Origin of the sequence: Pseudarthrobacter naphthalenicus (genome assembly GCF_029076445.1) — a bacterium.
Lineage (GTDB): Bacteria > Actinomycetota > Actinomycetes > Actinomycetales > Micrococcaceae > Arthrobacter > Arthrobacter naphthalenicus.
Genome location: NZ_JARESG010000014.1, coordinates 1 through 115343 on the forward strand (window position 1 = coordinate 1; position 115343 = coordinate 115343).

General features: G+C 66.5%; 98 protein-coding genes, 1 tRNA gene, 1 pseudogene and 2 riboswitches (1 of these 102 running past the window's edge). Of the genes and pseudogenes, 47 read left to right on the plus strand and 53 right to left on the minus strand.

All coding sequences use genetic code 11. The features are described from left to right. Positions 1–920, plus strand: a pseudogene (locus PY310_RS14170) (HNH endonuclease signature motif containing protein); the annotation flags it as partial. A 167-nt stretch (positions 921–1087) separates the two neighbouring features. Here the strand turns inward: PY310_RS14170 and PY310_RS14175 are convergent. Then, entirely contained in the window at positions 1088–2377 is a 1290-nt protein-coding gene (locus PY310_RS14175) for an ammonium transporter (RefSeq protein WP_275215108.1), read from the minus strand. Positions 2378–2695: 318 nt separating this feature from the next. Further along, complete coding sequence (gene gdhA / locus PY310_RS14180; RefSeq protein WP_275215109.1) at positions 2696–4033, minus strand: NADP-specific glutamate dehydrogenase; 1338 nt, start codon at positions 4031–4033, stop codon at positions 2696–2698. Between the two features lie 193 nt (positions 4034–4226). On the opposite strand from gdhA, the gene PY310_RS14185 reads away from it, so the two are divergent. Next, positions 4227–5084, plus strand: coding sequence for a prephenate dehydratase (locus PY310_RS14185; protein WP_275215110.1), 858 nt, complete (start codon positions 4227–4229; stop codon positions 5082–5084). A gap of 32 nt (positions 5085–5116) precedes the next feature. Here PY310_RS14185 and betT read toward each other — a convergent pair whose 3' ends face one another. The 11 genes from betT to PY310_RS14240 form a co-directional block, all read right to left on the minus strand. Beyond that, the gene (gene betT, locus PY310_RS14190) at positions 5117–7369 is read right to left on the minus strand and encodes a choline BCCT transporter BetT (RefSeq protein ID WP_275215111.1); all 2253 of its coding nucleotides are present in this window, start codon (positions 7367–7369) and stop codon (positions 5117–5119) included. Between the two features lie 152 nt (positions 7370–7521). Beyond that, entirely contained in the window at positions 7522–9414 is a 1893-nt protein-coding gene (locus tag PY310_RS14195; protein WP_275215112.1) for an FAD-binding monooxygenase, read from the minus strand. A 108-nt stretch (positions 9415–9522) separates the two neighbouring features. Then, a complete protein-coding gene (locus tag PY310_RS14200; RefSeq protein WP_275215209.1) occupies positions 9523–9894 on the minus strand; it encodes a hypothetical protein in 372 nt (123 codons plus the stop codon). A 160-nt stretch (positions 9895–10054) separates the two neighbouring features. Further along, positions 10055–10480 carry a heat shock protein transcriptional repressor HspR gene (locus PY310_RS14205; protein ID WP_275215113.1) on the minus strand — a complete coding sequence of 142 codons (426 nt, stop codon included), beginning with the start codon at positions 10478–10480 and terminating at the stop codon, positions 10055–10057. A gap of 15 nt (positions 10481–10495) precedes the next feature. Continuing rightward, on the minus strand, positions 10496–11467 hold the full coding sequence (locus PY310_RS14210) for a DnaJ C-terminal domain-containing protein (RefSeq protein ID WP_275215114.1): 972 nt from the start codon (positions 11465–11467) through the stop codon (positions 10496–10498). Between the two features lie 271 nt (positions 11468–11738). Further along, complete coding sequence (locus PY310_RS14215; protein ID WP_275215115.1) at positions 11739–12422, minus strand: nucleotide exchange factor GrpE; 684 nt, start codon at positions 12420–12422, stop codon at positions 11739–11741. A 2-nt stretch (positions 12423–12424) separates the two neighbouring features. Beyond that, on the minus strand, positions 12425–14311 hold the full coding sequence (dnaK, locus tag PY310_RS14220; RefSeq protein ID WP_275215116.1) for a molecular chaperone DnaK: 1887 nt from the start codon (positions 14309–14311) through the stop codon (positions 12425–12427). Positions 14312–14556: 245 nt separating this feature from the next. Next, positions 14557–14838: a hypothetical protein gene (locus tag PY310_RS14225; RefSeq protein ID WP_275215117.1), complete on the minus strand. Its 282-nt coding sequence runs from the start codon at positions 14836–14838 to the stop codon at positions 14557–14559. A 102-nt stretch (positions 14839–14940) separates the two neighbouring features. Beyond that, positions 14941–15402, minus strand: a complete 462-nt coding sequence (locus PY310_RS14230; RefSeq protein WP_275215118.1) for a hypothetical protein — start codon at positions 15400–15402, stop codon at positions 14941–14943. Then, positions 15399–17888 carry a molybdopterin oxidoreductase family protein gene (locus PY310_RS14235; protein ID WP_275215119.1) on the minus strand — a complete coding sequence of 830 codons (2490 nt, stop codon included), beginning with the start codon at positions 17886–17888 and terminating at the stop codon, positions 15399–15401. The genes PY310_RS14230 and PY310_RS14235 overlap by 4 nt, the downstream gene beginning before the upstream one ends. Positions 17889–18043: 155 nt before the next feature. Continuing rightward, complete coding sequence (locus PY310_RS14240; RefSeq protein WP_275215120.1) at positions 18044–18778, minus strand: TetR/AcrR family transcriptional regulator; 735 nt, start codon at positions 18776–18778, stop codon at positions 18044–18046. Between the two features lie 131 nt (positions 18779–18909). Here PY310_RS14240 and PY310_RS14245 point away from each other — a divergent pair, with 131 nt between their 5' ends. After that, the gene (locus tag PY310_RS14245) at positions 18910–19839 is read left to right on the plus strand and encodes an NAD-dependent epimerase/dehydratase family protein (protein ID WP_275215121.1); all 930 of its coding nucleotides are present in this window, start codon (positions 18910–18912) and stop codon (positions 19837–19839) included. 32 nt (positions 19840–19871) lie between these two features. Here PY310_RS14245 and PY310_RS14250 read toward each other — a convergent pair whose 3' ends face one another. Further along, entirely contained in the window at positions 19872–22070 is a 2199-nt protein-coding gene (locus tag PY310_RS14250; protein WP_275215122.1) for an MMPL family transporter, read from the minus strand. Between the two features lie 217 nt (positions 22071–22287). On the opposite strand from PY310_RS14250, the gene PY310_RS14255 reads away from it, so the two are divergent. The 4 genes from PY310_RS14255 (at position 22288) to pabB (ending at position 26552) form a co-directional block, all read left to right on the plus strand. Then, positions 22288–22830: a MarR family winged helix-turn-helix transcriptional regulator gene (locus PY310_RS14255; protein WP_275215123.1), complete on the plus strand. Its 543-nt coding sequence runs from the start codon at positions 22288–22290 to the stop codon at positions 22828–22830. Positions 22831–22941: 111 nt separating this feature from the next. Then, on the plus strand, positions 22942–23763 hold the full coding sequence (locus PY310_RS14260; protein WP_275215124.1) for a methyltransferase domain-containing protein: 822 nt from the start codon (positions 22942–22944) through the stop codon (positions 23761–23763). A 72-nt stretch (positions 23764–23835) separates the two neighbouring features. After that, positions 23836–24459, plus strand: coding sequence for a LysE family transporter (locus tag PY310_RS14265; RefSeq protein WP_275215125.1), 624 nt, complete (start codon positions 23836–23838; stop codon positions 24457–24459). Between the two features lie 17 nt (positions 24460–24476). Next, positions 24477–26552, plus strand: a complete 2076-nt coding sequence (pabB, locus tag PY310_RS14270) for an aminodeoxychorismate synthase component I (RefSeq protein WP_275215126.1) — start codon at positions 24477–24479, stop codon at positions 26550–26552. A 488-nt stretch (positions 26553–27040) separates the two neighbouring features. Here the strand turns inward: pabB and cls are convergent, their stop codons facing one another. Further along, entirely contained in the window at positions 27041–28513 is a 1473-nt protein-coding gene (gene cls, locus PY310_RS14275) for a cardiolipin synthase (RefSeq protein ID WP_275215210.1), read from the minus strand. A 96-nt stretch (positions 28514–28609) separates the two neighbouring features. Between cls and PY310_RS14280 the strand changes: the two genes are divergently transcribed. From PY310_RS14280 to PY310_RS14300, 5 genes are read left to right on the plus strand one after another with little or no spacing between them, the layout of a single operon-like run. Further along, positions 28610–29551 carry an aminodeoxychorismate lyase gene (locus tag PY310_RS14280; protein ID WP_275215128.1) on the plus strand — a complete coding sequence of 314 codons (942 nt, stop codon included), beginning with the start codon at positions 28610–28612 and terminating at the stop codon, positions 29549–29551. A gap of 5 nt (positions 29552–29556) precedes the next feature. Further along, the gene (locus PY310_RS14285) at positions 29557–30039 is read left to right on the plus strand and encodes an NUDIX hydrolase (protein ID WP_275215129.1); all 483 of its coding nucleotides are present in this window, start codon (positions 29557–29559) and stop codon (positions 30037–30039) included. A 10-nt stretch (positions 30040–30049) separates the two neighbouring features. Continuing rightward, positions 30050–30514, plus strand: a complete 465-nt coding sequence (locus tag PY310_RS14290) for a pyridoxamine 5'-phosphate oxidase family protein (protein WP_275215130.1) — start codon at positions 30050–30052, stop codon at positions 30512–30514. 9 nt (positions 30515–30523) lie between these two features. Continuing rightward, positions 30524–31687, plus strand: coding sequence for an acetyl-CoA C-acyltransferase (locus tag PY310_RS14295; protein WP_275215131.1), 1164 nt, complete (start codon positions 30524–30526; stop codon positions 31685–31687). 38 nt (positions 31688–31725) lie between these two features. Continuing rightward, positions 31726–33294: a long-chain-fatty-acid--CoA ligase gene (locus PY310_RS14300; RefSeq protein WP_275215132.1), complete on the plus strand. Its 1569-nt coding sequence runs from the start codon at positions 31726–31728 to the stop codon at positions 33292–33294. A 64-nt stretch (positions 33295–33358) separates the two neighbouring features. Here the strand turns inward: PY310_RS14300 and opgC are convergent, their stop codons facing one another. Beyond that, positions 33359–35827 (minus strand): OpgC domain-containing protein, encoded by a 2469-nt coding sequence (opgC, locus tag PY310_RS14305; protein WP_275215133.1) that lies wholly within the window; start codon positions 35825–35827, stop codon positions 33359–33361. Between the two features lie 129 nt (positions 35828–35956). Beyond that, entirely contained in the window at positions 35957–36451 is a 495-nt protein-coding gene (locus PY310_RS14310) for a hypothetical protein (protein WP_275215134.1), read from the minus strand. Positions 36452–36557: 106 nt separating this feature from the next. Beyond that, a riboswitch (SAM riboswitch) is annotated at positions 36558–36672 on the plus strand. A 12-nt stretch (positions 36673–36684) separates the two neighbouring features. Here PY310_RS14310 and PY310_RS14315 point away from each other — a divergent pair. From PY310_RS14315 to PY310_RS14325, 3 genes are read left to right on the plus strand one after another with little or no spacing between them, the layout of a single operon-like run. Then, positions 36685–36960 (plus strand): DUF1737 domain-containing protein, encoded by a 276-nt coding sequence (locus tag PY310_RS14315; RefSeq protein WP_275215135.1) that lies wholly within the window; start codon positions 36685–36687, stop codon positions 36958–36960. After that, positions 36957–37367 carry a rhodanese-like domain-containing protein gene (locus PY310_RS14320; protein ID WP_275215136.1) on the plus strand — a complete coding sequence of 137 codons (411 nt, stop codon included), beginning with the start codon at positions 36957–36959 and terminating at the stop codon, positions 37365–37367. The genes PY310_RS14315 and PY310_RS14320 overlap by 4 nt, the downstream gene beginning before the upstream one ends. Then, positions 37368–38576: an O-succinylhomoserine sulfhydrylase gene (locus tag PY310_RS14325; protein WP_275215137.1), complete on the plus strand. Its 1209-nt coding sequence runs from the start codon at positions 37368–37370 to the stop codon at positions 38574–38576. On the opposite strand, the gene PY310_RS14330 is transcribed toward PY310_RS14325, so the two are convergent. Continuing rightward, positions 38573–39466, minus strand: a complete 894-nt coding sequence (locus tag PY310_RS14330; RefSeq protein ID WP_275215139.1) for a LysR family transcriptional regulator ArgP — start codon at positions 39464–39466, stop codon at positions 38573–38575. The two genes, PY310_RS14325 and PY310_RS14330, sit on opposite strands and share 4 nt — an antisense overlap. A 69-nt stretch (positions 39467–39535) precedes the next feature. Here PY310_RS14330 and PY310_RS14335 point away from each other — a divergent pair, with 69 nt between their 5' ends. Next, positions 39536–40159 (plus strand): LysE/ArgO family amino acid transporter, encoded by a 624-nt coding sequence (locus PY310_RS14335; RefSeq protein ID WP_275215140.1) that lies wholly within the window; start codon positions 39536–39538, stop codon positions 40157–40159. A 50-nt stretch (positions 40160–40209) separates the two neighbouring features. On the opposite strand, the gene PY310_RS14340 is transcribed toward PY310_RS14335, so the two are convergent. From PY310_RS14340 to PY310_RS14360, 5 genes are all read right to left on the minus strand, one after another. Beyond that, entirely contained in the window at positions 40210–41433 is a 1224-nt protein-coding gene (locus PY310_RS14340) for a glutamate--cysteine ligase 2 (RefSeq protein ID WP_275215141.1), read from the minus strand. Between the two features lie 83 nt (positions 41434–41516). Further along, the gene (locus PY310_RS14345) at positions 41517–43040 is read right to left on the minus strand and encodes a UDP-N-acetylglucosamine 1-carboxyvinyltransferase (protein WP_275215142.1); all 1524 of its coding nucleotides are present in this window, start codon (positions 43038–43040) and stop codon (positions 41517–41519) included. Positions 43041–43183: 143 nt separating this feature from the next. Continuing rightward, positions 43184–43978: an energy-coupling factor transporter transmembrane component T family protein gene (locus PY310_RS14350; RefSeq protein WP_275215143.1), complete on the minus strand. Its 795-nt coding sequence runs from the start codon at positions 43976–43978 to the stop codon at positions 43184–43186. Further along, on the minus strand, positions 43975–45621 hold the full coding sequence (locus PY310_RS14355) for an ABC transporter ATP-binding protein (protein WP_275215144.1): 1647 nt from the start codon (positions 45619–45621) through the stop codon (positions 43975–43977). Before PY310_RS14355 ends, PY310_RS14350 begins: the two co-directional genes overlap by 4 nt. Beyond that, positions 45621–46241 (minus strand): ECF transporter S component, encoded by a 621-nt coding sequence (locus tag PY310_RS14360; protein ID WP_275215145.1) that lies wholly within the window; start codon positions 46239–46241, stop codon positions 45621–45623. Before PY310_RS14360 ends, PY310_RS14355 begins: the two co-directional genes overlap by 1 nt. Before the next feature lie 72 nt (positions 46242–46313). After that, positions 46314–46449, minus strand: a riboswitch (TPP riboswitch). Between the two features lie 56 nt (positions 46450–46505). Here PY310_RS14360 and PY310_RS14365 point away from each other — a divergent pair. Further along, complete coding sequence (locus PY310_RS14365; RefSeq protein WP_275215146.1) at positions 46506–47048, plus strand: heme-degrading domain-containing protein; 543 nt, start codon at positions 46506–46508, stop codon at positions 47046–47048. Between the two features lie 70 nt (positions 47049–47118). After that, positions 47119–47382 carry a DUF4235 domain-containing protein gene (locus tag PY310_RS14370; protein WP_275215147.1) on the plus strand — a complete coding sequence of 88 codons (264 nt, stop codon included), beginning with the start codon at positions 47119–47121 and terminating at the stop codon, positions 47380–47382. Positions 47383–47484: 102 nt separating this feature from the next. On the opposite strand, the gene mnhG is transcribed toward PY310_RS14370, so the two are convergent. From mnhG to PY310_RS14400, 6 genes are read right to left on the minus strand one after another with little or no spacing between them, the layout of a single operon-like run. After that, positions 47485–47874, minus strand: a complete 390-nt coding sequence (gene mnhG, locus PY310_RS14375; RefSeq protein WP_275215148.1) for a monovalent cation/H(+) antiporter subunit G — start codon at positions 47872–47874, stop codon at positions 47485–47487. Beyond that, positions 47864–48142, minus strand: coding sequence for an MrpF/PhaF family protein (locus PY310_RS14380; RefSeq protein ID WP_275215149.1), 279 nt, complete (start codon positions 48140–48142; stop codon positions 47864–47866). Before PY310_RS14380 ends, mnhG begins: the two co-directional genes overlap by 11 nt. Beyond that, a complete protein-coding gene (locus PY310_RS14385) occupies positions 48139–48684 on the minus strand; it encodes a Na+/H+ antiporter subunit E (protein WP_275215150.1) in 546 nt (181 codons plus the stop codon). Before PY310_RS14385 ends, PY310_RS14380 begins: the two co-directional genes overlap by 4 nt. Continuing rightward, complete coding sequence (locus tag PY310_RS14390) at positions 48681–50288, minus strand: Na+/H+ antiporter subunit D (protein ID WP_275215151.1); 1608 nt, start codon at positions 50286–50288, stop codon at positions 48681–48683. Before PY310_RS14390 ends, PY310_RS14385 begins: the two co-directional genes overlap by 4 nt. Next, complete coding sequence (locus PY310_RS14395; RefSeq protein WP_275215152.1) at positions 50285–50875, minus strand: Na(+)/H(+) antiporter subunit C; 591 nt, start codon at positions 50873–50875, stop codon at positions 50285–50287. Before PY310_RS14395 ends, PY310_RS14390 begins: the two co-directional genes overlap by 4 nt. Continuing rightward, positions 50872–53925 (minus strand): Na+/H+ antiporter subunit A, encoded by a 3054-nt coding sequence (locus PY310_RS14400; RefSeq protein ID WP_275215153.1) that lies wholly within the window; start codon positions 53923–53925, stop codon positions 50872–50874. Before PY310_RS14400 ends, PY310_RS14395 begins: the two co-directional genes overlap by 4 nt. Positions 53926–54118: 193 nt before the next feature. On the opposite strand from PY310_RS14400, the gene PY310_RS14405 reads away from it, so the two are divergent. The 3 genes from PY310_RS14405 (at position 54119) to PY310_RS14415 (ending at position 57318) form a co-directional block, all read left to right on the plus strand. After that, a complete protein-coding gene (locus PY310_RS14405) occupies positions 54119–55522 on the plus strand; it encodes an MFS transporter (protein ID WP_275215154.1) in 1404 nt (467 codons plus the stop codon). A gap of 108 nt (positions 55523–55630) precedes the next feature. Next, a complete protein-coding gene (locus tag PY310_RS14410) occupies positions 55631–56113 on the plus strand; it encodes a cation:proton antiporter regulatory subunit (RefSeq protein ID WP_275215155.1) in 483 nt (160 codons plus the stop codon). A gap of 5 nt (positions 56114–56118) precedes the next feature. Beyond that, complete coding sequence (locus tag PY310_RS14415; protein WP_275215156.1) at positions 56119–57318, plus strand: cation:proton antiporter; 1200 nt, start codon at positions 56119–56121, stop codon at positions 57316–57318. Positions 57319–57401: 83 nt separating this feature from the next. Here PY310_RS14415 and PY310_RS14420 read toward each other — a convergent pair whose 3' ends face one another. Both PY310_RS14420 and dcd read right to left on the minus strand, forming a co-directional pair. After that, positions 57402–58370, minus strand: a complete 969-nt coding sequence (locus PY310_RS14420; protein ID WP_275215157.1) for a hypothetical protein — start codon at positions 58368–58370, stop codon at positions 57402–57404. Between the two features lie 156 nt (positions 58371–58526). Beyond that, positions 58527–59102, minus strand: coding sequence for a dCTP deaminase (gene dcd, locus PY310_RS14425; protein WP_275215158.1), 576 nt, complete (start codon positions 59100–59102; stop codon positions 58527–58529). Between the two features lie 137 nt (positions 59103–59239). Here dcd and PY310_RS14430 point away from each other — a divergent pair, with 137 nt between their 5' ends. Further along, a complete protein-coding gene (locus PY310_RS14430) occupies positions 59240–60985 on the plus strand; it encodes a CAP domain-containing protein (RefSeq protein WP_342755751.1) in 1746 nt (581 codons plus the stop codon). 60 nt (positions 60986–61045) lie between these two features. On the opposite strand, the gene PY310_RS14435 is transcribed toward PY310_RS14430, so the two are convergent. Continuing rightward, positions 61046–61489, minus strand: coding sequence for an SRPBCC family protein (locus tag PY310_RS14435; protein WP_275215159.1), 444 nt, complete (start codon positions 61487–61489; stop codon positions 61046–61048). A 251-nt stretch (positions 61490–61740) separates the two neighbouring features. Here PY310_RS14435 and PY310_RS14440 point away from each other — a divergent pair. Further along, a tRNA-Gly gene (locus PY310_RS14440) sits at positions 61741–61814 on the plus strand. An 18-nt stretch (positions 61815–61832) separates the two neighbouring features. Here PY310_RS14440 and PY310_RS14445 read toward each other — a convergent pair. Further along, a complete protein-coding gene (locus tag PY310_RS14445; RefSeq protein WP_275215160.1) occupies positions 61833–62267 on the minus strand; it encodes a hypothetical protein in 435 nt (144 codons plus the stop codon). Between the two features lie 143 nt (positions 62268–62410). On the opposite strand from PY310_RS14445, the gene PY310_RS14450 reads away from it, so the two are divergent. Then, positions 62411–62548 (plus strand): hypothetical protein, encoded by a 138-nt coding sequence (locus PY310_RS14450; protein WP_275215161.1) that lies wholly within the window; start codon positions 62411–62413, stop codon positions 62546–62548. Next, on the plus strand, positions 62545–63699 hold the full coding sequence (locus tag PY310_RS14455) for a N(5)-(carboxyethyl)ornithine synthase (RefSeq protein WP_275215162.1): 1155 nt from the start codon (positions 62545–62547) through the stop codon (positions 63697–63699). The genes PY310_RS14450 and PY310_RS14455 overlap by 4 nt, the downstream gene beginning before the upstream one ends. A gap of 12 nt (positions 63700–63711) precedes the next feature. Here PY310_RS14455 and PY310_RS14460 read toward each other — a convergent pair whose 3' ends face one another. After that, positions 63712–65088 carry an MFS transporter gene (locus tag PY310_RS14460; protein WP_275215163.1) on the minus strand — a complete coding sequence of 459 codons (1377 nt, stop codon included), beginning with the start codon at positions 65086–65088 and terminating at the stop codon, positions 63712–63714. A gap of 162 nt (positions 65089–65250) precedes the next feature. Between PY310_RS14460 and PY310_RS14465 the strand changes: the two genes are divergently transcribed. Both PY310_RS14465 and PY310_RS14470 read left to right on the plus strand, forming a co-directional pair. Further along, positions 65251–66105: a LysR family transcriptional regulator gene (locus PY310_RS14465; protein WP_275215164.1), complete on the plus strand. Its 855-nt coding sequence runs from the start codon at positions 65251–65253 to the stop codon at positions 66103–66105. A gap of 140 nt (positions 66106–66245) precedes the next feature. Continuing rightward, entirely contained in the window at positions 66246–66560 is a 315-nt protein-coding gene (locus PY310_RS14470; RefSeq protein WP_275215165.1) for a hypothetical protein, read from the plus strand. Between the two features lie 123 nt (positions 66561–66683). Here the strand turns inward: PY310_RS14470 and PY310_RS14475 are convergent, their stop codons facing one another. Beyond that, the gene (locus PY310_RS14475; RefSeq protein WP_275215166.1) at positions 66684–70169 is read right to left on the minus strand and encodes a proline dehydrogenase family protein; all 3486 of its coding nucleotides are present in this window, start codon (positions 70167–70169) and stop codon (positions 66684–66686) included. 313 nt (positions 70170–70482) lie between these two features. Next, positions 70483–71946: an amino acid permease gene (locus PY310_RS14480; protein WP_275215167.1), complete on the minus strand. Its 1464-nt coding sequence runs from the start codon at positions 71944–71946 to the stop codon at positions 70483–70485. 165 nt (positions 71947–72111) lie between these two features. Here PY310_RS14480 and PY310_RS14485 point away from each other — a divergent pair, with 165 nt between their 5' ends. The 4 genes from PY310_RS14485 to PY310_RS14500 all read left to right on the plus strand — a co-directional run bounded on the left by PY310_RS14485 (position 72112) and on the right by PY310_RS14500 (position 75787). Beyond that, on the plus strand, positions 72112–73026 hold the full coding sequence (locus PY310_RS14485; RefSeq protein ID WP_275215168.1) for a LysR substrate-binding domain-containing protein: 915 nt from the start codon (positions 72112–72114) through the stop codon (positions 73024–73026). 169 nt (positions 73027–73195) lie between these two features. Then, positions 73196–73621, plus strand: coding sequence for an aspartate 1-decarboxylase (gene panD / locus PY310_RS14490; protein WP_275215169.1), 426 nt, complete (start codon positions 73196–73198; stop codon positions 73619–73621). Between the two features lie 51 nt (positions 73622–73672). Further along, positions 73673–74599 carry an AEC family transporter gene (locus PY310_RS14495; protein WP_275215170.1) on the plus strand — a complete coding sequence of 309 codons (927 nt, stop codon included), beginning with the start codon at positions 73673–73675 and terminating at the stop codon, positions 74597–74599. 45 nt (positions 74600–74644) lie between these two features. Next, positions 74645–75787, plus strand: coding sequence for an FAD-dependent oxidoreductase (locus tag PY310_RS14500; RefSeq protein WP_275215171.1), 1143 nt, complete (start codon positions 74645–74647; stop codon positions 75785–75787). A gap of 18 nt (positions 75788–75805) precedes the next feature. Here the strand turns inward: PY310_RS14500 and PY310_RS14505 are convergent, their stop codons facing one another. Next, complete coding sequence (locus PY310_RS14505) at positions 75806–78457, minus strand: trehalase-like domain-containing protein (protein WP_275215172.1); 2652 nt, start codon at positions 78455–78457, stop codon at positions 75806–75808. 319 nt (positions 78458–78776) lie between these two features. On the opposite strand from PY310_RS14505, the gene PY310_RS14510 reads away from it, so the two are divergent. From PY310_RS14510 to galK, 4 genes are all read left to right on the plus strand, one after another. Beyond that, positions 78777–80882 carry a beta-galactosidase gene (locus PY310_RS14510; protein ID WP_419095498.1) on the plus strand — a complete coding sequence of 702 codons (2106 nt, stop codon included), beginning with the start codon at positions 78777–78779 and terminating at the stop codon, positions 80880–80882. Between the two features lie 9 nt (positions 80883–80891). Further along, a complete protein-coding gene (locus PY310_RS14515) occupies positions 80892–81701 on the plus strand; it encodes a DeoR/GlpR family DNA-binding transcription regulator (RefSeq protein WP_275215174.1) in 810 nt (269 codons plus the stop codon). Positions 81702–81771: 70 nt separating this feature from the next. Beyond that, the gene (galT, locus tag PY310_RS14520) at positions 81772–82932 is read left to right on the plus strand and encodes a galactose-1-phosphate uridylyltransferase (protein WP_275215175.1); all 1161 of its coding nucleotides are present in this window, start codon (positions 81772–81774) and stop codon (positions 82930–82932) included. Further along, entirely contained in the window at positions 82929–84107 is a 1179-nt protein-coding gene (gene galK, locus PY310_RS14525) for a galactokinase (RefSeq protein WP_275215176.1), read from the plus strand. The genes galT and galK overlap by 4 nt, the downstream gene beginning before the upstream one ends. Positions 84108–84113: 6 nt before the next feature. Here the strand turns inward: galK and PY310_RS14530 are convergent, their stop codons facing one another. Beyond that, positions 84114–85103 (minus strand): LLM class flavin-dependent oxidoreductase, encoded by a 990-nt coding sequence (locus PY310_RS14530; RefSeq protein ID WP_275215177.1) that lies wholly within the window; start codon positions 85101–85103, stop codon positions 84114–84116. Positions 85104–85243: 140 nt separating this feature from the next. Here PY310_RS14530 and PY310_RS14535 point away from each other — a divergent pair, with 140 nt between their 5' ends. Both PY310_RS14535 and PY310_RS14540 read left to right on the plus strand, forming a co-directional pair. Further along, positions 85244–86128 carry an aldo/keto reductase gene (locus tag PY310_RS14535; protein WP_275215178.1) on the plus strand — a complete coding sequence of 295 codons (885 nt, stop codon included), beginning with the start codon at positions 85244–85246 and terminating at the stop codon, positions 86126–86128. Positions 86129–86187: 59 nt separating this feature from the next. Continuing rightward, positions 86188–86886, plus strand: a complete 699-nt coding sequence (locus tag PY310_RS14540; RefSeq protein WP_275215179.1) for a type 1 glutamine amidotransferase domain-containing protein — start codon at positions 86188–86190, stop codon at positions 86884–86886. A 144-nt stretch (positions 86887–87030) separates the two neighbouring features. Here PY310_RS14540 and PY310_RS14545 read toward each other — a convergent pair whose 3' ends face one another. Next, positions 87031–89364, minus strand: a complete 2334-nt coding sequence (locus PY310_RS14545) for a chromosome segregation ATPase (protein ID WP_275215180.1) — start codon at positions 89362–89364, stop codon at positions 87031–87033. Between the two features lie 302 nt (positions 89365–89666). Between PY310_RS14545 and PY310_RS14550 the strand changes: the two genes are divergently transcribed. After that, a complete protein-coding gene (locus PY310_RS14550; protein WP_275215181.1) occupies positions 89667–90650 on the plus strand; it encodes an ABC transporter substrate-binding protein in 984 nt (327 codons plus the stop codon). Between the two features lie 57 nt (positions 90651–90707). Here PY310_RS14550 and PY310_RS14555 read toward each other — a convergent pair whose 3' ends face one another. Next, a complete protein-coding gene (locus PY310_RS14555) occupies positions 90708–91148 on the minus strand; it encodes a MarR family winged helix-turn-helix transcriptional regulator (RefSeq protein ID WP_275215182.1) in 441 nt (146 codons plus the stop codon). Between the two features lie 79 nt (positions 91149–91227). Between PY310_RS14555 and PY310_RS14560 the strand changes: the two genes are divergently transcribed. Continuing rightward, positions 91228–92472, plus strand: a complete 1245-nt coding sequence (locus tag PY310_RS14560; RefSeq protein WP_275215183.1) for a multidrug effflux MFS transporter — start codon at positions 91228–91230, stop codon at positions 92470–92472. 12 nt (positions 92473–92484) lie between these two features. Here the strand turns inward: PY310_RS14560 and PY310_RS14565 are convergent, their stop codons facing one another. Genes PY310_RS14565 through PY310_RS14595 form a run of 7 tightly spaced genes read right to left on the minus strand, consistent with a single transcriptional unit; the run spans position 92485 to position 98865 of the window. Beyond that, complete coding sequence (locus tag PY310_RS14565; protein WP_275215184.1) at positions 92485–92619, minus strand: hypothetical protein; 135 nt, start codon at positions 92617–92619, stop codon at positions 92485–92487. Beyond that, positions 92619–93992, minus strand: a complete 1374-nt coding sequence (locus PY310_RS14570) for an NtaA/DmoA family FMN-dependent monooxygenase (RefSeq protein ID WP_275215185.1) — start codon at positions 93990–93992, stop codon at positions 92619–92621. Before PY310_RS14570 ends, PY310_RS14565 begins: the two co-directional genes overlap by 1 nt. Positions 93993–94002: 10 nt before the next feature. After that, positions 94003–95097, minus strand: coding sequence for an LLM class flavin-dependent oxidoreductase (locus PY310_RS14575; protein ID WP_275215186.1), 1095 nt, complete (start codon positions 95095–95097; stop codon positions 94003–94005). Next, positions 95094–95930, minus strand: a complete 837-nt coding sequence (locus PY310_RS14580; RefSeq protein WP_275215187.1) for a DUF1684 domain-containing protein — start codon at positions 95928–95930, stop codon at positions 95094–95096. The genes PY310_RS14575 and PY310_RS14580 overlap by 4 nt, the downstream gene beginning before the upstream one ends. Beyond that, positions 95927–96982, minus strand: a complete 1056-nt coding sequence (locus PY310_RS14585; RefSeq protein ID WP_275215188.1) for a transporter substrate-binding domain-containing protein — start codon at positions 96980–96982, stop codon at positions 95927–95929. The genes PY310_RS14580 and PY310_RS14585 overlap by 4 nt, the downstream gene beginning before the upstream one ends. 9 nt (positions 96983–96991) lie before the next feature. Then, positions 96992–97834, minus strand: coding sequence for an amino acid ABC transporter ATP-binding protein (locus tag PY310_RS14590; RefSeq protein ID WP_275215189.1), 843 nt, complete (start codon positions 97832–97834; stop codon positions 96992–96994). Beyond that, positions 97831–98865, minus strand: a complete 1035-nt coding sequence (locus PY310_RS14595; RefSeq protein ID WP_275215190.1) for an amino acid ABC transporter permease — start codon at positions 98863–98865, stop codon at positions 97831–97833. Before PY310_RS14595 ends, PY310_RS14590 begins: the two co-directional genes overlap by 4 nt. Positions 98866–99171: 306 nt before the next feature. Between PY310_RS14595 and PY310_RS14600 the strand changes: the two genes are divergently transcribed. Both PY310_RS14600 and PY310_RS14605 read left to right on the plus strand, forming a co-directional pair. Continuing rightward, positions 99172–101175 (plus strand): FAD/NAD(P)-binding protein, encoded by a 2004-nt coding sequence (locus PY310_RS14600; RefSeq protein WP_275215191.1) that lies wholly within the window; start codon positions 99172–99174, stop codon positions 101173–101175. Positions 101176–101181: 6 nt separating this feature from the next. Further along, positions 101182–101742 (plus strand): GNAT family N-acetyltransferase, encoded by a 561-nt coding sequence (locus tag PY310_RS14605; protein ID WP_275215192.1) that lies wholly within the window; start codon positions 101182–101184, stop codon positions 101740–101742. Here PY310_RS14605 and PY310_RS14610 read toward each other — a convergent pair. Then, positions 101728–102426: a maleylpyruvate isomerase family mycothiol-dependent enzyme gene (locus PY310_RS14610; RefSeq protein WP_275215193.1), complete on the minus strand. Its 699-nt coding sequence runs from the start codon at positions 102424–102426 to the stop codon at positions 101728–101730. The genes PY310_RS14605 and PY310_RS14610 overlap by 15 nt on opposite strands. A 282-nt stretch (positions 102427–102708) precedes the next feature. Between PY310_RS14610 and PY310_RS14615 the strand changes: the two genes are divergently transcribed. The 4 genes from PY310_RS14615 to catC all read left to right on the plus strand — a co-directional run bounded on the left by PY310_RS14615 (position 102709) and on the right by catC (position 106578). Next, positions 102709–104094 carry an MFS transporter gene (locus PY310_RS14615; RefSeq protein ID WP_275215194.1) on the plus strand — a complete coding sequence of 462 codons (1386 nt, stop codon included), beginning with the start codon at positions 102709–102711 and terminating at the stop codon, positions 104092–104094. A gap of 125 nt (positions 104095–104219) precedes the next feature. Continuing rightward, a complete protein-coding gene (locus PY310_RS14620; protein WP_275215195.1) occupies positions 104220–105158 on the plus strand; it encodes a LysR substrate-binding domain-containing protein in 939 nt (312 codons plus the stop codon). Continuing rightward, a complete protein-coding gene (locus PY310_RS14625; RefSeq protein ID WP_275215196.1) occupies positions 105155–106258 on the plus strand; it encodes a mandelate racemase/muconate lactonizing enzyme family protein in 1104 nt (367 codons plus the stop codon). The genes PY310_RS14620 and PY310_RS14625 overlap by 4 nt, the downstream gene beginning before the upstream one ends. Before the next feature lie 41 nt (positions 106259–106299). Continuing rightward, on the plus strand, positions 106300–106578 hold the full coding sequence (gene catC, locus PY310_RS14630; protein WP_275215197.1) for a muconolactone Delta-isomerase: 279 nt from the start codon (positions 106300–106302) through the stop codon (positions 106576–106578). A 24-nt stretch (positions 106579–106602) separates the two neighbouring features. Here catC and PY310_RS14635 read toward each other — a convergent pair whose 3' ends face one another. The 5 genes from PY310_RS14635 to benA form a co-directional block, all read right to left on the minus strand. Further along, a complete protein-coding gene (locus PY310_RS14635) occupies positions 106603–109434 on the minus strand; it encodes an ATP-binding protein (RefSeq protein ID WP_275215198.1) in 2832 nt (943 codons plus the stop codon). Positions 109435–109496: 62 nt separating this feature from the next. Continuing rightward, positions 109497–110324, minus strand: a complete 828-nt coding sequence (locus PY310_RS14640) for a 1,6-dihydroxycyclohexa-2,4-diene-1-carboxylate dehydrogenase (protein WP_275215199.1) — start codon at positions 110322–110324, stop codon at positions 109497–109499. After that, entirely contained in the window at positions 110324–111895 is a 1572-nt protein-coding gene (gene benC / locus PY310_RS14645; RefSeq protein WP_275215200.1) for a benzoate 1,2-dioxygenase electron transfer component BenC, read from the minus strand. Before benC ends, PY310_RS14640 begins: the two co-directional genes overlap by 1 nt. Positions 111896–112016: 121 nt before the next feature. Beyond that, entirely contained in the window at positions 112017–112553 is a 537-nt protein-coding gene (gene benB, locus PY310_RS14650) for a benzoate 1,2-dioxygenase small subunit (RefSeq protein ID WP_275215201.1), read from the minus strand. 37 nt (positions 112554–112590) lie between these two features. Then, positions 112591–113973, minus strand: coding sequence for a benzoate 1,2-dioxygenase large subunit (benA, locus tag PY310_RS14655; protein WP_275215202.1), 1383 nt, complete (start codon positions 113971–113973; stop codon positions 112591–112593). Between the two features lie 318 nt (positions 113974–114291). Between benA and catA the strand changes: the two genes are divergently transcribed. Then, positions 114292–115188: a catechol 1,2-dioxygenase gene (gene catA / locus PY310_RS14660; RefSeq protein ID WP_275215203.1), complete on the plus strand. Its 897-nt coding sequence runs from the start codon at positions 114292–114294 to the stop codon at positions 115186–115188. Between the two features lie 110 nt (positions 115189–115298). Next, positions 115299–115343: the start of a benzoate/H(+) symporter BenE family transporter gene (locus PY310_RS14665; protein WP_275215204.1), read on the plus strand. It continues 1293 nt past the right edge of the window; only the first 45 of its 1338 coding nucleotides appear in the window; the start codon lies at positions 115299–115301; its stop codon lies beyond the right edge, outside the window.

Genomic DNA, 115343 nt, shown 5'->3' on the forward strand with positions numbered 1-115343 from the left:
TCACCCAACTGCGCGCCGACACCGTCGCAGCCTGGCTCCTCGGCGGGGAAGCCGACCTCATCCCCTCACCGAAAGCCCAGGTCCTGGTCACCGTGCCGGTGTTCGCACTGATGGGCCTGACCGAGGAACCCGCCATCCTCGACGGTTACGGACCCATCCCACCATCCATGGCCCGCACCCTCATCGCCGATGGTGCAGAGTCCTTCCACCGCGTCCTGGTTGACCCCCGCAACGGCGCACCCCTCGAAATCGGCCGCGACAGCTACCGGGTCCCCAAAGCCATGAGGCAATGGCTGCGCCTGCGGGACGGCAAATGCCCATTCCCCGGCTGTAACAACCAATCCCTGGACAACGACGCCGACCACATCCTCGCCTGGGCCAACGCCGGAACCACCGGCATCACCAACCTCGCCCAACCATGCCGCCGCCACCACCGGCTCAAACACACCTCACCCTGGACACCCACACCGGCGAGCGCCACCGAACCTCCCGGATAGATTTCCCCCACCGGCCGCCACTACACCAGCGAACACCCCGACTTCGAACGACCCATCTGGCCAGAAAAGGTGGACACCGCCGGGTTCGACACTGCCGGGTTGGACACCGCCGGGTTGGACACTGCCAGGCTCGACGCCGCCATGTTGGACACTGCCCTCGCTCGGGGCGTTCCCAACACCGTTCCCAGCTATACCCTGCCCCTGCACCTGCCTCGACCCTTGTCTCTGCCCGAAGATGATCTTCCGGAGTATGTGCTATTTCCTGATGACTCGCTCCCAGGGCGGCCCCTACCCCAGGATCCCTTTTTGAAGTGGGCGTCTCAGGGCTGGGGTTCTCAGAGCCGGGCGACGGACGGTTGGATGGCTGACGCCTGGTCGGCACCCACGGCAGATACGACCGTGGGCCGAACCGCGGAACTATAAGCCAGCAGGCGCTGGCACCGGTCCGCAGTTCGGCCCAGGGCCGGACTCGTTAGCTATTCAGTTATTCATCAGGGAAGTTATTCAAGAAGGCGGTTATTCAAGAAGGCAGTTATTCAACAGGCCAGTGGCGCCCTGGATCGGGCAGGTTACGTATTGGGCGTTATCTATCAGGCGCGTTGCGGCGAACCCAGCTCCACGGGGTCTTCATCCGTCAGGTACGCCAGCTCGGAGTGGGCAGCGAGGTCGATACCCCGAAGCTCGTCTTCCGGCTTGATACGGAGGCCAATCGCACGGTCCAGGATCTTCGCCAGAACCCAGGTGACCCCGAACGAGTAGGCCAGCACTGAGACAGTGGCCAGCGCCTGGATGCCAAGTTGCTGGAAGCCGCCGCCGTAGAAGAGACCGCTCACACCGTTCGGAGCCTTATCGGTCGCAAAGAGCCCGATCAGCAGGGTACCGATGATGCCGCCCACCAGGTGGACGCCTACGACGTCCAGCGAATCGTCATAGCCCAGGCGGAACTTCCATTCGATGGCGAGTGAGCAGACTGCGCCGGCGATGGCCCCGATGGCCACTGCACCCAGCGGGCTCACGGCACCGCACGCCGGAGTAATGGCAACCAAAGCGGCGATCAGGCCCGATGCCGCGCCCATGCTGGTGGCCGCCCCGTGACGGACCCGTTCAACCAGCGCCCAGGCAAGGAGCCCCGCCGACGCCGCTACGGCCGTGTTCAGGAAAACCACGGACGCCGACTGGCCGGCCGAGAGTGCCGAGCCCGCGTTGAATCCGAACCAGCCAATCCAGAGCAGGCCAGCGCCGATAAGCACCAGGGGCCGGCTGTGCGGCTTGGTGTGCTCCATCTTTGGCCAGCCGGAACTCTTTCCAAGAACCAGGGCCAGGGCCAGTGCGGCGGCGCCGGCGTTCATGTGTACTGCCGTGCCACCGGCGAAGTCGATGGCCTTGATGCCATTGGCAATCCAGCCGCCGGTAACGCTTCCGTCGGCAGACGAGAAGGCGAACACCCAGTGCGCAATGGGGAAGTAAACGACCGTGGCCCAGATGCCCGCGAACAGCATCCACGCACCGAACTTCATGCGCCCCGCCGCCGCTCCCGCAACCAGCGCGGTGGTCACGCAGGCGAAGAAGAGTTGGAAGGCCGCGAACAGGATGAGCGGGATGGATGCCGAGTCGTCCTTGGCCAGCATTTGTCCCATGCCCGGAAATTCGGTGATATCACCGATCAGCCCCAGGCCCCCCACAGAGTTGCCGAAGGCCAATGAGTAGCCGAACAGCGCCCAGAGCACAGCCACGAGGCTCGCGCCGCCGAAGCACATCATCATCATGTTGAGAATACGGCGGGACCCCACCATGCCTCCGTAAAACAGGGCGAGGGCGGGGATCATCATGCAGACCAGCGCGGAGCTGGCCAGAATCCAAGCGACATTTCCCGAATCCATGGGAAACCCCTTTCGTGATGCGAAGAGCGAACGGTAATCGCCCGTGAGAGCCGCTCCGGAGGAGGGACGCGGAATCCGTACCACGTTCACTGGAGGGCAGCTATTGCCGTCTGATTCCCACTGTAGGACTGCCGTTTCGCGCTGGGTTTCCGCCTTGTTAAATCATCGTTTCAGTCATTCACCTGCGAGTTTCAGAGGTCACTCCAGTTTTCGCCACCAAGCACAGCGGCCACGGACCCTGGTGGGTCCGTGGCCGCTGTGACATAAAAGCGCTGTGACATAAGCTGCGCTGTGGCGGGAGCTATCCGGGCGGATGCCTTAGATGAGGCCCTGCGCCAGCATGGCGTCAGCCACCTTGACGAAGCCGCCAATGTTCGCGCCCAGCACGTAGTTGCCCGGCTCGCCGTATTCGTCCGCGGTGGACGCGCAACGGTCGTGGATTCCCACCATGATCTCGGTGAGGCGCTGCTCGGTGTGTTCAAAGGTCCAGGAGTCACGGCTGGCATTCTGCTGCATCTCAAGTGCCGAGGTTGCAACCCCTCCGGCGTTGGCTGCTTTGCCCGGTCCGAACAGAACGCCGGAGTCCTGGAACACCGCCACGGCCTCCCGCGTGGAGGGCATGTTGGCACCTTCACCGACAGCGACGAGGCCATTGCGCACCAACCGCGCGGCAGCATCGCCGTCGAGCTCGTTCTGCGTCGCACAGGGAAGTGCCACCGTGGCATCGACGTCCCACACTGACCCCGCTTCCACATAGGAAACGCCGGGACGGCGGAGGCTGTAATCCTTGAGCCGTCCTCGTTCCACTTCCTTGACCTCACGCAAAAGTCCGACGTCGATACCCGCCTCGTCCACGATGTAACCGGAGGAGTCGGAGCACGCAACCACGCTGGCACCGAACGACTGCGCCTTGGCTATGGCGTTGATGGCGACGTTGCCGGAGCCTGACACCACAACGCGCTGGCCGTCGAAGGACTTTCCGCGTGTTTTCAGCATTTCCTGCGTGAAGATGACGGTGCCGTATCCGGTGGCTTCGGGGCGCACCAGGGAGCCGCCCCAGGAAATTCCCTTGCCCGTCAGGACGCCGGATTCGTAGCGGTTGGTGATGCGCTTGTACTGGCCAAAGAGGTAGCCGATTTCACGTCCGCCCACACCGATGTCGCCGGCCGGCACGTCCGTGTACTCGCCGATGTGGCGGTACAGCTCGGTCATAAAGGACTGGCAGAACCGCATGATCTCGGCATTGCTGCGGCCGCGGGGATCGAAGTCCGAGCCGCCTTTGCCGCCGCCGATCGGCATACCGGTCAGGGCGTTCTTGAAGATCTGCTCGAAACCGAGGAACTTCACGATGCCCAGGTAGACCGAGGGATGGAAGCGCAGGCCGCCCTTGTACGGGCCCAGGGCGGAGTTGAATTCAACCCGGAAACCCCTGTTGATCTGCACCCGGCCTGAGTCGTCGGTCCACGGGACGCGGAAGATGATCTGGCGCTCGGGCTCGCACAGCCGCTCCAGGATTGCGGCCTCGAGCAGTTCGGGGTGCCTGTCGTGGACGGGGCCGAGACTCTCGAAAACCTCGGTCACTGCCTGGTGGAATTCGGCCTCGCCAGGGTTTCGCGCCAGTACCGTATTCCGGATGGCTTCAAGCCGCGCGTCCACACTGTCTCCTCAAATTCGTTAAATGTTCAACATCAAATGATAACAACCGAACGTTCCTGTCCCGCCCTTTATGTCGTTCGCCCGGAAATACGTCCTCAGGCAGGTAGCTCAAGCCGTCGTTTAGGGGGCCCGGAACGACAGAGAGCGCAACCCAGTTGGGTGCGTGGGCGCCGGACGTGAAACCATACCCAGCATGGCCCAGAAAATTGCGTACCAGGGTGAGCCCGGCGCCAACTCAAATATTGCGTGCATGGACATGTTCCCCGAGCTGGAGAGCGTACCTTGTGCCAGCTTCGAGGACGCCTTTGAGCTGGTGGCCAGCGGTGAGGCCGAGCTGGCCATGATTCCGATCGAGAACTCCATCGCCGGCCGGGTGGCGGATATCCACATTCTGCTGCCCCAGTCGAACCTGCAGATTGTGGGAGAGTTCTTCCTCCCCATCCACTTCGACCTGCTGGGCATTCCGGGCAGCACCATCGACGGCGCCACCGAGGTCCACAGCCACATCCACGCCCTGGGGCAATGCCGCCGCCTGATCCGTGACGCCAAGCTCCGCCCCGTCATCGCCGGCGATACGGCCGGCTCCGCACGGGAAGTCCGGGAGTGGAACGACCCCACCAAGCTGTCCCTCGCGCCACCGCTCGCGGCCCGGATCTACGGCCTGGAGGTGCTGGCCTCGCGCGTCGAGGACGATCCCTCCAACACCACCCGCTTTGTGGTGCTGGCGCGGGAAAAAGACCTGCCCACCCGGGAGGAACTGCCGGGTCCGGCGGTGACCAGCTTTGTGTTCCGCGTCCGGAACGTTCCGTCTGCGCTGTACAAGGCACTGGGCGGCTTCGCCACGAACGGCGTGAACATGACCCGGCTCGAAAGCTACATGGTGGGGGACGAGTTCGCCGCCACCATGTTCATGGTGGACGTGGAAGGCCACCCCGAAGACACGCCGCTGCGGCTGGCGCTCGAGGAACTCGAGTTCTTCACCACCGAAGTACGCATCCTGGGCGTCTACCCCGCGGCCGAGCACCGCACCCAGCGGGCTGTCAGCCGCTAACCGGCCGACGCCCGCTCCGGGCGGCTGCTGCGTTATTCCTTCGCGGCCGTCCCGTCAGGCTCTGCGGGCTCGATCTTGGCAATGGAACCAGTGGCCGGGGCCACGGGCGGGGTGAGCACGGAGGCGTAATCGTGCTGCGTTGAGTACGTCAGGAAGCCCAGGTGGGCCTCGTAACGGTCCAGCACGTCGTCGATGATCTGCTGGTGGGTGACACCCATCAGGTCATACCCCTCCGAGCCGGTCTGCGCGAACACCTCAACGCGGTAGTACACGTCGGTTTCGCGGGACATGCGGCCGCCGAACATGGGCACCGGCGCCTCCACGGCCTGGACCTGGTACAGGAAGTCGCGGTGGTTCGGGATCCGGACAACCAGCGCATGGCTGGAGATGTTGGTGTCCTCGTTGGGGATGATGTCCAGGGTTGCCTCGTAGCCCTGCTTCGTGAATTCGCGGAGCACGTCGGCGAGGGCCGGCTGCACGACGCGTTCCATGAACTGGGCCACCTGCTTCTTCGACGGGTAGGCGCGCATCCCGGCCAGCCGTTGCCGCCAGGTGCGGTCCGGCACCATGCCGCCGTGCGCCGCCGTCGACTGCCTGCGCAGGACCTGGCCCTCGCGCTCAGCCCGCTCCATCCGCAGCGCCTTCGAGAACGAGGCCATCACCAGCCACGCGATGATGGTCACCGGCAGGGCGAAGATGAGCGTGGCGTATTCCATGGTGGTCACACCACCGGCAATCAGCATGGCGATGGTCAGCAAGGCGGTGAGGACCGCCCAGAAGATGCGGAGCCACTTGGCGCCGTCCTGGGACGGGTCCGGGATGGAGGAGGAGAAGTTGGACATCACCATGGCGCCGGAGTTGGCGCTCGTCAGGTAGAACAGCAGGCCGGACAGCGTGCCCAGGCCAATCAGGAAGCTGGCGCCGGGGAACATTTCCAGCAAGGCGTACCAGCCCTGTTCCGGGCTGTCCACGGCCAGCTGGGCGAACTCTTTGTTCCCGCTCAGGACCTCATGCATGGCACTGTTGCCGAAGATGCTCACGATCAGGAAGTCGCACAGGACCGGGGCGGTGATGGCGGCGATGACAAACTCCCGCAGGGTGCGGCCGCGGGAGATGCGGGCCAGGAACAGGCCCACGAACGGGCCCCACGCCAGCCAGAAAGCCCAGAAGAAGAGCGTCCAGCCGGCCATCCACTGGGACCCGCCTTCCTCGTACGCAAAGGTCTGCAGGGTGCGGTCGGGCAGGGTGAACAGGAACCGGCCGATGTTCTCCACCATCGCGTTCAGCAGGAACGAGGTCTTGCCGGTTACCAGGATGTACAGCAGCATGGCCGCCGAGCTCCAGATGTTCAGCTCCGAAATCCAGCGGATGCCTTTATCCACGCCGGACGTGCACGCGGCGATGGTCAGCACGACGGCGACAATCACCAGGGCGATCTGCAGCGCGAGTCCCTGCTCCAGGCCGAATATCAGCGCGAAGCCCACGTTCAGGAGCACCACCCCGATCCCCATGGATGTGGCAACGCCGAAGACCGTTCCCACCAGCGTGACGATGTCGATAGCGTCGCCGATGCCGCCGCGGACCCGCTTGCCGAGCAGCGGGTAAAGGGCAGCGCGGATGGAGAGCGGCATGCCCCACCGGTAGGCGAAATATCCCATAGCCATGCCGAGGAGGGCATACATGGCCCAGCCGGCTACGCCGTAGTGGAACATGGTCCAGACCACGGCATCCGCGGCGGCCGCCGGAGTTTGTCCCTGGCCTGCCGGCGGCGACATGTACTGGCTGATGGGCCCGGTAACGGAGAAGAAGAGCATGTCGATGCCCACCCCGGCAGCAAAGAGCATGGCCACCCAGGTGAAGAGCTTGTACTGGGGCCGCGAGTGGTCCGGGCCCAGACGGACAGAGCCTTCCTTGGAGAAGGCGACCCAGAGGACGAACCCGATCACCACGGTCACGGTGAGGACGTAGAACCAGCCCACGTTCTCTGCGATCCAGGCCACCACCGTCTTCATGGTGGACTGGGCGTTCGCAGGCACCAGCATCGCCCAGACGGAGAAGGCGATGATGATGACCGAGGCGATGACGAATACACGCCAGTTGACTTTAGGCTGCGGGGCCTCGATGAGTTCGGCGGGGCCGCGGCTGAGTTCCTGGCTGGAAACCGGTGGTCGGTTCTCAAATTCCGGGCCGCCGCGCTTGCGATCTGTACCGCCAAGCTGACTGCGTGGAACTAATGCCTGCGGTGGTCCGTCTGCCGGACGCCGCGTGTCTTCTTGTTCAGCCATGGAATCTCATGCTAGTACACGCGGCCAAAACGGGGCCCGGCCGGAGGTCGTCTGTACCCCCGCCTCGGGCGTCCGATTTCACGGGAACGGAGGCTTCTTCCCAGTGTCAATTCACGCCGGTTTGTGGCCCGCGGGGCCATCGTTTTCGCCGTTCAAACGGGTTTACGGCTGGGCAGGAGGGGCGCGAAGAAGGCCGCAAGTTCCGCTGTTGCCGACAAAGGCAGCACGTTCGCCACATACTGGTCCGGCCGGACCACCACCACAACGCCGTCCCGGTGCAGGCCGCGGAGTTCGAAGATGTCAGCCTTGGGATCAGTGGCGTAGACCTTCTCGTAGTCCCTGAGTTTGAACGGTCCCACGTATGGCTTGAACACCTCCGGGACGGTGCCGATGTCCACGCTGGTGTGGTCCTGTTGGTAGATGACTTTGACGTCGAACCAGGCGTCCCGATCAGCTCCCGACGGCGTCGCATCGAGCGGCGATTCGGCTGAGGTCGCGAGCCACCCGGCCAGGTCCGTGGTGGGTGAGGGGGCGCCTGCGGCTGCCGGGTCCGCGAAGACGTAGATGCGCCAGCGGCCATCGGCTGTGGCATGGTGCCCAAGGTGGATGGGGTTCGCGTCGCACACCCGGACCACCGGCGCAGACTTGAACCGCTTGCCGATGGGGAAGCCGGCCGCCAAATGCTGGTGGGTGGCTTCGGCAGTGATGAGGGACGGCGTGTACTGGGTCATGAATCCTGCGGGGAACTCGGCCGTCCTGACATAGAAGTCCTCCAGTTCGGAGGGGTTCTCGAACTCCTCCGGCTTCTTCGCCATCATGGTGGACCATACTTTGTCGAAGTCGATGAGGTTCTTCGCCACCACCTGGCGCTCCGCCGAGTACGTGGCGAGCAGGCTGGCGGGGCTACGGCCTTCCAGGACGTGTCCGAGTTTCCAGCCGAGATTGAAGCCGTCCTGCAACGAAACGTTCATGCCCTGGCCGGCCTTGGCGCTGTGTGTGTGGCAGGCGTCGCCGGTGATGAAAACGCGTGGCGTGCGCTCGCCACGCTGGTCCGGAAGGACGTCGTCGAACCTGTCCGTCAGGCGGTGCGCAACCTCATACACGCTGTGCCAGGCAACGTTTCTGACGTCAAGCGAGTAGGGGCGCAGGATGGCGTTCGCATGCGCGATGATCTGCTCGATCGTGGTGCTTCGCACGGCGCCCTTGTTCGCCGGGTCCACTTCACCGAGATCCACGTACATCCGGAAGAGATGGCCGCCTTCGCGCGGGATCAGCAGGATGCTCCCGCCTGCCCCGGACTGGATGGCGCACTTGGTCCGGATATCGGGGAAATCCGTGACGGCGAGGACATCCATGACTCCCCACGCATGATGTGCCTCGTCGCCGGCCATGGTGCAGCCGATGGCGGCCCGCACCTTGCTGCGCGCGCCGTCCGCACCCACAACGTATTTGGCCCGGACCACGCGTTCTTCGCCCTCGTTCGGACCGACGGCATGGGCGAGGGTGACGGTCACGGGATAATCGCCTTCACCCACTTCGAGGCTGCGGAACTCGTAACCGTAGTCCGGTTTCATCCGGGTTGGCGCGTCCGCCATGTATTCGGCGAAGTAGTCCAGCACGCGGGCCTGGTTGACAATCAGGTGCGGAAATTCGCTGATGCCCATCTCATCGTCAACAGCCCGCGCGGCCCGGACAATCCGGGAGTGGTCCGCGGGGTCAGGCTTCCAGAACGCCATCTCGGTGATGCGGTACGCCTCGGCGATGATCCGCTCGGCGAAGCCAAAGGCCTGGAAGGTCTCCACACTGCGGGCCTGGATGCCGTCCGCCTGGCCGATCACCAGCCTCCCGGCACGGCGTTCCACAATGCGGGTGGTGATGCCGGGAAATTGGGAAAGCTGGGCGGCCGCGAGCATTCCAGCCGGGCCGGTGCCGACAATCAGCACGTCGACTTCGCCCGGCAGGTCTGCAGGCCGGTTGAGACCGACGCCGGCGGCAGGCTGGATGCGGGGGTCCCCTGATACGTAACCGTGGTGATGGAACTGCACGGGCTTCCTCACTTCGTTGTGTGAATGTACTCGATAGTACGCTTCACGCCCCGCGATTTCAGGAGCAGTGCCAGGCCGGGCTTTGTGCGCCCGGCGAGGAGACCCGTACTAACCGAGCGCGGGGGCCACCGTGGTGCCGGAACTGAACTGGCGCCGGGCCCAGCGGGCGAGTTTCTTGCCCTTGCCCTTCCACCAGCTGTCCTCGTCCTTGTCATGGTGGAGGCGGAAGATGATCGCCACCATCACGAACGTGGACATGCAGACGTCAGTCCAGGACCAGGACAGTGCGGCGATGAGCGCACTCATGCCGGTGGCAATGATGGACGGGACGGCCAGCGTCCGGAAGACCGTGCTGGCTATATACCGGCGGTGCGATCTTGGCACCGAGAGTGCCCGCACCATGTCAAAACAGGCGCAGACCACCACAACGGTCTGCCCGAAGGCCAGCAGGATCAGCCCGATGCTGGACCCGGCAAACATAACCACTGAAGAACCAAACACGTGAAACCCCCAGAGTCTCGAAGTGCCGCTGTGAGACCAGCAACGGTTCCATTCAAGACACTGCGGGCCGGCGGGTCACCAGTAGTGGGTACTCGAATTTTCCGGGTGGCCGATTCCGGGGTTCTTGTTTCGGGTGCGTCTACTTGCCCAGGGCCCGGGGGCGCCAGACCACGACGGCCTGCGAGCGTGCGCGCGGACGCTGACCGCGGGCCAGGCTCACCACGTCGCCTGCCGCGCCGGCGGCAAAAATCCTGGAGTCCAAGGGATCACGACGGCGGGCCACCTCCTCGGTCAGCTCGGTCACCTTGCGCTGGAGGGCAGCCACCTGGTTCTCCAGTTGGAGGATCCGTTTGATGCCCTCCAGCGAGACGCCTTCCTGGGAGAGACGCTGGACCTCGCGCAGCATGTTGACGTCCCGCTGTGAATAGCGGCGCGACTTCCCCGGCGCCCGGCTGGGCGAGACGATGCCCAGCCGGTCGTATTGCCGGAGGGTCTGCGGGTGCATATCTGCCAGTTCCGCCGCCACCGAGATCACGAAGATCGGCTGGTCAGCACTGATATTCACGGTCTGCTCCGCTGATTACAGCCGGGCCTTGGCGGCCAGGCCCTGCCGGACATCGGCGTCGGCGGTGGCCTCGGCGAACGCCTTGACGGCCGCCTCAGCCTCCTTGTTCAGGTTCTTGGGCACCGCGACGTCGATGGTCACCAGAAGATCACCGGTAGCCTTTGACGTTTTCACGCCGCGCCCCTTCACCCGGAGCGTGCGGCCCGAGGGCGTGCCGGCCGGGACGCGGACCTTGACCGTCTCGCCGTCAATGGTGGGAACTTCGATGTCCGCGCCCAAAGCAGCTTCCGGGAAGCTGACCGGTACGTGGATGCGGAGGTTGTCGCCGTCGCGCGTGTAAAAAGCGTGGGGCTGGACGGACACGGACACCACCAGGTCGCCGTTGCCGGCAGGTGAGGGCTGGCCCTTGCCGCGGACGCGCACCTTCTGGCCGTCCTTGATGCCGGCTGGCACCCGGACGTCAATGACTTCGCCGCTGGGTTCGCGCAGGCCGATGGTGGTGCCGCGGATCGAGCCGGCGAACGAAATGCTTGTGGACGCGGTCCGGTCGGCGCCCTTCTGGGGTGCACGCTGGAACCCGGTCTGGCCGCCGAAACCGCCGCCGAACAAGTCCGCGAACTCGGGCGGAATGCCGCCCGAGGTGCTGAAACCGCCGGCATGGCGTCCGGCGTTGCCGGTGAACAGGCCGCCGAACATGTCCTCGAAGCCGCCACTGCCAGCGCCGGCACCGCCGGGAGCAAACCTGGCGCCGCCACCCATGGCACGGATGGCGTCGTACTGCTGGCGCTCGTCCGGATCAGAAAGCACCGAATAAGCCTCGGAGATGTCCTTGAACTTCTTCTCCGAGGCAGCATTACCCGCGTTGGTGTCCGGGTGGTGCTGGCGGGCAAGTTTCCGGTACGCCTTCTTGATATCGGCGTCGGAAGCGTCCTTGGCGATACCAAGGATCGCGTAAAAGTCCTTGTCCACCCAATCCTGGCTAGCCAATGGCGTTTCCTTTCTAAGTCTTGAAATAAAAGCTCTCCGCGGTACAGGGGCCCCCGCCCCTACGCTGGGTGGCTACGGATCTGCGATCCTTAGCCACCCAGCTTCGGCAGGCCCGATGCCACTCCCGGGGCCCCTGTACCGCTGCGAGCTTCGTGGTTACCTCACCTTAGGCGAGATGACCGCACGCGCGGAGGCCGGATATGGGGCGGCGGTGTGGAGGGCACCGCGAAGCGGGCACCGCCCCATATCCGGCGTAGCGCATTGGTGACCCCTAGGCCGGTACCGCGACAACAACCTGGGCTGCGCGGAGGACGCGGTCGCCTGAGCGGTAGCCGGAGCGGAGGACCTGGCTGACGGTGTCAACCTCGATGTCCTCGCCCGCCTGCTGAATCAGGGCCTCGTGGATGTTCGGGTCGAACTCCACGCCGGTTTCGGCGATGCGGACCAGGCCGTACGTCTTCAGCGCGGTCTCCAGCTTGGTGGCGATGGCCGCGAACGGACCGTCCGCGAGGTCACCGTGCTGGCGGGCGGCGTCGATGTCGTCCAGGACCGGAAGCAGGGAGTTCAGGACGCCGATGACGGCCATCTCCCCTGCCACGGCCCGGTCGCGCTCGACGCGCTTGCGGTAGTTGACGTACTCAGCCTGGAGCCGGAGGAGGTCGTTCTTCAGCTCGGCCGCCTCTGCATTCGCTGCGCCCTGGGCCACCGATTCCTCGGCCGGCACCTCCACCCCGTTGAGGATTTCCTCAGCCTGGGCGAGGGCATCCCCGTCGGAGTCCACCGGTGAGTGGGCCTGAGCGTGCTGCTCACCCTCCGGGTGCCGGGCCTGCCCGGTCACCGGGTCAACCTTGCGGTTGTCCCGGATGACCGGATCCTGGCGGTCGCCTGCCTGCCGCTCCTGGTTTTCCTGGCTCGCGGGTGAGCTGTGCTCTTCCTCGTTACCGTGGTGCGGCATGGCTACTTCTTCGCTTCGTCTTCGTCGATGATCTCGGCGTCGACGATGTCTTCATCAGCAGCCTTCTCGCCGCCCGCAGCACCAGCGGCACCGTCAGCACCGGCAGCGCCGGCAGCGCCGGTGGCGCCGTCCGGCGAACCGGCCTGGGCGTAGATGGCCTCGCCGAGCTTGCTCTGGGAAGCCTGCAGCTTCTCGAAAGCGGTCTTCACGGCGGCGTCATCCGTGCCTTCAAGGGCCTTCTTCAGGGCGTCGACGTCGGACTGAACCTCGGTCTTGACCTCTTCGGGCAGCTTGTCGGCATTGTCGGCGATGAGCTTGTCCACCGAGTAGGCGAGCTGCTCGGCCGTGTTGCGGGTGTCGGTTGCCTCGCGGCGGGCCTTGTCCTCGGCTGCGTGTTCCTCGGCGTCACGGACCATGCGGTCAATGTCTTCCTTGGACAGCGCGGTGCCGCCGGTGATGGTCATGGACTGTTCCTTGCCGGTGCCCTTGTCCTTCGCGGAGACGTGCACGATGCCGTTGGCGTCGATGTCGAAGGTGACTTCAACCTGCGGGACGCCGCGCGGAGCCGGCGCAATGCCGGTCAGCTCGAACGTGCCCAGCGGCTTGTTGTCCCGGGTGAACTCGCGCTCGCCCTGGAAGACCTGGATGGCCACGGACGGCTGGTTGTCGTCGGCCGTGGTGAAGGTCTCGGACCGCTTCGTGGGGATGGCGGTGTTGCGCTCGATCAGGTGCGTCATGACGCCGCCCTTGGTTTCGATGCCGAGGGACAGCGGGGTGACGTCGATCAGCAGGACGTCCTTGCGTTCGCCCTTGAGGACACCGGCCTGGAGTGCGGCGCCGACTGCGACGACCTCATCCGGGTTGACGCCCTTGTTCGGCTCCTTGCCGCCGGCCAGTTCCTTGACGAGCTCGTACACGGCGGGCATACGGGTGGAACCGCCCACGAGCACGATGTGGTCGATCTCGGAGAGCTTGATGCCGGCTTCCTTGATGACGTCCTGGAACGGCTTCTTGGTGCGGTCCAGCAGGTCCTTGGTGAGGTCCTGGAACTTCGCGCGGGTCAGCTGCTCATCCAGGTGGACCGGGCCGTCGGGGGTGACGGACAGGTACTGGAGGGAGACGTTGGTGCTGGTGGAGGAGGAAAGTTCCTTCTTGGCCTGCTCCGAGGCTTCGCGCAGGCGCTGCAGGGCGATCTTGTCCTTGGACAGGTCGATGCCCTTGACCTTGAGCTGCTTGAGCAGGTAGTCCACAACGCGCTGATCCCAGTCGTCGCCGCCGAGGTGGTTGTCACCGGCGGTGGCGCGGACCTGGATGGTGGAGAAGTTGTCTTCATCCTTGCCGACTTCGAGCAGGGACACGTCGAACGTTCCGCCGCCGAGGTCGAAGACGAGGATGAGTTCGTCTTCCTTGCCCTTGTCCAGCCCGTAGGCCAGTGCTGCGGCGGTGGGCTCGTTGACGATGCGCAGGACGTTCAGGCCTGCGATTTCGCCGGCCTCCTTGGTGGCCTGGCGCTGGGCGTCGTTGAAGTAGGCAGGCACGGTGACGACGGCGTCGGTGACCTTTTCACCCAGGTACGACTCGGCGTCGTTCTTCAGCTTCATCAGGACACGGGCGGAGATTTCCTGCGCGGTGTACTTCTTGTCATCGATGGACACGGACCAGTCGGTGCCCATGTGGCGTTTGACCGACGCGATGGTGCGGTCGATGTTGTTGACGGCCTGGCGCTTGGCGATTTCGCCGACCAGGACTTCGCCGGACTTGGAGAACGCAACGACGGACGGCGTGGTGCGGCCACCCTCGGCGTTGGCAATAACGGTGGGCTCGCCACCTTCGAGAACGGAGACGACGGAGTTGGTGGTTCCGAGGTCGATACCTACTGCACGTGACATATGTGCTTCCTTCTTTCCTTGGAAACTTGCTGGCGCCCACTCATTGAGCGTTCTGCACTCAACTTTACTCCGGGCACAAGCGATGTCAATCCAAAGTTGAGCGAAGTCCGCTCAACTTTGGATTTTGCACAGTGTGGAACCGCCCGGATTCCTCGTCATTCCGGGCTTTTGTCTGGAAAACAAAGTACGACGGCGGCTCTGCGTTTCGCTGTAGGAGAACTTTCCAGCAGCTTTCGCCGCCGTGGTCACCCGTGCAGCGGGCCGCGTTCCTCGTCAGTGGTGTTGACCTGGCGGTCGGTCAGTCCCTCGCGGATGGCATCCTCGGTGCGGGCAGTTCCGGAGGCGCCGGCATCACCGTAGTCGCCGTCGGGGTATTCGCCTTCCTCGGGCTCCGTCTCCGCGGCGCCCACTACACCGGCGTCGCCGTAGTCACCGTCCACGTACTGGCCGCCTTCACCTTCCAGGCCCGGAGCAGTACTGGCCTTGCGCGGCTCGTCGCCGGCAGCGGCGTCATGATTTTCGCTCATGGTGGCTTCTCTTCCTCGAGGTTCTGCGTCCATGCGGGCGCACTTGGAGTGTACCCAGACCGGCCCGGGCTAAACAGGGGCAGGCCGCAATCCGCATCCCCGTCAGCGCGCGGCCACGAGTGCCTGCGGAGCGGCCTGCTTCATCCGTGTCTGCAGCCACTTGAGCTGTGTAGAGGTTTCCGACTCGCACTCTGCCACCACGGCGAGCAGGTCCTTGTCGCGGAGTGCGGCCGCCGCCTGTTTGACCATGGTCCAGGTGATATCCACGAAGCTGGCCAGAAGGTAAAGGTCCTGCAGGTCACGCAACAGACCAACCGGCCCGCTGCGGGTCTCCGAAAGACCTACCGCATGGAGCCGTTCCGGTTCGTTGTCCGGCGCGCCCTCGCCGTAACGTTCCACCACGGCCTCCAGCTTCTCCTGATGGCCGAGGCATTGCCGCGCCAGGGTAAGGCAGAGGAAATAGACATCAGGTTCCTCCCGGTGTCCTTCAGCCACCTCGACGAACGATTCCGCCAGCGTCACCTCAGTCCTGCGGAGCATCCCCAAATAGATCCTGAGGTTCATGGCCGGCCTCCCGGCGAGTTGACGGCGTCCGGAAAATTGGGTGGATCCCCGGGCTCAAGAAGTTCGGATGCTGCCGCCTCCGGGCCTCCCCTGGTGGCTGGGACCCGGGCGGCCTCCCGCGGCCGGGACGCCGTCGTCGTGGGTGCCGGAGCGGGCCCGGCGGCATCCCCAATCCGCTCCACCCTGACGGCGGCATTCTTGAACACCGGCTGCTTGGACACGGGGTCCCACTCGGTGAGCGTGAGTTCGTTGGCGGCAGTCGGGTGCTCCCCCGGGACGCCACCGGCATCCCAGTAGCCGTAATGGAAGGGCGCAAACACGCTCCCTGGCCGGATGCCGCTGATGCGGACCGGCACTTCGATGGTGCCCCGGCGGGAGGACACCCGCACCAGATCGCCCTCGGAGATGCCCAGCGCTTCACAATCGGCCGGCGCCATTTCCACCCAGGCCCTCGGCGCGGCTGCCGTCAAGGGCTTGGAACGGCCCGTCTTGGTGCGCGTATGGAAGTGATAGGCGGTCCGGCCGGTTGTGTAGCGGAGCGGATACTCCGCGTCCGGCTCCTCGTGCGCCGGGGTGTACTGCGTTGTGCGCAGAAACGCCCGGCCGGCAGGAGCGGAAGCCTTATATTCCGTGGGAGGAATGGAGGCCCCGGTCAGGAGATCGTGGCCGTAACTTTCGCAGTACTCCGGCCGCGTGGGGAAGATCCCGTCGTCATAGAGCCGCACCCGGCCGTCCGGATTCCCGTCATTGCAGGGCCACGGGATCCCGCTGCCGCCCCGGAGCTTTTCGTAGCTGATGCCCGAGTAGTCGCAGGGCCGGCCCCGGGAGCATTCCTTCCAGGCCTCGAAGGCGTCCTCGGGCCCGGTCCACGTCAGCAGCGGCTCACCGTCCTGCGTGCGGAAATCCATCCGGCGCGAGTAGTCCAGGAAGATCTCCAGGTCGGGGCGGGCTTCGCCCGGGGGTTCAACGGCTTTGTCCGAGAGGTGTACGGTCCGGTCCGCGTTGGTGAACGTTCCCGCCTTCTCGCCCCAGCCGGCGGCGGGAAGGACGACGTCGGCCGCCTGGGCCGTTTCCGTCAGGTACAGGTCCTGGACCACCAGGAAGAGTTCCGGCTTGGCGAGGATCTCCCGGATCCTGGGCAACTGCGGCATGGACACGGCCGGATTGGTGGCTGAGACCCACAGGAATTCGATGGAGCCCTGCTCCGCGTACCGGAAGATCTGCATCGCGTGCGTGGGAGGCACCCAGTGCGGAATGATCCCGGGGTCCACCTTCCAGAGCCGCGCCAAATCGTTGATGTGGTCCTGGTTTTCCCAGTTCCGGAAGCCCGGAAGGTCGCCGTCGGCCCCGCATTCCCTGTTGTTCTGCGCGGTGGGCTGCCCGTTCATCTGCAGCAGCCCGCAGCCGGGGCGCCCCAGCATGCCGCGCAGCAGGTGCAGGTTGTTGACCTGGCAGGACGAAGCGGTGGCTTGGGAGGACTGGTAAAACCCCTGGAGCACGGTGGACAGCACCCGTTCGGAAGAGCCGAATATGCGTGCGGCTTCCCGGATGTCCGCGGCGTCCACACCGCAGGTTTCCGCCGCAGCCTCGGGGGTCCATGGCTCCACGGTCTTCCGAAGCTCCTCGAGCCCGAGTGTATGCGCGTCCACGTAGTCGGAGTCCTGCCAGCCGTTGTGCAGGACCTCGCGGACCAGGGCGTGCATCAGCGCCAGATTGGTGCCCGGCTTCAGCGCGAGATGGACGTCCGCATACCTGGCCACCTCGGTATCGCGCGGGTCCACGCACACCACCCTGGGACGGTCCGGTCCCGCAATCCTGTCCAGAACCCTGGACCAGAGGACCGTCTGGGTCTCGGCCATGTTGTGTCCGTACAAAAAGATGGCATCGCAGTGGTCGATGTCCTCGTAGGCGCCCGGCTGCCCGTCGGCGCCGAAGGATTCCTTCAGGGAGGCCGCTGCCGTGGCCGTGCAGAGGCGGGTGTTGCCGTCCATGTGGGGCGTGCCGATGCCGGCTTTCCCGATCACGGCCAGGGCGTAGTACTCCTCCAGGAACAGCTGGCCGCTGGTGTAGAAGCCGTGGCTCAGGGGCCCCCGGGTCCGGAGCAGTTCCTTGCTTCGCTCCACAATGCGGCCCATGGCGGTGTCCCAGCTGCATTCCACCAACTGCCCGTTCTCGCGGATCATCGGCTGCGTCAGGCGGTCCTTATGCGACACGCCCTGCCAGCTGGCGAACAGGCCCTTCGGACCCAGCCGTCCATGGTTCACCAGGTCACCGGCCCGCCCGCGGATGCCCACCATGGCGCCATCCTTGACCGCGATGTCGCAGGCGCAGCCGTTGCTGCACAGGACACAGGCGGACTGCACCCAGCGGTCCACGTCCGCTTCCTGGACGCCGCCGTCGAGCGTCTGGTCCACCCGGACCGGCCACAGGCCGCCACGGGCGTACGGCGTCCGGCTCCCCCAGATTTCAGCGATGCGGTCAGCCATGGCGGCCTCCTGGCTCTTGCGGCAGCGAAAGAGTTTCTGCTGAACAGGCTAGACCCGGATGATGCGGAGCGAAAGGGCAGTAGGCTTACTATTTCCGCCGCCCCACATGCACCCCAGGCCCCGTGGCGTGCATGCCCGGCGTGACGCTCGGGCGGTTAGCTGCCGGCGAAGCCAGTCAGGCGCGCAAGAACCGCCAGGTGGTGCTCAAAGAGGTCATCGCGGGCGCGGAAGGTGTCCGGCCCGTACTGGCCGAAGATCTCGAAGCTCACCGCGCCGAAAAGCGACGTCCACACCAGCGCTCCATTCGCGAGGAGGCTGTCAGGCACCGTGAGCCCGAGTCCGGAACGGATGGATTCGAGGTCGGCAGCCAGCGGCGAACGCACGACGGCGGCACTCGCCGGCGTGGACAGCCCACCCGCCCGGTAGGCGGCATCAAGGATCCCGACCAGGCTGTAGATCACCCGCGTGCCGGGCGCTGTGGTCTGGCTGGCGGGCGCCTGGTAGCCGGGCACCGGGCTGCCGAACAGGAGTCCATAGCGCGCCGGCTCGCGCAGCGCCCACTCCCGGACAGCGAGCCCCAGCGCCGCGAACCGTCCGGCGAAGTCATTCTCAGGCTTCGCATTCACCGCCTCATCCACGGCGTCGCCGAGCTCGTTGTAGGCGTCCACGAGCAGCAGAGTCAGGAGTTCGTCGCGGCTGGCGACGTAACGGTAGACGGCGGACGAGACAACGCCTAAATCCCTCGCCACGGCACGGAGTGAGAGTGCCGCCGCACCATGGATTGCCAGGTGGTGCCGCCCCAGCCGGACAATATCGGCAATGGTCTGGGCGCGGGCCCGCTCCCGGGGTGTCCGAAGGTTGGCGTCGGGGTTCGCGGGCTTGTCGGTCACCACACCAGCATGGCATAACGCAGAGCACTGTCAACAATTGAGAGCACTGCTCTTGACCGGCCCAGGCGACCGGGTGCATTCTTAGATGAGAGCAGTGCTCTCAGAGCCTGGACCGTCCTGAAGGGGAAGCCATGAACGATCTACACGTTGTCACCGGAGCAGGTCCGGTTGGCTGGGCCGTTGCGGAACAGCTGGCGGAACAGGGCAAGCACGTCAGGGTCCTGACGCGTTCCGGCTCCGGCCCGGAGCATTCGCGGGTGGAACGCCGGGCGGTGGACGTCCAGGACGCCGCCCGGGTACGCGAAGCACTAAGCGGCGCCGCCGCTGTGTTCCACTGCATCCACGGGTCTTCCTACACGGCCGACGCATGGCGGGCCGAACTCCCCCGCGCCGAACAAACAGTGCTGGCCGCAGCGGGCGAGGCGGGCGCCGTCGTCGTTTTTCCCGAAAGCCTCTACTCCTACAGCGAGCCGGACCGCCCCATGATCGAGGCGGGACCGCGGGCTGCCCGGGGTGGCAAGCTCGGCGTCCGCACCGACCTGCTGAGAGCCCGCGACGCCTCCCCCACCAACACGGTCAGCGTGGTGGCCGGCGACTTCTTCGGCCCGCGGGTCCGGAACTCGCACGGCGGCGAGCGCATGGTGGCGCCCGTCCTCGCCGGAAAGAAGCTCTGGGTCATGGGCAGCGCGGACCAGCCGCACTCATTCACCTACGTCCCGGACCTCGCGGCCGCGATGATCATGTCGGCGCAGACACCGTCGCTATGGAACAGGGTGTGGCACGCCCCCACCGGCCCGGCTGTCACGCAACGCCAGCTGGCAACCGCATTCGCGGAGGCCGGCGGGGCCGCCCAGCCAAAAATCGGCGCCATCCCCGGCTGGGCCCTGCGGGTCATGGGACTCTTCTCGAAGGACCTCGGGGAGCTCGGCGAAACCCTCTATCAGTTCCAAAAGCCGTTTGTGATGGACTCCGCCGTGAGCCAGGCCGCCCTGGGCCTCCACCCCACGCCCCTCGCCGAAGCGGCTGCGGCCACCGTGGCCTGGTGGCGGAACCGGGGCTGAGGGTCACTCCTCCACGTCCCGCCACCGTCCAACTACCGGCGGCCGGCGCCCTCCGCCTCCAGCTCCAGGCCGTCCGGCTGCTGCAGCGCGTCCGCTTCCGGACGGCCCAGCTTGCTGGGCCACCAAATGCGCGGGCCGATGTCGTAAGTCAGCGCCGGAACCAGCAGCGAACGCACCAGGACGGTATCCAGCAGCACACCGAAGGCCACAATGAAGGCCAGCTGGACCAGGAACATGATGGGAATGATGCTCAGCGCGGCGAATGTGGCGGCCAGCACCACGCCGGCGGACGTGATCACGCCCCCGGTCACACTCAGTCCACGCAGGATGCCGGGACGCGTCCCGTGCTTGAGCGACTCCTCGCGGACCCGGCTCATCAGGAAGATGTTGTAGTCCACGCCCAGGGCCACCAGGAAGACGAATCCGAACAGCGGCACTGTGGCGTCGGCCCCCGGGAATCCCAGCAGGTTGTTGAACACCAGGGCCGAGACACCCATCGCCGCGCCGTAGGACAGTACCACGGAAAGCACCAGCAGGACGGGCGCCACCACGGAACGGAGCAGGAGCATCAGGATGAAGAGGATCACCACCAGCACAATGGGGATGATGATGACCAGGTCGCGCTGGGCCGTGGTGTTCGTGTCCAGGGCAGTGGCCGTGACGCCGCCAACCAGGGCACCGGCGTCGATTGCCTTGACGTCCTGGCGCAGCGCCTTGACCACGTCCTCGGCTTCGATGGAATCCGCCGCGTAGTTCAGTGTGGCGTTGATCAGGACCTTGCCGTCACGGACGTCCGGGGCGGTAGGAGTTCCGGGGGCTCCGGTGATGGGCACACTGCCCGCAGCCAGGAGGTAGGCGTCTCCCACGCCGTCGGCCGTCTTGACCTTCGCGAGGACCTCATCAGCTTTGCCCTGATCCGCAATCACGACGGCGGGACTGCCGCTGCCGGCGTCGAAATGGCGCGCCAGCGCGTCCTGGCCGTCAACGGCGTTGGACGCGGTGAGGATGACATCCGTCTGCGGCACCCCGTTGGCCTTCAGTTGCAGAATGCCCGTCGAGGCCACCAGCAGCAGGAGTACCGATGCCACCCACACGGTGCGCGGACGGCGGGAGACCAGCGATCCGGTGGCACGCCAGATGCCCTTCTGCCCTTCCAGGCCCGTGACGAGCTCCGGTTCCCGCTGATCTTCGGGGACCAGCTTGGGACGGAACGGCCAGAAGGCTGCCCGGCCCAGGAGTGCCATGAGCGCGGGCAGGAGGGTCAGTGCGGCGAACAGTGAGCAGAGAATGCCTGCAGCCGCCACCGGGCCAAGGCCCTTGTTGGAGTTCAGGTCGGAGAACAGCAGGCACAGCAGGGCGATGATGACCGTGGCGCCGGAAGCCACGATCGGCTCCACCGACGTCTTCCAGGCCGTCAGCACGGCAGCGGTCCGGTTGTGCGTGTGGGTGAGGGCTTCACGGAACCGGGCGACGTAGAGCAGCGCGTAGTCGGTGGCCGCGCCGATCACCAGGATGGACAGGATGCCCTGGCTCTGGCCATTGAGCTGGATCCAGCCGAGTTTGGCCATTCCAAATACGAGCAGGATGGCGGCGCACAGCGCGAACACCGAGGTCAGCAGCACCGCGATGGGCAGCAGCAGGGAGCGGTAAACGATCAGGAGGATCACAAAAACGGCGCCCAGGGCCACCAACAGCAGGATGCCGTCGATTCCTGCGAACGCGCTGGTAAGGTCCGCGGCAAGGCCGGCGGGTCCGGTGACAAACGTCCGCATCCCTTCCGGAGCGGCGTCAGCAACCGTGGTCCGCAGTTCCTTGACGGCCTCCTTCAGCTCACCGGAGGAGGCAATGGGGGCGACGAACTGGACGGCCTTGCCGTCTTCGGAGGGGATGGGGCCGATCACCGTGCTGCCGAGCTTCAGCGCTTCCAGGTCCGCTTTGAGGGCTGCCGCCTTACCCAGCTGGGCCGGGGTGAATGCGTCACTGCTTTCAATCACCACCACGGCAGGAACTTCGTTGGAATCCCGGAACTTCGTCTGCCACTCCTGCGCGGCTGTTGCTTCGGCGCTTGCGGGCAGGAAGGATGCCTGGTCGTTGGAAGAGACCTCGCTGAGGCGCCCGAAAGTGGGTCCGCCGATGCCGGCCACGGCCAGCCAGGTGAGGACCAGAAGGACCGGGATGAGCCAGCGAAGCCAGAACGGAACCCGCGCGCTGTGTTGGGGACTGGTTTTCATGATTCCTTCTGAGCTTGGGAACGGAGGCGTACAATTGATTCCATCATAGAGTATCTCCACCATAGAGATAAGTGCCTGTCATGCAATTTCGGTTTCTGCCAGGCAATCACGGGTGGAAGGCCCGCGGACGGCGCTGCTGCAGTAATATCCGTCAGGGCGTCAGCACCAAACAGCGGAGAGCCACATGCATGACGCGAGCTAGCGGAGGAGGCAGGACATGACGGACGATACGTTCCAGCCCCCTGCCGACGCCGGCCCCCAGTCCCTGATCCGCCTGCTGCAGGAATTCACGCTTGAGGCCAACAGGTATGCGGACTCGGCGGGTGCCCAAAATGACATGCACCGCACCGACCTGAATGCACTGGCCGTCATCATGCGCCACACGGCCAAGGGCCTGGTGGTCACCCCGGGGATCCTCCGGAAGGAACTGCACCTGAGCTCTCCTGCCACCACGGCCCTCATCGACCGGCTGGACCATTCGGGCCACGTAATCCGCGAACGGCATGCATCAGACCGCCGGCAGGTTCAGCTCCGGATGACGCCCAAGGCCTTCCAGGACGGCGGGGCCATGTTCATGCCCTTGTCCCGTCACATGGGCGCCGCCATCGCTGCCTTCTCCCCCGAGGAACTCGGCGTTGTCACCCGCTTTATGACAGCCATGGTCGATGCCACCATCGCCGCCCGCCAGGAAGCCTCCGAACCTGGTCCGGCCAGCCCCGCCACTGCATCCGCTGAGCCCCCTCCCGCCCCAACTGAGTAGCGCGAACTGTCGTTTTGAGCGGTCAAAACGACAGTTCGCGCTACTTAGTTGGGCGGAATGCACGACGACGGTTCCTCCCATTCCCGCCACCGCGGCGGTAGCGTTTTGGTTATGAGTGCGCAGCAGCCCGAAGACGACGATGTGTACACGCACGGCCACCACGAGTCCGTGGTCCGCGCCCATGCTTCCAGGACCGCGGAAAATTCAGCGGCCTTTGTGATTCCGCACCTCACTCCGGGGGCCTCCGTGCTCGACGTCGGCTGCGGGCCCGGAAGCATCACGTGCGATTTCGCGGTGCTGGTGGCGCCCGGGAAGGTCACCGGGCTTGACCGGTCGCCGGACATCATTGCCCAGGCCACGGCGCTCGCCGCTGAACGCGGCGTGGCCAACGCCGAGTTCGTCACCGGCAACATCTATGACCTCGACTTCGAGGACGAGACGTTCGACGTCGTCCACGCCCACCAGGTCCTGCAGCACCTGACCGATCCGGTGGAAGCGCTGCGGGAGATGCGCCGGGTGGCCAAGCCCGGCGGGATTGTGGCCGTACGGGACGCGGACTTCCATGGCATGAGCTGGTACCCGCCGCTGCCGGAACTGGACGAGTGGATGGACCTTTACCAGCAGATCGCCCGCCGCAACGGGGCCGAACCCGACGCCGGCCGCCGCCTGGTTTCCTGGGCCCAGTCCGCGGGCTTCACCGACGTGGCGCCCACCAGCAGCAACTGGCTCTACGCCACCAGCCAGCAGCGGAGATGGCAGGCGCGGGTGTGGGGTGAGCGGGTGCTGCATTCGGCCTTCGCGGACCAGGCGCTGGAGTACGGCTTCGCCAACGAAGCGGACCTGGCCCGGATCTCCGCGGGCTGGCACCGCTGGGGATCCACCGACGACGGCTGGTTCCTGATTCCGAACGGCGAGGTCATCGCCCGGGCGTAGGAGAGGGCGGCCCCGCCCCTGGCCTGGCTGGACACGTCACTGCCCCTGGTGAACCGGCACTAAACTTGGCAGGTGCAATTCTCCCTGTGGCTCGCGCTCGCCGGCGCGGGCGTCCTGATCAGTTTCACTCCGGGTGCCGGCGCCATCAACACCATGAGCAACTCCCTGACCTCGGGATTCCGCCGCTCCATCTGGGGGATCCTGGGCCAGCAGGCGGCCCTGGTGATCCACGTGATCATCGTGGCTCTCGGCGTGGGCGTGCTGGTGGCCAGTTCACCGGTGGCCTTCAACGTGATCCGTTACGCGGGCGCCGCCTACCTTGCCTACCTCGGTATCCGCCAGTTCCTGAGCAAGCCGGACCTGGACCGGGAACAGGCTGCCGTCCTCGGGAACGAGCCGGCCTGGTCCATGTTTCGGCGCGGCCTCTGGGTCAACCTCCTCAACCCCAAGGCCATCGTCTTCTTCCTCGCCTTCATGCCGCAGTTCATCCGGCCGGAACGGCCGCTCCTGCCGCAGTACGCCGTCCTCACCACCACCGTGGTGGCGATCGACATCCTGGTGATGTGGTTCTTCTTTGCTTTAGCCGCCAAGTCCTTCCAGCGGTTCACCCACGATGCCCACGGGCAGACGGTCCTGAGCCGGATTTTCGGTGTCCTCTTTGTCGCCGTGGGTGTCCTCCTCGCCGTGATCCACTAGCAGGTACGCTCTATTTCATGACCCCCGCACCTGTGATCATCGCCATTGACGGGCGATCCGGCGCAGGCAAAACCACCCTGGCCATCGAGCTCGCCGCGCAGCTGCGGAACCACCACAAGGTGGCCCTGTTCCATCTCGAGGACATCTACCCCGGCTGGAACGGCCTGGCAACGGGCATTGAACGCTACGTGTCCACCGTCCTCACCCCCCTGAGCCGCGGGGAAGCAGCCACCTGGACCAGCTGGGACTGGGCAAATCATTACGACGGCGACACCCGGGTCACGCTGCCGGCCGAGATCGTGATCATCGAGGGTGTGGGGGCCGCCGCCGCGGAAGCCCGGCCCCTGCTCAGCGCCGTCATCTGGGCCGACTCACCGGAGGACGTCCGCCGGACACGGGCACTGGAACGCGATGGCGGCACTTATGAGCCGTTCTGGGAGCAGTGGGCGGCGCAGGAAGCTGATTGGCTGGCGACGGATGACGTCCCCGCACACGCCAATATCCGCGTGCTCAACCAGGCAGACGGCTCGGCCCCGGAAGACGTCCTGCAGGCCCTCGCCTACCTCCCCGTGCTGGGGCCGGTGGTGGTGCCGGAACGTGCCGGCCGCCGCGGGCTCCGGCTCCGGGCGGAGCGCCTGGCCGCCCGCCCGGACACCGCTGCCCTCTTCGCGTCCCTCTACGGCACATCCGCGCGTGCCGCGTGGCTGGACTCCTCGAATGCGCCCGCCGGCCCCGCCCCGGAGCAGTCGCCGGCCACCGAACGCAGCCGCTTCAGCATCCTTGCCGACGACTCCGGAACGTACGGCCAGTCGGTCACGCACCGCTCCGGCGAAACTGTGGTGACTGCCGGATCGGCAACAGTCCGCGTGCCGGGGCCGTTCTTCCGCTGGCTTGATACCGTCTGGGGACGCAGGGCTGTCCGCACCCCCGATGACTACCCCGGGGATTTCGCCCTGGGCTGGCTGGGCTGCCTGGGTTATGAGCTCAAACGCGAAACGGGCGGCTCGGACATGGTGTCACCAACCCCTGACGCGGCGCTCATTTTTGCGGGCCGTGCGGTGGTGGTGGACCACGTCGAGGGAACAGCGTGGCTGCTGGCGCTGGAGGCACCTGACGCGGACACGTGGCTGGCCGCCGCACGGAGCGCCGTCAACGCACCGGCCCTCAACGCAACGGCCCTCAACGAAACGGCATTCAACGAAACGGCTCCCGACGCAACGGCAGCGTTTACCAGCCGCGACACCGAGGCCTCCTATAAGCAGAAAATCGCAGCGGCCCAGGAAGAAATCCATGAGGGGAACTCTTACGAAGTCTGCCTCACCACAACCCTCACGGCGCGGCTGCCTGCCGCGGCGGCGGCCCCGTGGCCCACTTATCTGGCCCTGCGGCGGAGGAACCCGGCACCCTTCGCGAGCTATCTGCGGTTTACCGGGCTGACCGTCGCAAGCACCTCACCGGAACGCTTCCTGCGCATCACGTCCGACGGCGGCATGCGCGCCGAGCCCATTAAGGGCACCCGCCGCCGGGGTGCCGATCCGGAGCAGGACCGGCAGCTGCGCGAGGACCTGGTTTCTTCGCTCAAGGACCGTGCGGAGAACATCATGATCGTGGACCTGCTGCGGAACGACCTCAGCCACTTCGCAGAGCCCGGGTCCGTAACGGTCAGCAGGCTGTGCGAGATCGAAAGCTATGCCACGGTCCACCAAATGGTGAGCACCATCGACGCGCGGTTGACGCCCGGTGCACCGCGGGCGGAGGCCGTGGCCGCCTGCTTCCCGGCCGGGTCCATGACCGGTGCCCCAAAAATCAGCACCATGGCTATCCTGGACCGGCTGGAGGACGGCCCCCGGGGCCTGTACTCGGGCGCGATCGGCTACTTTTCGCTGAACGGTGCCACGGACCTGGCTGTGGCAATCAGGACGCTGGTCATCGCTACGGGGGACGGCAACCAGGAAGCGCCGACGGCGGAACTGACTCTCGGCGTCGGCGGTGCCATCACTGCCGACTCGGTACCGAACGAGGAGTACGACGAGATTCGGGTAAAGGCGCACGGTGTGCTTTCCGCTCTGGGTGCGGAATTCCCGGCCGGCTAGGCATGCGTACCGGACGGGGTTTTTTCTCGCCGTAGGTGACCAGCGCACCGGTCAGGGCAATGGCCAACACCGCTGCCAGGATTGCCAGGACCGGGTTGACCCACTGGGGAACCGTGTCATACACAGGGTTGCATCGGTTTTGCAGCGGGAAGTAAAAAGTCCCGTCATGCTGGTGCCTCAGCCGGTAGTTGATGTCCAGCGCCTGGCCGGCAGCCTCACAGGTGTGGTCGAGGTCGCGCGTAAAGGTCGAGACCTGGACGAAGGTGATCCCCGCCAGCAGGGTGAAGGACAGCGCCGAAACGCGGAACCAGACGCGCGCTACTTTCGACTGTGGCATATCTGTCAGCTCCCTCGGGCGGCGCCTTGGGCAGCCGGGATCCGAATGGTCCGTCTTCATGAACCGATGCTTTCAGGTTAGCCGCCCTTTCCACGCCGCTCCAGAGCGGACCGGATCAATTTTTGGGCAAGAATCCGGCGCTACTGAGGCGCTACTGGACTGTGGCCGTCAGCCTGGCCACGTTATCGATGTAGCGGGCAGCAAGGGGCCGCTGACGCCACTCATCGAGTTTGAGCTCGGTCGAAATGTCCCGGTACGTGTTTTCCACCGCCCGCATGCTCTCCACGATGTCCGCTCCGAGCAGCATCACGGAGACTTCCAGGTTCAACGAGAAGGACCGCATATCCATGTTGCTGGAACCCAGGACGGCCACTTCGTCGTCGATGGTGAAGTGCTTGGCGTGCAGCACAAACGGTGCCTTGTAGAGGTAAATCCTCACCCCGGCTTCCAGCAGCGCCTCGTAGTAGGAGCGCTGGGCATGGTGGACCAGGAACTGATCGCCCTTTTCCGAAACGAACAGCTCCACGTCCACGCCCCGCTGGGCGGCAGTGGTGATGGCGTAGAGGAGCGAGTCGTCGGGGACGAAGTACGGGCTGCAGATCGAAATCCGCTGCTGCGCGGAGTAGATCAGGGTGTTGAAGAGGCGGAGGTTGTTTTCCGTGATGAACCCGGGCCCGCTGGGCACCACCTGGGCCGTGACGGTGCCCGGCTCCGGGTTGGCCGGGAGCTGCAGCTGGTGTTCAAGGTTCTCGTCGGTCTCGCTGAGCCAGTCCGTGGCAAACACGACGTTCAGCGTGGTGACGATGGGCCCGCGCAGGCGTGCCATCAGTTCCACCCATTCGCGGCCGGCTTTACGGTGCTTGGGGTTGTTGTAGGACGGTTCAATCAGGTTCTGCGAGCCGGTGAAGGCGATCTCTCCGTCCACCACCATGATCTTGCGGTGGTTCCGCAGGTCCGGGCGGCGCCACTGGCCTTGCGTGGGCAGCAGCGGGAGCATGCGCCGCCATTGGATCTTGCTGGCCTTGAGGCGGTTGAGGAGGTTGCGGTAGCCCTTGACCCGCAGGGTGCCGATGTGGTCGAACAGCACCCGGACTTCAACCCCGCGCTCCGCTGCCTCTTCCATGGCGGTCAGGAGGTCGTTGGTGACGTGGTCCGTGCTCATGATGTAGAACTCGGCGTTGACGAACTTCCGGGCACCGCGGACCGCTTCCGTCATGGCCAGGATCGAGTCCGGGTAACCCGGAATAAGGTCCACGGAGTTGCCGTCCACCATCGGCAGGGACCCCAGCCGGCGGTTCAACTCCCCAGCGGATTTCACCCAATCCGGGCCGGGGTAGTCGCTTTCGACGTCGGCCAGCGCCGAGATGCCGGCACGCACCCGGGTGTTGACGATCTCCTGCTGCGCCCGGCGCCGGCTGGATAGCCTGAAGTTCCCGAAAAGCAGGAACAGGGCCAGGCCGACGAACGGGACGAAGAAGATCCCCAGCAGCCAGGCCATGGCTGTGGTGGGGCGGCGGTTGCCGGGAATGATGCCGATGGCCAGCACCCTGATCACCAGATCCGCGATGCTCAGAAGCACCACAATCCACGTCGGCGCAGTACCGGCAAGCGAAATCGGCCACAACACTGGAAATACCCCCGGGGAGTGCGCACCGGCGGACGGATTCCGGCCAGGCAATGACCACAGCTTATCCGCGCCCGGCCCGACTAAGCTGGAGCCATGACCTCTCCCGCGCCCGTGGTGCTTGTTTTCCTTGACCCTGCCCGCCCGGAAGGCCGCCTGGCCGACGCTTCGCAGCCCCAGCTGATGGCGACGGACCAGGGCGCAACCCGCGGGGACGGCGTGTTCGAATCCATGCTCGCCGTGGGCGGGAACGTCCGGAAGCTGCAGGCCCACCTGAACCGGCTTGGCGCTTCCGCCGAAACCCTGGACCTGGTCATCCCCGCACAGGAGCAGTGGCGCGCGGCCATCACCACAGGCGTGGCTGAATACCGCTCCCAGCACCCGGCGCCTTCACCGGCCGAGGACGAACTGGTGGTCAAACTGGTGGCAACCCGCGGCCCGGAAGGTGCTGACTCGCCCACATGCTGGGTCCAGGTATCCCCCGTGGGTGCGCTGGGACGCCGGCAGCGCGAGGCCGGCATCGATGTGATCCTCCTGGACCGCGGGTACGACAGCGACGTTGCCGAGCGCGCCCCCTGGCTGCTGCTGGGCGCCAAGACCCTGTCCTACGCGGTGAACATGGCCGCGCTGCGGCACGCACATAAACAGGGCGCCGACGACGTCATTTTCCTTTCCGCCGACGGCCGGGTCCTGGAGGGCCCCACGTCCACGGTCCTGCTGGCCCATTTGGAAACAGCCGACGACGGCGCGGGCGCCACCCGCACCGTGCGCCGGCTCATCACGCCGCAGCTGGACACCGGCATCCTTCCCGGCACGTCCCAGAATGCGCTTTTCCGGGCTGCGAAGGCCGCAGGCTGGGAACTGGGCTACGGCCCGCTGGAGCCGCAGGACCTCCTGGACGCGGACGCCGTGTGGCTGATTTCCAGCATCCGCCTGCTGGCACCCGTGAACCACATCGACGGCAAGGAGATCGGCACGCCGGCACTCCAGAAACAGCTGACGGCCGAACTCAACGCTCTCTACGCAGGGATTCAGTAAGCCCCATGACGGTGCGCAGCGCGGGCATCCTGCTGTACCGGCACGGCGGGGCGGGAGGGCTCGAAGTCTGGATCGGGCATATGGGCGGCCCGTTCTGGGCAGGCAAAAAAGTACACTCCTGGTCCCTTCCCAAGGGTGAATACCAGGATGACGAGGACCCCCTGGTGGCGGCCCGGCGCGAGTTCACCGAGGAAATCGGCACCCCGCCACCTGCCGCTGACTACGTCCTGCTTGGCGAATTCCGCCAGCCATCAGGGAAGCGCATCACGGTATTCACCGCGGCGGCGGACTTCCAGCCCGCCGAAATTGTGAGTAACACGTTCCCCCTCGAATGGCCGAGGGGTTCCGGGACCATCCAGGACTTTCCCGAGATCGACGACGCCCGCTGGGTTTCCGAGGCCGATGCGCGCAGCAAGCTCGTCAAGGGTCAGCTCCCGATCCTTGATGCCCTCGTCAAAGACCTGTTGGAACGGCAGGATCATCCGTAAGGTTTGGTCCATGAACTCGCACACGGATCCGATCATCAAATTGACCTTTGACGAATGCTGGGAGTTGCTCGCTGACGAAATCGTGGGCCGCCTGGCACTTGTGGTGGATGCCCATCCCGAGATCTTCCCCATCAACTACATCCTGCAGCGCAGGAGCATTGCCTTCCGCACCGCCGGCGGGACCAAGCTGTGGAGCGCGGCGTCGGAGCGGCCGGCGGCGCTTGAAATCGACGGCTACGATCCCGGTACCGAGCAGGCCTGGAGCGTCGTGGTGCGAGGCGATACGGAGTTGATCGAAGACCAGGCTGAAAGGGATGCCGTGGACGCCCTTCACCTGGAACCGTGGCAGCCCGGGGACAAGAACTTTTACATCCGGCTGACCCCGCGGGCGCTCACCGGCCGCCGGTTCCGGGTCAACAAACCGGACGTCTGGAACACCCGGGCCACGGACCGGCGCCGCGCGTCCTTCGAATAACCGCAAGCCATGAGCAACGATGCCCGTATTCCCGTCATCCTGGGCGGCGCCCGCACCCCGTTCGGCAAGTTCCGCGGCGGGCTTTCAGGCCTCTCCTCAAGCGAACTGGGCGCCCACGCCATCCGCCACGCCCTGGCGCGGACCGGAGTCGCTCCGGAACAGATCCAGGCCGTCATCGTGGGCCAGGTGATCCAGGCCGGTGCCGGCCAGGGACCCGCACGGCAGGCCAGCCTCGCGGCAGGGATCGGCTGGGATGTGCCCACCGTAACCATCAACAAACTGTGCCTGTCCGGGCTGACCGCCGTGATCGACGCCGCCCGGATGATCCGCGCCGGGGAGGCCGACTTCATTGTGGCAGCTGGCCAGGAATCGATGACGAACGCCCCGCACCTGCTGCCCAGGCTCCGTGCCGGCGTGGCAATCGGCGACGCTGCGCTGCTGGATTCCTTGAATTTCGACGGCCTGCAGGACCCCCGTTCCGGTGAACTGATGGGTTCGGCCACCGACGCCGGGAACGCCCGGCTTGGCATCGGCAGGGAGGACCAGGATGCCGTCGCGGCCCGTTCCCATCAGCGCGCGGAAGCCGCCCGGGCGGCCGGCATCCTGGCCGCGGAGATCGCTCCGGTTGAAGTGCCGCAACGCCGCGGCCCCGCCGTCGTGATTGATGCGGACGAGGGAATCCGGGCAGGTACGACGCCGGCGGGGCTTGCCGCCCTGAAGCCCGTCTTCTCCACAGCGGACTCAGCCACCATCACCGCCGGGTCCTCCTCACCGTTCTCCGACGGAGCGGCCGCCGTGATTGTGGCCAGTAAGGCCGCGGCGGAAGCGGCAGGACTGGCGTGGATCGCGGAAATCGGCAGCCACGGCCAGACCGCTGGACCGGACGGTTCGCTGCACTCCCAGCCTTCACGAGCGATTGAACGTGCCCTGAAACTGGAGGGGCTCGCCGTCGGGGAACTGGACCTCATCGAGGTCAACGAAGCCTTCGCCTCGGTGGTGCTGCAGTCCGCCAAGGACCTGGGCATCGACGCCGAACAGATCAACGCCGACGGCGGCGCCATCGCCTTGGGGCATCCGGTGGGTGCGTCGGGGGCGCGCCTGGTGCTGCACCAGGCCCTGGCACTGCAACGCCGCGGCGGCGGACAGGGCGAGGCGCTGATCCTCAAGGCCTGACTCCCTCCGCCAAATCAACGCCAGCCGGATAGGACACCATGGACACTTTACTTACTGCCGAAGAGGGTTTCGGGACCATCTCCGTTGCCGCAATACTGGCTGAATCAGCCGCCCGTTTCCCGGAGTCCGCGGCCCTCGTGGTAGGCGAGGAGCGGGTGACCTACAGCGAACTCTGGGAACAGACTCGCGCTTATGCCGGTGCGTTGCGGGCCCGGGGCGTGGGCCACGCAAGCCGCGTGGCCCTGCTGATGCCCAACGTACCTGATTTCGCCAGGGTCTACTACGCGGTCCTCGCGCTGGGCGGCGTGGTGGTGCCATTACATGCGCTGCTGAAGGCCAGGGAGATCGAGTACGTGCTGCGCGACAGTGGCGCGCAGCTGCTCGTCTGCGCCGGGCCGCTCCTTGAAGAAGGTGCCAAAGGCGCCGCAGCCGCGGGTATCGACATCGTCACAGTGCTGGTGCCGGAGGGGACCGGGGCCGCCGCTCGGCTGGAGACAGAAGCGGCAGGAGCCGAGCCCATAAGTACGTGGCTGCCGCTGCGGCCGTCCGAGACGGCTACGATTCTCTACACATCGGGAACCACCGGCCAACCCAAGGGCGCCTTGGGCAGCCACTTCGCCCTGGTTGAGCAGACAAATACGCTGCTGACCAGCACGTTCGACCTACGCCGCGGTGACGTCATCTTCGGCGGACTGCCGATGTTCCACACCTTCGGCCAGACGTGCGTCCTGAATTCGGGGCTCCGGGCGGGGGCCACCATCGTGATGCTGCCCAAATTCAGCGGCGAAGCAGCCCTGAATGCCCTGGCCCGCCACAACATCAACATCTTCTTCGGCGTGCCCACCATGTACATCGCCCTGCTCGAAGCCGCCCGCACCAACCCCGGCCGGTCCAATGCCCTGCGGTACTGCATCTCCGGCGGCGCGTCGCTGCCGATGGCGGTGATGGACAGGTTCAAGGCGGAATTCCGCTCGGATATCTACGAAGGCTATGGCCTGACCGAGACGTCCCCGGTTGCCACCTTCAACCATGTCGGAAAATCACCGCGGCCCGGAACGGTAGGACAGGCCATTTGGGGTGTCCAGGTGGAGATCGCGCGGGCGGACATCCAAAATGCCATCGAACTGCTGCCTCCGGGTGAGTTAGGCGAACTGGTGGTCCGGGGGCACAACCTCTTCAAGGGCTACCTCAATCGCCACGAAGCAACTGCCGAGGCGATGGTGGACGGCTGGTTCCGGACCGGCGATCTGGGCACCAAGGACGGGGAAGGCTACCTCCGGATCCTGGACCGGAAGAAGGAGATGATTATCCGGAACGGCTTCAACGTCTACCCGCGCGAGGTGGAGGAAGTCCTCAGCCGGCACGCGGCGGTCCTCAGCGTTGCCGTCTATGGCGTCCCCGACGAAACACACGGGCAGGAGGTGGCGGCCGCCGTCGTCCTTAATCCGGGCAGCAGCGCCACCATTGATGAGCTGCGGGACTTCGCCGCGTCGGAACTTGCCGCCTACAAGTATCCGCGGATCATCACCCTGGTCACGGAATTCCCTACCGGTCCCAGCGGCAAGGTCCTCAAGCGGGAACTCACCGCCCGTCACCAGGCCCCGTAGCATACGAAGGCGACAGCACGTCCTGGGACGGGCCCTGAGGGGAGCGGGCCCCGCGAGGGACAGGTCAGGTGGGGATAATCCCGAACAGGACGCGTTTCTTCACCATCACCCACAGCAGGCCCAGAATCGCCGCATACGCAGCGGTGTTGATCAGGATGTGTCCCTGCTGGAGGACCGGGATGTTGGCAATCACGGCGATCAGCACCACGTGCAGGATGAAGACGTACAGCGTGGCCTGCCCCAGCGGAATGAGGAACCAGCCCAGGGCCCGCTCCACCGGTTTCCAGTACGCGGTGAGGAACGCGTAGGAGGCCACCACCAGGACCAGGACGTTGAGCAAACGGCCCGGGTCCAGGTAGGTGCGGGCAAAAAAGGCGTCGTACATCAGCCGGTAGGACGCGTCCGGGATGATGGCCAGGCGCAGGTCGAACCCGTTGGCGAGGTAAGGGTTGCACCAGGACAGGAACGCAAAAACAAACGCGAGCACCGTGGACGCCACCACTACCCAGTGGTGCGCCGACAACCAGGCAATGATGCGGTGCCGGTGGAACCCTGCCACGAGCCCCAGGACAAAGAGCACCTGCCAGACGAGCAGCGGGAAGGAGTCCTCAAACTGGGACGGCAGCAGCCTGACCCGGGTGGCAGCGCCCACCGCATACAGGCCCAGCGTTCCGGCCAGCACCCACAGGGCCTTGCCGCGGTTGAGCGCCGCCAGGATCAGCGGGCTCACGAGGAGCAGCACCACATAGAGCCCCATCACGTTGAACTGCCAGGGCCCGAATTGCAGGAGGATGATGGCGGGCAGGACTTGGGCCGGGACCGGGAATTGCAGGAGCGTTTCCATGCCGGCGTACAGGTCATAGGTACGGCCGACGGCGTTGTGCCCGGCGCCGCCGGTTCCCTGGTCCACGTACGTGGTCAGCGCGTCGGTCTGGAAGAACGGCAGCAGCGAAAGCAGGAAGACGCCCACCAGGACGGCCAGGGCAGTCACGTACAGCTTGCCTGCCCGGCGGGAGGTCAGGTCAACCACCTTGCCGAAATCTTTCTTGACCCGCGGGCCGTAGACCGTCCCCACCACCAGTCCGGAGAACAGGACGAACAGCTCGGCGCCGGAGACAAACCCAACGGCCTCATGGGTGAATAGCTGGAACAGCGATGTCATGCCCAGGTGATTGACCACCACAAAAACGATGGCCAGCCCGCGGAGGAGGTCAACGCGGGAGTCCCGGTTCGACGGCACGCCATAGCCCCAGCCGGCCACCGCCCCCATGCGCCGCGGCAGCTGCCACAGGGCCACCAGGATGATGAGCATGGCAGCGGCGACGCTCCAGGCCGCCGCCCCGGAGAGGGAATTGGCGCGGGCGGCCTGCTGGCCCCCGCTGACAGCCGTCACCGGCCCGGTGGTGAGCCCCGATTCCGTCAGTCTCTTGCCCGCTGCCTCGGCAATGCCGCTCCTGCCCGTCAGCCGCCAGTCGATGCTGATCACTCCGGTGTCCCGAGTGCTGGTCCGCTCATCCCAGACGACTGCCGCCATACGTGCGAACTCAGCGGAGGTGGCGGCGGCCAGGGTTTGGTCCCACCAGGATGTCTTGATGTCGGATTCCGCGGCGCCGCCCGCGGCCGGGCTGTAGAAGGCCGCTGTCTGGAGGAGCATGGGTTTGTTCCGCCCGGCGGCGTAGGCGGCATAGAAATTCTCATTGCCGGACTGCGTCAGCATCGCGGACAGCTCGCCGGCAGCGGGGACGGTGTTCACGGCCGAGTTGCCGCCGGTGTCGTCGTGATACGCGGTGAGTCCCACCCACTCCACCACGTCATCGCCGGGGTAGTACGGCGCGTAGGCGGAATCCGCGCCGTTCCAGTTTCCGTCGCCGTTGGTGTCCAGCAGGGCAAAGCCCTCGGACCCGGGGGCGGGAGCGTTCCTGCTCCGTTCAAAGGGGTAGTCCCGCCCAAGGTACGGCTGCCACACCATGACCGTGCCGGCGTCGTCCGCGGTTTTGAACGCCGCGGCAACGTTCCGGAAAGCCGTCTTGTAGGCGGCCGGCTGCTGGCCCCACTCCACCCAGCTGGAGTTCATGTCCGGGGCGAACCGGATCAGGACGGCGCCTTTGAAGCCAGCCGTCAGGTCCCCCACCTTGGCGGCGAAGTTTTTGGCGGCGGCCGCGTCCACCTGGTCCAGTGCTGCGGTGGGCCGCACCGTGAGAACCGCGTGGGAACCCTGGCCAGCGGCCTGGCCGAGGTACTCGCGGATGTCCTGTTCCTCGCCGGGCCCCACAGGCAGGGAAATCTCGTGCCCCAGCAGGGCCGGTGCAGCACCAAGCCGCTCGGCAAACCCTTGGGCTGAGTCCTCGCCCCACTCCAGGACGGCCCCCAGCAGGGGCTTGCCCTTCGCCGGCTCAGGCTCGGCCGCGTTCGCTGCGCCCGCGGGCAGCAGGCTCACCAGGAGGAAGAGTGCCGCGAGGAGCGCCGCCAACAGCGGGCCGCGCCTCCGGATGTCCGACGGCGGCACGCGCCAAAGTGTGATGGCTGTAGGCATGCTGGTGTGAACCTTCCCCCCGGACGGTCATGTGATTGGCGGCCGCTGCCACCGCGAGAACTCTATCGGTGTTGCAGGCAGTGCCCTATCAACGCCGTCAGTCAACACCGCCAGTCAACGCCGCCCGAATCAGCCGGCCAGGATGACCAGCCGCACCAGGCGCTGGGCGCAGGAGACCCGGACAAGGGTCGACGGCCCCGCAGCCGCCCGGTTGTTGACTCCGGTGTCATCGCACCAATCCAGGTTGTACGGGTACGCGGTGACGCCGGCTTCCCCCGGGGACATGTCTGCCGGGACGGTGAACACCAAAGTGAAGCCGCCGTCGTCGGTCATGGGGGCGAGCTCATCCAGGGCGGGCGTGCCGGCCGCGTTCAGCAGTTCCACCCGGACCCGGGCAGCCTGGCCGTAGCGCGCATCACAGCCGGCGTCCGGGGCGCTGACCGTCACCATGTCCCCAGGTTTCACTTCCGCCGGAATCACCGTGAACGCGGGCGGCATGCACGGCGGCGGTGCCACAACGTTCCGGCAGCTGTTGAGGGCAGCCGTGAGAATCGCGGCACACAGCACCACGGTGATGAGGCGCGGCCACGCGACGGTCAGGCGATTCCCCCGGTCTTTGCCCATGGTCCGATTGTTGTGCCCGGTAGCGGCGGATGGAAGCACGTGTTGGTTACGGAACATGACGCCGGCGGCCGTGCGGCGGGCCGGGCCGGGTGTTACGTTTTTGGGGAGTAATGAGAACCGGCGCCAAGCCCTGACTGGCCGGTCGGCAACCCTCCTATCGCGGCGGGGTGCCTCAGGTGAATACTCGGCATATCGACCCATTCGAGCTGCAAGCGTGAAAGAAGGAGATCGTCGTGTCCGACGCACCTGTTCCCGAGGAAAAACTGTCCTACCGGCTCATCACCGGCACGGACGACCGCACGTTCTGTGAGCGGATTTCCGCCGCCCTCGCCGAGGGGTACGTCCTGCACGGCAGCCCGGCCGCGACGTTCAACGGCACCGCCGTGATCGTTGCCCAGGCCCTCATCCTTCCGGCGGCCATCGCCAGTGCGGATGCCGCCGTCGCCACCGCCGTGGAGGATCTCGAGGCGGGCGACGATCTTGAGTTCGACGGCGAGGGCCACGCATGAGCTACGCCGGAGACCTCACGCCGCAGGAGGCCTGGACCAAACTGGAACAGGGCGCCATCCTGGTGGATGTCCGCACGGAGGGCGAATGGGCGCACATCGGCATCCCGGACACAAAGGCGACCGAAAACGATCCCCTCTTCATCCCGTGGACCTTCCCGGGCGGGATTCCCAATCCGGATTTTGTTGACCAGCTGAAGCAGCAGGCGCCGGAGGACACCAGCACCGAACTGGTTTTCCTCTGCCGCTCCGGCCAGCGCTCCATCGCCGCCGCCCTTGCCGCCACGCAGGCCGGATTCACCTCCTACAACGTCCTCGAGGGCTTCGAAGGCGAGCCGGACCGCTACGGCGGGCGCACGGTCAACGGCTGGAAAAACCGCGGCCTGCCCACCAACCTCGGAAGCAAATAAATGACTTTCAACGACGAAGCTGCCGGCTGGAGCCCCGACACCCAGGCGGTCCGCGGCGGTTTGGACCGCACGCAGTTCCAGGAAACCACCGAGCCGATCTTCCTGAACTCGGGTTTCGTCTACGAGTCCGCCGCCGCCGCCGAGCGCGCGTTCACCGGCGAGGATGAACGGTTTGTCTACTCCCGCTACGGCAACCCCACGGTGGCCACGTTCCAGGAACGCCTCCGGCTTTTGGAGGGCACCGAGGCATGCTTCGCGACGGCGTCGGGCATGTCAGCGGTGTTCACCGCCCTGGGTGCCCTGCTGGCTGCCGGTGACCGCGTGGTCGCCGCCCGCTCGCTGTTCGGTTCATGCTTTGTGATCCTGAATGAGATTCTGCCCCGCTGGGGCGTGGAGACGGTGTTCGTGGACGGCCCGGACCTGGAGCAGTGGCGGGCGGCGCTTGCCGAGCCGACGACGGCGGTGTTCTTCGAATCGCCGTCCAACCCCATGCAGGAAATCGTGGACATCGCCGCGGTCAGCGAGCTGGCGCACGCGGCGGGTGCCACCGTGGTGGTGGACAACGTCTTCGCCACCCCGTTGCTGCAGCGCTGCGGGCAGCTGGGCGCTGACGTGATTGTCTACTCCGGCACCAAGCACATCGACGGGCAGGGACGCGTGATGGGCGGTGCCATCCTGGGCACGGCCGAGTTCATCAACGGCCCGGTCAAGCAGCTGATGCGGCACACCGGTCCGGCCCTGTCCGCGTTCAACGCCTGGGTCCTCACCAAAGGCCTCGAAACCATGGCCCTGCGCGTCAACCATTCGTCCGCGTCCGCGCTACGGCTCGCCGAATGGCTCGAGCAGCAACCCGCCGTCAGCTGGGTCAGGTACCCGCTGCTGGCGTCGCACCCGCAGTATGAGCTGGCCGCCAGGCAAATGAAGGCCGGCGGCACCGTGCTCACCCTGGAACTCGCGGCAACGGGCGGCCGCTCCGGCAAGGAGGCTGCCTTCGCACTGCTGGATGCGCTGCGGATCATCGACATCTCCAACAACCTAGGTGATGCGAAGTCCCTTATTACCCACCCGGCCACCACCACGCACCGCGCCATGGGCCCGGAAGGCCGCGCCGCGATCGGGCTCAGCGACGGCGTGGTGCGCCTGTCCGTAGGGCTCGAGGACGTGGATGACCTCATCGGGGACCTCGAACAGGCGCTCAAGCACGTCTAGCGGCGAAGCTGGCTGGACGCCGCCTCCCGGACTGCCGCGCTGAGCTGGTTGAGGACCGGGGAGTCGATCTTCCAGCGCTGCCAGTACAGCGCAACATCAACCGGGTTGTCCGGCGCCAGTTCCACGAGGTCCCCGCTCCCGAGACCGGCCAGGCAGTGCTGCTCGGGCAGGAGCCCCCAGCCCAGTCCCAGCCGGATGGCCTGCGCAAATTCGGCCGACGACGGCACGTAGTGCCGTGGCGCCGCCAAGTCAGTGCCGGTCAGCGCGCGGAAGAATCCTGCCTGCAGGTCATCCTTCCGGTCGAAGTCCACCACCGGTGACCGGCTGCCGGCCACGAGGCCGGACCCGTCCGGCCACCAGCGGCGCACGTAGGCCGGGCTGGCCACCGCACGGTACCGCAGTGACCCCAGCGGCTCCACGCTGCACCCCGGAACGGGCTCCGGCGTGGCGGTCACGGCTGCCATGACCGCGCCGGTGCGCAGCTGCCGGGTGGAATGCTGTTCGTCCTCCCTCCGGAGTTCAAAACAGACGCCCGGTTCCCCCGGAAGACTCGCCAGCGCCGGCAGGAACCAGGTGGACAGCGAGTCGGCATTCACCACCAGCGGGATGGGCGCGCCCGGTCCGCTTTGGCCGCCGTCCAGCTCCTGGCGTGCATCCCCCTCCAGCTGCCTGACCTGCAGGGCAAATCGCAGGACGGCCTCCCCGGCGGGAGTCGGCCGGACCGGACTGGTGCGCTGCAGCAGGATCTGGCCGGCCGCATCCTCCATCGCCTTCAGCCGCTGGGAAATCGCCGACGGCGTGACGTGCAGGGTGCGGGCTGCCGCTTCCAGGGTGCCCTCCTCCACCACCGCGGTAAAGGTCCTGAGGTGCTCCAGCTGAAACGCTTTCATTAGTTTTCCTTCATATAAGTAAGAATGTTTAGCTGGAGTAATCCTAGGCCGGACCGTACCTTGAACCATATGGACTCCACAGAATTGCTCGCGCCCGCAGCGCTTGGCTTCGGCACCGGCCTGGCCCTCATCGTGGCCATCGGCAGCCAGAACGCCTTTGTCCTGCGGCAGGGCATCCGCGGTGAGCATGTGGCCGCCGTCGTCCTCATCTGCAGCGTCTCGGATGCCATCCTTATCGCGGCCGGGATCGCCGGGGTGGGGGCCTTGCTGCAGGCGAACCCGATGGTGGTGGACGTGGTCCGGTTCGCCGGAGCGGCGTTCCTGCTGGCCTACGGCGTCATGGCGGCGCGCCGGGCGCTGCATCCGGGCGCCCTAACGGCGGCCGCCCGGCAGCCCGCCGTCGGCCTCGGCGCCGCACTCGGCACCGTGCTCGCCCTGACCTGGCTCAACCCTCACGTCTACCTCGACACCGTCCTGCTGCTGGGATCCGTGGCCAACCAACAGGCGCATGACGCGCGGTGGTGGTTTGGTGCCGGCGCCATCGCAGCCAGCGTGGCGTGGTTCAGTGCGCTCGGCTTCGGGGCCCGCGCGCTGCGGCCCTTCTTCGCGAAGCCCGCCTCCTGGCGCATTCTGGACGGCCTCGTGGCTGCCGTGATGCTGACATTGGGGATACGGCTGGCTGTCGGCGGCTGACAAACCACGGCAGCACAAAAGGGAATGGGCCGGAGAAGCTGTTGAACCTCTCAGACCTGCCGCACGCGCAGCAGGTCCGGAACTTCATCCACCTCAGTCATGCCGGATGTGCCGCGCATGGTGATGCCCACGGCGTGGGCAACAACGGCGCCCAGCCCGCTGTCCTCAGGCGACACTTCAGCAGCCGCCTCCCGCACGCGGCACTGCTCGGCGGCACCGGTACCCCGGGAAATGATGTCCTCCACACCCTGCCTGGCAAGGGACAGCTCCCCCTGTTCGGCGAGCACGGGCGCCAGGTAATCCACGAGCGCACGCACCACGTCCACCGCCGGCGCGGGCCGGAACGTGCCGAAGTCCAGCAGCTCGCCGCCCAGGCCGCTGCTGCTCGCCTGCCAGGCCGCCATCCGGAGCAGCACGGTGGGCACCGGGGCCGGTTCCACCCCCTCGCGCCATTCCCGGCTGGCCGTCTCCACCAGGGCCCGTACCAGCACGGCGATCAGGGCGGCATCCTCAGCCCGGAGGCAGACATCGGCAACCCGGACCTCAACCGTCGGATGGTTCCGGGAGAGCCGGGCGTCGAAGTAGATCATGCCCTCGTCCAACATCACCCCGCTGTCCAGCAGCCGCGTCACCACCCGGCGGTACTGGGAATACGTGCCGAAGATGCCGGACGGGCCGGACGTTGGCCAGCGGTTCCAGGCCTGCGTGCGGTAACTGGCGAAGCCTGTGTGCATCCCCATCCAGAACGGCGAGTTGGCACTGAGGGCGGTGAGGACAGCCAGTTTGTCCCTGATCCTGTCCAGCACGGCCACGCCCTCTTCGTTGGACTCGATGGCCGTATGGACGTGGAAGCCGCAGGTCAGCTGTTCCTGGGCGGTCAGGCCAAAGCGCTCCAGCATCCGTGCATAACGCGGGTCCGGGGTGGTGTGGCTCGCCAGCCCGAACGGGGAAGTGGCCAGCGCGGCCACCCGCGCGCCGAATTTGCGCGCTGCCCGGTCCGCGAGCAGCCGCCCGGCCCGGATCTGCGGGAGCAGTTCGGCATACTCGCGGCACGGGCGCGTCTGCGTCTCGATCTGCTCAAGCTTCAGCTCGGCACTCAAGCCCATTTCGTCGTCGTACGCGGTGTGGTCCCGGGTCCTGCCCGCTTGCTGGTCCGGCGGGGCGTCGTCGGCCGCCAACCGGTGCCCTGAAAGCAGGGCATCCGCCAGGGCAAGCGGCAGCCCGGACTCCGGATCAACGATCAGGAGCTCTTCCTCGACCCCGAAAGTTCGCATGACTATATTGTGCGCCAAGCCGCCGGGGGTGCGGCAGCCCGGTCCGGGTGGCAGGACGAGGCCGAGGGGCAAGCCAACCGCGGCTAGTCCTGGAAGTACTCCACCTTGGCGCCGATGGCGTTGAGCCGCTCGGCCAGGTCCTCATAGCCGCGCTCGATCACGTAGATGTTGCGCAGCTCGGAGACTCCCCTCGCGGCGAGCATGGCCAGCAGCAGGCACGCGGCCGGGCGGAGGGCCGGCGGGCAGCCCACCTCGGCGGCGCGCCACTTGGTGGGTCCGTTGACGTAGATCCGGTGCGGGTCCAGCAGCTGCACCTGGGCGCCGAGCCGGTTCAGCTCCGTGAGGTAGATGGCCCGGTTCTCGTAGACCCAGTCGTGGATCATGGTCTGGCCGTGGGCGTTGGCGGCGATGACCGCAAAGAACGGCAGGTTGTCGATGTTCAGCCCGGGGAACGGCATGGGGTGGATCTTGTCCTCCGGCGCCCGCAGCTCGGACGGCTTGGTGGTCACATCCACCAAGCGGGTCCGCCCGTTCCGGGCCATGTATTCTCCGGAGATCTCCAGCTTCTGGCCCATCTGCTCCAGCGTGGCCAGCTCGATCTCCATGAACTCGATGGGGACCCGCCGGATGGTCACCTCGGAGTTGGTCACAATGCCGGCGGTGATCAGGCTCATGGCTTCGATCGGATCCTCGGACGGGAAATATTCGATGTCGGCATCCACAAACGGCCGGCCGGTGATCTTCAGGGTGGTGGTGCCCACGCCGTCGATCTGCACGCCGAGCATCTCCAGGTAGAAACAGAGGTCCTGGACCATGTAGTTGGGGCTGGCGTTGCGGATGATCGTGGTGCCGCGGCGGTGGGCCGCCGCCATGATGGCGTTCTCGGTCACGGTGTCCCCGCGCTCAGTCAGCACAAAGGAGCGGTCCATGGTGTCCGGCTGCGGAGCGCGGACGGCGTAAAAACCCGCGGTGGCCTCCACCGTGAGGCCGAACTCGCGCAGGGCCTGCATGTGCGGTTCCACCGTTCGGGTGCCCAGGTCGCAACCGCCGGCATACGGCAGGCGGTACTCGGAGCTCTCGTCCAGGAGGGGCCCCAGGAGCATGATGACGCTACGGGTGCGGCGTGCCGCGTCCACGTCCATGGCGGCCAGGTCCAGGACTTCCGGGCGGCGGAGTTGAAGGTCGGTGTCGTTCAGCCAGGTGCATTCCACGCCGATGCTGGTCAGCACCTCCACGATCCGGTTGACCTCTTCGATCCGGGCGAGCCTGCGCAGGACTGTGGTGCCGCGGTTGATCAGGCTGGCGCACAGCAGGGCCACCCCGGCGTTCTTGCTGCTGTTGACGTCCACTGCCCCGGACAGGGTCCGGCCGCCTTCGATCCGCAGGTGGGTCATCTGCGGTTTGCCCACCTTGAGGATGCTGCGCTCGAAGATCGTTTCGAGGCGCTGGATCATCCTCAGGCTGAGGTTCTGCTTGCCCTGTTCCATGCGGGCGATGGCGCTTTGGCTGGTTCCCAGCGCTTCGGCCAGCTGGCCCTGAGTCCAGCCCTTGTCGATGCGGGCGTCCTTAACAGTGGCAGCAATGTGCTCTGCAGTTTCCTGAGTCATAGCTAAAAAATATCATAAATGAGTTATTTTGGGTCGATAGCCTAGCGGTTCGGCGGGGATTGGACTATAAATATCCACCTCATGCGATACACGTCTCATTCATAACGGTTTTGAATCACCCGTCACCGCCGGACTCCCGCCCGTTACCGCCACACGAAGTTCCAGGTCCCCATCCCGGCGGCGGCAACCACGGCGGCGGCAGCGATCAGCACCCCGCCCAGCACCACCCAGGCGTCCAGCACCGAGTAGGTGGATTCCCGCGCCCAGGTGCGGTGGCCGGTCCCAAAGCCCCGCGCCTCCATGGTGACGGCCAGCCGGGAGGCGCGCCGGATCGCCTGGACCAGGAGCCCGAAGCCCTGGCCGAGGGTGGCCCGGAGCCGCTCCAGCGGGCCCCCGTGGGAGCCCACTCCGCGGGCACGGCGCGCCATCCCGATGGTTTGCCATTCCTCGGCCAGCAGTCCCACCAGCCGCATCGCCGCCAGGGTGCCGAGGACGAACCGGTGCGGGAGCCGGGCCTTCTGGGCGAGGGCGTCGGCGAGGTCCGTCGGGTCGGTGCAGGTCATCAGCAGGATCGCCGGCAGGGCTATTGCCAGGCCGCGCAGCATGAACCCGAGTCCCAGCTGCAGGGAACCTTCGCTGATGGACCAAATGCCGACGTCGAGCAGTACAGCGCCGCTGTCCGCGGCCACAATGGCTGTGCTCCAGCCGCCCACCGCTGCCGCGATGATCAGGGGCCAGCCGCGCTGCCAGAGCAGGCGCAGCGTCAGTCCGGCCAGCGGAAAGAGCGCCAGTTCCGCAACCAGCGCCACCGAGGCGGACACCCAGTCGATGGAGAGCGCCAGGACCAGGGTGATCAGGAAGACGGCGGCGAATTTGGCCAGCGGATTGGCGCGGGTCAGTACGGCGTGGTTTCCGCCCAGCGTCAGGGCGTCCCTCATCCTGTCCCTGCTTCCTGGCGGGCGCCGCCCCGGGAGGCCGGGCCGAGCCGCAGTTCGGTGCCGCCCAGGACGGCGGTGAATTCTTCGTCGTGGGTCACGGAGACCACGGACGTCCCTTCGTCGAGCAGTTCGGACAGGAACGAGGCGAGCTCGGCCCACGTGTTGGCGTCCTGGCCGAACGTGGGTTCGTCGAGCACCAGGACCCGTGGATGGGCTGCGAGGACGGTGGCCACCGACAGCCGGCGCTTCTCTCCACCGGACAAGGTGTAGGGGTTCGCCTCCACCAGGTGGGTCAGGCGCAGCCGCTCCAGCAGTTCGTCCACACGTTCCTCCCCGTGCCCCAGATGCCGCGGACCGAACATCAGTTCATCCCGGACGCGCCCTGTGACGAACTGGTGCTCGGGCTCTTGGAACACCGTGCCGATCCGCGAAATCAGCTGCTTGGCCTTCCACCTGAACGGATCAATTCCGGCGCCTTGGGAAAGCTCGACGGCGGCGGAAACCTTTCCTGCCACCGGCGCCAGCAGTCCTGCGAGCGTCAGCGCGAATGTGGACTTCCCGGCGCCGTTGGGTCCGGTGACGGTCAGTGCCTGGCCGGCCCGGACCTGGGCGGTGATGCCCGTTTGGACGGGAACCGGCGGGATGGTCCGGAACCCCCGGCGTCGCGGGCGCTCACGGGACACTGCAAGGTGCTCGGCTGCAAGCAACAGCTCCGCCGTTCCGCCGGAGCTACCCGAGCTTCCGGAAGCGCCCAAGCTGCCGGAAGCGCCGGTCCGGGGACGCGTGGCCGGAACATACCCCGGCACCCACACCCCGGCGTTGATCAGCATGTCCCGCGCCTCGGCGAGCACCCTGTCCGGCGGCCCGTCCAGGAGCACTGCGGAGGAGCCGCCGGGGGTGCCGGAAGCAGTGCCGGCCCCCGCAGCCGCGCCGGGCTGCAGCACCACGATCCGGTCCACCAGGTCTTTCCAGACGGACACCCGGTGTTCCACCACCACCAGGGTGGCCCCGGTTTTATCGAGGGAGCGGCCCACCGCGTCACGGACCTCCAGGACGCCGGCCGGGTCGAGGTTGGCGGTCGGCTCGTCCAGCAGGATCAGCCCTGGCCGCATCGCAAGGATCCCGGCCAGCGCCAGCCGCTGCTTTTGGCCGCCGGACAGGGCCGACGTCGGGTGGTCCAGGGGAAGGCCCGCCGCACCGTCCGGGCGGCCGGCACTCCGCAGCCCGACGTCGTCGAGCGCTTCGTCCACCCGCCGCCAGATCTCGTCCCGCGGCACGGCCAGGTTTTCGGCGCCAAAGGCGACGTCGTCACCCACGCGGGAGAGGACGACCTGGGTTTCAGGGTCCTGTTGCATAAGTCCGGCGCGGCCGCGCCGGACACGCGGCGCGGCGCCGTCAATCAGCAGCGTGCCCGTCTCATCGGCGTCGTCCCCTTCGTCCCCCAGCACCCCGGCCAGCGCATGCAGCAGTGTTGATTTGCCGGCGCCTGAGGGGCCCAGGAGCAGCACCCGTTCACCGGGTGCGATGTCCAGGTCCAGCCCGTGGACGGCGGGTACGGCGCGGCCGGCGTGCCGCCACCCCCAGCCGCGGGCGGACACGGCTGCGGGGCGCACGGCGGAGGCGCCGGCGTCGGAAGCGGCCATCAGTTGAAGACGGGCTCCGAGGAGGCCTTCCGGGACGCGAAGGAGCTCAGCACACCGGTCCTCGCGAGGCCGCGGGTGGCCACCCAGGACACGGCACCGGCGATTACGGCGCCGGAGATGGCGCAGAAGAGAATGTAGGCGGCTTTGTCGCCGGCCTCGTAGGCGATGTTCCAGCCCCACGGGAGGAACGAGTCGTTCAGGCCACAGAAGAGGCCTGCCCCGGCACCTGCCAGCATGGCGGTGGGCAGGTTGAACTTCCGGTAGCCGAACGCGGCGAACACCAGTTCCGCGCCGAGGCCCTGCAGGATGCCGGAGATCAGCACGGTGGTGCCGTACTGGGATCCCATCATGAGCTCACCGGTGGCGGCCACGGCCTCGCAGAACAGTGCGGCGCCCGGCTTGCGGATGACGAGCATGCCCAGAATGGCCGGAATCATCCAGCCGCCGGAGATCAGGCCGGTCAGGGGCGGGTAGGTGGCGTTCATCGGTGCCGAGACCAGCGCCGCGCCCTGGTCCCACGCCCAGAAGATCACGCCGCCGGCGATGGCGATCAGAGCCGCCACCACGATGTCCACTACGCGCCAGGTGTAGCCGGCCTTCTTGATGCTTACTGTTGTCATGTCAACCTCCTGAGGTACAGGAGGGGAGAGTATTCGCGGTTTCGGCCCGGCCTGCGCCGCCCGGATCCGGACACTCTGAGAAGCTCGACTCCCTTGCGCCGGTACTAACCGGATCAGGTTCGAGGGTCTGCGGCTGTCCGCACTCTCAGCGCCCACCACCGGCTGCATTCCTGCAGTGCCCGACGGCGGCGCTCCCCTGTCGTAATAAATCTGCCCTGATGGGCGTGACCCAGTTTACACCGCAGCCGCGGTAGATTGTGGGCCATGACTGCCGAACCGTCCGATGTGACCCTGTTCGATCCCGATGCCGGCGGGAGCCAGCCCCCCGGTTCGCTGGAGGCATTGATTGCCAGGATCGACGGCGAGATCAGCGAGCTGCAGTTCCCGCGGTTCAGCAAGGACGATTCGCTCAACCTGGGGCTGCTGCTGGTGGAGCTGGGCAAAACGAGGAAGCTGCCCATTGCCATCGACATCACCAAGGGCGAGCAGGTCCTGTTCCACGTGGCCCTGGACGGTGCCACGCCCAACAACGAGCACTGGGTGCGGGCCAAGCAGCGCACAGCCGCGCGGTACGAAATCCCATCGCTGCTGGTGGGCCTGCGGGCAAGGCTGCGGGGCGGCAGGATCGAGGACCAGGGCTGGTATGACGAATCCGTCTATGCCGCACACGGCGGGTCCTTTCCCGTGTACGTTGCCGGCGTGGGCGCCGTGGCCACCGTGACCGTCTCGGGGCTGCCGCAAATGCAGGACCATGACCTCGTGGTGGAGGCCCTCAGGGAGATTCTGGGGTCCATGCGCCCTGCCTGAATGCCGGCTGGGACGCTGATCACGTTAGGCTAAAGGCAGTCCCCCGATCCGCCCACAAGGAGTTCACCCCATGAACCTGTTCATCAAGCTGCTCGGCACCGGAATCAGCCTCGCCGCCGGGTTTGTCGGCACCAAGGTAGTCAACACCGTCTGGGAAAAGTCCACCGGCCGGAAGCCCCCCACCGGCAAGCACGAAGACACCCCAACGAGCCTTCGGTCCGCCCTGACCTTCGCGCTGATCTCGGCCTCGGTCAGCACCATCATCCAGGTCCTCGCCAACCGCGGCACGCAGCGGGCCATCACCCGGTTCGCGAAGACCCAGGACATCGTCTAACGGATTTACCGTCCGGCTGCCGGGCTGTGGCTCGGCGCTCTTGTTCGGGCCACAGCCCGGCGCTCTTGTTCGTGGCTCTTGTCCGGGTAAAATCCTCAGCGGTCAGGACTCTTCGTCGCGGGCCGACTTGGCCGCTTTCTGGACCACGGCCTCCAGGTCATCGGAGCTGAGCAGCTCCCGGTGCATGTGCTTGGTGCGGTAGCCGGCCCGGCCCACCATGTGCGCGGACACCGGCACCGTCAGCAGCTGGAAAATCCATGCCACCAGCAGCACCGGCCACACCCACCACGACCGCATCTGCAGGCCGATGGCCGCCAGGAGCAGGAACAGTCCCAGCACCTGAGGTTTGGTGGCCGCGTGCATCCGGCTCAGCAGGTCAGGGAAACGGAGGAGCCCGACGGCGGCCGCCAGGGACATGAGGGCACCCGCCACCAGGAATACCGCCGTCACGGTGTCGATTACGTTGTCCACCAGGCTCGCCTCAGGATTCATGGGTCTGCTCCCGCCGGTCGGCCACGAAGCGTGCCACTGTCACGGAGCCGATGAAGCCAACCACCGACAATGCCACGAGCAGCATCAAGTTGTTCAGGTGCCGGTTCACGGCCATGTCGATGCACAGGGCCGCGCCGAGGATGGCCAGCAGCACATCGGAGGCCAGCACCCGGTCCAGCAGCGAGGGGCCCCGCGCAATGCGGATGATGGCGCCGGCCGCGGCCGCCGAGAGGATGACTGCCGTGACAGCCAGGACAATTTGCATCATGCCGGGGTCTCCTGCCGCACTGCTTCGAGTTCTTCCCTGCTGCCCATGATGCGGATCAGACCGGCTTCAATGGACCGGACTTCCTTGCGCAGGCTGGCCACGTCCTCGGCGTTGCTGATATTGAGCGCGTGCAGGTAAAGGGTGGACGTTGAACGGTCCACTTCCACAACCAGGGAACCCGGGATCAGCGAAATCACGTGCCCCACGGCGGTGACGATGAGGTCCTGGTGGCTCCGCAGCGGGACGGCGACGACGGCGTTGATCACCTTGGGGCCGCGGACTACCGCCAGGTACATGACCTCGATGCTCGCTGCCGCCACCCGGGCGATGAACCGCAGGGCGAAGGGAACCGCGTGCAGGATATTGAACCTGCCGCTGAGCTCCACCGGCGGCAGGTAGAACATCCGGGCCACCAGCACGGCCAGCAGGGCACCGAAGAGCAGGTTGCCGGGACTGAAGTCCTGCCAGAGCGCACCCCAGACGATCACCAGCCACACCAGGAGGGGAATCTCCTGGCGCAGCGAAAGGCGGCGGCGGCTCATTCGCCCCCACCCGCTTTCAGCGCCAGGGGCGGCACCTGGGTGTCCTCACCGAGCACCGCCTGGATGTACGAGGACCTTTCCAGCATCTCCTGGGCCGCCTGATCCGCCACCTTGAACAGCGGGCCGGCGAAGACCGTAAGGGATACGCCCAGCGCCACCAGCCCGAGGGTTGAGCCCACCATGGTGCGGGGCAGCAGGGTCACGCTGTCGCGGCCGGCCCGCCGGCCGGTGGCTGATTCCTCGCGCGCCGCCAGGAGAACGGGGTCCGGGTGCTCTGCGTCCGAGGGCTTCCGCCAGAACGCACGGTTCCAGACTCGCGCCACGGCGAGGAGCGTCAGCAGGCTCGTGACCACGCCGCCGATCACCAGCGCGTAGGCGAGCGGAGTCCCCAGTTCAATGCCGGCCTGGATCAGGCCCACCTTGCCCAGGAACCCGGAGAATGGCGGTATGCCGGCCAGGTTCATGGCGGGCACAAAGAACAGGAGCGCCAGGACGGGGGAAAGCTTGGCCAGTCCCGCCAGCCGGTCCACCGAGGAACTGCCGCCCCGGCGTTCAATGAGGCCCGTGACGAGGAACAGGCTGGTCTGGATGGTGATGTGGTGGGCCACGTAGAACACGGCAGCGGCCAGCCCGGCCACCGAGGACATCGCCAGCCCGAACACCATGTAGCCGATGTGGCTCACCAGCGTGAAGGACAACAGACGTTTGATGTCGCTTTGGGCGAGGGCGCCGAGGATTCCCACCACCATGGTCAGGAGCGCCACCACCATTAAGGGAGTGTTCAGGCTGTCGCCGGGGAACAGCAGGGTCTCGGTGCGGACCATCGCATACACGCCCACTTTGGTCAGCAGGCCGGCGAACACGGCGGTGACCGGGGCGGGCGCGGTGGGATAGGAGTCCGGAAGCCAGAAGGACAGCGGGAAAACGGCCGCCTTGATGCCGAAGGCCACCAGGAGCATCACATGCAGCAGCGTCTGTGTTCCCTCGTCCAGGTCCGCGAGCTTGATGGCGAGGTCTGCCATGTTCACCGTGCCGGTGGCGCCGTAAACCATGGCGATGGAGATCAGGAACAGGACGGAGGACACCACGGAGACCACCACATAGGTGACGCCTGCCCGGATGCGGGGTCCCGTCCCGCCCAGGGTCATCAGGACGTAGCTTGCCGTCAGGAGGATCTCAAAACCGACGTACAGGTTGAAGAGGTCCCCGGACAGGAACGCGTTGGACACCCCGGCCACGAGGATCAGGAAGGTGGGGTGGAAGATCGATACGGGGGCGTCCTGATCGCCGTCGGCCATGCCCTGCCCGGTGGCATAGATGAGGACGGCCAGGCTGACGGCGGAGGAGACCACCAGCATGAGCGAGGAGAACTGATCCACCACCATGGTGATGCCCCAGGGCGGCAGCCAGCCGCCGATGTTCACGGCGGCTGTTCCGCCCTCCCACACAGAGGCGAGCAGGGCGCATTCCAGGAGCAGCGTCAGGGACAGCACACCGATGCTGACCGCCCGCTGCGCCCGGGAATGCCGGAACAGCAGGAAGGCCAGCGCGGCACCAAAGATGGGAAGCAGGACGGCAAGCGGGGCAAAGCTTGTGATGTTCACTTCACACCTCCTTCGGGGCCGGGGGTTACGTTTCGGGAACCGGGTTGCTCTTCGGCCGCGGCATCCACCGCGGGAATCGTCCGGGCGCCGGCCACCACCGACTCCCCGGACTCTTCAGGGTCTGATTGATCCGCATAGTCCGAAACGCCGCTGCCGTCGCTGCCAAGCATCGTCAGCGGAAACTCGGACGTCTCGGCCGGGATCTCGGCGTCGTCCTCGGCATCGAACCTGGGCGTCGCGGCCACGCGGCGGTCCTCGACGTCGTCCTGGATCTCATCCTGGCGCGCCAGGACCCAGGTGCGGTAAATGATGCCGAGCATAAACGCGGTGACGGCGAAGGAGATCACGATCGACGTGAGGATGAGTGCCTGCGGCAGCGGGTCCGCGTACTCGTTGGCACCGGTGTCCTTGTTGAAGAACGGAGCCAGGCCGGCATAGCCGCCCGTGGTGAGGATCAGCAGGTTCGTGGCGTTGGTCAGGAGCATCAGCCCCAGAAGCACCCGGGTGAGGCTGCGTTCCAGGATCAGGTAGATCCCGCACGCAAACAGGGCACCCATCACCATCAGCAGGGTCAGGTTGACACTCATCCTTGGCCCTTCACTGTGGTTTCGGCGGTGAGGCTCACGGCCTCGTGCCCGTCGGTTGAAACGGCACCGGCCATCGCGTCCTCAACAAGGGAGTCCGGTGCCGGTTCGTCCTCGTTTCCGTCAAAATGTTCGTCGATCTCGGAGCCCAGGCTGCGGAGCACGTCCAGCACCAGGCCCACCACCACGATGTACACGCCGATGTCGAACAGGGTGGACGTGACGAACTTGATGTCGCCAAACACGGGGAGCCAGAGTTCGATGATGGCGCTCTGGAACACCTGGCCGCCCAGCAGGAGCGGCACCACACCCGAGGCGGCCGCCGTCGCAAGACCAATGCCCAGCAGGGTGCCGGCGCCTACGGGGGTGGCCTCCCGCAGTTCGAAGCGCCCGCCGGCCAGGTAGCGGATGGCGAGGGCGAGTCCCGCCGTGAGGCCGCCGGCGAAACCACCGCCGGGCAGGTTGTGCCCGGCCAGGAGGAGGTAGAGCGAGAAGATGATCAGCGAGTGGAAGATCAGCCGCGTCACCACTTCGAAGATGATGGAGCGCCGCTCGGGGGCCAGGGTCCGGCCGGCCACGATCCAGGCGTCCCGTGTGGAGGCGGCAAACTTCCGGCTGAGGGCCAGCGACGCGGCTTCGCGGGATCCCGGGTCCGCTGCCGATTGCCGTCCCACGCTGCCTTCGGCGATGGTGGAGGACATCCTGAGCCGGTCGCCCCGGCCGCGGACAAAGATCAGGCTGGCGACGCCGGTGGCCGCGAGCGCGAGGACGGAAATTTCGCCGAACGTATCCCAGGCCCTGATGTCCACCAGGGTCACGTTGACGATGTTCAGTCCGCCGCCGCCCTCGTACGCCAGCCTCGGAAACTCCAGCGACACGGGGGCAGCCACCCGGGCGCCCATCGCGTAGATGGCGGCGAAAACCATGGTGATGCCGAAGGCGGCGCCGATAATCACGCGGACCACCCGGTATCTCCCGCCGGTCCGGTCTCGCAGCTCGGCCGGCAGGCTGCGCATGGCCAGGACGAACGCCACCAGGATGATGGTTTCCACCAGCACCTGGGTCAGGGCCAGGTCCGGCGCGCCCTGCAGCGCGAACATCAGGGCAATCCCGTACCCGGTCACCGACACCATCAGCACGGCGAGGAACCGCCGGTTGGCCTTGACCGCGGCCAGGGCCCCGATCACGATCCCGGCACCCACCACGGGCTGGAGCGGGGAGAACGGATCACTGAAGTACAGGTTCGTCGGCAGGGTTTTCCCGGCCACAAGCATGGTGGTCAGCGGGAGCGCAAACGCCATGGAGAGGATCACGGAGAGATAAAAGTAGAGCGAACCACGCTGGGTGCGGCCGGTGATCCACACGGCCACATCATCCAGCGCGCCGATGGTGAGCTGGTAGAACCGGTCCCCGTCGATCCAGCCGGGTACCCGGGACTGTGCCCGCCCCACCAGCTTCCGGCCTGAGTGCATGGCCAGGCCGAGGACGAACGTCAGCGCCGTCAGTCCGAGCGCCGGATTCAGCCCGTGCCACAGCGCGAGGTGCCCGGCCTGCTCAACCGGTGTGCCGGCGTCGGCCGCGGTGGACGCAAAGAGGGCCGCATACGGCTGGATCCAGGCATCCACCGGGGTTGGCCACAGGCCATAAACAATGGTGAGGAGGCTCAGGAGCGCGGGGGCCGCCAGGAAGGAGGGCCGGACGGCCTTGAACGGTGTGGGATCCACGCCGGACTTGACGGCGAACGCCCCCCACATGAATCGGGCGCTGTAGGCGAACGTGAGGACCGAGCCCAGGACGATGCCCGCAAGCACAACGGTGCTCCAGGGGTCTCCCCCGGAGGCGTGGTGAACGAAGGCCTCCAGGACCGATTCCTTGGCGACAAAGCCGGCCAGCAGCGGAACGCCCGCCATCGACGCAGCGCCGATGCCGGCCACAATGCCCAGCGCCCGGGACGAGCGGAAGACGCCGGAGAGCTGGCGGACATCACGCGTTCCGGCCTGGTGGTCGATGATGCCCACCACCAGGAACAGGGTGGCTTTGAAGAGGCCATGCGCCAGGAGCATGGCGAGGCCGGCGAGCGCGGCGTCCGGCGTTCCGAGTCCCACCACCATGGTCAGGAAACCCAGCTGGCTGACGGTGCCGTACGCAAGGATCAGCTTAATGTCGGTCTGCCGCAACGCCTGGTACCCGCCCACCAGCATGGTGGCCAGGCCAAGCCCCAGCACAACGGGCTGCCAGTAGGCGGTCTCCGAAAAACCCGGCGCAAGCCTGGCCACCAGGTAGATGCCGGCCTTAACCATGGCTGCGGCGTGCAGATAGGCGCTGACCGGCGTGGGCGCCGCCATGGCGCCCGGCAGCCAGAAGTGGAAGGGCACCAGCGCGGATTTGCTGATGGCGCCCACGAGGATGAGTACGACGGCGGTGGCGACGATGCCGCTGTCCGGTCCGGTCACCAGCGTGGCCGCCTGCGCCATAATCGCCGAAATGCGGTAGGTTCCGGCGCTGTAGCCCAGCATGATCAGGCCCACCAGCATGGCCAGGCCGCCGGCGGTGGTGACCATCAGGGCCTGCAGGGCGGAGCGCCGGGCGGCCAGCCTGGTGCGGGCAAAGCCGATCAGCAGGTAGGAAAGGATGGTGGTCAGTTCCCAGAAGATGAACAGCAGGAGCAGGTCATCCGCCACCACCAGGCCGAACATGGCCCCCGCGAAGGCGAGCAACTGCGCTCCGAAGCCACCCAGATCCTGGTCCTTCTCACTGAAGTACCGGGCGCAGTAGATCAGCACCAGCGCGCCCACACCCAGGACCAGCAGGGACGTCACCCAGGCCAGCGGATCCAGCCGGAAGGCCAGCTCGAGCTTCAGCCCGGGGATCCAGGGAATGACCTCTGCCACGGCCCCGGAGTCCGAGTAGACGGCGCCGTACTGGAACAGCAGCCAGATGAAGGACGCGGCAGGCACGGCCGCCAATGCATAGAACGCGTTACGGCCCCACATCCTGAACAGGAGGGGCGCCACAGCAGCCACCGTAAACTGCACGGCAAGGACTGTGATCACTGTTATCTCCGCAACGTCAGGGATTCGTAAACAAAAAAAGTTAGGGCAGGCGGTCAATCGTCAGGTTCGGTGGCCACAGTTTATCAAGCCGTTCCAGCCGTTTTCCGCGCGAAGGCCGCCGGCCGCTCGATTTTGCTGAGTGTCAGGCGTATTATGCCCGCCCTGTTCGCCACGGGCGGATAACATTCAGGCTATGAACACCGCCAGCGCTCCTGAGGCCACCCAGCCGCCATCGGAACTCGCATCCGGACCCCGGGCCACCGGCAAGGGCCGCGTGCTGGCCTGGGCTGCCTGGGACTGGGGGTCGGCGGCGTTCAACGCGGTCATGACCACTTTCGTCTTCACGGTCTATCTCACCTCCAGCGCCTTCGGCGACAAGGACCAGTCCTCTGCCGTGCTGGGAACTGCGCTGGCCATCGCTGGCCTGGCAATAGCTGTCCTCGCTCCGGTGACAGGACAGCGCTCGGACAGCGGCGGGCGCCGCAAGCTGTGGCTGGGGGTCAACTCGGCCGCCGTCGCCGTTCTGACAGGGCTGTGTTTCTTCGTTGTCCCGGGCCCGGAATTCCTGCTGCTGGGCGTCTCCCTCATTGCCCTGGCGAATGTTTTCTTTGAGTTTGCGGGCGTCAACTACAACGCCATGCTCACCCAGGTGTCCACCCCAACGAACATCGGCAAGGTCAGCGGGTTCGGCTGGGGAATGGGTTATCTTGGCGGCATTGTGGCGCTGTTGGTGGTGCTGCAACTCTTTGTGCAGCCGAGCTTCGACTGGTTTGGCGCCTCCACGGAAGCCAGCCTGAACATCCGGCTTGTGGCGGTGTTCTCGGCGCTGTGGTTCTTCATCTTCGCCCTCCCGGTCCTGTTCGTCGTTCCGGAACTGCCCCGGCCGGCGCGGGCCAAACAGCTGGGCTTCCTGGCCTCTTACGGTCTGCTGGTCCGCCGGATCAAGGCGATCTACGCCACGAGCCCCCATACGATCTATTTCCTCCTCGCCAGCGCAGTCTTCCGCGACGGGCTCGCAGCAGTCTTCACGTTCGGCGGGATCATTGCGGCCGGCACCTTCGGCTTCGAGCTGCCCCAGGTCATCTTCTTTGCCATCTTCGGCAACGTGGTGGCAGCGGTTGGTGCCGTCATCGGCGGGTTCCTGGATGACCGGGTGGGGCCCAAGGCCGTCATCATGGGCTCCCTCATCGGACTGCTGATCGCCGGTGCCATGATCCTGGTCCTCGGCAACGGCAACTACGTGTTCTTCGGCACGGCCTGGGCCGGCGCCACGACGTTCTGGGTCTTCGGGTTGTTCCTCTGCCTCTTCGTAGGCCCGGCACAGTCATCCTCCAGGGCCTATCTGGCCCGGCTAGCACCCACCGGCGAGACCGGCGAACTGTTCGGCCTGTATGCAACCACGGGCCGGGCCGTCAGTTTCCTGGCTCCCGCATTGTTCACGCTCTGCATCACTCTGGCTACTCCCCTGGTGGCGCCCGGCGAGGCCCAGCGCTGGGGAATCCTGGGCATCATGGTGGTCCTGCTCGCCGGCCTGCTGGTCCTGCTGCCGGTGAAACCGCCCAGCAAGGCACCCATTGCCCAGGTACCTTCCTCCTAGCCGGCCCGTCATCCCGGTAACGCGCCACACCGCGCCGGTGTTTGGAGCCGGCTTTCCCGAGCGGCGGACCGGCACCCGAAACCGGTGTGCGGCGACTAGTCTGGACGTATGAACGTGGACGAAACGGACCTCCCCGGCCTGGGCCGGCGGAAGGATTTCATGACGGCATCCGGACGCCGCATCGGCGTCGTGGAGCTGCGGGAAGGCCAGACGGAACTTATCGTTTCCACCTGGGACGATCCCGACACCTGCCAGGCTTCCATTCCCCTGACCGGGGACGAGGCAGCCACCCTGGGCAACCTCCTGGGCGGGCAGCACCTGGCCATGAAGCTGGCCGAGGAACACCGGGATGTGCCCGGCATTGTGACCCGGCAGTTCTCCATTGCCCCGGATTCCCCGTTCCAGAACCAGCCCATGGGCAAGGCCTGCATCCGCACCCGCTGCGGCGTCTCGATCGTGGCGATCATGCGTGAAGGCGAGGTGCTCCCCTCGCCGGGACCCGACGTCGTCCTTCATTCCGGCGATTTGCTGGTGGCCGTGGGAACCCAAGAAGGCCTCGACTCGGCGGCCGATATTCTCCGCAACGGCTGAGCCTGATGGACCCGCTGGCCCTGACCCTCATTGAACTGGGGGCCGTTGTGTTCTGCCTTGGCCTGTTGGCCAGGCTGGCCGGACGGATCGGAATGTCACCCATCCCCCTCTATCTTGTGGGTGGGCTCGCCTTCGGGGCAGGCGGGGTGGTCAAGCTCGATGGTATGCACGAATTCGCACATCTTTCCGGCGAAATCGGGGTCATCCTGCTGTTGCTTATGCTCGGATTGGAATATACGGCTGCCGAGCTTTTCACCGGTCTGCGCAGGTCCTGGCAGGCCGGTGTTCTTGACCTGGTCCTGAATTTTGTACCGGGCGCGGGGTTGGCGTTCCTGCTCGGCTGGGGGCCGGTGGGTGCCATGGTGATGGGCGGCGTGACCTATATATCCTCCTCCGGAATCGCCGCGAAGGTGATCACCGACCTCGGCCGCCTCGGCAACCGGGAGACGCCGGTGGTCCTGTCCATCCTGGTCTTCGAGGACCTGGCCATGGCCGTGTACCTGCCTATTCTGACGGCCACCCTGGCGGGGGTGAGCTTCCTGGGCGGCCTGACCACGGTGGGCATATCCCTGGCAGTGGTCACGCTGGTCCTGATGGTGGCCCTGCGCCATGGCCACCACGTCTCCAAGGCGGTGCACAGCGAAAACTCCGAAGTCTTCCTGCTCAACCTGCTCGGGGCTGCCCTCCTGGTGGCCGGCGTCGCATCGGCGATGCAGGTCTCCGCGGCGGTGGGCGCGTTTATGCTGGGCATTGCCATCTCCGGCGCCACGGCCCACAGCGCCACCCGGATCCTCGAACCGCTCCGGGACCTGTTTGCCGCCATTTTCTTTGTGGCGTTCGGCCTCAACACCGATCCCTCCACCATTCCCCCGGTCCTCGGCTGGGCGCTGGTGCTGGCCGTCATCACCGCCCTCACCAAGATGATCACGGGGATCTGGGCGGCCAAGCGGGCGGGCGTCGGCCGTCCGGGCCGGTTCCGGGCGGGCGCCGCACTGATCGCGCGTGGCGAATTCTCCATCGTGATCGCCGGCCTGGCCGTCGCCTCGGGTGTGGTTCCCCGCGACCTCGCCGCCCTGGCCACGGCCTACGTCCTCCTGATGGCCATCATCGGCCCCCTCGCCGCCCGTTACGTTGAGCCGGTGGTCAAGGCCCTCGGCCGAGCAGCCGGGGAGCCGGGCGGCCGGCCCGCGCACAGCACCCCTTAGCTTCCCCCGCCGCGCCCCTCGCCCCGAGCCCACCTCGCCCTCCTTCAGCTGGCCCACCTTCATCGAGAGGAGACGTCTCGGCGCTAAGCCGCCCGCTTAGCGCGGAGATCTCGCCTCTCGACGCCCCAACCAGCCCGGACCAGCGCGTCCAGCACCCGGTGCGCGCATCCGTCGAAGCCCCAGGTGCGCACGTGGCCGGCGGTCACTGTCACCGACTGCCAGCCAACGGCGGCAATGGATTCGTCCCGGCGGATGTCCGATTCGCGCTGCCGGGCCTCGAGGTGGTGCCGGCCGTCGTAGTTGACGGCCACCTTGAACTCGGGGAAGGCCAGGTCCGGCCAGGCGAGCTCCCCTCCGGTCGGGTCAAGGACCACGTGGCTCAGGGTGGGCTCAGGCAGGCCCAGCCGCCCCATCGCCAGCCGCAGCCGCGTCTCCGGCGCTGAGTCAGCACCAACCCGGCAAAGCTCCAGCGCCTGCCTGGCTTTTCGGATACCCCGGACGCCCTGGGTGGTCATGACCTGCTCCCGGAGGTCATCCAGGGAACAGAGCGCCGTCCTGACGGGCCCGAAGCTCCTGGCCTGGCTGCAGATGAAGTGGTCCCCTGCCGCCACCAGGCCTTCAAGGCCGAGGACGGAGGCCAGGTCCAGCCACGTCCGGGCAGGCGAGGTGACCGGAACGCCGTCGAGCATTGCTACATCCCCGGCGCGCAGGGACAGCCGGTGACCGGCAACCCCTTTTCGTTCCGGCCGCGCTTCCCCACGGGCTTTGGCCAAGTGGATGATCAGGTCGTTTTGCACGACTAGAGGCAACGGGCAGCCCCACAGCAGCCCGGCCGTCCCGAGGCAGCAGACCGCGCCGGGAGTCAGCGCCACCAACAACGAGCAGGTGTGGTGCAACGGCTGCGCTTCATCCCAGGGAACGCGCATGCCCCGGCTGGGCACATAAAGGTCGCTCCGCCAGGCACGCCCGGCAGGGACGCCGGCATCCATCTGCTGGGCCAGCGTGAATGAGCGTCCAGAGAGGTGGTCCGGGAGGGCTGAAGGTTGCCGCATGACCCCATTGTTGGCACAGCACCTGGCAGCCACGTGGGTTATCCACAATGTGGAGGAACAGTTCCTGCCGAGCCCTGCGTTCGAGAGGCGGGCTCTCGCCGCTAAGAGGCGTTCTTAGCGGCGAGACGTCGCCACTCGACGAAGGACCGGGCCCGCTTAGATCTCGGTGCGGTGGAAGTTCAGGTGGCTGCGGCTGGCGGTCGGGCCGCGCTGGCCCTGGTAGCGGTTGCCGTACTCGCCCGAACCGTAGGGGTGTTCGGCCGCGGATGTCAGCCGGAAGAAGCACAGCTGACCGATCTTCATTCCCGGCCACAGTTTGATGGGCAGGGTGGCCATGTTGGATAGCTCCAGGGTGACGTGTCCGGAGAATCCGGGATCGATGAAGCCGGCCGTCGAGTGCGTCAGGAGGCCCAGCCTGCCGAGGGAGGACTTGCCTTCGAGGCGGGCTGCGATGTCGTCCGGCAGCGTGACTGTCTCGTAGGTGGAGCCGAGCACGAACTCGCCGGGGTGCAGGATGAATGGCTCGCCGCGGTCCACCTCCACCAGCCGGGTCAGCTCCGGCTGTTCCTCCGCAGGGTCGATGTGGGCGTACTTGTGGTTGTCGAAAAGACGGAAAAACCGGTCGATCCGCACGTCCACCGAGGAGGGTTGGACCATGACGGGATCGAAGGGTTCGAGGACGATCCGTTGGGAGTCCAGTTCAGCGCGAATGTCGCGGTCAGAGATCAGCACGCCTCCCAAATTACTATGCGTTGTCCACAGCGCCCATTCTTTCGTTGTTGCTGTTGCCTAGTGAGGCTAATGTTGCCTCAGGATGTCAGCCACCGGAGGTCTCCCGGCTGGTACAACTGAACTGATCTGGGGTTGGTTTGAAAAACTTTGCGGCGCCCGCCGTTGTGGCTATGTTGTGTGCCCTCGCGTTGGTCTCTCCGGCGGCCGGGCTGCACTCTGTCCCGGGGGAACACGACTCCTCGGCGGGGGCTGCCGGTGCGGTGGGACCGCGCGCGGTCACGCTGGGTCCTCCGGGCATGGCGGACGACGACGGCGGCGCACCGCGTGAGGATACCGGCACCGGATCGCTGCTCGCCCCAGCCGTGGACCCGGTGATCGCACCGGCGGCGCCGGCCGGGGTACAGAACACGGTGCCCGCGGCGCCCCAGCCGGCAACCGCGCCGGCAACCGCGCCGGCAACTGCGCCGGCACCGGCGGCCGCCCCGGCCAGAGCCTCCGCAGCCGAAGTTCCTTCGGTGCCGCCGCTGTGGGCCCCCGACGAGGAACTGGCGCAGAACAAAACTGCAGCGCCCACCCCGCAGACCTTCGCAGCGGAACCCCCGGCCGCGGGGAAGCTTGCCACGGAAGCGTTGGTCCCGGACAACAACGCAGCGGCCATCCTGACTGTCTTCAACAAGATCAATGAGTACCGGTTGGCCAACGGCCTGGCCGCGGTCAAGTACCACCCCACGGTGGCCGGGTTGTCCCAGGACTGGTCAGACAACATCGCCTCCCGCGAAGTGATTGAACACCGAGCCAGTTTTTGGACGGACGCCCGCGCCATGAGCCCGACCAGCGCCGGTGAGGTCATCGCCATCCGCACGGACCGCGATGCCGCCCAGCTGGTGGAATGGTGGAAAGGATCACCCGGCCACAACGCCATGCTCCTGGACCCGCGCTTCAACGTCATGGGCGCCGGGATTTCCTACACGAACAGCCTTTACACCATCTGGGGCGTGGTGAACTTCTTCGGCTACGCCACCCTCCCGGCCGGCACCCTCACCTCGCCCGGCAGCAGCCCGAGCGGCGGGAACGCTTTCCCGCCTGCCGCGCCCACCATGTGCGACGCCGCCGTCAAGCACATGCCGCCCACGCTGAACCTGAAGACGGCATCCATCACCAGCGCCGCAGACCTTGTCACCGTGAATACCGGCGGTGAGCTGGTCAACCGCCCCTCCACAGGGAACAGGACATACGGGCCGGCCAAGGTCATCAATTCCTTCTTCAGCAACGTCAAGGAAGTCTTCGTCACCGACTGGGACCGCAACGGCACCTTTGACATCCTGGCCCAGTGGAACGACGGCCGGCTGACGCTTCATCCCGGCTTCGCCGGCGGTGGCTTCGGGGCCGCGGTCACCCTCGGCCAATCCGGCTGGGCAGGCATGACCCTTGCCGTGGGCGGTTGGTGCGCCAATAACCGGCTCCCGCAACTCGTGGCCCTGGACACCTCGGGCAACCTGTGGCTCTACCCGAACATCGGTGCGGCGGACATGTCCTCCCGCACCCTGATGACAGGCGGGGTATCGGCCACCCGCCTTGCCATGGTGGATTATGACGCTGACGGCTTCCAGGACATTCTGGCCCGAAAGTCCGACGGCGCGGTGCAGCTTTACCGCGGAGCCGGCACCCCGGCGCCCCGCGCCGAAGCCAGGGCCACCGTGGCCACCGGCTGGGGGGATGTCACCGGCATCCGGCCGCTGCGGGACGTCACAGGCCTGAACTCCACGGGGGTGGCACTGCGCCGGGCCAACGATGTGGTGCAGTACTGGGACCTGACCGGCGGACGCCTTGCCTCGCCGTCGAACATCACCGGAAGCTGGGCGGGGCAGCGGCTGGCGCAATAGCGGCGGCCAGCGCCGGCAGGAACGGACAAACGCAGCGGCCGGCGCAGTAGCGCCGGAAAGCTAGGCGGCCGAGGCGGCAGCCAACACGTCCTTGAGCCGCTCCAGCTGAACAACTTCAGCCTTCATGGCGCGCTGGATGCCGGTGTTCATCAGCCCCAAGAGCCCCTTGGGCTGGCATTCGAGCGCGAACCGGACGCGCGTTCCGGCGGGTTCGGTGCTGAAGTAATACCCGCCGGAGGGTCGGTTGTGCCCGGCGATGACCTGATACCGGATTTCGGCCCCGGGCCGGGCCTCGGTGATTTCAAAGTCTGCCGGCACCGGCCAGCCGGACCGGCCCAGCACTGTCTGCCGGTACACGGAGCCCTTGGAACCGGCAACTCCGGATGAGACGCTGATGCTGCGGATGCCGGTGCGCCACTTGGGCAGGTTCATCCCGTCGATCAGGAAGGTGTACACGTCCAAGGCGTCACGCGGGACGAGTACCTCGTGTTCTGCGAATGCCATGGGATCCTTCGGTTAGCGTCAAGGCGGCGGCGATAGCCCGCCCCACCCCCATGGCACTGCAGCTAACGGGTTCACAGTAGCGACTGGTTTTGCTCCGGACCTAGCCACGGGCAGGGACGTTATTGAAGAGTTACTGGATTACGCCGGGCAAACCGGGCCCGGGGCGGACACGCCCCTTCAGGGTGGGCGTGTTGTCGGGACAGGCCCGCATCTGCGCTAAGCTAAGTTCTGCCCCACGCACAGGGGGCCACGCGGCTGTAGCTCAATGGTAGAGCGCTAGCTTCCCAAGCTTGATACGCGGGTTCGATTCCCGTCAGCCGCTCCACTGCGTAAATCCCTGCCCTTACCGGGCGTTCCGCGCCTTCCTAACCCCGCGTTCCACGGCCTTCTTCAACGCCGCCAGCCGCGCCGCCTCCTGCTTCCGGAAAGCACCCTCCTTGGCCGCGGCAAACAGTCCGCCGAACCCCTTCAGAACATACTGTGCCGTCACGGTCAGCCGCGTGCTGTCCGCCACCGGGTACACCACGCAGGAACAGGTGATGGTTTCCGTGCGGCTCTCGAGTGTTTCGGACCAGGAGCGGTCCTGCACCAGGTCCCGGAGATGCAGGGAAACCGCCTCCTGCCCGGGAACGGCGGCGCGGGCTTCCTGGTCGGTGCAGAAGGCGTAGACGTCCTGCCGTCCACAGGGGATGAGGACGGTGCTTTCGATCGTGATGGATCCCATGATGCTGTTCCCGTACTCCCGTGAGCCCGCCCGGCGCAGTGCCCAGAGCGACATTTTCACACCGGACGCGCCGAGGCACAATCACCGCCGCACCCCGGCCCTTCCGATATGCCGGGCCACCCTGCGCCAGGCCCGTTAGGTCCGCCCCTGTATGGTCAGAAGTCAGGAACCTCTTCGGTTCCGCTACAGGAGCAATCATGGCTGACAAGTCCCCGCGTCAAGCAGCATCCAAAAAGGCCGGCAAGTCCATCAAGGAAAAGCGCGCTGACAAGCGGGCCGCCGCAGCGCCTTCCAGCTCCCTGGACGTCACGTCCAAGTCCACCAAAAAGAAGTGAACGGCCAACAGAGCCGGCTCACCCTCGGCGTCCTGGCGTCGACCCGGAAACCGGACGAACGCCGCCTCCCCATCCACCCGCTGCATTTCGAACGCATCGCCCCCGAACTGCGCCGGCACATCATCCTGGAGCAGGGCTACGGCGAACGCTTCGGCCTCTCCGATCACCATCTCTCGTCCCTGGTCGGCAAAATCGCCACCAGGGAGGCGCTGCTGGCCGAGGCCGACGTCGTGCTCCTGCCCAAACCGCAGCCGGAAGACCTTGCGGAGCTGCGCGATGGCCAGGTCCTTTGGGGCTGGCCGCACTGCGTCCAGGACCGCGCCATTACCCAGCTGGCCATCGACAAAAAGCTCACCCTCATTGCCTTCGAAGCCATGAACCACTGGGCGAGCGACGGCGGTTTTGGGCTGCACGTGTTCCACAAGAACAATGAGCTGGCCGGGTACTGCTCGGTGCTGCACGCTCTCTCGCTGACGGGCTCAACCGGTGATTACGGACGCCGCCTCAATGCCGTGGTGATCGGTTTCGGTGCGACTGCCCGCGGCGCCGTGACCGCGCTGAATGCACACGGCATCCACGACGTCCAGGTGCTGACCAACCGCGGAGTCGCCGCCGTGGGCGCCCCGATCCATTCGGTCAACATCGTTCAGTTTGATCACGACGACGAGGCCCCCTTCCTGAGTCAGGTCATCTCCGACCGGGGCCGGGTTCCGCTGGCGCCGTTCCTGGCCGAAAGCGACATTGTGGTCAACTGCACCCTGCAGGATCCGAACAACCCGCTGACGTACCTCCGGACGGAGGACCTTGCGGCGTTCAGCCCGGGCAGCCTGATCGTGGACGTCTCGTGCGACGAGGGCATGGGCTTCAGTTGGGCACGTTCCACTACCTTCGCCGAGCCGATGTTCACGATGGCTGACCACATAAATTACTACGCCGTGGACCACAGCCCGTCCTACCTCTGGAATTCCGCCACCTGGGAGATCAGCCAGGCGCTCATGCCGTTCTTGGAAACGGTCATCGGCGGCCCGGAAGCCTGGGACTCGAACGAAACAATCAGGCGGGCCATCGAAATCCGCGACGGCGTGGTGCTCAACAAGGACGTGCTGGAGTTCCAGCAGCGGCAGGCCGAATACCCGCACCTGCCGGCCTAAGCAGCTGCCGGCTTAGGCCGCCGCCGCGCCCACGATCCTCACCGGGTGGCGGCGGTCCTTGAGGTTCACGCGGAGCTTCAGGGCACCTTTCCTGGCCAGAACGACGCCGACTGTCAGGGCGGCGAGCACCGGCACCCCGCCTGCCACCAGCAGTGCCACGTGCGGGTCAACGTGCTCGGCAATCCAGCCCAACATCGGCCCGCCGATGGCCTGGCCGCCGATCAGCACCATGATGTACAGGCTCATGACGCGTCCCCGGATGGCAACGTTCGAGCTGATCTGGACCAGCTGGTTGGACCCGGTGAGGAACATCAGGCACCAGAATCCGGACAGGACCATCACGGCGCCGAACCAGAGCATGGACGGAGCCAGGGCCGCCAGGCAAAGCATCAGGCCATACATTCCGGCGCAGAACACCACGGACCGGAGCCTCAGCCGCCGGCGGCGGGTGGAGGCAACGGCCCCGGCGAGCGCGCCGAGGGCCACCAGTGCGTTGAGCAGGCCATAGCCGCCGGCACCGACGTCGAACACGTGGTCCGCGAAGGCCGCGAGCATGACCGGCAGGCTCATGGCAAACACCGCGATGAAGCCGGCCATCAACCATGGCCAGTAAATGGTCGGCTTGCTGAGCGCGTACCGCAGCCCTTCGCGCAGCATGCCCTTCTTCTTCGGCGCCGGCGGGCTGAGGAACAGTTGGTCCTTCCGCAGGAGCAGCAGCATGGTCACAGTGGAGCAGCACGCCACGGCATTGGCAGCAAAGGCCCAGCCGGCACCGACGGCGGTCAGCAGGACACCGGCGAGGGCCGGCCCGATCAGGCCGCCCAGCTGGAAGGTGGTGGAGTTGACGCTGATCGCGTTGCGCAGGTATTTCGGACCCACCAGCTCATTGACAAAGACCTGCCGCGCGGGCTGGTCCAGCACCGTGACCAGTCCCAGCATCAGGGCGACGGAGTAGACATGCCACACCTGGATGGCGCCGGTCAGGGACAGCACGGCAAGGGTGGCCGCGAGGATGGCCGCCAGGCTTTGGCACAGCATGAGGATCCTGCGCTTGGCGAACCGGTCGGCCACCATCCCGCCCCACGGCCCCAGCAGGAGGGAGGGCATAAACTGCAGCGCCACGGTGATGCCCACGGCGGTCACGGAGCCGGAGAGCTCCAGCACCAGCCAGTCCTGCGCGATGCGCTGCATCCAGAGGGCCACCACGGCGACAAAATGGCCGATCGCGAAGATGCGGAAGTTGGGGACCTTCAGCGAGATGAAGGTGTGGCGCCACGGGAGGTGTTCGTTGACCACCCCAAGATGCTGGGTCCGGGGCGAAGCGGCGGCGGACGCGGAATCGATGACGGGCTGGCTGACGGTTGCCGATGTGGGCGGTGGGGGAGCCACGGATGTGTCCTCAGGGGAAGCGGGCGGGTGGGGATGCTCCCACGCTAAGCTGGAACCCGATGATTATGTAGACCTATCCTGGCTATAACTAGCATCACGAAACGTAATGGGGCCCGAGCCGGACCTGCGAAAACAGGCAACGGCGCCCAGAGGAGTCCGCCAGTGTTTGAGCCCGCACAACTTCGGTCGTTCCTTGCCGTGGCCGAGACGTTGAGCTTCACCAAGGCCGCCGAACGGCTTGGCCTGGCCCAACCAACGGTCAGCCAGCACGTCCGCAAGCTGGAAACCGCCGCCAAGCGCATCCTCATCAGCCGCGACACCCGGGACGTCCGGCTGACCGATAACGGTGACGCCATGGCCGGATTCGCCCGCAGCATCCTCTCGGCCCATGATGCTGCCGCCCGCTACTTCTCCGGCTCGGCCATGCGCGGCCGGCTCCGCTTCGGCACGGCCGACGACCTCGCCATCACCGGACTCCCCCGGATCCTGCGCGAATTCCGGCAGGTCTACCCCCAGATCAACCTCGAGCTCACCGTGGGCCAGAGCGACCAGCTGTACAAAAAGCTCAACGCCGGCCAACTCGACCTGGTGTTTGTGAAGTGGGTGGCCGGCGCGAAAGACGGGACCGTTGTCCAGCACGACACCTTCTCCTGGGTGGGGCTGGAGCAGACGTCCCTCAAGCCGGCGGACACGGTGCCGCTGATCGCCTACCCCTCCCCCAGCCTCAGCCGGAAACTGGCCATCGACGCGCTCGAAGCCCATGGCCGCACGTGGCGCATCACGTGCACCACCCGGCAGATCAGCGGGGTACTGGCGGCCCTGAGGGCCGGGATCGGCGTTGCCGTGATGCCAACCTCGCTGGTTCCCGAGGATTTGAAGATCATCACCCGCACCTTCGACCTGCCGCCGGTGGGTGACGTCGATTTCACCCTGATCCGCAACCCGCTGGCCAATACCGAGGTGATCGATGCCCTCACCCAGGCCATCGTGGGCCGGACTCTCAAGAAGGCCATTTAGCCTCACCCGTAACACAAAACCATTGAAGAAAAAGCCAGCCTCCTCTATGCTTGATTACCCATGGGGTCAAGCAAAGGCCGGTTCAACACTACGAGCGCGCCCCGCAACCCATGGGGCGGCCGTGCTCTGGAAGGCAGCCAATGACGACAGCCGAGAACACCCATTTCCACACCACGTATGCGCCCCGACATAACACCGCACGCCCGCTGGCCACGCATCATCCCAGCTACAGCGCCGGCATCACCCACGCCGCCGAGTACGTCGGCAAGCCAACCTGCGACAAGTGCGGCACGGACGAATTTATCTACCTGGAATCGTATGTCCCTCCGGTTTACCGGCGTGACGGGGCGGTCAGGACACTGGGCGAAGTCGCTTACACCTGCACCCGTTGCGAAGATTTCTCCGCCCACAACGTTCCGACGTCGTGGACTCCCCCGGGCTGGTACCTGGGCTAACTCACAATGGTCTCCGGCCGCCGCCTCCAGCGGGGCCCTCCTAACAAACAGAAAGTCCCGACGGCCACCCTTGGTGGCCGTCGGGACTTTCCCGTATGCGGCTGCCCTGCCGCGCGCCGGCTCCTAGATCAACGCATCCGAGAGGTGATTCGGCGTGCCGAACCGGTGCGCGGTGATGCTGATGGCCTGTTCGTGCAGGAACGGCAGCAGTTCAACACGGCCGGCCTCGGTGACCGGGTGTGCGTAGACCGCCACGTCCGGGCGCCCGTCGACAGCTTCCGCGAGCGCGGTGGCATCGCCGCCGATCAGCCGGATGCGCGCACCGGACAGCTTGCCCGCTTTGGCGAGGCGCGCCGCTGAAGCCAGCCATCCGGCGTCGGCCTCCACTGTCACCTCGATGTCCAGGCCGGTGAGGACGGCCCGGAGCTGGACGGGAAGTTCGACGGCGGTGGATACGGTGAGTGCCGAACCAGCCTGGACACCGGCGGCCACGGTCCGGGCCAGGTGCGCCAGCGGAGCACCGTCAGAAAGGCGGATGGTGACCGGGAGGGCCCGGTACCGGAAGATGTTCCGTTCGGCGCTGAGGCCGGAGACGTCCTTGGCGGTGCCGAACTCGTCGGCCCAGGCCTTGGCGTCGGATGCGAGGGAGCGCTGCAGGAACCTCAGTTCCCCCGGCTGCAGGGCGCCCGAAACAGCGTTCAGGACACGCTTCACGGCCGCATTCGCGACGTTGGCCGTGGCTGCGCTTTCCTTGCTGGTCCAGTCACCCAGCCCCGCCAGGTAGTTGGGGCCGCCGGCCTTGGTGCCGGCACCCACTGCCGACTTCTTCCAGCCGCCGAACGGCTGGCGCTGCACAATGGCCCCGGTGATGCCGCGGTTGACGTACAGGTTGCCGGCCTGGATGGAGTCCAGCCAGACGGCCAGCTCATCCGGGTTCAGCGAGTGCAGGCCGGCGGTGAGTCCGTACTCGATCTGGTTCTGGATGGCGATGGCCTCTTCCAGGGTTTCGGCAGTCATGACGCCCAGGACCGGTCCGAAGAACTCGGTGAGGTGGAAATAGGACCCGCGGCGGACGCCATGGCGCACGCCCGGGCTCCAGAGCCGGCCGGTCCCGTCCAGCTTCTTCGGTTCCACGGCCCAGCTTTCGCCTTCGCCGAGGGTGGTGAGGGCATTGAGGAGTTTGCCGCTGGCAGGCTCGATGATCGGGCCCATCTGGCTGGTGGGATCCTGCGGGTAGCCCACTTTCAGGGAGGTGACGGCGTCGATTAGCTGGTTGTGGAAGCGCTTGGACTTGGCGACCGAGCCCACCAGGATCACCAGTGACGCTGCGGAGCACTTCTGACCGGCGTGGCCGAACGCGGAGTAGGCAACGTCCTTGGCTGCCAGGTCCAGGTCCGCACTGGGGGTGACGATGATGGCGTTTTTGCCGCTGGTTTCGGCCAGGAGCGGGAGATCCTTGCGGAAGGACCGGAACAGCTCGGCCGTCTCATAGCCGCCGGTCAGGATCACGCGATCCACGGCGGGGTGGGAGATCAGCTGCTGGCCGAGCTCCCGTTCGCCAAGCTGCACCATGGTCAGCACGTCCCTCGGAACGCCGGCCTCCCACAGCGCTTCGATCATCACCGCGCCGCTGCGGCGGGCCTGCTTCGCCGGTTTAATCACGACGGCGGAGCCCGCGGCGAGTGCCGCCATGGTGGACCCTGCGGGAATGGCGACCGGGAAGTTCCACGGCGGCGTCACTACGGTGAGTTTGGCCGGGACGAAGGTGGCGCCGTCGACCTTTTCCAGCTTGCGCGCCGACTCCGCATAGTAGTGCGCGAAGTCAATGGCCTCGCTGACCTCGGGATCGCCCTGGTCCAGGGTCTTGCCGGTTTCGCTGGCCATGACTTCAAGGAGGTCTGCGCGGCGGGCCTCGAGGACGTCGCCGGCGCGGTGCAGGATCTCGGCGCGCTCGTCCCCGGACAGGGCGCCCCAGGCCTTGCCCTTCTCGATGGCCGCCGCGATCACGGAGTTCAGGGTTGCTTCATCACCGATGGTGGCTTTTTCCACCGCAGCGTTGCCCAGCGTGGAGGTCGGGACGCGGTCCAGGATGGCGCGGCCCCAGTCCCGGTTGGCGGGCAGGGAGGGGTCCGTGTCCGGAGTGTTGTGGAACGAATCATGCGGCAGGGGCTGCGGCGGGAGGCTGCGGTTCTGCTGCCGGTTGGGCGGGGGCACCTCGTCGTCGAGCTTGTCCAGGGAGGCAAGGAAGCGCTGCTTTTCCCGCTCGAACAAAACTTCGTTCTCACTGAGTTCGAACACCGCGGACATGAAGTTGTCCTGGCTGGCACCCTCTTCGAGGCGGCGGATCAGGTAGGCGATGGCGACGTCGAACTCGGCCGGGTGCACCACCGGGGTGTAGAGCAAAAGCGAGCCGACGTCCTTCTTGACGGCTTCAGCCTGGCCCTGCGCCATGCCCAGCAGCATCTCGAACTCGATACCCGACTCCACTCCGCGCTGCTTGGCGAGCAGCCAGGCAAAGGCGATGTCAAAGAGGTTGTGGCCGGCCACGCCGATGCGGACGTTGTTGATGCGGTCCGGGTGGAGCGCGTAGTTAATGACGCGCTTGTAGTTGGTGTCCGAGTCCTGCTTGGTGTGCCAGGTGGCCAGCGGCCAGTCGTGGAGGGAGGCTTCCACCTGTTCCATCGGCAGGTTGGCGCCCTTGACCACACGGACCTTGATGGCGGCACCGCCGTTGGCACGGCGTTCGGCGGCCCAGTCCTGCAGCCGGATCATGGCGGCGAGCGCGTCCGGGAGGTAGGCCTGGAGGACGATGCCGGCTTCGAGGTTCTTGAACTCGGGTTTGTCCAGGATCCTGGTGAAGACCGCGATGGTCATGTCCAAGTCCTTGTATTCCTCCATGTCCAGGTTGATGAACTTGGCTTTCTGGCCGGCGCCGCTGCCGGCGAAGGAGGCGGCGCGCTGGAACAGCGGAGTCAGCTTCTCCACGACATGCTCAACGGCCTCATCGAAGGCCCAGGCGGAGTGCGGGGCCACGGTGGAGGAGACTTTGATGGACACGTAATCCACGTCCGGGCGGCCCAGCAGTGCGTGGGTGCCTTCGAGCCGGCGGGAGGCTTCGTGTTCGCCCAGGACAGCCTCGCCCAGCAGGTTGACGTTGAGCTTGATGCCGTCCTTGCGGATCTTGGCGATGGCCGGGCCGAGCTTGGCGTCGGTGGCGTCCACGATCAGGTGGCCCACCATTTCACGGAGGACCCTGCGGGCGATCGGGATGACCACCTGCGGCAGGACCGGGGCCATGGTCCCGCCGAGCTGCACTGCGCGGCGCATGTACCAGGGCAGGAACGCCGGGACCTTGGGGGCGAGGGCGGCCAGGTTCCGGGCGGCGACGTGCAGGTCCTCGGGGCGCACCACGCCGTCGACGAAACCCACCGTGAATTCCAGCCCGTTCGGATCCTTCAACACGCCGGCGAGCTGCTGGGCTGACGCATCCACGGGCACCTTGGACGCTTCGGTCAGCCAGCGCCGGACCAGGGTGATGGTGTCCGCCGCGAGGGCACGGGCCTGCGGAACGTCCGTGTGCCCGGTGGTTTCCGTTGCAGTGTGAGTCATGATCGCTCGTTCTTTCCTTGATCTGAAGGGGTCTTATTCATCAGTATGAGCTTCAAATCACTTAAGATAAAGCGACCTTTTCTAAGCAATACAGGTTAGAAATCCCAACCCTTCCGTGCCCCGACGCTCTCTCACTTAATGCGGTTTTTAGGGCAACGCTCTCTCACTTAACGCAGAAAACCGGAAACGCTCTCTCACTTTCCTGAAGAAAGTGAGAGAGCGTCCGGCGAAAACCGACATTAACTGAGAGAGCGTCCAGGGGGTGGGGCGGAGGGGTTGGGGGTGAGTGGCTGGGGTGGGTGATGCCGGCGGGTCAGGGCAGGTGGCGGTGCATTTCCACGGCTTCCTCGTGGCGCGGGCTGTTGGGGTTCATCAGCGAGTTTTTCCGGCCGTAGAAGAAGTAGATAGCCAGTCCCACGATCAGCCACACCACGAACCGCAGCCAGGTCTCCCAGTGCAGCTGGGTCATGAGGAACGCCGAGGCGAGCATGCCGAACAACGGAACCACCGGCATGAACGGCAGGCGGAACGTTCGCGGGGCGTCGGGCTTCTTGTAGCGGAAGATGATCACCGAGAGGCAGACGACGACGAACGCGGCCAGGATGCCGATGTTCGTCAGGTCGGCCACGGCCTTGATCGGGAAAACGCCGGCCAGCAGCGCCGAAGCCACGCCCGCGATCCAGGTGACACGCTGCGGGGTGCCGTGGCGGTCGGTCTTGGAGAACCAGCCGGGGAGCAGGCCGTCGCGGCTCATGGAGAACCAGACACGGGTCACGCCGAGGAGGAAGGTCAGCATCACGGTGAGGATGGACAGGACCGCGAACACCGAGATGATGGTGGCAATGACCGGCAGGCCCACGCTGGTGAAGGCCGAGGCGAAGCCGGCTTTCGGATCGATGTCCTTGTAGTTCTGCATGCCGGTCAGGACCAGGGTGGCTGCCACATAGAGCAGCATGGCGATGATCAGGGACAGGATGATGGCCTTGGGCATGTGCTTCTTGCCGTCCGTGGCCTCTTCCGCGGCGGTGCTCATGGCGTCGTAGCCGAACACGGCAAAGAAGACGGTTGCGGAGCCGGCGAGGACCGGGCCGAACCCGCTGGGCATGAACGGGTTGTAGTTGTTGGTGTCGATATAGAAGACGCCAAGGCCGATGATGAACAGGATCAGGACGACCTTGATGGCCACCGCCACCAGCTCGAACCTGCCAAATGCCTTGGTGCCCCTGGACAGGATCCACGTCACCAGGAGGCAGACTGCGATAGCCGGGATGTTGACGATTCCGCCCTTGCCCTCGTCCGGCGTCGAGGTCATCCACACCGGCATATGGATGCCTATGCCGGACAGGAAGGCGTCAAAGTACCCCGAAATGCCGATGGCCACCACGGCAACGATGGCAATGTATTCGAGGAGCAGGTCCCAGCCAATGAACCAGCCGATCACTTCACCCAGGGCAACGTAACCGTAGGTGTAGGCGGAGCCCGCACGCGGGATCATGCCTGCAAACTCCGCGTAGGAAAGGGCAGCCGCTGCGGACGCCAGGCCGGCCACCAGGAAGGAAATCAACACCGCGGGCCCCACACCCGGCGTATCCTTGCTGCCTGCGGCCACCAGCCCGGCGAGGGAAAAGATGCCGACGCCGATGATGCCGCCGACGCCGATGGCGGTCAACTGCCAAAGCCCGAGGGATTTGAACAGTCCGCTGTGCTTGTTTTCTTCTTCGATGTCATCGATAGGCTTGCGCCGCATGATCGACTGACTTATGTCTTTTGTGCTCATCAGGAACTCCTGCATGGGGTGCGGCCCCAGCACGGCACCCTTGCGACTAGCTGCGGCGGGCTGTGATGGGGGTAACTCAGGTACAACAGTATGCAAGCACTCTTTGCGTTAGATAAAGTGAATCTTTCTAACCAATATCCATTAGATTCGTCAAGGAATGTGGCCATGCTCGATGTCCGGCGCCTCAGGCTGCTCCGTGAACTGAAGATCCGGGGAACCCTGGCAGAGGTCGCGGAGGCACTGCAGTACAGCCCGTCGTCAGTTTCGCAGCAGCTGGCCCTGCTCGAAAAGGAAGTCGGAGTGGAACTGCTCCGGAAAACCGGACGCCGCGTCCAGCTGACACCGCAGGCCGAAGTCCTGGTGGCGCACACCGCCCAGCTGCTCGAGACGCTGGAACAGGCCGAAGCGGACCTGGCGGCCTCGCTGACCACCGTCACGGGAACGGTGCGGATCGCCGTTTTCCAGTCCGCGGCGCTGGCGCTGATGCCGGGCACCCTGACCCGGATGACGGCGGAGTACCCCGAGGTGCGGATCGAGATGACCCAGCGGGAGCCGGAAACCGCCCTGCACGAGACCTGGGCGCGCGACTTCGACCTGGTGATTGCCGAGCAGTATCCGGGCCACGCCGCGCCCAGGTACCCGGAACTGGACCGGGTCAAACTGACCACCGATGCCATCCGGCTCGCCGTTCCGCCGACGTCCGACGGCGGGGCCGCCATCCGGTCGATCGAGGACACCGCGGACCTGCCGTGGGTCATGGAACCCCGCGGCGCGGCATCACGTCACTGGGCGGAGCAGGCATGCAGAAGTGCCGGTTTCGAGCCCGACGTCCGCTTCGAAACCGCCGATCTGCAGGCGCAGATCAGGCTGATCGAGTCGGGGAATGCCGTCGCCCTGATGCCGGACCTCGTCTGGACCGGCCGCGGCACCACCGCCCGGCTGCTGGAACTGCCCGGCGACCCGCACCGCACCATTTTCACCTCTGTGCGCCGCTCCAGCGCCCAGCGGCCCGCCATCCTTGCCGCCCGCCAGATGCTCGCCGCCACGGCCGCGTCAGTCAGCGGCCCGCCGGAGCGGTGACCGACAGCGGCGCGGTACCGCCGGAGCGGTGACCGACGACGGCGCGGTGACGGACCGCGGCGCCCGGCAGCCGCCGTCGTACTTCCCTTTTTTATGCGTCCCGTGTGCGCGCGCCCCTGTTTAGTACGTCACAGCGCGATGCGGGGGCCGGCGATAGACTGGACTCCTTATGAATCGCACAATGTTCAAGTCCAAAATCCACCGGGCCACCGTCACGCATGCTGACCTCCACTACGTAGGTTCGGTCACCGTTGACCTGGACCTCCTTGAGGCCGCCGATATCCTCCCGGGCGAGCTCGTGGCCATTGTGGACGTTACGAACGGTGCGCGCCTGGAGACTTACACGATTGCCGGCGAGCGCGGCTCAGGCGTGATCGGCATCAACGGGGCGGCGGCGCACCTGATGCACGAGAACGACATCGTCATCCTGATCACGTATGCCCAGATGACCTCGGAAGAGGCTGCGGCGTACGACCCCAAGGTTGTCCACGTGGACCAGGACAACAGGATCGTCCAGATCGGCAACGACCCCGCCGAGGGCCACACCCCGGGCCTGATGCGCCCGCCGCATGCCCTGAATAACGCCGTCCTGTAGCCGGAGCGTGAGTTCCGGCCCACCCCGCCCCCGCACCCTGGGAGGCTGCCGGTGGTAGGGGTGCTGCAGGGCTTTTTTGTGGTGTGGTTCATCATCCTGGTGGGCTGGTTTGTTGGCCGGCAGCGGATCCTGGGCGAGAACGCCCGCCAGGTCCTGAGCGCCCTGACCTTCTTCGTGGCCAGCCCGGCCCTCCTCTTCGAGACCCTGAGCAAGGCCGAGCTGCGGGAAGTCTTCGCCGAGCCGCTGCTGGTGACCGCGGTGGCGGCCCTCTCCAGCGCCCTGGTGTTCTTCGGGATCGTGAAGTTCGTCCTGAAGCGTGCCCTGCCGGAGGCGCTGATGTCCTCCATGGCGGCGTCCCTGGCGAACTCGGCGAACCTGGGCATCCCCATTGCCGTCTATGTCCTGGGCGACGCCAGTTACGTGGCGCCGCTGCTGATCTTTCAGCTGGCTTTCTTCACCCCGCTGTTCCTGATGATCCTGGACGCCAGCACCAGCAGCCACCGCACCACGGTTGGGGGTTTTATCCTCATGATCCTGCGGAACCCCATGATTGTGGGGTCGGCGCTGGGCCTGTTGGTGGCCGGGATGAACTGGCAGGTGCCGGCCCTGGTCATGGAGCCGATCCACCTGATCGGCGGTGCGGCCATCCCTACCATGCTGATTGCTTTCGGCATGAGCCTCCACGGCAGCCGGCCCCTGCAGGCCGCGGCCGAACGACGGCTGGACACCATCCTGGCCAGTGCCTTTAAGCTGGTGGTGCAACCGGCCATGGCCTACCTTTTTGCCCGCTTTGTGCTGGGGCTGGACGGGCACCCCCTGTTCGCGGTGGTGGTGGTTTCTTCCCTTCCCACGGCGCAGAACGTTTTTGTTGCCGCCAGCCGCTACTCCACGGGCCTCACGGTGGCCAAGGACACGGTCCTGATCACCACGGTGGTGGCCGTGCCGGCCATGATTGGCGTAGCCCTGCTGCTGAACTGACCCGCTGCTGCACCCACCCTGAACCGACCGGACCCAAGGAGCCAGATGGGAACAATACTGGACACCGTTGTGATTGGCGGCGGAGCGATGGGCTCCGCCGCCGCCTGGGCGTTAGCCCGCCGCGGCCGGCAGGTCACGCTGCTGGAACAGTTCGGACCGGGGCACCACATCGGTGCGTCACACGGCAGCACCCGGAACCTGAACCCGGGCTACCACCGGCCGGAGTACGTGGCCATGCTCGCCGAAGCATTGGCCCTTTGGGATGAACTGGAGCAGGACAGCGGCGAGCGGCTGCTCACCCGGACGGGGATCGTCAACCATGGTCCTGATCCGCGGCTCCCGCTGGTGCAGGCGGCACTGACCGAGGCAGGCATCCGGGCCGAGTCGCTCCGCCCCGACGAGGCCGCCGAGCGGTGGCGCGGCATCCGCTTTGACCAGCAGGTCCTCTACATGCCCGACGGCGGCCAGCTGAACCCGGAGGCAGCGCTCCCCGCCTTCCAGCGGCTCGCCGCGGCCCGCGGCGCCGAGATCCGGCATCACACCAGGGTGGTGGAGCTGGAAATCATGGACGACGGCGTCCGGCTCACCGTGGAGTCCGGCGGGACAGGCGGGACCACCGAGGTGGTCACCGCCGGGCAGGCAGTGGTGACCGCCGGCGCCTGGACCGCGAAACTGCTGGCCAGGGCGGCGGGTAGCGGCACGCTGCGCCTCCCCCGGCTCACCGTGACCCAGGAACAGCCGGCGCATTTCCGTGTTGCCGACGAACAGGCTGTGTGGCCCGGCTTCAACCACACTCCCGGGTCCGGGCCGGACTACAGGAACTGGTATTCACCGGTGTACGGGATGCAGACGCCGGGCGAGGGCATCAAGGCGGGCTGGCACGGTGTGGGCCCGGTGGTGGATCCGGACAGGCGATCCTTCCTCCCGGAACCCGTCCAGCTCGCGGGGCTGCAGGACTATGCCCGGACGTGGTTGCCCGGCGTCGACGCTGATTCCCTTGAGGCCATCAGCTGCACGTACACCACCACCCCGGACGAGGACTTCATCCTAGACCGGATCGGCCCCCTCGTGATCGGCGCGGGCTTTTCCGGGCACGGCTTCAAGTTCACCCCGGTGGTGGGACGGATCCTCGCGGACCTGGCCACCGGTACCCGCCCCGCACCGCAGATCTTCTCCGCGTCGCGCTGACCGCCAGCGCCCTGCAGGCTACCCTGCAGGCGACGGCACCTTCACCTCCGGCCTGTGCTGGTCCAGAAGCCGGGCGCAGCGAATGAAGCCCAGGTGCGAGTACGCCTGAGGGTGGTTGCCGAGGTGCGTTTCGGTGCCGGGATCGTACTCCTCGGGCAGCAGCCCCGTGGGGCCGAACAGGTTCACCAGCTGATCAAAGAGGTCCCAGGCCTCCTCGATCCTGCCCACCGCAACGTACGCCTCAATCAGCCAGGTGGTGCAGATGTGGAAGCCTCCCTCCAAACCCGGCAGACCGTCGTCGTACCTGTACCGGAAGACGGTGGGACCCACCCGCAGTTCACGTTCCACGGCCGTCACCGTGTCCAGGAACCGCTGATCGCGGACGTCCAGCAGGCCGGAGAGCCCGATGTGCAGGACGGCCGCATCCAGGTCGGGGCTGTCGTAGGCAACGGTGTAGGAGCGCGCGGAGTCGTCCCAGCCCTCGCGCAGCACCTCGTCGCGGATGGCCTGTGCCGTGGGTTGCCACGCGGGTTCCGGCGTCCTGCCGAACCGGGCGGCTGTCCGGAGCGCCCGGTCCAGCGTCACCCAGCACATCACTTTGCTGTACACGTGGTGGCGCGGCGGCCGCCGGGCCTCCCAGATGCCGTGGTCCGCCTCATGCCAGCGGGCCAGCACGGCGGCGGCCATCTTCACCATCAGCTGCCAGTGCTCTTCGGCCAGCGTGCCGTTCCGTTCGCTGAGCGCGGCAATGAGTTCGGCCACGGGTCCGAAGACGTCCAGCTGAACCTGATGGTCGGCGGCATTCCCGATCCGGACCGGACGGGAACCGGCGTACCCGGGCAGTGTTTCGATGATGGCTTCGGTGGACAGCTGCGCGCCCGTGACCGAATACAGCGGGTGTAGCCATTCCGGGCCCGGCGCGTGTTCGAGGATCCGCCCCAGCCACTCCAGGAACCCGGCTGCCTCGGCCGTGGAGCCCAGGTCCACCAGCGCGTGCACCGTCATGGAACCGTCCCGAAGCCAGCAGTACCGGTAATCCCAGTTCCTTGTCCCGCCAATACCCTCCGGGAGGGAGGTGGTGGGGGCCGCCAGCACGGCGCCGGTTGGCTCATGAACCAGGGCGCGCAGCACCAGTGCCGAACGGCGGACCAATGACGGTTTCACGGACGGCAGATCCAGGTCCTGGACCCAGCGGCGGGAGCGCAGGGCCACGCCGGACCGCCGGTCCACCTCACCGCCCGGATCTGCGGCACGGGGTTCCGTGTCACCGCAGCGCAGGTTCAGGACCACCGGGCCGTCCTGCAGGTTCACGGTGGCTGTCGCCGTTGCGTGCCGGCCGTCGGAGGTGATCACGAAGCTGACGCCCGGCGCGGAAAGGACAATCGGATCGGCCGTGCCCGTGATGTGCAGTTCGTCGTCGCGGGCCTCCATGCTGAAGGGCACGTTGGCGTAGTCCGGCCGGGGCGCGAAGACAATCCTCGCCGCGCCGGTGCCGGAAAGCACCCGGACCAGGCTGGTGATGCCTTCGGGTGCCGGTTCCAGGTAGTCCGTGACGGTCACGTCCGCCCATCGCGTCTCCACAATCATGGTGCTGTCCACGTACCTCTGCCCGAGCGCCTGCGACTTCTTCACCGGTTCCACGGAGAAGTGCCCGGCCGCGTCTCCGCCGAGGATGTGGGCAAAAAGCGAGCCTGAATCGGGCAGCGGGTGGCTCATCCAGCAGACTTTGGCATCCGGGGTGAGGAGCGCGGTGGAGGAGCCGTTGCCGATCAGGGTGTGCCGCTCCAGTCCCACCGCGTCTTCGCCGAACAGCCAGGCGCGCCTGAGCTCAAACAGGATGGCAAGGACCCGGGCAAACGATTCCGGGTTACGGAGCCGGTGTTCGGCCCGGGTATCGCCCGGGCCGACATGCAGCCCCAGGTCGGGGCCCCGGAGTGTGCCGATGGCAAGCTCATCGCTGTAGGCGTCGCCGGCGTAAAGGGCAGCGCTGGCGCCAAGCCGGGACCGGAGGTTTTCCAGTGCGTCCGCCTTGGACGGCTCCACCACCGAAAGGTCCAGCACGGACCCGTCGACGATGAAGAACAGCCCGTGGGCCCGCGCGATCGCCCTGGACGTCTCCGTCACCGACTCCACCACGTCCGGCGCTGCCGGCCGGGTGTGCACGGAGACCGCAACGGGCTTGCGCTCGATCCAGACACCTTCCTGGAAGCCCACAGCCCCGGAGAGGGCGGTGCTGACTTTCTGGAGGATGACCTCGGTGGCCAGCGGCTGGACGTGCGCGAACTGCATGTCTGCTTCGGCCCCGTGGGAGCCCACCAGATGGACTTCGGCGGGGAGGCGGGAGACGGCGGCGAGATCACGCAGCGAACGTCCGGAGATGACCGCGGCGTGGGTGTTGGGCAGGGCGGCGAGGGCGCGGAGCGCGATTGCGGCATTGCCCAGGGGCAGGGTTTCGGTGGAGATCCCTTCGGCGTCGCACAAGGTGCCGCCGTAGTTGCAGGCAACGAGCAGCCCGGGGACACGGGCCAGGACTTTGAGTTCCGCCAGCAGAACGGGGGTGAGGCCTTCGTCTGCGGCATCTGACTGGACGAATGCGCGCAGCAGGCCCAGTGGCAGTGATTTGGTCAGGAGCGCGGTATCCGCCACGCTCTGGTTGAACGGAGTAGGCATTTGCTTAACCTTCCAGCGGAAACGGCCGGTACTGCAGCCGCTCCCCTCATTCTCCGCCGCCGTGGTTTCCCGGAAAAGTCCCGATGGTTGCATGTGTGTAAATCCGCCAACCGGCACCCCGCCAGCTTTCGACAATGTTCGCCTTTGCCTCTTGACGTTCTTTATTGTGCGTTTATGATAGATATCGTGGTGCAAGTTCCACAGGGTTCGCATTTTCAAGGGGAGCCATGGTCACGGCGATCCCGGCACTGGTGATCTGTCTCCTGCTCCTGCGACGCCTCGTAGCCGGTTTGACGCTCGGCTCCAGCAAAGGATGAACGTGGACAACCAGAACAACGCTTCCATGGACTACATCACCGCCCGCCTCGGCTCCGAAGGCTCCCCGATGCTGGCCTTCGGCGGCGACTACAACCCCGAGCAGTGGCCCGAGGCAACGTGGGAGGAAGACGTCCGGCTGATGCGCGAGGCCGGCGTCAACCTGGTCAGCGTGGCTATCTTCAGCTGGTCCCTGCTGGAACCGTCGGAGGGCGTTTACGAGTTCGGCTGGCTGGACCGGATCCTGGACCTGCTGCACGCCAACGGCGTGCGTGTTGACCTGGCAAACGCCACCGCCTCGCCGCCGCCGTGGTTCAGTCACAAGTACCCCGAGTCGTTGCCGGTAACGGCCGACGGCGTGCGGCACAGTTACGGTTCCCGGCAGGCCTTCGCTGCCTCCAGCGCCGACTACCGCAGGGCAGCCGCAGCCCTCACCGAACAGATCGCCGCACGCTACAAGGACCATCCCGCCGTCGTGATGTGGCACGTCCACAACGAGTACGGCTGCCACAACCAGCCGGACTTCTCCGACGGCGCCGCCGCCGGTTTCCGCCGCTGGCTCGAACGCCGCTACGGGAGCCTCGAAGCCCTCAACGCCGCCTGGGGCACCGCGTTCTGGTCCCAGCGCTACTCGGCATGGGAGGAAATCCTGCCCCCGCGCACCTCCGGGACGTGGGTCAACCCCACCCAGCAGCTGGATTTCGCCCGTTACTCCTCCGATGAGCTGCTCGAATGCTACAAAGCCGAAGCGGCCATCATCCGCTCGCACTCCGGGCACCCGGTCACCACCAACTTCATGGGCTTCAACATGGGCCTGCACCAGCCGGTGGACTACTGGCGCTGGTCCGAGGAGATGGATGTGGTCTCCAACGACCACTACCTCATCGCCGAGGATCCGCGGAACTTCCAGGAGCTGGCGGCCACGGCGGACCTCACCCGCGGCTGGGCCAAAGGCAAGCCGTGGCTGCTGATGGAACATTCGACGTCGGCCGTTAACTGGCAGCCGCGCAACATCGCCAAAGCTCCCGGCGAAATGCTGCGCAATTCTCTGCAGCACGTGGCCCGCGGGGCGGACGGGGCGCTCTTCTTCCAGTGGCGCGCCTCGCGCGCCGGTGCCGAGAAATTCCACTCCGGGCTGCTCCCCCACGCAGGCACGGACACCAAGGTCTGGCGTGAAGTGGTGCAACTTGGCCAGGCGCTGCGCAGTCTGGCCGAAGTCAGCGGCTCGGTGGTCACCGGGGCCTCGGGCCGTGTGGACGTCGCCATCCTGCACGACACCGACGCCCGCTGGGCGTCCGAGCTGGACTCGCACCCGAGCGTGGATGCCTCGAACATCGCCGAAACCCGGCGCTGGCATGATGCGTTCTACCGTGCCGGCATCCCCACCGACTTCGCCCGGAGCACCGACGACCTCTCCGGTTACCGCCTGGTCATTGCCCCCATGCAGTACCTGCTCACCGATGCGGGCGTGGCCAACCTGGACAGGTACGTCCGCGCCGGCGGCCACTTGGTGGTGACCTATTTCTCCGGGATCGTGGACGAAAATGACCACATCAGGCTTGGCAGCTACCCGGGCGCCTTCAGCGGCCTGCTGGGCGTGGAGATGGAAGAGTTCTTTCCGCTGCGGGCAGGGGAAAGCGTCCTGCTCAGCGGCTTCGGTCCGGGCAGCTGCTGGAACGAGCTCGGCCGGGCCACCACCGCCGAGGTCCTCGCGTCCGTGGCCGAGGGGCCGACGGCGGGCTCTCCGGCCGTCACCCGCAACCATGCCGGCAGCGGCCGCTCCTACTATGTGGCCACCACGCTCGCACCCGAAGGCCTGGGCAAGCTGGTCACCATGGTCTGCGCCGATGCAGGAGTAGAGCCGCTCGTTCCGGACCTGCCGGAGGCGGTGGAAGTTGCCCGGCGCAGCAAAGACGGAACAGACTGGACGTTCTGCATCAACCACGGGTTGGCGGGCGTCCGGCTGCCGCTGGAAGGCGTTGACGTCCTGACGGGCGCTGAGCTCAGCGGCGGACTGGGGCTCGCAGCCGGTGGTGTCGCCGTCGTCCGCTCGGCTGCCGTCCAGCTGGCCGGTACCGCCGCCAAGCCGTCAACCCACTCAAGCCGTTAGGGACTCCATATGCTCGCCGCAGCCCGTCATTCAGCCATCCTCGCCGAGGTCCAGCGTGAGCGGATTGTCCGTGTTGCGGACCTGGCCAGGATGCTGGGTGTTTCGCTGATGACGGTGCGGCGGGACATTGAAGCCCTTGATGCGGCGGGTGCCGTGGAGAAGATCCATGGCGGGGCCAAACTGCCGGGCGGAGCCAGTACGCACGAGCCGGGTTTTGAGCTGAAAGTGACCCAGCTTAAGGACGAGAAGATGGCCATCGCCCGGGCGGCCGCCGCCCAGGTGCGCGAGGGAATGGCGGTGGGCCTCAGCGCGGGCACCACCACCTGGGCCCTGGCCCAGCTGCTGTCCTCCGGTCCGCGGATCACCGTGGTCACCAACTCGGTGCGGATTGCCAACGTGTTCCACCAGAGTTCGTCACCCTCCACCGTGATCCTCACCGGCGGCGAGCGCACACCCTCGGACGCGCTGGTGGGCCCCCTGGCCACGTCCTCCCTCCGGCAGCTGCACCTGGACGTGCTGTTCCTCGGCGTCCACGGGGTGGACGCCGACGCCGGGTTTACGACGCCGAATGTGCTGGAGGCCGAAACCGACCGTGCGTTCGTGGCGGCGGCGCGGCGTGTGGTGGTCCTGGCCGACCATACCAAGTGGGGCACGCTTGGCATCAGCACGATCGCCGCCCTCGAGGATGCTGATGAACTCATCAGCGACGACCTGCTCGGCGGCGAAGCCCGGCGCATCCTCGGCGAACGGGTGGGCCGGCTGCGGCTGGCCCCGACCACCGCTCCGCCGGATGCCGTTACCAGCACCGTTAACGGATGACCAATGACACCTACTGTTCTACCCGACCCCAACAGAGCCTTTAATGGCCGCCCCGTAAGGAACTCCTAGCATGGACCGGATCACCAAGCGCGCCTACAAGCTTTCGGACGGGCGGGACCTCATCTACTTCGACGACGCCGACACGGTGCTCCCGCCGGACCGCGGACCGGACCTCCGTGAGCCGGCGGTCCGGCCGCCCACCGCCACTATGCGGCAGGATGCGCTGACCGGCGAGTGGATCTCCATCGCCGCCGCGCGGCAGAACCGGGTGGTCCTTCCGCCCTCGCACCTGGACCCGCTGGCCCCGGCATCGCCGGACAACCCCTCTGAAATCCCCAGCCTCTACGATGTGGCCGTTTTCGAAAACAAGTCCCCGTCCTTCGGCCCTGGGCTGGCCGGCCCTGAGGCAACCCACGACCCCACCGTGCCGGAGGGCCTCGATGACCTGGCCAGGATAGGCCTCGGACGCAGCCGGCAGTCAGTGGGCCGCTGCGAGGTGGTGTGCTTCTCCCCCGAACACACCGGTTCCCTCGCCGGCGTCTCGCTTTCCCGGATGCGGACGGTGGTGGAAGCCTGGGCGGACCGGACTGCCGCACTGTCCGCGCTGCCCGGCGTCGAGCAGGTCTTTCCCTTCGAGAACCGAGGCGAGGCGATCGGAGTGACGCTGCACCACCCGCACGGCCAGATCTACGCCTACCCGTACATCACCCCGCGCACGGCCCAGCTGGTCCGCACCATCGAGAATTATGGCGGCAGCCTGTTCGAGGACATCCTCGGGTTCGAGCAGAAGTCCGAGCGGGTGCTGCTCCGTGGCGAGCACTGGACGGCGTTCGTCCCGTTTGCCGCGCGCTGGCCGCTGGAAGTGCACATCCTTCCGCACCGGCATGTCCCGGACCTGGCGGCGACCACGGACGAGGAACGCGACGAGTTCGCCCGGCTGTACGGGCAGCTCCTGCGCGGCGTCGACGCGCTGTACTCGACGCCGACACCCTACATCGCCGCATGGCATCAGGCCCCCGTCAATGTCCACCGGGACGATGTCCGGCTGATGCTGCAGCTGACCTCACCGCGGCGCGAGGAGAACAAACTCAAGTACCTGGCCGGGTCCGAGGCCGCGATGGGGGCGTTCATCGCCGACATTCCGCCCGAGACCGCCGCCGCCCGGCTGCGGGACGCGATTGACCGGGCCGCCATTGATCAGGCCGCCGTTGACCAGGAAGGCACCGCATGACCACCACCGAACTTTCCCAGCAGGGACGCGAGTTCTTCGCCGGCCAGTTCGGGCAGCCGCCTGACGGCCTGTGGTCCGCCCCGGGGCGGGTCAACCTCATCGGTGAACACACGGATTACAACAACGGTTTTGTCTTCCCGATCGCGATTGAAAAGCGCACGGTTGCCGCGGCCGGCCTCCGTTCAGACCGCCGGCTGCGGGTGGCAAGCAGCTCGTTCCCCGGCATGGTGGAGGTCAGCCTCGACGAGCTGGACCCGGACGCCCTGCAGGGCTGGGCTGCGTATCCCCTGGGCGTCGCCTGGGCCATGGCACAGGCGGCGGGCGAAAAGGGGATCCCGGGCGCCCAGCTGGCGGGCGTCGACCTCACGCTCACTTCGGATGTCCCGGCCGGGGCCGGCTTATCGTCCTCGGCCGCAGTCGAGTGCGCCGCCGCCCTTGCCCTGAACGAGCTCTGGGGTTTGGGGCTGGGCCGGGAAGAGCTGGCCCGGATCGGCCAACTGGCCGAAAACCGGGTTGTGGGAGCCCCCACGGGGATCATGGACCAGTCCGCCTCGCTGCTGGGCGAGCCGGACCACGGCATTCTGCTGGACTGCCAAAGCCTGCGGGCGGAAAGCGTGCCCCTGGGTTTTGCCGCCGCAGGTCTCGGACTGCTGGTCATCGACACCCGCACCAGCCACTCGCACGCCGACGGCGGCTATGCCAGCCGCCGCCGGTCCTGCGAGGAGGGCGCGAAGGCGATGGGCGTCCCGAGCCTCCGCGCCCTCGGCCCCGGGGACCTGCCCCGCGCGGCGGGGGTACTGGATGACGAGACCTTCCGGCGGGTCCGGCACATCGTTACCGAGAACCAGCGGGTGCTGGACACCGTGGCTGCGCTGCAGGCGGAAGGCCCCTCCGCCGTCGGGCCCTTCCTTAACGAATCACACGTCTCCATGCGCGACGACTTTGAGATTTCCACCCCGGAACTGGACCTGGCCGTCTCCGCAGCACAGTCCCTCGGCGCCCTGGGCGCCCGCATGACCGGCGGCGGTTTCGGCGGCGCGGCAATAGCCCTGGTCCGCAACGGGGACGCGGCCGGGATCACCGAAGGACTCATCCGGGAATTCGCCCGCGCAGGCTTCACGGCCCCCAGCATCTTTCCCGTCAGCGCCTCGGCCGGCGCCCGCCGGGAGGAGTAGCCGCGGTTAGACCCGGGCCAGTCCGGCCACTTCGGCGAGCAGTTCCACGGAGCGGAGCCGGGCCTCGGTGCCGGTGTTCTGGTGCGCCACGATCAGTTCGTCGGCGTCGGAGTGCTTGGCGAACCCGTCGAGGTAGTCCAGGACGGCGTCCGGGGTGCCGACGGCTGAGTACGTCATCATCTGCGAGACGTGCTGCCCCTGCGGGGAGTCCAGCACCATGTCCGCTTCGTCGTCGGTGAATTCGCGTCCGCCGCCGAAGAAGAGCCCCACGCGGGCGCGCAGGGTGGCCCGGAACGCCGCCTGCGCTTCGGCGGCGGAATCCGCGGCGATCACGTTGACGCCGGCGATGACGTGCGGTGCGTCCAGCTGGGCTGAGGGCTTGAATTCGCGGCGGTAGAGGGCCACGGCGTCCTGCAGTGCGTTGGGCGCGAAGTGCGAAGCGAACGCGTAGGGCAGCCCCAGCTGGGCAGCGAGCCGGGCACCGAACAGCGAGGAGCCCAGGATGTAGAGCGGCACATTGGTGCCCTTGCCGGGGGTGGCCTCCACGCCCTGGATGCGGGTGGGACCGGTGAGGTAGCCCTGCAGTTCCAGCACGTCCTGCGGGAAGCTGTCCGCGGACATCGGGTCCCGGCGCAGCGCGCGCAGGGTGTTCTGGTCGCTGCCGGGAGCGCGGCCGAGGCCAAGATCGATCCGGCCCGGGTGCAGGGTCTCCAGGGTGCCGAACTGCTCGGCGATGGTCAGGGGCGAGTGGTTGGGCAGCATGATGCCGCCCGCGCCCAGCCGGATGGTGCTGGTGTGCGCGGCCACATGGGCGATCAGCACGCTGGTGGCCGAGGAAGCAATGGCGGACATGTTGTGGTGCTCGGCGTACCAGATGCGCCGGTACCCGAACTCCTCGGCCCGCTGGGCCATCGCCACGCTCCCCGCGAAACTGTCCGCCGCCGTCTGGCCTTTGCCGATGGTTGCCAGGTCAAGGATGGAGAGGGGGAGCGTCACGTCGGTGCCGGCCTTTCAAATGCGTTGCGTAGGAGTGGGCGCGCCAAGTTACGGCGGCACACTGTGAACAACGACGGCGGCACGCGGGTTATTTCATTCCGCGATGGAATACTCAGCATGCTGAGCGTGTTGCCGCCCCTATGAGCCAAAACACGAACCAGACGGAACCGTCCGCAACCATCGACCTCAAGGACCTCGGAACCGTGCACCGCCTCGGCTTCGGTGCCATGCGCATCGTCGGCGACGGCGTGTGGGGTGAACCGGCAGACCGCCAGGCGGCAATCGCCGTGCTGCGCCGCGCCGTTGAACTGGGTGTGGACTTCATTGACACCGCGGATTCCTACGGGCCCAACATCAGCGAGGAAATCATCGCCGAGGCCCTGCACCCCTATGCGGAGGGGCTGAAGATCGCCACGAAGGTGGGCTTCACCCGGACCGGGCCCAACAAGTGGATTCCGGTGGGCCGGCCGGAGTACCTGCGCCAGCAGACCGAACTGAGCCTGCGCAAGCTGAAGGTGGACACCCTGGACCTGCTCCAGCTGCACCGGATCGATCCGAAGGTGGACGCGGAGGAGCAGTTCGGCGTGCTCCGCGAACTGCAGGACGAAGGCAAAGTCAAGGCCCTGGGCCTGTCCCAGGTGAGCGTGGCCGAACTGGAGGCGGCCGGAAAACACTTCACCGTCTCAACGGTCCAGAACCGGTACAACCTGACGGACCGCAGCTCGGAGGATGTGCTCGAGTACGCGGAGGCGAACGGCATCGGTTTCATCCCCTGGGCACCCATCTCGGCCGGCGAACTCGCGCAGCCCGGCGGCCCGCTGGATGAGGCGGCCAAGCGGCTGGGTGCCACAGCCTCCCAGGTGGCGCTGGCCTGGCTGCTCCGCCGTTCCCCCGTGATGATGCCGATTCCGGGTACCGGCTCGGTGAAGCACCTGGAAGAAAACCTGGCAGCGGCCGCGCTCCGGATCGACGACGCAACCTACGCAGAGCTTGAGGCGGCCTCCAAGGCAGCCGCCGAGTCCTGACCACCGCTTATCCCGCAACCTATCCGCCGGAGATCCGGCACACAGACAGGAGCCACAGCATGCCAAATATCTTGATGGTCGTATCGGCCGCCGATTCACTCACCATGAAGGACGGCAGCGAACATCCCACCGGCTACTGGGCCGAGGAACTGGTGGTCTCACACCAGACCCTCCGGGACGCCGGCCACACAGTCCACATCGCCACGCCCGGCGGAGCAAAGCCCACCGTTGACCAGGTAAGCCTGGCCCCGGAGTCGGCCGGCGGCAAGGAACGGGCGGACAGCTTCCGCGACTACCTGGCCCGCATCGACGCCGAGCTCTCGGCTCCCCTGGTGCTGGCCGACGTCGACATCGCCGGCTACGACGCCGTGGTGATGCCCGGTGGCCACGGCCCCATGACCGACCTGTACAAGGACGCCGATCTGGGCCGCCTCCTGGTGGCTGCGGACAGTGCCGGAAAAATCATCGCCCCGTTCTGCCACGGGCCCGCCGGGCTGCTCAGCGCAACGCTCGACGACGGCTCGTTCGCCTTTGCGGGCCGCCGCCTCACCGTCTTCACCAACGATGAGGAACTGAACGGCGGCACCGGGGAGAACACCCCGTGGCTGGTGGAGGACGCGCTGAAGGACAAGGGCGCAGTCATTGAGAACGCGGCGTCCTGGAGCTCGAACGTGGTCCGCGACGGCAACCTCATCACCGGCCAGAACCCGCAGTCCAGCGAGGACGTGGCGAAGGAAGTCGTCAGCGCGCTGGGCTGATCGTTTGATTGTTTGGCGGTCGCGTCCTGCGCACGCAGGAAGGGGCCCGGCCTGATGGCCGGGCCCCTTCTGTGCGGCGCACATCCTTGGGCGCCGTTCCGATGTCCGTTTCTGTACTGAGGTATGCCGTCTGTACTGAGGTGCCTAGACGGCGCAACCTCCCGGGCCAACACTTGGATCGATGGCGGCGATTTGCTTCTGGATGTTTGCCAGCTTGGCGGTGAGGTCAGTCACGATGGCCGTCTGGGCAGCCACGGCGTCCTTCTTGGCCCCCTTCTGACTCTGCACCTCGCGAAGCTTTGTCTGGGCTGCTACGACCTGTGCATCAAGGGTGGTTAGCTGCGATTGCAGGGATGCAAGGTTGGCCTCCGCGGCGGTGATGTCGCCGGTCAGCTGATCGAGCTGCTTCAGCAGTGGCGCCACCCGGGTCTGCAGGCTCAGGACTTCGCCTTCCTTGGCAGTGATTTGGCCATTGAGGTCGGCAAGTTTCGCCGAAAGACCGTCACCGAGCTGATTCAGCGTCGCAATCGCCCCCATTTTGGCCGTGACCGCCTGGTTGGCTGCATCCACGGCCGCCTGAAGGTCCGGCAGCTGACGCTGCAGGTCAGAAATCGCGGCCTTCTGCCCCTCCACCGCGGCGTTGGCCGCAGCCAGGTTGGCGTTGGCCGAAGCCAGGTCCGCCTTCTTTCCGTCCAGAATGAGCTGCTGATCCGCGATGGCCTGCTTGGCGGCTTCCACTCCCTGCGTAAGGCTCGGGAGGGCTGCAGCCAGGTCATCTACCACCTTTTGCTGCTCGGTGACCGCGTTGCCTGCTGCTGTGGCCGCAGCGTTGAGCGTTGCCAACTCGGTCTGGAGGCCGGTGAGCTCGGTCTGCTTGCCCTCAACGGCAGCGTACGCGTCTTTGGCCGCCGTCTGCAGAGCCGACACCTGATCCTTCAGTGTGGCAATATCCGCCTGCTTGGCGGTGACCGCCGCGTTGGCGGCGTCGAGCGAGACCTGCAGCGGCGCGGCCTGCTGCTGCAGGTTGCTGCTTTCTTTCTGCTTGGCCAGCAGCTGGTCATTTAGCGTATTGACCTGAGTCTGGAGCTCGGTCAGGTTGCCCTGCAGCCCGGAGATCTGCGTGTTTTTGTCGCTGATCTGGGTGTTCACGGTATTGAGCTGTGTCTGCTTCACCGCCCGCTCGTCCTGGAGGTCACGCTTGGCCTTGGAATTGCCATTGATCGCATCGATGCGCTTGGTCAAGTCTGCGATTTCAGCCGTAAGAGTGTCCTTTTGTGCCTGCAGCGCGGCCAGTTCGTTCTGGGCTTTGGTCACCTCCGCCTGCTTGGCCGTGACGGCGGCGTTGGCGGTGGCAATCTGGCCCTGCACCGCCGTGATGTCAGCCTTGGCGGCAGCGATCGCGGCGTCGTTGTCGCTCAAGGCCTTCGCTGCCGCCGCAGCCTTCGTTTGAAGTACCCTCAGGTCCCCCAACGCCACGTTGATGGCGTCGTTCTGGGCTTTGAGTGCTGCCGAGGCGGCGTCGGCCTTGGCCTGGAGGTTTGCCAGCTCACCCTGGGCAGTGGCAATTTGGCCTTCCTTATTGGTCACGGCGATGCTCGCGGCCATGGCGGTTATCTGGAGCCCGTTCAATGTCGCCTCAGCGGACGCAACCTTGTCCTTCTGGTCCTGCAGCGCCTGGGCGGCGGTGGTGCCGGCCTGTTCCAGAACTGAGAGTTGCGTCTGGGCCTGGGTGACCGCCTGCTGCGCGGAGGCTACGGCGGCAGCCGCCTGCGCCGCTTGGGTGGTCAGCGCTGCCAGCTGGTCCTGGGCTGCCTTGATCTCCGCTTCCTTGGTTGACAGGTCGCCGGATGCCTGGGCAGCGGATTGCTTGAGTCCGTCAAGCTCGGCCTGGGCCGTGGCGATGGCTTGGCTATTGGCTGTCAGCGCCGCGTCCAACTCGCCTGCCTTTGCTTTGAGGTCCGCCACTGCTGCCTGTGTGGTCGCGAGGTCAGCCTGAAGCGGCGACAGTTGGTTGGTCACGTCGGTCTGCTGGTCCTTCAACCCAGCCAAGGCAGCCTGGGCGTCAGCAATCGCGCTGGCCTTAGCCGCCTGCTCATCGGTGAGCCGGTCAACTTCTGACTGCGCATTGGCCTCGTCCTTCGTCAGGGCGTTCTCCTGCGACGTGAGGTCATCCAGTGCTTTTTGGGCGGCGGCAACGTCTGCGGCCAGTCCATCGGCCTGAGCTTGGAGCTTTGCTTTGTCTGCCTGCAGGGCGGCGATGGCGGCAGCGTTCTTCTTGACTGCAGCCTTCATCAGATTTTCCTGGACGAAGCCCCGGTGCGCCTGCTGATTAATCACGCCGTTGCAGATGCCGGTGACCCCGCTCGGAGCGGCCATGGCGGGCTGGACCAGGACCAGGCTGCTGGTGAGCAGGCCGGGCAGGATAACCGCAGCGGCGAGGCGACGGGCAAAGACGGATTTGGACGCTGCAGTAGTCATAAAGAAAACTCCCCATTGAGACCGGTGGTGCGGCCACCTGGCCGCTCATTACCCCACCGTAGAGGGATCGCCGGGGGTGCACACGCGTAGTCGCCACCCGTCTTTTTTGGATGAGTACTCACATTCGCAACCGGTTTCCGGGGCACTACTTGGTTTGTGACGGCCCCTGACGCCCGGTTAACGGCCGTTACCCCTCATATCGCACCGTTTCGGCGGCCTTTGATCGGGTGCTGATGCTCACGGATAGTAGCTGCCACAGGCGTTATTTCCGCTGCATCACCGTCAACTTTCAAGGGGCAATCATGACCAGAGTCAAAACCAAACAGGCTGCCGCCGCAGCACTCGCACTGAGCTCCCTCCTGGCGCTGGGCGCCTGCTCGGACCCGGGCGCGACGGCGGCGGCGGCACCGGCGTCGGGCGCCACAACTACCGCGGCGGGCAAGACGTTTAATCTGACTCCCGAGCAGGACCGCTTCAAGGTGAACGTCGATCCGGAGGCGGCGGCACTGGTCCCCGCCGCCATCAAGGCGGACGGCAAACTCACCGTGGTCACCACCGGAGGCTCAGCTCCGCTGACGCTCTTCGCCACGGACAACAAGACGCTCATCGGCAGCGAAGTGGACATCGCCTACGCGGTGGGCGCAGCCCTGGGACTGGATGTCGAAGTGCTTCCCGTCGCGTGGGCCGACTGGCCGTTAGGCGTCGAATCCGGGAAGTACGAGGCAGTCCTGTCCAACGTCACCGTCACCGAGGCGCGGAAGGAGAAATTCGACTTCGCAACCTACCGCAACGACCTTCTGGGTTTCTACGCCAAGGCCGACACCACCATCGGAGCCATCAAGGAAGCGAAGGATGTGGCCGGCAAACGCATCATCGTCGGTTCCGGCACCAACCAGGAGGCAATCCTGGTGCGCTGGGACGAGGAGAACAAGGCGAAGGGCCTGGAGCCGGTGGCCTTCCAGTATTACGACGACGACTCCGCCTCCACGCTCGCCCTCCAGTCGGGCCGCGCGGACCTGACGTTCGGCCCGAACGCATCGGCCGCCTACAAGGCCGCCAAGGACGGCAAGACCAAGGAAGTGGGCACCCTGAACGGCGGCTGGCCCCTTACTGCGGAGATCGCGTTCACCACCCAAAAGGGCAACGGACTCGCGGTCGCTGCCCAGACGGCCCTGAACCAGCTCATCGACGACGGCACCTACACCAAGATCCTGGACCGCTGGGGCCTGACATCCGAGGCCATCCAGAAGTCCGAACTGAACCCGGCAGGCCTTCCCAAGAAGTAGCCTGCCGATGCAGAATCCCCGTCTCGCTCCAGCGAGGCGGGGATTCTTTTTGCCCGACTACCTGTCCGCGGTACGGAGGCGAAGGACAACATCGCCCAGCGCATCGAGGGAGGCGAAGAGGGATTCCCGGTGTTCGGGTGAGAGCTGCTCCAGCACTTCCTCCAGGGAGCCCGTCACCGCAGCGTCGATGCTGCTCTTGTTCCGTCGGGCCTCATCGGTCAGGGACAGCAACGACTTTCGTTTGTCGTCCGGATCCGCAACCCGTTCCACCAGCCCGCGCGCACTGAGTTCGCGGACGGCGGCGGAGACGTTCGAGGGCTTGATGTCCAGCGCGGCCCCCACTTCGGTGACGCTCGATCTCTCGTTGCCTTCCAGGTATCCGAGGATGACCCGCTCCGTGGCGGGCAGGGGTTCAAAACCGGCCCGGATGGGGCCTTTGCGTTGAACCCACCAGGCCAGCTCCAGGAGCGCCTTCGCCGCCTCATGCACTTTTTCCATTCCACAATTTTGCTATGCTTACATACATATGTCAACATAACTAACTCGCTGAATCAGAGAAAGTGAACCGCCCCACCACATGACCACGACTTCAAAAGCATCAGTGTCTCTGATGACCATGCTGGCGCTCCTCAGCGCCCTGGGCCCCTTTGCCATCGACATGTACCTGCCAGCTTTCCCGCAGATGATGCAGGACCTGAACACCACCGCAGCCTCCATCCAGCTGACACTCACCACCTTCATGCTCGGCATGGCCGTCGGCCAGCTGGTCATTGGACCACTTTCCGACCAGTTCGGCCGGCGCAAGCCGCTGCTGATCGGCGCCCTCGCATGCCTGGCGGCCAGTGTGCTCTGCGCCGTGGCACCCAACATCGAGACCCTGATCGGCATGCGCTTCCTGCAGGGATTCGCGGGGGCGGCAGGCGTGGTCCTGGCCCGCGCCATCGTTTCCGATTCAGCCCGCGGCGTGCACGCCGCCAAGCAGTTCGGCATCCTGATGGCCGTGGGCGGCATCGCTCCGGTCCTCTCGCCGCTGGCCGGCGGCGGTGTCATCGGCTTCGCCGGCTGGCGCGGTGTGTTCTGGGCCCTGGCTGTCCTGAACCTGCTGATGGTCATCGGTTCCATCACCATCGTGAAGGAAAGCCTGCCGCGGGAACACCGCAGCAAGGGCGGCGTGAAAGAGCTGTTCGCCAGCACCGGACGCGTGCTGGGCAACCGGCGCTACCTTGGCTTCACGTTCGCGTTCGCCTTCGCCATGGCGGCCATGTTCGGCTACATCTCCGCCTCGCCCTTTGTCTACCAAAACATCCTGGGACTCAACCCCACGGCATTTTCGCTGCTGTTCGCCGTGAACGCGCTGGGCATCACCATCACCAGCGTCGTTGGCGTCAAGCTGATTGGCACCCTGAGCCCACTGCGCATGACGTACATCGGCGCCTCGGGCCTGGTGGTGTTCAGCGCCGGGCTGCTGGCAGTGGTCACGGCAGGGAACACGCCGCTGTTCCCGACGCTGGCGCTGCTCTTCCTGGCCATCTCCTCCCTGGGCTTCATCTTCGGCAACGCCGCGGCCCTGGCCACGGACCAGGTCAAGAAGTACGCAGGCACCGGGTCCGCAGTCATGGGTGCGCTCCAGTTCACCCTGGCCGCCATCGCGTCGCCCCTGGTGGGCCTCGCCGGAGAAGGCAGCGCCACGCCGATGGCCATCGTGATGCTGGTGGCGGGGGGCATCGCCCTCCTCAGCCTGATCACGCTCACCCGCGGCGGCGCACCCCTTCCGGCCGCTGCCGGGCAGGAGGAAAGGCAGCCGGCAACCGCATCCCGCTGACCCGCAACAGTTCTACAGCAGCTGCTCCCACACCGTCAGCTGCAGCCTGACGGTGCCGCGGGTAACCGCACCTTCACGGGAAGGTTCGACGACGGCGCTCCCCTCGCCGCCGTCGTCGTCCTTTCTCCCCAAACCCGCCGCACGCATCAGGCGTGCACCGTCTCCGCGGCTTCATCCGCGGTGCGTACCGGTGTTCCCAGGCCGAGGTTTTCGCGCAGCGTGGAGCCGGCATACCCGGTGGGATAGACCCCGCGCGCCTGGAGTTCGGGCACCAGGCGGTTCACGATGTCGTCCAGGCCGGTGGGAATCAGCCACGGCGAGATGTTGAACCCGTCCACAGCGCCCACCCGCGCGTACTCGGCCAGCTGGTCCGCCACCTCAACGTACGAACCCGTAAAGCTGGAATCCACCCGTGCGGTGCGGGAGGTGACGAACTGCCGGATCGACAGGCCCTTCTCCTTGGCCTCTGCCCGCCACTGGTCCGCCAACTGCCGCGCTTTGGCGCCGTGGAAGCCGCTGCCGCGGGTCTCGGAGGTCTCCTCCACCACTGGGTCGATTTCCGGCAGCGGACCATCCGGATCGTATTCCGAAAGCTCGCGGCCCCAGAACTGCTCCAGGTAGGCGATGGCCTGCTGCGGGCCGATCTGCAGGCTGCGCACCCACTCCTTCTTCTCTGCCGCCTCCGCAGCGGTGGGGGCCAGAATGAACTCGCTGGCCGGCATGATCTGGACGGCGTTGGCACCCCGGCCCGCGGCCAGCAACCGCCCCACGAGGTCCTTGCGGAACTCCACGGCGGCGTCGAATTTGGGGTGCGCGGAGAAGATCACGTCCGCCTGGCGGGCAGCAAAGTTGCGGCCCTCAGGCGAGTCGCCGGCCTGGAACAGCACCGGGCGGTACTGGGCGCTGCGCGGCAGGCGCGGGGTCACATCCACCGTATAGTGCTGGCCCTCGTGGAGTACCCGCCCGGCAGGACCGTCCGGAGTTTCCCACGAATCCCAGATCCGCTTGGCCGTCTCCACGAACGCCTCCGCATGCTTGTACCGGTCCGCGTGGTCCAGGTATCCCCCGCGGCGGAAGTTGGCCCCGGTCCAGGCGTTGTCGGTGGTCACGATGTTCCACGCGGCGCGCCCGCCGGAGATCAGGTCAAGCGAGGCGAGCCGGTGCGCCAGGTCGGCGGGGTCGTTGTAGGTGGTGTTCTGGGTGGCCACCAGGCCGATGTTCTTCGTGACGGACGCAAGTGCCGCAAGCATGGTCTGCGCGTCCGGCCGGCCCACCACGTCCAGCGCGTGCGGCCGGCCCAGATGTTCACGCAGGCGGAGCCCCTCGCCCAGGAAGAACGCGGCGAACAGCCCCCGCTCAGCGGTCTGGGCGACGCGGCGGAACGACTCGAAGTCCGTCTGCGAGCCGGATTCGGCCGCCTTCCAGATGGTGCCGGAGTTCACGCCCTGAAAGAAGACGCCGAACTGGATCTGGCCGCTCGGAGTGAAGACCTCGGATTTAGCACGGTTGTGCTGTGACATGGTTTTCCCCTTAGTTTCCGGCGCCGACGGGCGCAGTAGCGGCGTTGGATGCGGCGGTGGCGTAGCGGCTGGCGGGGCGCGAAAGCCCCAGCAGGTCACGGAAGGTTCCGTCCTGGAGCACCGGGCGGAGGACGCCGCGGCGGCGCAGTTCCGGCAGCACCAGCCGGCCCAGTTCCTCCAGGTCAACCAAGAGCGACGCCGGGTGGAGGCGCACGCCGTCGGCCTCCTTCAGGAGTCCGGTAAGGAAGTCCGTGAGACCGGCGGCGGAACCGGCGTAGGCAGCACGGCCGGAGTCAAAGCCAGCCGCCCGCCCGGCCGCGGCCTGCCCGCGGGCGTCCAGCACGACGTCGAGCTCGGCGATCACCGCAACGCCGGCACCCACCCGGGACCGCGCATCGCGGACCTCGGCGGCCAGCAGTTCCACGGTGGGCGCGGACACCAGCACGGCGTCCAGGGTGTCCGCCGGAACCTCTCCCAGCAATGACGACGGGGCCAGGACGGGCAGCTGCCCCTGCAGCGGCCGCGGAATGATGGACGGCCCCTTGACGGAATAACCCGCGCCGGCAAATCCGGCAGGCGTTTCAACGTCAACGGCCGTATCGATATCGATATAGTGCAGCTTGTCCACGTCGATGTACCGGCCGGTTGAGACATCGCGGATCACGGCGTCGTCCTCCCACGAATCCCACAGCCGGCGGGACACCTCGATGGAAGCGGCGGCCTCCTGACCCAGCGCGGCGCCGGTCACGGAGGAACGTCCGACGGCGGCGGCAGCCTCAGCTGATTCCGCCGCGGTTGCGATCCACCCGGCGCGGCCGCCGGAGACGTAATCGAGGCTTGCCAGCTGGGTGGAAACGTGGAATGGCTCGGTGTAAACGGTGTCCACCTCGGGGACCAGCGCGATGCTGCGGGTCAGCGGTCCGGCGTAAGCGGCACGCTGGAGGGCGTTGGCGCGGCCGGACGCCGGGGCGTCCGCGAAGGTGGCCACGTGGAACCCCGCGGATTCCGCCGCGAGCACGGCACGGGTGATGTCCGTGCCGTGCCAGCCGGCGCCGTCGAGTTCGATGGCAAGGAACCCTGCCTGATGTATCGAAGAGGTGCTCATGGCCGGTCCTGACGTTCGTAGGGAATCTTTTCGCCGGCCTCGATGGGCACGGGCAGCCGGTTTTCGGCCGGCGGCAACGGGCAGGTGGCCAGGTCCGTGTAGGCGCAGGGCAGGTTCACAGCCCGGTTGAAGTCCAGCAGCACCGCCCCGTCCGCAGCGGGCGCCACCGAGAGCGACCGGTTGGCCGCATACGTGGTGTTGCCGGACGTCTGGTCCGTGAACAGCACGGACAGGACGCCGGGGGCATGGCCGTTGAATGCAGTCAGCGACAGTTCCTGGCCTGCCAGCTTGAAACGGATCTCGCCCGGCGCCTCATACACATGCTGGATGCCCTCTACGGCGGCACCCACCGTGGTGGACCGCGGCGCCTCGAACGGCACATAGGTCCCGCGCACGGCATAGGCCGCATCAGGCGAATAGGCAGGCGTCCCCTGGTAGGCCTGCAACAGCGGATTTTCCGGATGACGCGGCCGCACGATGTATTCGCCGCCGCGCTTGGCCAGCTCAATAACAGTGTCGCCGGACGCCAGGTTGATGCCGCCGCGCTCCTCGACGGGGCCAAGCTCAACGGCAGCACCGGACGCAGTGTTCAGCTCCCTGCCATCCCGCTGCAAACTTTCGCCGTGCTCCAAAACCACGCGGACGACGTCGGACTCCACGCTCCAGGTGCCCGGCGCTCCTTCCAGCCGGGCGGGTTCGTCGCCCAGCCAGTGCAGGTGGGTCACCGCCAGGAAACCGTGCGGGTGGGCGCGCTGCTGTTCGTGGGCGGCGTGCCATTCCTGCCAGTCGGCGTCGAAGGACTCGAGGGCTGTTTCGGTGTGTACTGCGTTCATGATGCCCTCCCGGACGGTGTGGCTGAGGGGGTGGCCTGGGTGGCCGCCAAGTTCTCTTCAGTGATGGTCTTGGATTCCGGCAGGGCTTCCTCTGACAGGCCCCAGCGTTCCAGGACCTTTCCGTAGGAGCCGTCCTGGATGACCTCGTTGAGGGCCCCGGTGATCACCGGCGCCAGCCCGTTGCCGCGCAGTGTGGTGGCGGCCACCAGGGTTTCGGACGGCCAGCCGGCGTTGACCTTGCCCACCACTTTCAGGTCGTCACGGGTGTTCTCCCGGTACACGGTGGACGGGTACGGCGCGATGTTCAGGTCCGTGCGGCCGGAGGACAGCGCCAGGATGGTGTCGGCGTCGGACGAGTAGTACTGCAGCGTGGCCGGCGCCTTGCCCTTGGCTTCCAGTTCCTTGTTCCAGGCCAGCAGGATTTTTTCCTGGTTGGTGCCGGACCCCACGGAAATCTTCAGGCCCGAGATGTCGTCCGCGCCCTTGATGTCGTAAGTGGCGGATTTCTTCGCTTCGAACCCCATGTACGCGGCCCGGTAGCTGGCAAAATCGAACAGTTTCACACGGTCCTTGTTCACGCCCACGTTGGAGAAGACGGCCTCAAAGTCGCCGGACTGGGTCTTCAGCGGCCAGTTCTCCCAGGACGTGACCTGGACATCGAGCTCCAGGCCGAGCTTGTCCGCCACCAGCTGGGCGATGTCGAGCTCGGAGCCGATCGGCGTCTTGTCGTCCGTGGCGTGGAAGGACAGCGGGATGGAGCCGGCGGTGGTGGCCACGGTCAGCTTGCCGTCCTTGCCGATGAGCGCGGGGACCTTGGCGGCGAGCGCGGGATCCTTCTCTGCCCGGATCCGCTGCTGGTCCGGCGAGGTGTTGTAGACCACGCCGTTGCGTGCCGCCGTCGTTTGCGCTCCTCCGCCGGGGTTGCCGGCGGCGGAGGCGCCGGGGTCCGCGCAGCCGGCGAGCGCGGCTGAACCAAGGAGTGCGGTGCCGAGGAGGACGACGGCGGGACGCGCCGCGAGTGCGCGGCGTTGGCCGCTGGTGGGGAAAGCCATGGGAGTTCCTTAGATGTTGAAGGCCGGTTCGAGCACTTTGGAGAAGAAGCTCCGGGTGCGGGGCTCCTGGGGGTTGGCGAAAATCTGTTCGGGGCTCCCTTGTTCCACAACCTGGCCCTCGTCCATGAACACCACGGTGTCCGCCACGTCGCGGGCGAAGCCCATCTCGTGGGTGACGATGATCAGCGTGGTGCCGGACGTGGCAAGTTCCCGGATGACGTCCAGGACCTCGTTGACCAGTTCGGGGTCAAGGGCGGAGGTGGGCTCGTCGAACAGCAGGATCTTGGGGTCCAGGGCCAGGGCGCGGGCGATGGCCACGCGCTGCTGCTGGCCGCCGGAGAGCTGGCGGGGATAGGCGCCGGCGCGCTCCTTCAGGCCCACCCGGTCCAGAAGTTCCAGGCCGCGCTTCCGGGCTTCCTCCTTCGTGCTGCGGGGTTTGTCCGTCCGGGGGGCCACCACCGGGGCCTCGGTGACGTTCTCCAGGGCGGTGAGGTGCGGGAAGAGGTTGAAGTTCTGGAACACCATGCCGATTTCGGTGCGCTGCCTCAGGATGTCCTTCTCGCGCAGCTCATGCAGCCGCCGGCCACGGACCTCATAGCCCACGAGGGTTCCGTCGATGGCGATATGACCGCCATCCACCTTTTCCAAGTGGTTGATGGTGCGCAGCAGGGTGGACTTGCCGGAGCCGGATGGGCCAACAATGACGGCAACTCCGCCCGGCTCGACCGTCAGGGTGATGCCCTTCAGTACTTCGGTGGCGCCGAACAACTTACGGACCCCGGTGATCTCCACCAGGCCGCGGGTGGCGGAGGGGACCGTTTCGGTTCGGGCCGGGGCGACGGCGGCGCTCATCTGGTGCTCCTTGCTTGGTTGGGTGCCACGGCGTGGGTGGCAAAGAATGTGCGGGCCTTCTGCAGGGGCGTCAGCGGCAGGCTCCGCACTGCGCCCTTGGAGTAGTGCCGCTCGATGTAGTACTGGAACACGCTGAGCACGGAAGTGATCACCACGTACCAGAGCGTGGCCACCAGCAGCAGCGGCAGGACCTGCTGGGTGCGGTTGTAAATGACCTGCACGGTGTAGAACAACTCCGAGTAGGCCAGGACGTAGACGATCGAGGTCCCCTTGACCAGGCCGATGATCTCGTTGAACGCGGTGGGCAGGATGGCCCGCATGGCCTGTGGCAGGACGATCCGCGTGGACCGGCGCCAGGCCGGGATGCCCAGGGCGGCCGCGGCCTCGAGCTGGCCCTGGTCCACGGAGAGGATGCCGCCGCGGATGATCTCCGCCGAGTAGGCGGCCTGGTTCAGGGTCAGGCCCAGCACTGCTGCCGCAAACTGGCTGATCAGTGTGGTGGTCTGCACCTCGAAGAAGCGGACGTCGGTGAAGGGGATGCCAAGGCTGATCTTCTCGTACAGGTAGCCCAGGTTGTACCAGAGCAGCATCTGAACCAGGAGCGGCGTGGAGCGGAAGATCCAGGAGAAGGTCCACGAGACGGATACCAGCAGCGGCGAGGCGGACAGCCGCATCAGCGCCAGGATGAAACCCAGGACGAACCCGAGGATCCCGGAAATGGCCGTGAGTTTCAGCGTCTCCAGGAGCCCATTGACCACGGACTGCGCGGTGAACCATTGCGCCACCACACCCCATTCCCAGCGCGGGTTCGTTGCCAGGGACCAGACGACGGCGGCGACGCCGAGTGCCACGGCCGCGGTTCCCACCCAACGCCAGGGGTGTTTCGAAGCCACCAGGGGGTAGCCGGAGTAGTCGGTGGCCGGCCCGCGGGCCCCCGCCCCGGGACCGACTGGCCCGGAATCCGGCTTCGCCTGTCCCGGCTCTGCCGTCGCCAGCTCTGCCGGCCGGACCACGTTTGTTGTTGAACTCATGCGCCACCTCGTTTCTGATGCGTCGGGCTGTGTTCACCGGAACGTGTTGCCCGGTGTGCTGGCTGCAAATCTAGGGGCGCCGGGAAAGGGCGGGCAAGGCGCCAGGTTGCATTGGTTCACGCGGCTTAGCGCAGCGTCATGAGTCGGTTTCTTTCGCCGTTTGACCTGCGGTGACGCGGAGTTAACCGGCATGACCAGGCCCTCGACCACCCCCGCGGGCGCTGCCTAGCATGGGCACTCAACTGCCGTTCCGGTGGCCAGCTGCCCAGCGGCCTGACTCCCGGACCAACCCCTGTCAGGAGCCCCATGCCAGCGCACGTACCTTCCGTGGTTTTCATCGGCGGCGGTCCGCGGACAGCCGGGGTGCTGGAACGCATCGCTGCCAACAAGGCAGCGCTTTTCCCGGGACGCCTGGACATCCACGTGGTGGAACCCTACGAGCCGGGATCCGGCCGGATCTGGCGCTACAACCAGCACCCGGGCCTGATGCTGAACTCCACCGCCGCGGACGTCACCATGTTTACCGACGCCTCCGTGGCATGCAGCGGGCCCGCCGTCGACGGTCCGGGACTCGCCGAGTGGGCTGCCGGGGTGACGGACGGCTCCATCACGGACGTCCCGGAGTTCCCCCTCGCCCTCCGGGAGCAGCTGCGATCCCTGACCCGGGACGCCTTTCCCACCCGGCAACTGCAGAGCCAATACCTGGAGTGGTTCTTCCGCCGCGCCGTCGCCAACCTCGGCGGGACCGTGACCGTACACCGCACCACAGCCACCGCGGTGGAGCCTGCCGCCGCCGCCCCAACGGACCGGACGTACGACGCCGGCACGCACCTCGTGCGGCTGGCGAACGGCCGGACGCTGCGCGCCGACGTCGTGGTAACTGCACTGGGGCACACAGACTCGCGGCCGGACGCCGCGTCCGCTGCCTGGTCCGGCTTTGCGGCCCGCCACGGCGGGTTCCACGCGGCGCCGAGCTACACCACCGACGTCGACTATTCAGCCCTTGCCCCCGGCCAGGACGTGATTGTTGCCGGGATGGGGCTGGCATTCGTGGACCTCCTGGTGCTGCTGATGGAGGGACGTGGCGGCCGGTTCGAGGAAACCCCCGACGGCGGGCTTCGGTACCGGGCATCCGGAAGGGAGCCGCGGCTGTGGGCGGGGTCGCGGCGGGGCGTGCCCTACCACTCCAAAATTTCCGCTGCCCTCCGCGGTGAGGCGCCCGGTGAACTGCGCTTCTTGACCGCCGACGCCGTGGGCACGCTGCTGGAGCGCCACAGCGAGCTGGATTTCGGAACGCAGCTGTGGCCGCTAATCGCCAAGGAAGCCGGGTACGAGTATTACCGGGAGCTCTTCACCGGCAGCCCGGACCGGGTCAGCACTGGCTGGGCTGAATTTTCCGCCCGCTTCGCCGAGCTGGACTGGTACAGCGCCGCCTGCAGGGAGCTGGTGGCATCAGCGGTCCCCGAGCCCGGCCTGCACCTGGACCTCGAGGCCCTGGACCGGCCGTTCGCCGGTGCGACGTTCGGCGGTTTGACCGACATTCAGGCGGCGGTGGCCCGCTACATCCAACGCGATCTCGAACTCCGGGACAGCCCTGACCACCCCGAGACCCTGGCCCTCTTTGTGGCGCTCCTGAAGGTGTACATGGAGCTTGGCCGGCTGGTCCCGGCCGATCGCCTCAACCCCCGCTCCCGGCACACCGTCCACGGCTGGTGGCACGGGTTTTTCAGCTTTGTGGACTCCGGGCCGCCGCCGCGGAGGCTGCGCGAGATGCTGGCGCTGCACCGGGCCGGGCTGCTGAATTTTCTGGGTCCGGGCCTGCAGATCACGGCGGACGAGTCCACCGGGGAGTTTGTTGCCGGCTCTGCGCAGGCCGGGTTCAGCGTCCGGGCCGGGGCGCTCATCGAAGCGCGGCTGCCGGCTACTTCCGTGGCCCGTTCGCTCAACCCGGTGCTGGCGTGGCTCCACACTTCGGGACTGGGAAGCGAACAGCAGCTGCTCACGGCGGACGGCATTTATTCGACGGGGAAGCTGCTCGTCTCGGACCGGCACGAACTGCTGGACGGGGACGGCCGCGCGCACGGCCGGCTGTTCGGCGTTGGGCCGGGAACCTCCGGCTGGGGCGCCGGTGCCTTCGCCAGGCCGAATACCAATGCGGCCCCGTTCCGCGAAAACGACGCGCTGGCCAGGAATGTCCTGGCAGTGGCAGCGGAACTGGCCTCCCCCGGCTCAGGCACCGCTTCCTCGGCCTCCACCTGCCCAACCCGGCAGGATTCACCTGCCCAACCCGCCGCCGTCGGAAAGGCATGAACAACCATGACCACCAGCAACCCTCTCCCCCCGGAGGCCCTCAGCCCGGCCGTCCTTGACCCCTCGGCGCTGAAGGTCCTGCTCCTCCCCATGCACGATCCGCGGGTCCGTCCCCTTTTGGACGAACTGGCCGTGGAGTACGACTCCCGCTACGGGGACCGCTTTGGCCGCGGTGCCGCCGCCGAGGAACTCAACCGGTACCCGGCGTCGGAATTCGAAGGGCCGGGCGGCGCCCTGCTGGTGATCCAGGAAAACGGCGGGTCCGTGGCGGGCGGCGCCTTCCGCCGGTACAACGCGGACACCGCGGAGTTCAAACGGATCTGGACCCACTCGTTACACCGTCGTCGCGGGCTGGCCCGCCTGGTGCTCGCGGAATTGGAGGCGCTGGCAGCCCTGCGGGGCTACCGCCGCGTCCACCTCACCACCGGCCCCCGCCAGCCCGAAGCCAAACACCTGTACCTCACCACGGGCTACGAGGCACAGTTCGACCTCGCCAGGGATCCCGAACTGATCGGGTCCCTCGCCTTCAGCAAGGATCTTCCGGCCCCGGTTCTACCAGGCCGGTAGTGCCGGCACGGGCCCCTCAACGTCAATATGCTCGGCGTCACCCCGTGCCAGCCACTGGAGCAGGCCTTCGCGGTCGGACGCCACTCGCAGCCCGCCGTCGCCAATGACCCATTCGTCCCGTTCTTCGGTCACCAGCGTCATGCCGGGGGCACCCTTGCCGCGCAGCGACCGCACCACGGCTTCGAGGGCGTTCAGCAGGGAGTCCGGATCGGCCTCCTCGATGGTCCAGGCGGTGTTGAGGTCGTGGTGATGCACCACAACTTCGGCGATCCGGAGCGCCACGATGGACGTGGCGGGAAGCGGCTTGCCGTTCAGCTGCACCTCCGTGGCGGCCAGTTCACCGCTGAGCCGCCGGGCCTGTTCGGCGAAGTTTTGGGCGGAATCCCGCACTTCCCGGATGAGCTCTTCCCGTGGCAGGGCCGCCAAAGCGGCGATCTCCGCGGCCCGGGCCTCACGGGAGGCGTACAGGGGACGCTCCTCCCCGGAGGTTGCCCAGTCGATGAGCTTTACCAGGGCGCGCCCGCTGGAGGCGACGTGGGCAATAACGTCGGCACGGGTCCACCCCTCACACAGCGAGGGAACCGCCATCTCGTCGTCGGCAAGGGATTCAACGGTGGCCAGGAACATGTCCGTCTCCCTGCCGAGGCGGGACAGGTCGGAGTGAAGGCGTGCAGGGTTGATCATTTGGCCAGCCTACCCACCGGCCGGTTTCCAGACCACCGTTCTGCGCCGCCGTTCCATACCCAGATCGTCTCGACTGAGACGCCCGGCGGCGCCGGGGGAAACTCTTCAAAAAACGGCCATTTCAGATCACCAGCATATGAATACCCCCCGGGCGGAAAGCCGGGGTTTTCCCTCATATGTTGCGCATCACACCTCTGTCAGGCTGAAGGAACTCGGAGGACGGCCCCTCGGATTCTCCCGGTGCCGCAGGCCTCCACTTAAGTCAGAGAGGACTTGGGGACTATGTCACAACCGCATGCCGTTATTGCCGAAAATCCGCAAAAGGAAACGCGCACTGCCAATTGGGTGGCCTTCATCATCTGCACCGCGCTCCTGTTCGACGGGTACGACCTCGTCATCTACGGCACCGTCCTTCCCGGGCTGCTCGCGGACCCGGGCCAGATTGGAGCGTTTGATGCAGTCACCGCCGGCCTGCTCGGCTCCTGGGCCCTGATCGGGGTCCTTGTCGGCTCCCTGGTCTGCGGCGCGGTGGGGGACTTCTTCGGCCGGCGCCGGCTGATGCTCCTGGGCATAGCCTGGTTCTCCATCGGCATGTTCGCCACAGCCTTTGCCACCAGCGTCCCCGCCTTCGGTGCCCTGCGCTTCGCAACCGGGCTCGGACTGGGCATCGTGATTGCCAGCGCCGGTGCCACCATGGCCGAATTCGCCCCGGCCGGACGCCGCCAGTTCTACAACGCAATCGTGTACTCGGGCATCCCGGCAGGCGGAGTCCTGGCCTCCATCCTGGGCATCCTGTTCCTCGACAGCATCGGCTGGCGCGGGCTTTTCATCATCGGCTCGCTGCCGCTGCTCTTCCTCCTGCCCATTGCGTGGCGCAAGCTTCCTGAATCACCGCGGTGGCTGCTGTCCCGGGGACGGGAGCAGGAGGCCCTCGCCGCAGCCCAGCGCACCGGCGTACCGCTCATCGAAGAGCGGATCATCCAGCAGGTCGGCGCCGCGCCGCAGAAGTCAGGTTTTGCCGCAGTGTTTTCCCGCCAGTTCGCGGCCGCAGCCGTCCTGTTGGGCCTGATGTCTTTTTGCGGACTCCTGCTGACCTACGGCCTTAACACCTGGCTGCCCAAAATCATGGAAGGCTACGGCTACGGGCGGACCTACTCGCTGTTCTTCCCGCTGGCATTGAACCTCGGCGCCGTGGCGGGCGGCCTGCTGGCCTCCCGCCTGGCGGACAAGAGCGGACCCCAGCGGGTCATCGCCGCCACCTTCGCGCTGGCAACCATCTCCCTGGCCCTGATGACTTTCAGTTTTCCGCTGCCGCTGCTTTTTGTCTTTATTGCCCTGGCAGGCGTCGGCACGCTGGGAACCCAGGTGCTGATCTACGGGTTCCAGTCCAACTACTTCACCACCAATGCCCGGGCGGCAGGCGTGGCCTGGTGTGCAAGCGTGGGCCGGCTGGGAGGAGTGCTCGGTCCCATCATCGGAGGCTGGCTGGCCGCCGCCGGGATCGGCGGATCCACTGCCTTCTACATCTACGGGGCCGTCGCCCTGGTGGGCGCCGTGGTCACCGTGCTGGTTCCCCGCCAACGCAAGCTGGAGGAAGCCGAACACAAGGTGGAGGAAATCGCGGAAAGCAGGACAGAGGACAGCGTCCGGGCCGGTCAGCCCACCTAGTCCAGCCGGCCAGTCCCGTCTCATTACGTGGCTAAAGTAACCTAGTAGGGCTTATTATGGTTATTCTTTGAATCAATCATGAGGCCCGGGAACGTGGGGCCGGTCAGCGGAAGGACGGGACTGCCTTGGACATCCGCCAACTGAACTATTTCATTGCGGTTGCTGAAGAGAGGCACTTCGGCCGTGCCGCCAAGCGCCTGCATATGGCGCAGCCGCCGCTCTCGCAGCAGATCCGGCAGTTGGAGGATCAGCTTGGCGTCAAGCTGCTCAACCGGACCACCCGCAGAGTTGACCTCACGGCGGCGGGTCAGCTCCTGCTGGACCGGGGACGGCAGATCGTCAACGAGGTCGCCACGCTTCAGGCCGACGTCTACCAGGTGGGGCGGGGCGCAACGGGGGTCCTGCGGGTGGGCTTTTCGGGGTCGGCAACCTACGGCGTTATGCCCCGGATCGCCCGCCTGGCCAAACAGGTCCTGCCCGGCCTGTCCCTGGCCCTGCACGGTGAGATGCTCACGCCCTCCATGGAAGCCGGGCTCCGTGACGGCACCCTGGACGCAGCGTTGCTGCGTCCTCCGGTCGCGTCCCAGGACATCGACTACCGGACAGTGACCCGGGAGCCGCTGGTTGTGGCGCTTCCCTCGTTCAGCGCGCTGGCTGTGGATCGGCCGGTGGCCATGCACGAACTGCAGGACCAGGACTTCATCGCTTACGGGCCCGAGTCCGTGCTCTACCGCACCACCGCGGACCTTTGCCGCCAGGCGGGCTTCCAGCCGCGCATCACCCAGGTGGTGGGGGAAACCTCCACCATGTTGGCGTTCGTGGCTGCGGGCGGCGGGGTGGCCATCATGCCGTCCAGCGTGCAGGCCTTCCAGCTTGAAGGTGTGGCTTACCGGGAAATAGAGAATGTCCCCGATGTTGAACTGGCCGTCGCCTGGCTGCGCGGGCATCAATCGGCGCTGCTGCACAACTTTCTGGAGGTGGTGGTGACCGCAACTGCGGGAGCCGCGGCCCCCTCCCCCGGCCATGCGCCGCTTCCCACTGATGAAAGGCTCTCCCACTCATGAAGATCGCGGCCATTGAGGCGATTCCCTACTCGATCCCCTACCTTCATCCGCTGCACTTCGCGTCAGGGTCCGTGCACGAGGCAGACCACGTGCTGATCAGGCTTCGGACGGAAGACGGCGTAGTGGGCACCGCTGACACGCCGCCCCGCCCGTACACCTACGGTGAGACGCAGAAGTCAATCGTTGCCGTGGTGGAGGATATTTTTGCTCCGCAGCTGATCGGCGTCGACATTTTTGACCGCGAGAAGGTCCAGGAAATCCTCTACCGGACGGTGCATAACCAGACCGCCAAGGGTGCCGTGGACATCGCCTTGTGGGATGCCCTCGGCAAAACACTGGGTCAGCCGGTGACAAAACTGCTGGGCGGCTACACCGACTCGCTGCGCGTCTCCCACATGCTCGGTTTCAAGCCGGCCCAGGAGTTGCTGGCGTTGGCCCTGGAGTTCCGCGAAAGCTACGGCATCAACACTTTCAAGCTCAAGACCGGCCGCCGGCCCCTCCACCTCGACGTCGAAGCCGCCCGGGTCCTGCGTGAGGGCCTCGGCGACGAGGCTGAACTCTACATGGACGCCAACCGCGGCTGGTCGGCCAACGAGGCGGCCGAGGTCCTGCGCCGCACAGCCGACTTGGGGCTGCAGTTCCTTGAAGAGCCCGACGACGCCCGGGAGGTCCTGGGCCGCCGTCGCCTCGTCACGAACTCCCCCATCCCCATCGCCGCAGACGAATCGGCCGCCAACCTTGGCGAGGCCGCACGGGAAATCCTCACCGGCGGCGCCAACCTGCTGGCCGTAAAAACCGCCCGTTCAGGCTTCACCGAGGGGGCCAAGATCGTGGGGATGGCCGAGGGCATGGGCGTCGATGTTTACATCGGCAACCAGATCGACACCCAGGTGGGCACGGCGGCCTCGGTGACCTTCGGCGCCGCGTTCGCCCACACGGCCAAACGGGCGGCGGAACTTTCCAACTTCCTGGACATGACCGACGACCTGCTGGCCGAACCCCTGGCCATCACCGGCGGACGCATCCGTGTTCCTGAGGGCCCCGGGGTGGGCACCGCTGTTGATGAGGACAAGCTCGCCCTGTACCGCACCGACCGATAACCGCTTTTTTCGCCAGCAACCGCTTTTCTGAAAGGACATTCATGAAATTCCTGGTCCACATGGACGTAAACCTGCCCGCCGACCTGCCCGCGGACGAAGCCGCAGAGCTCAAGGCTACGGAGAAGGCCTACTCACAGGAGCTGCAGCGTTCCGGCAAATGGCCGGAAATCTGGCGGGTGGTGGGCGAGTACGCCAATTATTCGATCTTCGACGCCGAGTCGAACGACGAACTCCACGACATCCTGCAGAACCTGCCGCTGTTCCCGTACATGGAGATCTCGGTGGTGCCGCTCGCGAAGCACCCCTCCGACGTCAAATAGGACACACCCGGCCGGTGTTCCGGGTCAGTCCTTGGCCCGGAACACCGCGGCGAGCTCGCTGCGGGAACGGATTCCCATCTTCCGGTAGAGCCGGGTCAGGTGGTACTGCACCGTCTTCTCCGCGAGGAACAATGCCCGGGCCGCCTCTTTGTTGGTGGCGCCCCCCGCCACCAGTTCGGCCACCGCCCGTTCCTGCGCGGTGAGCTGGAGGTGGTGGTCACTGGCGGCTGTCAGCACCGGGTCGGCGGGGTCCGGGATGTTCCCGACGTCGAGCCCTGTCGCCTTGAGCTCGCGGTCGCAGCGTTCCACGTACGTGGCAGCCCCCAGGGTGTCATAGAGGTCACGGGCTGCGCGCAGGACGGTTGAGGCCAACCGCCGTTTGCCTGCCCGGCGCATGCTCTGGCCGAACGCAAAACTGATCCGGGCGCGCAGATACGGCCTGTTGAGCCCCCTCAGGTGCCCCAGGGACGCCTCGAAATGCTCCCTGGCGGTGTCCGGGTCTCCCTGCGCGGCCACCAGCCGGCCCCTGGCCCAGGCCATCCGCGCCATGTCCGAGGGTATTTCCCGCTCCCGCGGCACCCGCTCGAACGACGTGAGGAACGCGTCGGCGGCGTCGAGCTGGTCGGTCATGACCAGGGCGTTGACGTACGTGTCCTGCCAGGGCCAGAAGGACACGCGGTGCTCGGTCCACGGGTCGAGCTCGGTCAGCGGCTGCAGGACAGCCAAGGCGCCTTCATAGTCCGCCCGCGCCTCGTGGAAGCGGGCGCGGGCGAGGCTCGCCGGCACCTGCATGGCGCGGTAGGTTCCGGGCTGCACCGCGGCCTGGGAAACGTAGTACCGCGCCCGTTCCCAGTCTCCGCGCATGGACCAGAGCTCGGCCGCGGTCCAGTAGAGCAGCGGGCGGATCAGCGGCATGCGCGAGGTCTCGAGGCGTACGGACGCGCGGGCCACGGTGGCTGCGGCCGCATCCCAATTGCCGAGCACCAGGTGGGTGCGGGCCAGCCACGCCTCAGCCCACAGGGAGATGCGCATCGACCCGCCCCGGTATTCGGTGGGGGCCGCCGACTCGAAGTTCACCAGGGCCGTCTCCACGTTGTCCAGGCGCAGGGCCAGCCAGCCGGCGCCCATCTGGACACGCTGTTTCTGGGCGTTCTCGGCAGCATGTTCGAACGCCCGGAGGTAGGAGGCTTCCGCCTCGGAAACCCGGCCTTGGGCGTACAGGCCCAGGCCGTAAATGGCCTCCGATTCAATGTGGGCGGGGGTGTCGGGCTGCGTAAGCTCCATGGCCCGTTCGGCCCAGGTGGTGATCATCGGGCCGTCCCAGGACGCGACCCCGTGCAGGACGAAGCGCTGCGCCACCTGCGCGGCGGCAGAAGGATCATGTTCGGGGTTGGAGGTGCGCCAGGCCATCTCCAACTGTGACTGCGCGCTGTCGTTCTGCCCGGATGCGGTGGAGAGGTAACCCAGGACGGAGGAGCGCAGCGGCGACGGCGGCAAGGCGTCCACTGCCGCGGTCCACATCTGGGCCTGGGAAATGTTGCCGGAGCCCACCAGGGCATCCACGGCCCGAAGGAGCCTGTCATTCCGGGAGCGGATGTCCCGGGAAAGCCTGGACGCGGAGAACAGCGCCGTTGAGGCGTCCTGCCACGCGCCCACCCGGGCCTGGCGCCGCGCATAGTCCTCCAGCTCGTCCGCCAGGGATTCGTCCGCGCCGGGCGTGGCGGCGACCCGGTGGCCCAGCCGTTCGCCCTCAGCCTGCACCGCCTCAGCCGCCCGCCGGTGAAGCGCGATCCGCCGGCTGGGAACGATCTGTTCGTAGATGGCCTCCGCGGTGCCCGGTCCGGAGAAGACGACGGCGGAACGGGCCTGGTCCACGGCCAGTCCCAACAGCCCCGCACGGTGTCCCTCGTCAAGGGCGTCCATGACCGGGCCCACCCTGCTGACCTCGGAAACCTCGGCCATGCCTGCGGCACTCCCCAGCACTGACGCGGCCTCGGCAACGGCAACCAGCTCCGGGGACGCCGCGGCCAGGACACTGCGCACCCGGGCACGCACCCGGGACGTCGGAGGCAGGGAGGGGAACCAGGTCTGCCAGGTTTCCGCCGGGAGCTCCTGGAGCAGTTCCACCACCGGCTGGGCGAGCCCGCCGGTGTGCTGCACCAGGCCGTGCGCCGCCGTCGGGCTCAGATCGATGCCGAGCATCCGCCTGGCGAGATCCTGCACCTGCGCCGGGGTGAGCGGATCCAGCGGGATGGTGGTCACCTGGTGGCCGGTCAGGAAGTCCAGCGTTCCGGCGGGGACGCGTAGGGCGTCGTCCGGGTTGAGGGTGAGCACAAACAGGATCCGTTTGCCGTGCAGCCGGCGCATCACGAACGTGAGGATGCGCAGGCTTTCGACGTCGAGTCGGTGAACGTCATCGACGGCCACCACCACGCTGCCATGGGACTGAAGCCCCGCCAGGTGGGTGCTGAGCGTGGATGCGTAATTAACCACCTGCGCCGGGGTGAGTGCCGGGAGGGGGCCTGCGGGCAGGGCAGGGCCGCCGTCGTAATCCTTGGGCGAACGCAGCGGCGCCGTAAGCATCAGCTGCGAGTAGCCGGCGAGGGGAAACTGCGCCTCCCACTCATCCCCCATGGCGGACAGCACCCGGACACCGCGGGCACCCGTGCGGCAGTGTTCCAGAAAAAGGTCCAGGACGGCGGTCTTGCCGGCTCCGGCGGGACCGGAGATCACGACAGCACGTACGTTGCCCTTGCGGACGGTCCGGAAAATCTCCAGCAGCTCCGCGAAGACCCCCGCCCGGCCAACAAGCGGCAAGTCCTCCGCCATGTCACCGTGTGTGGAGGCCGACGTCATGGCCGCAACTCTACCGGAGAGGCCCTGCCGGGCCCGGCGGCGGCCATCGATCACGGGTGCGCTCAGCCCAGGTCCCCGCCGGCGACCGGAAGGACGCTTCCGGTGACATAGGACGCTTCATCTGATCCGAGGAACACGATGGGTGCGGCCTGTTCGTCCAATGTCCCGTACCGCTTCATAAAGGATGAGTCCACGGTCTGGTCAACGATCACCTGGTACCAGGCCTTCTCCGTGGGGGATTCGGCCTCCGGACCCCGCTTAACCCTGCGGGGCGGCGCCTCGGTGCCCCCGGGGGCTGCGGCCACCACGCGGATTCCGCGGCCGCCCACCTCCATCGCCAGGGACTGGGTCAGGGCGTTGACCCCGCCTTTGGCTGCCGCATACGGAACACGGTGCATGCCGCGGGTGGCCACCGAGGAGACGTTGACGATGGTGCCCGAACCCTGCTCCAGCATGGCCGGCAGCACTGCCCGGCAGGTCCAGAGGGTGGGGAAGAGCGAGCGGCGGATCTCTTTCTCGATCCTGTCCTCGTCATACTCCTCGTAGGGGCGGGCCCAGATGGTCCCGCCCACGTTATTAACCAGCACGTCAACGCGGCCGTGGGCGGCGAGCGCCGCGTCCACTGCCTGCTGTGCACCGGCGAACGTCTCCAGGTCCGCAGTCACGGAAGTGGCCGAGCCTCCTGAACCGGAAGCCTGCGCGGCCTCCTGGATCCCTTGCGCCACCTCATGGACCAGTTCGGCCCGGTCCACCAGGACGACGGCGCCGCCCTCGGCTCCGATCCGTTCGGCCACTTTCTGCCCGATTCCCTGGGCGGAACCGGTCACCAGCACCACCTTGCCGGCGTACCGGCCGGGGGTAACGAACTGGCCGGAATAAGGAGTCGCCATCAGTTGCCGGCCTTGGCGTCGATCGCTCCGGCCATGGTTTCTTTGGCATCGTGTGCGTGGGCCATGATGACCTCCCGCACCCGCGCCTTGTCCTGACGCTCAAAGGCGTCAACCACATCAAGGTGGTCCTGGGTCACCCGCTCGAAGATGGCGGTTCCCGCTTCGAAGGCCGCGGCCATCTGCGCGTGGACGTCCAGGCGGCGGTAGGACTCAAGCAGCATGGGGTTGTCGCAGACCACAAACAGGTATTCGTGGAACTCCTCATTGGTCCGCGCGAATTCCTCCGGTTCCTGGACGGCCCCGGCAGCCACAGAGCACGTGGTGGCCTCCGCCAGCCGCCGGAACTGCTGCAACTGCTCCTCGCTGAGGCGGCCCAGCATCAGTTCGCTCACTGCGAGCTCGAGGCCCATGCGCGCATCCAGCTGGGCGAAGCTGTCCTCCTTGCGGAAATCCAGCCGGCCGGTTTCCAGGGAGGAGACCGCCTCGCTGCGGCTCATCGTGTCGCCCTCGGCTTCGATCTTCGCTGCCGCTGCGGGCGCGCCTGTTTCGGCGTCACCGCCGGTGGTTTCCTTGGGGGCAAAACGCTCGAAGTAGAAGTTGGCGGGCTCGATGCCCTCAGAATCCAGCCACTTCGACACGGCGTTCACCATGGGGGGCGGGCCGCACAGGTAGATGTCGACGTCGCCGTCGTTCAGGTGCTTTGGCTCGATGATCTGGGTGACATAGCCCGTGTGCGGAGCCGACGTCCCCGGTTCGGAGGCAATGTAGTCCCACGTGAAGGCGGGCAGTTTCGCCTCGTACTCGCGCAACCAGTCCAGGCCAACAATGTCCGCCTCACGGGTCAGGCCGTAGATCAGGTGGACCGGCGCCGACGGCGGATTCTCGGTGAGCTTCTCGAGGATGGACAGGAGCGGGGCCAGGCCCGTTCCGCCTGCCAGCAGGAGCAGGGGCCGCTTGGGCTCACGCAGGAAGAAGGAGCCGTAAGGACCCGTGAACTCGATGGTGTCACCCACCGCAGCCCTGTCGCGCAGGTATTCGGACATGGCGCCCTGCGGCGTCACCCGCACCATAAAGGAAGCATCCTGCACCTCGGGGCCGCTGCTGAATGAATAGGAGCGCTCGGCGTCCGTCCCGGGGACCTTGATGTTGACGTACTGGCCGGGCAGGAACGCCAGGCCGTCCCGGTTCTCCGCCTTCAACGTGAAGGAAACCGTCGACTCCGAATGCTTGTTGAGCTCCGTCATGGTGGACGTGAAGGTGGTTGCCGAGGTTTTCGCGGACTCTGACGTGGCAGGGATCTGGATGGCCAGGTCCGATTCCGGCACCGCCTGGCAGGTGAGCATATAGCCCTTTTCCAGCTCATCCTCTGTCATGGCATCGTCAATGAAGTCGCCCGGATCGAAGGAACCGGAATCGCAAAAGGCCTTGCAGGTTCCGCACGCCCCGTCCCGGCAGTCCGACGGAATGTTGATACGTGCCTTGTACGCGGCATCCATCACGGTCTCGTAGTCGCCGACCTTGATGACCTTGGTGACGCCATCCTCGAAGCTGAGGGCTACTTTGTGGCCCATGGTTTCCTCCTGGTTGGGACGCGTCGATGCGGCCCGGGTAAGTGCGGATGTGCCCGGCGGGCACGGATTGTGAAACGGCCTCAGCCGGTGCCGGCTTCAGGCCGGGCACCGGCGGGAGCCGTCAGATCATGTAGACGTCCACAACGTGGTGGATGTAGTCGTTCTTGAGGACGACCTTCTTTTTCATGATGACCGGCTCTGCGCCGGCGAGGTCGATCGTGTAGTGGCTGGTCCCGAAGTACGTGTCCGTGGTGTTGTACCGGAAGTAGAGCGTGAACCAGTTGAAGCGCACCTTTACCTGGTTGCCGTCGCGCTCCATGATTTCGACGTCGGTGATGTTGTGCCCGGTGCGGGGTTCCGGCAGGGAGGTGGCCGAGGACCGGTCCGTCTTGATCCGGAAGACGCGGTCCTCGATGCCGCCGCGGTTGTCATAGTAAATGAGCGAGATCTCGTTCTGCGGGTCCTCGGTCAGCCGGTCATCGACGTCCCAGGCGGGCATCCAGAACTCGGAGTCCGGGTGGTAGCACTGAAGCCACTCATCGAACTGGCGGTCATCCAGCAGGCGGGCCTCCTTGTAGAGGAAGGCACGGACGGTTTCGAGGGTGGCAATCTCCTCGGCGCTCTTGAGCGCGGCAGCGGGCATCGTCAGGTTGGTCATGGGTTCTGCACTCTCTTTGGTTCCACGTGGACGGGGGTCAGGCGGTGACTGGAACGGCGTCCAGCGCGGAGGTCTCTTCCTCCGCCAGGGCCCGGTCCATGACTTCCTTCCAGTACCCGTGCTGAATGGGGTACAGCCCCTCGTCCTCGGTGCGCACCCCGGAGGCGATGACCCTGGTCATGCCCAGTGCCTGGGCCTGCTCGTCAGGACCGGCGATCTCGTGGGTGGAACCGCGGGTCATGTCGTTCCAGGGCGCCGAGGTGGCCCAGTAGGTCTTGTTGCAGGACCGGAACTCTTCGAGGTCATCGGGGGTGGCCATGCCGGTGGCGTTGAAGAAGTCCTCATACTGACGGATCCGCTTGGACCGGTTCTCCTGCGATTCACCCTTGGGCGCGATGCAGTAGATGGTCACCTCGGTCTGGTCAGCCGAGATGGGCCGGAAGTGGCGGATCTGCGAGGAGAACTGGTCCATGATGTAGACATTCGGGTACAGGCAGAGGTTCCGGGAGATGTTGATCATGAAGTTGGCCATCTCTTCGCCATACTTCGTCACGAGTTCATCCCGCCGGTCCCACAGCGGCCGGTCCTCCGGGTTGGTCCATTCCTGCCACAGCAGCAGGTGCCCGTGGTCGTACGAATAGAAACCGCCCTTGACCTTGCCCCATTTGCCGGCGTCCATGGCCTTGGTCTTGTTGGCAGAGTCACCGGCGGTGCGGCGGGCCGTGGTGGCAGCGTAGTTCCAGTGCACGGCCGTGACATGGTAGCCGTCCGCCCCGTTCTCTGCCTGCACCTTCCAGTTGCCGTCGTAGGTGTAGGTCGAGGCCCCGCGAAGCACCTCGAGGCCTTCCGGGGACTGGTCCACGATGGAGTCGATCACCTTGGTGGCATTACCCAGGTGTTCTTCGAGCGGGAGCACGTCCGCCTTCAGGGAGCCGAAGAGGAAACCGCGGTAGGACTCGAAGCGGGCCACTTTGGTGAGGTCATGGGAGCCTTCTTTGTTGAAGGTCTCCGGGTAGCCCGCGTTGCGTGAGTCCTTGACCTTCAGCAGCTCGCCGGAGTTCTTGAACGTCCAGCCGTGGAACGGGCACGTGAACGTGGTGCGGTTGTCCGTCTTGCGGCGGCACAGCATGGCACCGCGGTGGGAGCAGGCGTTGACGAGGCAGTTAAGTTGTTCGTCCTTGTCGCGGGTGATCATCACCGGCGTGCGGCCGATGTTGGTGGTGAAGTAGTCCCCCACGTTGGGGATCTGGGATTCGTGGGCGAGATAAACCCAGTTGCCCTCGAAGATGTGCTTCATCTCCAGTTCGAAGATCTCTTCATCGGTGAAAATTTCGCGCTTGGCACGGATGACGCCGTTCTCACGGTCGTCGATAACGGCGTCGGCAAGGACGTCGCGGACGTGGGCCAGGTTCTCGGTCATGGCGTACTCCTTCATTGGAGGGTGCTGGACGGATGAGCGGGAGGTCCGGGCCAACCCGCGGTGCCCAGGGGGACGTTGTCACGTCAGTCTTCCCTACCGTGATCGCTCTCACATCAGGCAAACCCCTAGGTTCGGCCAAGGGTGTCTTTATGTCTGGTTAATGACAGAAAACAGGCCAAATCGATATTTGTAGCGTCCTGATTTCGCGCCTACGATGAGACGGACATCACGCGAGCTGCGTCGCCACAGGTTCAGATCCTGCCCCGCCGGTTCGCAGCGGGTACAGGACCAGTTCCTGCCCCCTATTCAAAGAGGAGTATGGACATCACCATGACCGAGACCCAAGCAGAAACCCGTAAAGAAGACGAAGGCACCGCAGTAGAAGCCGGCTCCAAGGCCACCGAACGCTTCAACGCCTCGGGCAAGCTCTCCCACCTGGATGTGCCGAAGGAGAGGGTGAGCCTGCTGGCGGGGGCCCTCATCAAGGCCGCCAACGACATCGTCGAAGAGCACCAGGTCACTTACGAGGAATACAACGCACTCAAGGCGTGGCTCATCAAGGTGGGAACCGACGGCGAATGGCCGCTGTTCCTCGACGTATGGCTGGAGCATTCTGTGGAGGACGTCAACTCCCAGGACCGCCCCGGCACCGTGGGGACCATCGAGGGGCCCTACTACGTCCCCGGCTCCCCGGTACTCCAGACCCCTGCAACCGTGGAAATGCGTGCGGACGAGGAAGGCACCCCGCTGCGCTTCAGCGGCCGATTCACGGACACCGACGGCAACCCGATCCAGAACGCCCAGGTGGAAATCTGGCATGCGGACAGCGCCGGGTTCTATTCCCAGTACGCCCCGGGCCTGCCCGACTGGCTCCTCCGGGGCACGATCAAGGCAGACGACGACGGCCGCTTCGAAATCAACACCATGCGCCCGGCGCCCTACCAAATTCCTATGGACGGGGCCTGCGGGCAGTTGATCGACGCCGCGGGCTGGCACGCCTGGCGCCCGGCGCACATCCACATCAAGGTCTCCGCGCCCGGCTTCCAGCCCGTAACCCAGCAGCTGTACTTCCCCGGCGACCCGCACAACGCGGACGACATTGCTTCGGCAGTCAAGCCTGAACTGATGCTGGACCCGAAGCCGCGCACCGACGGCGGCTCCGGTGAAGAAGTGGTCTACGACTACGTCCTCGCCAAAGAAGGCCAGCACAAGTAAGAGCCACCGCTGACAAGCGGGGCCGGCGCCCTCGGCCCCGGCCCCGAAGGCGCCCCGGAGTGCAGACTCCGGGGCGCCTGTATTTTTTGCCGCCGTTGCCAGGAGCCAGAATGCAGTCATCCCGTCCGGTCCCGCCCGCCGCTCCCCAGGCGGAC

Coding starts and splice junctions, on each gene's coding strand:
- mnhG (WP_275215148.1), bottom strand. CDS start 47,874: ATGAATCCTGAGGCGAGCCTGGTGGACAACGTAATCGACACCGTGACG.
- PY310_RS14435 (WP_275215159.1), bottom strand. CDS start 61,489: ATGGCATTCGCAGAACACGAGGTACTCGTCCCGCGTGACGCCTTGGAC.
- galK (WP_275215176.1), top strand. CDS start 82,929: ATGACCACCACCGAACTTTCCCAGCAGGGACGCGAGTTCTTCGCCGGC.
- PY310_RS14565 (WP_275215184.1), bottom strand. CDS start 92,619: ATGCGTGCGGCGGGTTTGGGGAGAAAGGACGACGACGGCGGCGAGGGG.
- PY310_RS14360 (WP_275215145.1), bottom strand. CDS start 46,241: ATGACAACAGTAAGCATCAAGAAGGCCGGCTACACCTGGCGCGTAGTG.
- PY310_RS14600 (WP_275215191.1), top strand. CDS start 99,172: ATGCCAGCGCACGTACCTTCCGTGGTTTTCATCGGCGGCGGTCCGCGG.
- PY310_RS14295 (WP_275215131.1), top strand. CDS start 30,524: ATGAGCAACGATGCCCGTATTCCCGTCATCCTGGGCGGCGCCCGCACC.
- PY310_RS14250 (WP_275215122.1), bottom strand. CDS start 22,070: ATGAAAACCAGTCCCCAACACAGCGCGCGGGTTCCGTTCTGGCTTCGC.
- PY310_RS14380 (WP_275215149.1), bottom strand. CDS start 48,142: ATGATGCAAATTGTCCTGGCTGTCACGGCAGTCATCCTCTCGGCGGCC.
- galT (WP_275215175.1), top strand. CDS start 81,772: ATGGACCGGATCACCAAGCGCGCCTACAAGCTTTCGGACGGGCGGGAC.
- benB (WP_275215201.1), bottom strand. CDS start 112,553: ATGACCAACCTGACGATGCCCGCTGCCGCGCTCAAGAGCGCCGAGGAG.
- pabB (WP_275215126.1), top strand. CDS start 24,477: ATGACCCCCGCACCTGTGATCATCGCCATTGACGGGCGATCCGGCGCA.
- PY310_RS14555 (WP_275215182.1), bottom strand. CDS start 91,148: ATGGAAAAAGTGCATGAGGCGGCGAAGGCGCTCCTGGAGCTGGCCTGG.
- PY310_RS14545 (WP_275215180.1), bottom strand. CDS start 89,364: ATGACTACTGCAGCGTCCAAATCCGTCTTTGCCCGTCGCCTCGCCGCT.
- PY310_RS14585 (WP_275215188.1), bottom strand. CDS start 96,982: ATGGCTTTCCCCACCAGCGGCCAACGCCGCGCACTCGCGGCGCGTCCC.
- PY310_RS14590 (WP_275215189.1), bottom strand. CDS start 97,834: ATGAGCGCCGCCGTCGCCCCGGCCCGAACCGAAACGGTCCCCTCCGCC.
- PY310_RS14410 (WP_275215155.1), top strand. CDS start 55,631: ATGAACGTGGACGAAACGGACCTCCCCGGCCTGGGCCGGCGGAAGGAT.
- dnaK (WP_275215116.1), bottom strand. CDS start 14,311: ATGTCACGTGCAGTAGGTATCGACCTCGGAACCACCAACTCCGTCGTC.
- PY310_RS14395 (WP_275215152.1), bottom strand. CDS start 50,875: ATGAGTGTCAACCTGACCCTGCTGATGGTGATGGGTGCCCTGTTTGCG.
- PY310_RS14405 (WP_275215154.1), top strand. CDS start 54,119: ATGAACACCGCCAGCGCTCCTGAGGCCACCCAGCCGCCATCGGAACTC.
- PY310_RS14330 (WP_275215139.1), bottom strand. CDS start 39,466: ATGAAAGCGTTTCAGCTGGAGCACCTCAGGACCTTTACCGCGGTGGTG.
- PY310_RS14285 (WP_275215129.1), top strand. CDS start 29,557: ATGACGGTGCGCAGCGCGGGCATCCTGCTGTACCGGCACGGCGGGGCG.
- PY310_RS14200 (WP_275215209.1), bottom strand. CDS start 9,894: ATGTTTGCCGGGTCCAGCATCGGGCTGATCCTGCTGGCCTTCGGGCAG.
- PY310_RS14535 (WP_275215178.1), top strand. CDS start 85,244: ATGAGCCAAAACACGAACCAGACGGAACCGTCCGCAACCATCGACCTC.
- catA (WP_275215203.1), top strand. CDS start 114,292: ATGGACATCACCATGACCGAGACCCAAGCAGAAACCCGTAAAGAAGAC.
- PY310_RS14235 (WP_275215119.1), bottom strand. CDS start 17,888: ATGGCTGACCGCATCGCTGAAATCTGGGGGAGCCGGACGCCGTACGCC.
- PY310_RS14595 (WP_275215190.1), bottom strand. CDS start 98,865: ATGAGTTCAACAACAAACGTGGTCCGGCCGGCAGAGCTGGCGACGGCA.
- PY310_RS14445 (WP_275215160.1), bottom strand. CDS start 62,267: ATGTCGCTCTGGGCACTGCGCCGGGCGGGCTCACGGGAGTACGGGAAC.
- PY310_RS14480 (WP_275215167.1), bottom strand. CDS start 71,946: ATGAGCACAAAAGACATAAGTCAGTCGATCATGCGGCGCAAGCCTATC.
- PY310_RS14485 (WP_275215168.1), top strand. CDS start 72,112: ATGCTCGATGTCCGGCGCCTCAGGCTGCTCCGTGAACTGAAGATCCGG.
- PY310_RS14575 (WP_275215186.1), bottom strand. CDS start 95,097: ATGAGCACCTCTTCGATACATCAGGCAGGGTTCCTTGCCATCGAACTC.
- PY310_RS14350 (WP_275215143.1), bottom strand. CDS start 43,978: ATGAGGGACGCCCTGACGCTGGGCGGAAACCACGCCGTACTGACCCGC.
- PY310_RS14260 (WP_275215124.1), top strand. CDS start 22,942: ATGAGTGCGCAGCAGCCCGAAGACGACGATGTGTACACGCACGGCCAC.
- PY310_RS14185 (WP_275215110.1), top strand. CDS start 4,227: ATGGCCCAGAAAATTGCGTACCAGGGTGAGCCCGGCGCCAACTCAAAT.
- PY310_RS14560 (WP_275215183.1), top strand. CDS start 91,228: ATGACCACGACTTCAAAAGCATCAGTGTCTCTGATGACCATGCTGGCG.
- PY310_RS14290 (WP_275215130.1), top strand. CDS start 30,050: ATGAACTCGCACACGGATCCGATCATCAAATTGACCTTTGACGAATGC.
- PY310_RS14570 (WP_275215185.1), bottom strand. CDS start 93,992: ATGTCACAGCACAACCGTGCTAAATCCGAGGTCTTCACTCCGAGCGGC.
- PY310_RS14255 (WP_275215123.1), top strand. CDS start 22,288: ATGACGGACGATACGTTCCAGCCCCCTGCCGACGCCGGCCCCCAGTCC.
- PY310_RS14470 (WP_275215165.1), top strand. CDS start 66,246: ATGACGACAGCCGAGAACACCCATTTCCACACCACGTATGCGCCCCGA.
- PY310_RS14635 (WP_275215198.1), bottom strand. CDS start 109,434: ATGACGTCGGCCTCCACACACGGTGACATGGCGGAGGACTTGCCGCTT.
- PY310_RS14280 (WP_275215128.1), top strand. CDS start 28,610: ATGACCTCTCCCGCGCCCGTGGTGCTTGTTTTCCTTGACCCTGCCCGC.
- PY310_RS14515 (WP_275215174.1), top strand. CDS start 80,892: ATGCTCGCCGCAGCCCGTCATTCAGCCATCCTCGCCGAGGTCCAGCGT.
- PY310_RS14550 (WP_275215181.1), top strand. CDS start 89,667: ATGACCAGAGTCAAAACCAAACAGGCTGCCGCCGCAGCACTCGCACTG.
- PY310_RS14345 (WP_275215142.1), bottom strand. CDS start 43,040: ATGACTCAGGAAACTGCAGAGCACATTGCTGCCACTGTTAAGGACGCC.
- PY310_RS14325 (WP_275215137.1), top strand. CDS start 37,368: ATGACTTTCAACGACGAAGCTGCCGGCTGGAGCCCCGACACCCAGGCG.
- benC (WP_275215200.1), bottom strand. CDS start 111,895: ATGGGCCACAAAGTAGCCCTCAGCTTCGAGGATGGCGTCACCAAGGTC.
- PY310_RS14335 (WP_275215140.1), top strand. CDS start 39,536: ATGGACTCCACAGAATTGCTCGCGCCCGCAGCGCTTGGCTTCGGCACC.
- PY310_RS14450 (WP_275215161.1), top strand. CDS start 62,411: ATGGCTGACAAGTCCCCGCGTCAAGCAGCATCCAAAAAGGCCGGCAAG.
- PY310_RS14420 (WP_275215157.1), bottom strand. CDS start 58,370: ATGCGGCAACCTTCAGCCCTCCCGGACCACCTCTCTGGACGCTCATTC.
- catC (WP_275215197.1), top strand. CDS start 106,300: ATGAAATTCCTGGTCCACATGGACGTAAACCTGCCCGCCGACCTGCCC.
- PY310_RS14475 (WP_275215166.1), bottom strand. CDS start 70,169: ATGACTCACACTGCAACGGAAACCACCGGGCACACGGACGTTCCGCAG.
- betT (WP_275215111.1), bottom strand. CDS start 7,369: ATGGCTGAACAAGAAGACACGCGGCGTCCGGCAGACGGACCACCGCAG.
- opgC (WP_275215133.1), bottom strand. CDS start 35,827: ATGCCTACAGCCATCACACTTTGGCGCGTGCCGCCGTCGGACATCCGG.
- benA (WP_275215202.1), bottom strand. CDS start 113,973: ATGACCGAGAACCTGGCCCACGTCCGCGACGTCCTTGCCGACGCCGTT.
- PY310_RS14500 (WP_275215171.1), top strand. CDS start 74,645: ATGGGAACAATACTGGACACCGTTGTGATTGGCGGCGGAGCGATGGGC.
- PY310_RS14365 (WP_275215146.1), top strand. CDS start 46,506: ATGACTGCCGAACCGTCCGATGTGACCCTGTTCGATCCCGATGCCGGC.
- PY310_RS14300 (WP_275215132.1), top strand. CDS start 31,726: ATGGACACTTTACTTACTGCCGAAGAGGGTTTCGGGACCATCTCCGTT.
- PY310_RS14640 (WP_275215199.1), bottom strand. CDS start 110,324: ATGGCGACTCCTTATTCCGGCCAGTTCGTTACCCCCGGCCGGTACGCC.
- PY310_RS14215 (WP_275215115.1), bottom strand. CDS start 12,422: ATGCCGCACCACGGTAACGAGGAAGAGCACAGCTCACCCGCGAGCCAG.
- PY310_RS14230 (WP_275215118.1), bottom strand. CDS start 15,402: ATGAACCTCAGGATCTATTTGGGGATGCTCCGCAGGACTGAGGTGACG.
- PY310_RS14245 (WP_275215121.1), top strand. CDS start 18,910: ATGAACGATCTACACGTTGTCACCGGAGCAGGTCCGGTTGGCTGGGCC.
- PY310_RS14355 (WP_275215144.1), bottom strand. CDS start 45,621: ATGGCCGCTTCCGACGCCGGCGCCTCCGCCGTGCGCCCCGCAGCCGTG.
- PY310_RS14540 (WP_275215179.1), top strand. CDS start 86,188: ATGCCAAATATCTTGATGGTCGTATCGGCCGCCGATTCACTCACCATG.
- PY310_RS14415 (WP_275215156.1), top strand. CDS start 56,119: ATGGACCCGCTGGCCCTGACCCTCATTGAACTGGGGGCCGTTGTGTTC.
- PY310_RS14225 (WP_275215117.1), bottom strand. CDS start 14,838: ATGAGCGAAAATCATGACGCCGCTGCCGGCGACGAGCCGCGCAAGGCC.
- PY310_RS14625 (WP_275215196.1), top strand. CDS start 105,155: ATGAAGATCGCGGCCATTGAGGCGATTCCCTACTCGATCCCCTACCTT.
- PY310_RS14610 (WP_275215193.1), bottom strand. CDS start 102,426: ATGATCAACCCTGCACGCCTTCACTCCGACCTGTCCCGCCTCGGCAGG.
- PY310_RS14580 (WP_275215187.1), bottom strand. CDS start 95,930: ATGAACGCAGTACACACCGAAACAGCCCTCGAGTCCTTCGACGCCGAC.
- PY310_RS14310 (WP_275215134.1), bottom strand. CDS start 36,451: ATGGGCAAAGACCGGGGGAATCGCCTGACCGTCGCGTGGCCGCGCCTC.
- PY310_RS14370 (WP_275215147.1), top strand. CDS start 47,119: ATGAACCTGTTCATCAAGCTGCTCGGCACCGGAATCAGCCTCGCCGCC.
- PY310_RS14605 (WP_275215192.1), top strand. CDS start 101,182: ATGACCACCAGCAACCCTCTCCCCCCGGAGGCCCTCAGCCCGGCCGTC.
- PY310_RS14505 (WP_275215172.1), bottom strand. CDS start 78,457: ATGCCTACTCCGTTCAACCAGAGCGTGGCGGATACCGCGCTCCTGACC.
- PY310_RS14175 (WP_275215108.1), bottom strand. CDS start 2,377: ATGGATTCGGGAAATGTCGCTTGGATTCTGGCCAGCTCCGCGCTGGTC.
- PY310_RS14320 (WP_275215136.1), top strand. CDS start 36,957: ATGAGCTACGCCGGAGACCTCACGCCGCAGGAGGCCTGGACCAAACTG.
- PY310_RS14340 (WP_275215141.1), bottom strand. CDS start 41,433: ATGCGAACTTTCGGGGTCGAGGAAGAGCTCCTGATCGTTGATCCGGAG.
- PY310_RS14385 (WP_275215150.1), bottom strand. CDS start 48,684: ATGAGCCGCCGCCGCCTTTCGCTGCGCCAGGAGATTCCCCTCCTGGTG.
- panD (WP_275215169.1), top strand. CDS start 73,196: ATGAATCGCACAATGTTCAAGTCCAAAATCCACCGGGCCACCGTCACG.
- PY310_RS14615 (WP_275215194.1), top strand. CDS start 102,709: ATGTCACAACCGCATGCCGTTATTGCCGAAAATCCGCAAAAGGAAACG.